103 protein-coding genes are annotated in these 115,343 nt (G+C 43.6%); 44 read left to right on the top strand and 59 right to left on the bottom strand.

Going from position 1 to position 115,343, the window contains the following annotated elements; translation table 11 throughout:
• Positions 1 to 15: 15 nt before the first annotated feature.
• The 3 genes from BSZ04_RS08770 to BSZ04_RS08760 form a co-directional block, all read right to left on the bottom strand.
• Positions 16 to 1,764 carry a formate--tetrahydrofolate ligase gene (locus BSZ04_RS08770; protein ID WP_088880185.1) on the bottom strand — a complete coding sequence of 583 codons (1,749 nt, stop codon included), beginning with the start codon at positions 1,762 to 1,764 and terminating at the stop codon, positions 16 to 18.
• Positions 1,765 to 2,001: 237 nt separating this feature from the next.
• Complete coding sequence (locus BSZ04_RS08765) at positions 2,002 to 3,306, bottom strand: inosine/guanosine kinase (protein WP_010451921.1); 1,305 nt, start codon at positions 3,304 to 3,306, stop codon at positions 2,002 to 2,004.
• 131 nt (positions 3,307 to 3,437) lie between these two features.
• Positions 3,438 to 3,911, bottom strand: coding sequence for a CreA family protein (locus tag BSZ04_RS08760; protein ID WP_038884033.1), 474 nt, complete (start codon positions 3,909 to 3,911; stop codon positions 3,438 to 3,440).
• 151 nt (positions 3,912 to 4,062) lie between these two features.
• On the opposite strand from BSZ04_RS08760, the gene BSZ04_RS08755 reads away from it, so the two are divergent.
• The 3 genes from BSZ04_RS08755 to BSZ04_RS08745 all read left to right on the top strand — a co-directional run bounded on the left by BSZ04_RS08755 (position 4,063) and on the right by BSZ04_RS08745 (position 7,325).
• Positions 4,063 to 4,572 (top strand): hypothetical protein, encoded by a 510-nt coding sequence (locus BSZ04_RS08755; protein WP_010451916.1) that lies wholly within the window; start codon positions 4,063 to 4,065, stop codon positions 4,570 to 4,572.
• A 68-nt stretch (positions 4,573 to 4,640) separates the two neighbouring features.
• A complete protein-coding gene (locus tag BSZ04_RS08750) occupies positions 4,641 to 6,437 on the top strand; it encodes an HD domain-containing phosphohydrolase (protein WP_088880184.1) in 1,797 nt (598 codons plus the stop codon).
• Positions 6,438 to 6,662: 225 nt separating this feature from the next.
• Positions 6,663 to 7,325 carry an HAD-IA family hydrolase gene (locus BSZ04_RS08745; RefSeq protein ID WP_010451912.1) on the top strand — a complete coding sequence of 221 codons (663 nt, stop codon included), beginning with the start codon at positions 6,663 to 6,665 and terminating at the stop codon, positions 7,323 to 7,325.
• A gap of 523 nt (positions 7,326 to 7,848) precedes the next feature.
• On the opposite strand, the gene BSZ04_RS08735 is transcribed toward BSZ04_RS08745, so the two are convergent.
• Positions 7,849 to 9,279, bottom strand: a complete 1,431-nt coding sequence (locus BSZ04_RS08735) for a methyl-accepting chemotaxis protein (protein ID WP_088880183.1) — start codon at positions 9,277 to 9,279, stop codon at positions 7,849 to 7,851.
• A gap of 676 nt (positions 9,280 to 9,955) precedes the next feature.
• Between BSZ04_RS08735 and BSZ04_RS08725 the strand changes: the two genes are divergently transcribed.
• Together BSZ04_RS08725 and BSZ04_RS08720 are read left to right on the top strand one after the other, a co-directional pair.
• Positions 9,956 to 10,552: an acyl carrier protein phosphodiesterase gene (locus tag BSZ04_RS08725; protein WP_045385200.1), complete on the top strand. Its 597-nt coding sequence runs from the start codon at positions 9,956 to 9,958 to the stop codon at positions 10,550 to 10,552.
• 75 nt (positions 10,553 to 10,627) lie between these two features.
• Positions 10,628 to 11,881 (top strand): DEAD/DEAH box helicase, encoded by a 1,254-nt coding sequence (locus tag BSZ04_RS08720; RefSeq protein ID WP_162531040.1) that lies wholly within the window; start codon positions 10,628 to 10,630, stop codon positions 11,879 to 11,881.
• A gap of 31 nt (positions 11,882 to 11,912) precedes the next feature.
• On the opposite strand, the gene BSZ04_RS08715 is transcribed toward BSZ04_RS08720, so the two are convergent.
• A complete protein-coding gene (locus BSZ04_RS08715; protein ID WP_045385205.1) occupies positions 11,913 to 12,701 on the bottom strand; it encodes an EAL domain-containing protein in 789 nt (262 codons plus the stop codon).
• Between the two features lie 197 nt (positions 12,702 to 12,898).
• Positions 12,899 to 13,531, bottom strand: coding sequence for a hypothetical protein (locus BSZ04_RS08710; protein ID WP_038884043.1), 633 nt, complete (start codon positions 13,529 to 13,531; stop codon positions 12,899 to 12,901).
• Between the two features lie 130 nt (positions 13,532 to 13,661).
• Between BSZ04_RS08710 and BSZ04_RS08705 the strand changes: the two genes are divergently transcribed.
• The 3 genes from BSZ04_RS08705 (at position 13,662) to BSZ04_RS08695 (ending at position 15,184) form a co-directional block, all read left to right on the top strand.
• Positions 13,662 to 13,904, top strand: coding sequence for a DUF2164 domain-containing protein (locus BSZ04_RS08705; protein WP_088880181.1), 243 nt, complete (start codon positions 13,662 to 13,664; stop codon positions 13,902 to 13,904).
• Positions 13,905 to 14,078: 174 nt separating this feature from the next.
• A complete protein-coding gene (locus BSZ04_RS08700) occupies positions 14,079 to 14,618 on the top strand; it encodes a cytochrome b (protein ID WP_088880180.1) in 540 nt (179 codons plus the stop codon).
• Positions 14,615 to 15,184: a YceI family protein gene (locus BSZ04_RS08695; protein ID WP_071234491.1), complete on the top strand. Its 570-nt coding sequence runs from the start codon at positions 14,615 to 14,617 to the stop codon at positions 15,182 to 15,184. The genes BSZ04_RS08700 and BSZ04_RS08695 overlap by 4 nt, the downstream gene beginning before the upstream one ends.
• 120 nt (positions 15,185 to 15,304) lie before the next feature.
• Here the strand turns inward: BSZ04_RS08695 and focA are convergent, their stop codons facing one another.
• Positions 15,305 to 16,756, bottom strand: coding sequence for a formate transporter FocA (gene focA / locus BSZ04_RS08690; protein WP_010451887.1), 1,452 nt, complete (start codon positions 16,754 to 16,756; stop codon positions 15,305 to 15,307).
• A 285-nt stretch (positions 16,757 to 17,041) separates the two neighbouring features.
• On the opposite strand from focA, the gene BSZ04_RS08680 reads away from it, so the two are divergent.
• Positions 17,042 to 17,947, top strand: coding sequence for a LysR substrate-binding domain-containing protein (locus BSZ04_RS08680; protein ID WP_010451883.1), 906 nt, complete (start codon positions 17,042 to 17,044; stop codon positions 17,945 to 17,947).
• A 288-nt stretch (positions 17,948 to 18,235) separates the two neighbouring features.
• A complete protein-coding gene (locus BSZ04_RS08675; protein ID WP_045385212.1) occupies positions 18,236 to 18,715 on the top strand; it encodes a DUF1097 domain-containing protein in 480 nt (159 codons plus the stop codon).
• A 140-nt stretch (positions 18,716 to 18,855) separates the two neighbouring features.
• On the opposite strand, the gene BSZ04_RS08670 is transcribed toward BSZ04_RS08675, so the two are convergent.
• On the bottom strand, positions 18,856 to 20,490 hold the full coding sequence (locus BSZ04_RS08670; protein ID WP_010451879.1) for a DUF2813 domain-containing protein: 1,635 nt from the start codon (positions 20,488 to 20,490) through the stop codon (positions 18,856 to 18,858).
• A 538-nt stretch (positions 20,491 to 21,028) separates the two neighbouring features.
• On the opposite strand from BSZ04_RS08670, the gene BSZ04_RS08665 reads away from it, so the two are divergent.
• The 3 genes from BSZ04_RS08665 (at position 21,029) to BSZ04_RS08655 (ending at position 24,791) form a co-directional block, all read left to right on the top strand.
• The gene (locus tag BSZ04_RS08665) at positions 21,029 to 22,771 is read left to right on the top strand and encodes a bifunctional metallophosphatase/5'-nucleotidase (RefSeq protein ID WP_088880179.1); all 1,743 of its coding nucleotides are present in this window, start codon (positions 21,029 to 21,031) and stop codon (positions 22,769 to 22,771) included.
• 529 nt (positions 22,772 to 23,300) lie between these two features.
• Positions 23,301 to 24,320 carry a TerC family protein gene (locus BSZ04_RS08660; RefSeq protein WP_038884051.1) on the top strand — a complete coding sequence of 340 codons (1,020 nt, stop codon included), beginning with the start codon at positions 23,301 to 23,303 and terminating at the stop codon, positions 24,318 to 24,320.
• Between the two features lie 279 nt (positions 24,321 to 24,599).
• On the top strand, positions 24,600 to 24,791 hold the full coding sequence (locus BSZ04_RS08655) for a hypothetical protein (protein WP_010451858.1): 192 nt from the start codon (positions 24,600 to 24,602) through the stop codon (positions 24,789 to 24,791).
• A gap of 100 nt (positions 24,792 to 24,891) precedes the next feature.
• On the opposite strand, the gene BSZ04_RS08650 is transcribed toward BSZ04_RS08655, so the two are convergent.
• From BSZ04_RS08650 to BSZ04_RS08630, 5 genes are all read right to left on the bottom strand, one after another.
• A complete protein-coding gene (locus BSZ04_RS08650) occupies positions 24,892 to 25,797 on the bottom strand; it encodes a homocysteine S-methyltransferase family protein (RefSeq protein WP_088880256.1) in 906 nt (301 codons plus the stop codon).
• A 171-nt stretch (positions 25,798 to 25,968) separates the two neighbouring features.
• The gene (locus tag BSZ04_RS08645; RefSeq protein ID WP_010451854.1) at positions 25,969 to 26,526 is read right to left on the bottom strand and encodes a PhnA domain-containing protein; all 558 of its coding nucleotides are present in this window, start codon (positions 26,524 to 26,526) and stop codon (positions 25,969 to 25,971) included.
• A 258-nt stretch (positions 26,527 to 26,784) separates the two neighbouring features.
• The gene (locus BSZ04_RS08640) at positions 26,785 to 26,994 is read right to left on the bottom strand and encodes a YgdI/YgdR family lipoprotein (RefSeq protein WP_010451852.1); all 210 of its coding nucleotides are present in this window, start codon (positions 26,992 to 26,994) and stop codon (positions 26,785 to 26,787) included.
• A gap of 136 nt (positions 26,995 to 27,130) precedes the next feature.
• Positions 27,131 to 29,527 (bottom strand): VolA/Pla-1 family phospholipase, encoded by a 2,397-nt coding sequence (locus BSZ04_RS08635; RefSeq protein WP_088880178.1) that lies wholly within the window; start codon positions 29,525 to 29,527, stop codon positions 27,131 to 27,133.
• Between the two features lie 20 nt (positions 29,528 to 29,547).
• Complete coding sequence (locus BSZ04_RS08630) at positions 29,548 to 30,798, bottom strand: outer membrane protein transport protein (RefSeq protein WP_088880177.1); 1,251 nt, start codon at positions 30,796 to 30,798, stop codon at positions 29,548 to 29,550.
• Between the two features lie 414 nt (positions 30,799 to 31,212).
• On the opposite strand from BSZ04_RS08630, the gene BSZ04_RS08625 reads away from it, so the two are divergent.
• Positions 31,213 to 32,241: a site-2 protease family protein gene (locus BSZ04_RS08625; RefSeq protein ID WP_171052007.1), complete on the top strand. Its 1,029-nt coding sequence runs from the start codon at positions 31,213 to 31,215 to the stop codon at positions 32,239 to 32,241.
• Positions 32,242 to 32,314: 73 nt separating this feature from the next.
• On the opposite strand, the gene BSZ04_RS08620 is transcribed toward BSZ04_RS08625, so the two are convergent.
• Positions 32,315 to 33,100 (bottom strand): M48 family metallopeptidase, encoded by a 786-nt coding sequence (locus BSZ04_RS08620; protein WP_088880176.1) that lies wholly within the window; start codon positions 33,098 to 33,100, stop codon positions 32,315 to 32,317.
• A 195-nt stretch (positions 33,101 to 33,295) separates the two neighbouring features.
• Here BSZ04_RS08620 and BSZ04_RS08615 point away from each other — a divergent pair, with 195 nt between their 5' ends.
• From BSZ04_RS08615 to cutA, 5 genes are all read left to right on the top strand, one after another.
• Positions 33,296 to 33,730: a hotdog fold thioesterase gene (locus BSZ04_RS08615; protein WP_038883062.1), complete on the top strand. Its 435-nt coding sequence runs from the start codon at positions 33,296 to 33,298 to the stop codon at positions 33,728 to 33,730.
• A 17-nt stretch (positions 33,731 to 33,747) separates the two neighbouring features.
• Entirely contained in the window at positions 33,748 to 33,981 is a 234-nt protein-coding gene (locus BSZ04_RS08610) for a DUF3389 domain-containing protein (protein WP_010451840.1), read from the top strand.
• Between the two features lie 79 nt (positions 33,982 to 34,060).
• Positions 34,061 to 35,767: an SgrR family transcriptional regulator gene (locus BSZ04_RS08605; protein ID WP_010451838.1), complete on the top strand. Its 1,707-nt coding sequence runs from the start codon at positions 34,061 to 34,063 to the stop codon at positions 35,765 to 35,767.
• Positions 35,751 to 36,002 carry a hypothetical protein gene (locus tag BSZ04_RS08600; protein ID WP_010451836.1) on the top strand — a complete coding sequence of 84 codons (252 nt, stop codon included), beginning with the start codon at positions 35,751 to 35,753 and terminating at the stop codon, positions 36,000 to 36,002. Before BSZ04_RS08605 ends, BSZ04_RS08600 begins: the two co-directional genes overlap by 17 nt.
• A gap of 9 nt (positions 36,003 to 36,011) precedes the next feature.
• Positions 36,012 to 36,344, top strand: a complete 333-nt coding sequence (gene cutA, locus BSZ04_RS08595) for a divalent-cation tolerance protein CutA (protein WP_010451834.1) — start codon at positions 36,012 to 36,014, stop codon at positions 36,342 to 36,344.
• On the opposite strand, the gene BSZ04_RS08590 is transcribed toward cutA, so the two are convergent.
• On the bottom strand, positions 36,306 to 36,902 hold the full coding sequence (locus BSZ04_RS08590; protein ID WP_088880175.1) for a DUF2238 domain-containing protein: 597 nt from the start codon (positions 36,900 to 36,902) through the stop codon (positions 36,306 to 36,308). The two genes, cutA and BSZ04_RS08590, sit on opposite strands and share 39 nt — an antisense overlap.
• Before the next feature lie 222 nt (positions 36,903 to 37,124).
• Here BSZ04_RS08590 and BSZ04_RS08585 point away from each other — a divergent pair, with 222 nt between their 5' ends.
• Both BSZ04_RS08585 and BSZ04_RS08580 read left to right on the top strand, forming a co-directional pair.
• Entirely contained in the window at positions 37,125 to 37,964 is an 840-nt protein-coding gene (locus BSZ04_RS08585) for an isopenicillin N synthase family dioxygenase (RefSeq protein WP_010451829.1), read from the top strand.
• Between the two features lie 113 nt (positions 37,965 to 38,077).
• Positions 38,078 to 38,698, top strand: a complete 621-nt coding sequence (locus tag BSZ04_RS08580) for a DNA-J related domain-containing protein (protein WP_088880174.1) — start codon at positions 38,078 to 38,080, stop codon at positions 38,696 to 38,698.
• Positions 38,699 to 38,812: 114 nt separating this feature from the next.
• On the opposite strand, the gene BSZ04_RS08575 is transcribed toward BSZ04_RS08580, so the two are convergent.
• From BSZ04_RS08575 to tesA, 4 genes are all read right to left on the bottom strand, one after another.
• On the bottom strand, positions 38,813 to 40,468 hold the full coding sequence (locus tag BSZ04_RS08575) for an ABC-ATPase domain-containing protein (protein WP_088880173.1): 1,656 nt from the start codon (positions 40,466 to 40,468) through the stop codon (positions 38,813 to 38,815).
• A 72-nt stretch (positions 40,469 to 40,540) separates the two neighbouring features.
• The gene (locus tag BSZ04_RS08570) at positions 40,541 to 42,451 is read right to left on the bottom strand and encodes a bifunctional diguanylate cyclase/phosphodiesterase (protein ID WP_088880172.1); all 1,911 of its coding nucleotides are present in this window, start codon (positions 42,449 to 42,451) and stop codon (positions 40,541 to 40,543) included.
• A gap of 186 nt (positions 42,452 to 42,637) precedes the next feature.
• Entirely contained in the window at positions 42,638 to 43,837 is a 1,200-nt protein-coding gene (fabV, locus tag BSZ04_RS08565) for an enoyl-ACP reductase FabV (protein WP_088880171.1), read from the bottom strand.
• Positions 43,838 to 43,920: 83 nt separating this feature from the next.
• On the bottom strand, positions 43,921 to 44,523 hold the full coding sequence (tesA, locus tag BSZ04_RS08560) for a multifunctional acyl-CoA thioesterase I/protease I/lysophospholipase L1 (RefSeq protein WP_010451818.1): 603 nt from the start codon (positions 44,521 to 44,523) through the stop codon (positions 43,921 to 43,923).
• Between tesA and BSZ04_RS08555 the strand changes: the two genes are divergently transcribed.
• From BSZ04_RS08555 to BSZ04_RS08545, 3 genes are all read left to right on the top strand, one after another.
• Positions 44,522 to 45,217, top strand: a complete 696-nt coding sequence (locus BSZ04_RS08555) for an ABC transporter ATP-binding protein (protein ID WP_010451815.1) — start codon at positions 44,522 to 44,524, stop codon at positions 45,215 to 45,217. The two genes, tesA and BSZ04_RS08555, sit on opposite strands and share 2 nt — an antisense overlap.
• Positions 45,214 to 47,670: an ABC transporter permease gene (locus BSZ04_RS08550; protein ID WP_162531038.1), complete on the top strand. Its 2,457-nt coding sequence runs from the start codon at positions 45,214 to 45,216 to the stop codon at positions 47,668 to 47,670. Before BSZ04_RS08555 ends, BSZ04_RS08550 begins: the two co-directional genes overlap by 4 nt.
• A 354-nt stretch (positions 47,671 to 48,024) precedes the next feature.
• Complete coding sequence (locus tag BSZ04_RS08545) at positions 48,025 to 49,458, top strand: FAD-dependent oxidoreductase (RefSeq protein ID WP_088880170.1); 1,434 nt, start codon at positions 48,025 to 48,027, stop codon at positions 49,456 to 49,458.
• Between the two features lie 34 nt (positions 49,459 to 49,492).
• Here BSZ04_RS08545 and BSZ04_RS08540 read toward each other — a convergent pair whose 3' ends face one another.
• From BSZ04_RS08540 to BSZ04_RS08530, 3 genes are read right to left on the bottom strand one after another with little or no spacing between them, the layout of a single operon-like run.
• Complete coding sequence (locus BSZ04_RS08540) at positions 49,493 to 50,428, bottom strand: 5-oxoprolinase subunit C family protein (RefSeq protein ID WP_045385265.1); 936 nt, start codon at positions 50,426 to 50,428, stop codon at positions 49,493 to 49,495.
• Positions 50,425 to 51,108, bottom strand: coding sequence for a 5-oxoprolinase subunit B family protein (locus BSZ04_RS08535; protein WP_088880169.1), 684 nt, complete (start codon positions 51,106 to 51,108; stop codon positions 50,425 to 50,427). Before BSZ04_RS08535 ends, BSZ04_RS08540 begins: the two co-directional genes overlap by 4 nt.
• Positions 51,108 to 51,863 (bottom strand): 5-oxoprolinase subunit PxpA, encoded by a 756-nt coding sequence (locus tag BSZ04_RS08530; protein ID WP_088880254.1) that lies wholly within the window; start codon positions 51,861 to 51,863, stop codon positions 51,108 to 51,110. Before BSZ04_RS08530 ends, BSZ04_RS08535 begins: the two co-directional genes overlap by 1 nt.
• A gap of 424 nt (positions 51,864 to 52,287) precedes the next feature.
• Here BSZ04_RS08530 and BSZ04_RS08525 point away from each other — a divergent pair, with 424 nt between their 5' ends.
• Entirely contained in the window at positions 52,288 to 54,249 is a 1,962-nt protein-coding gene (locus BSZ04_RS08525; protein WP_088880168.1) for a diguanylate cyclase domain-containing protein, read from the top strand.
• A gap of 53 nt (positions 54,250 to 54,302) precedes the next feature.
• Positions 54,303 to 55,319, top strand: coding sequence for a UDP-glucose 4-epimerase GalE (galE, locus tag BSZ04_RS08520; protein ID WP_088880167.1), 1,017 nt, complete (start codon positions 54,303 to 54,305; stop codon positions 55,317 to 55,319).
• Between the two features lie 341 nt (positions 55,320 to 55,660).
• Here the strand turns inward: galE and BSZ04_RS08510 are convergent, their stop codons facing one another.
• On the bottom strand, positions 55,661 to 57,799 hold the full coding sequence (locus tag BSZ04_RS08510; protein WP_088880166.1) for a TonB-dependent hemoglobin/transferrin/lactoferrin family receptor: 2,139 nt from the start codon (positions 57,797 to 57,799) through the stop codon (positions 55,661 to 55,663).
• A 237-nt stretch (positions 57,800 to 58,036) separates the two neighbouring features.
• Between BSZ04_RS08510 and BSZ04_RS08505 the strand changes: the two genes are divergently transcribed.
• Positions 58,037 to 58,924 carry a LysR family transcriptional regulator gene (locus BSZ04_RS08505; RefSeq protein WP_038883079.1) on the top strand — a complete coding sequence of 296 codons (888 nt, stop codon included), beginning with the start codon at positions 58,037 to 58,039 and terminating at the stop codon, positions 58,922 to 58,924.
• A gap of 77 nt (positions 58,925 to 59,001) precedes the next feature.
• Here the strand turns inward: BSZ04_RS08505 and BSZ04_RS08500 are convergent, their stop codons facing one another.
• Positions 59,002 to 61,641, bottom strand: a complete 2,640-nt coding sequence (locus tag BSZ04_RS08500; RefSeq protein WP_088880165.1) for a bifunctional acetate--CoA ligase family protein/GNAT family N-acetyltransferase — start codon at positions 61,639 to 61,641, stop codon at positions 59,002 to 59,004.
• Between the two features lie 235 nt (positions 61,642 to 61,876).
• On the opposite strand from BSZ04_RS08500, the gene BSZ04_RS08495 reads away from it, so the two are divergent.
• The 4 genes from BSZ04_RS08495 to yciH all read left to right on the top strand — a co-directional run bounded on the left by BSZ04_RS08495 (position 61,877) and on the right by yciH (position 64,443).
• Positions 61,877 to 62,449, top strand: a complete 573-nt coding sequence (locus tag BSZ04_RS08495) for an SPOR domain-containing protein (protein WP_088880164.1) — start codon at positions 61,877 to 61,879, stop codon at positions 62,447 to 62,449.
• A 149-nt stretch (positions 62,450 to 62,598) separates the two neighbouring features.
• Positions 62,599 to 63,597, top strand: coding sequence for a D-alanine--D-alanine ligase (locus BSZ04_RS08490; RefSeq protein ID WP_010451797.1), 999 nt, complete (start codon positions 62,599 to 62,601; stop codon positions 63,595 to 63,597).
• 148 nt (positions 63,598 to 63,745) lie between these two features.
• A complete protein-coding gene (locus BSZ04_RS08485) occupies positions 63,746 to 64,129 on the top strand; it encodes a DUF3319 domain-containing protein (RefSeq protein ID WP_038883086.1) in 384 nt (127 codons plus the stop codon).
• Between the two features lie 2 nt (positions 64,130 to 64,131).
• Entirely contained in the window at positions 64,132 to 64,443 is a 312-nt protein-coding gene (gene yciH, locus BSZ04_RS08480; RefSeq protein ID WP_038883089.1) for a stress response translation initiation inhibitor YciH, read from the top strand.
• Positions 64,444 to 64,473: 30 nt separating this feature from the next.
• Here yciH and BSZ04_RS08475 read toward each other — a convergent pair whose 3' ends face one another.
• From BSZ04_RS08475 to BSZ04_RS08425, 11 genes are all read right to left on the bottom strand, one after another.
• Positions 64,474 to 65,541, bottom strand: a complete 1,068-nt coding sequence (locus BSZ04_RS08475; protein ID WP_088880163.1) for an acyltransferase family protein — start codon at positions 65,539 to 65,541, stop codon at positions 64,474 to 64,476.
• 456 nt (positions 65,542 to 65,997) lie between these two features.
• Positions 65,998 to 66,456 (bottom strand): MaoC family dehydratase, encoded by a 459-nt coding sequence (locus BSZ04_RS08470; RefSeq protein ID WP_071236345.1) that lies wholly within the window; start codon positions 66,454 to 66,456, stop codon positions 65,998 to 66,000.
• Positions 66,457 to 67,314: 858 nt separating this feature from the next.
• Positions 67,315 to 67,470 carry a YoaH family protein gene (locus BSZ04_RS08465; RefSeq protein WP_005427041.1) on the bottom strand — a complete coding sequence of 52 codons (156 nt, stop codon included), beginning with the start codon at positions 67,468 to 67,470 and terminating at the stop codon, positions 67,315 to 67,317.
• A 43-nt stretch (positions 67,471 to 67,513) separates the two neighbouring features.
• Complete coding sequence (locus BSZ04_RS08460; RefSeq protein ID WP_010451780.1) at positions 67,514 to 68,641, bottom strand: conjugal transfer protein TraF; 1,128 nt, start codon at positions 68,639 to 68,641, stop codon at positions 67,514 to 67,516.
• A gap of 59 nt (positions 68,642 to 68,700) precedes the next feature.
• Positions 68,701 to 69,579, bottom strand: coding sequence for a DUF2861 family protein (locus BSZ04_RS08455; protein WP_088880162.1), 879 nt, complete (start codon positions 69,577 to 69,579; stop codon positions 68,701 to 68,703).
• A gap of 2 nt (positions 69,580 to 69,581) precedes the next feature.
• Complete coding sequence (vxrB, locus tag BSZ04_RS08450; protein WP_010451776.1) at positions 69,582 to 70,244, bottom strand: response regulator transcription factor VxrB; 663 nt, start codon at positions 70,242 to 70,244, stop codon at positions 69,582 to 69,584.
• Positions 70,219 to 71,667: a sensor histidine kinase VxrA gene (gene vxrA / locus BSZ04_RS08445; RefSeq protein WP_071236343.1), complete on the bottom strand. Its 1,449-nt coding sequence runs from the start codon at positions 71,665 to 71,667 to the stop codon at positions 70,219 to 70,221. The genes vxrB and vxrA overlap by 26 nt, the downstream gene beginning before the upstream one ends.
• 154 nt (positions 71,668 to 71,821) lie before the next feature.
• Positions 71,822 to 73,216, bottom strand: a complete 1,395-nt coding sequence (gene pntB / locus BSZ04_RS08440; RefSeq protein ID WP_010451772.1) for a Re/Si-specific NAD(P)(+) transhydrogenase subunit beta — start codon at positions 73,214 to 73,216, stop codon at positions 71,822 to 71,824.
• A gap of 12 nt (positions 73,217 to 73,228) precedes the next feature.
• A complete protein-coding gene (locus BSZ04_RS08435) occupies positions 73,229 to 74,785 on the bottom strand; it encodes a Re/Si-specific NAD(P)(+) transhydrogenase subunit alpha (RefSeq protein ID WP_088880161.1) in 1,557 nt (518 codons plus the stop codon).
• Positions 74,786 to 75,215: 430 nt separating this feature from the next.
• Positions 75,216 to 75,497, bottom strand: a complete 282-nt coding sequence (locus tag BSZ04_RS08430) for an HlyU family transcriptional regulator (protein ID WP_088880160.1) — start codon at positions 75,495 to 75,497, stop codon at positions 75,216 to 75,218.
• Positions 75,498 to 75,552: 55 nt separating this feature from the next.
• Complete coding sequence (locus tag BSZ04_RS08425) at positions 75,553 to 75,921, bottom strand: late competence development ComFB family protein (RefSeq protein WP_010451766.1); 369 nt, start codon at positions 75,919 to 75,921, stop codon at positions 75,553 to 75,555.
• Positions 75,922 to 76,171: 250 nt separating this feature from the next.
• Here BSZ04_RS08425 and BSZ04_RS08420 point away from each other — a divergent pair, with 250 nt between their 5' ends.
• Complete coding sequence (locus BSZ04_RS08420) at positions 76,172 to 77,416, top strand: GGDEF domain-containing protein (protein ID WP_010451764.1); 1,245 nt, start codon at positions 76,172 to 76,174, stop codon at positions 77,414 to 77,416.
• A 37-nt stretch (positions 77,417 to 77,453) separates the two neighbouring features.
• On the opposite strand, the gene BSZ04_RS08415 is transcribed toward BSZ04_RS08420, so the two are convergent.
• The 3 genes from BSZ04_RS08415 to BSZ04_RS08405 form a co-directional block, all read right to left on the bottom strand.
• The gene (locus BSZ04_RS08415) at positions 77,454 to 78,428 is read right to left on the bottom strand and encodes a Solitary outer membrane autotransporter beta-barrel domain (RefSeq protein WP_010451762.1); all 975 of its coding nucleotides are present in this window, start codon (positions 78,426 to 78,428) and stop codon (positions 77,454 to 77,456) included.
• Between the two features lie 126 nt (positions 78,429 to 78,554).
• A complete protein-coding gene (locus BSZ04_RS08410) occupies positions 78,555 to 79,526 on the bottom strand; it encodes a Solitary outer membrane autotransporter beta-barrel domain (RefSeq protein ID WP_088880159.1) in 972 nt (323 codons plus the stop codon).
• Positions 79,527 to 79,538: 12 nt separating this feature from the next.
• Positions 79,539 to 80,498: a GGDEF domain-containing response regulator gene (locus tag BSZ04_RS08405; protein WP_071236337.1), complete on the bottom strand. Its 960-nt coding sequence runs from the start codon at positions 80,496 to 80,498 to the stop codon at positions 79,539 to 79,541.
• A gap of 179 nt (positions 80,499 to 80,677) precedes the next feature.
• Between BSZ04_RS08405 and BSZ04_RS08400 the strand changes: the two genes are divergently transcribed.
• Entirely contained in the window at positions 80,678 to 81,115 is a 438-nt protein-coding gene (locus BSZ04_RS08400) for a DUF3069 domain-containing protein (protein WP_010451758.1), read from the top strand.
• Positions 81,116 to 81,199: 84 nt separating this feature from the next.
• Here the strand turns inward: BSZ04_RS08400 and modC are convergent, their stop codons facing one another.
• The 4 genes from modC to BSZ04_RS08380 form a co-directional block, all read right to left on the bottom strand.
• Positions 81,200 to 82,306 (bottom strand): molybdenum ABC transporter ATP-binding protein ModC, encoded by a 1,107-nt coding sequence (modC, locus tag BSZ04_RS08395; RefSeq protein ID WP_088880157.1) that lies wholly within the window; start codon positions 82,304 to 82,306, stop codon positions 81,200 to 81,202.
• Positions 82,303 to 82,992 carry a molybdate ABC transporter permease subunit gene (gene modB / locus BSZ04_RS08390; RefSeq protein ID WP_088880156.1) on the bottom strand — a complete coding sequence of 230 codons (690 nt, stop codon included), beginning with the start codon at positions 82,990 to 82,992 and terminating at the stop codon, positions 82,303 to 82,305. The genes modC and modB overlap by 4 nt, the downstream gene beginning before the upstream one ends.
• A gap of 12 nt (positions 82,993 to 83,004) precedes the next feature.
• The gene (gene modA / locus BSZ04_RS08385; RefSeq protein ID WP_088880155.1) at positions 83,005 to 83,757 is read right to left on the bottom strand and encodes a molybdate ABC transporter substrate-binding protein; all 753 of its coding nucleotides are present in this window, start codon (positions 83,755 to 83,757) and stop codon (positions 83,005 to 83,007) included.
• A gap of 90 nt (positions 83,758 to 83,847) precedes the next feature.
• Positions 83,848 to 85,299, bottom strand: a complete 1,452-nt coding sequence (locus BSZ04_RS08380; RefSeq protein ID WP_088880154.1) for a cobyric acid synthase — start codon at positions 85,297 to 85,299, stop codon at positions 83,848 to 83,850.
• 164 nt (positions 85,300 to 85,463) lie between these two features.
• Here BSZ04_RS08380 and BSZ04_RS08375 point away from each other — a divergent pair, with 164 nt between their 5' ends.
• Positions 85,464 to 85,835: a YgiW/YdeI family stress tolerance OB fold protein gene (locus tag BSZ04_RS08375; protein WP_088880153.1), complete on the top strand. Its 372-nt coding sequence runs from the start codon at positions 85,464 to 85,466 to the stop codon at positions 85,833 to 85,835.
• A 136-nt stretch (positions 85,836 to 85,971) separates the two neighbouring features.
• On the top strand, positions 85,972 to 86,508 hold the full coding sequence (locus BSZ04_RS08370) for a hypothetical protein (protein ID WP_088880152.1): 537 nt from the start codon (positions 85,972 to 85,974) through the stop codon (positions 86,506 to 86,508).
• Positions 86,509 to 86,561: 53 nt separating this feature from the next.
• Here the strand turns inward: BSZ04_RS08370 and BSZ04_RS08365 are convergent, their stop codons facing one another.
• The 3 genes from BSZ04_RS08365 to BSZ04_RS08355 form a co-directional block, all read right to left on the bottom strand.
• Complete coding sequence (locus tag BSZ04_RS08365; protein ID WP_038883119.1) at positions 86,562 to 87,236, bottom strand: putative ATP-dependent zinc protease; 675 nt, start codon at positions 87,234 to 87,236, stop codon at positions 86,562 to 86,564.
• A 12-nt stretch (positions 87,237 to 87,248) separates the two neighbouring features.
• A complete protein-coding gene (locus BSZ04_RS08360; protein ID WP_010451748.1) occupies positions 87,249 to 88,436 on the bottom strand; it encodes an amino acid aminotransferase in 1,188 nt (395 codons plus the stop codon).
• 155 nt (positions 88,437 to 88,591) lie between these two features.
• A complete protein-coding gene (locus BSZ04_RS08355) occupies positions 88,592 to 89,449 on the bottom strand; it encodes an AraC family transcriptional regulator (protein WP_088880151.1) in 858 nt (285 codons plus the stop codon).
• Positions 89,450 to 89,604: 155 nt separating this feature from the next.
• On the opposite strand from BSZ04_RS08355, the gene BSZ04_RS08350 reads away from it, so the two are divergent.
• Complete coding sequence (locus tag BSZ04_RS08350; RefSeq protein WP_088880150.1) at positions 89,605 to 90,990, top strand: MATE family efflux transporter; 1,386 nt, start codon at positions 89,605 to 89,607, stop codon at positions 90,988 to 90,990.
• A 149-nt stretch (positions 90,991 to 91,139) separates the two neighbouring features.
• Here the strand turns inward: BSZ04_RS08350 and nrdG are convergent, their stop codons facing one another.
• Together nrdG and nrdD are read right to left on the bottom strand one after the other, a co-directional pair.
• On the bottom strand, positions 91,140 to 91,610 hold the full coding sequence (gene nrdG, locus BSZ04_RS08345) for an anaerobic ribonucleoside-triphosphate reductase-activating protein (protein ID WP_088880149.1): 471 nt from the start codon (positions 91,608 to 91,610) through the stop codon (positions 91,140 to 91,142).
• A gap of 86 nt (positions 91,611 to 91,696) precedes the next feature.
• Positions 91,697 to 93,817, bottom strand: a complete 2,121-nt coding sequence (nrdD, locus tag BSZ04_RS08340) for an anaerobic ribonucleoside-triphosphate reductase (RefSeq protein ID WP_088880148.1) — start codon at positions 93,815 to 93,817, stop codon at positions 91,697 to 91,699.
• Between the two features lie 307 nt (positions 93,818 to 94,124).
• Here nrdD and BSZ04_RS08330 point away from each other — a divergent pair, with 307 nt between their 5' ends.
• Positions 94,125 to 94,988 carry an endonuclease/exonuclease/phosphatase family protein gene (locus BSZ04_RS08330; RefSeq protein WP_088880147.1) on the top strand — a complete coding sequence of 288 codons (864 nt, stop codon included), beginning with the start codon at positions 94,125 to 94,127 and terminating at the stop codon, positions 94,986 to 94,988.
• 34 nt (positions 94,989 to 95,022) lie between these two features.
• On the opposite strand, the gene BSZ04_RS08325 is transcribed toward BSZ04_RS08330, so the two are convergent.
• From BSZ04_RS08325 to BSZ04_RS08315, 3 genes are read right to left on the bottom strand one after another with little or no spacing between them, the layout of a single operon-like run.
• Positions 95,023 to 95,448: a YeeE/YedE family protein gene (locus BSZ04_RS08325; RefSeq protein ID WP_088880146.1), complete on the bottom strand. Its 426-nt coding sequence runs from the start codon at positions 95,446 to 95,448 to the stop codon at positions 95,023 to 95,025.
• Positions 95,449 to 95,462: 14 nt separating this feature from the next.
• Positions 95,463 to 95,864, bottom strand: a complete 402-nt coding sequence (locus BSZ04_RS08320; RefSeq protein ID WP_231896272.1) for a YeeE/YedE family protein — start codon at positions 95,862 to 95,864, stop codon at positions 95,463 to 95,465.
• 25 nt (positions 95,865 to 95,889) lie between these two features.
• A complete protein-coding gene (locus tag BSZ04_RS08315; RefSeq protein ID WP_010451739.1) occupies positions 95,890 to 96,183 on the bottom strand; it encodes an ArsR/SmtB family transcription factor in 294 nt (97 codons plus the stop codon).
• Between the two features lie 151 nt (positions 96,184 to 96,334).
• Here BSZ04_RS08315 and BSZ04_RS08310 point away from each other — a divergent pair, with 151 nt between their 5' ends.
• A complete protein-coding gene (locus BSZ04_RS08310; RefSeq protein WP_088880145.1) occupies positions 96,335 to 98,038 on the top strand; it encodes an FAD-dependent oxidoreductase in 1,704 nt (567 codons plus the stop codon).
• A gap of 66 nt (positions 98,039 to 98,104) precedes the next feature.
• Here BSZ04_RS08310 and BSZ04_RS08305 read toward each other — a convergent pair whose 3' ends face one another.
• The 5 genes from BSZ04_RS08305 to BSZ04_RS08285 all read right to left on the bottom strand — a co-directional run bounded on the left by BSZ04_RS08305 (position 98,105) and on the right by BSZ04_RS08285 (position 103,101).
• Positions 98,105 to 98,323, bottom strand: coding sequence for a DUF6500 family protein (locus BSZ04_RS08305; RefSeq protein WP_071236322.1), 219 nt, complete (start codon positions 98,321 to 98,323; stop codon positions 98,105 to 98,107).
• 99 nt (positions 98,324 to 98,422) lie between these two features.
• Positions 98,423 to 99,649 carry a carbohydrate porin gene (locus BSZ04_RS08300; RefSeq protein ID WP_088880144.1) on the bottom strand — a complete coding sequence of 409 codons (1,227 nt, stop codon included), beginning with the start codon at positions 99,647 to 99,649 and terminating at the stop codon, positions 98,423 to 98,425.
• A 111-nt stretch (positions 99,650 to 99,760) separates the two neighbouring features.
• Positions 99,761 to 100,393: a DUF3299 domain-containing protein gene (locus BSZ04_RS08295; protein WP_088880143.1), complete on the bottom strand. Its 633-nt coding sequence runs from the start codon at positions 100,391 to 100,393 to the stop codon at positions 99,761 to 99,763.
• A gap of 80 nt (positions 100,394 to 100,473) precedes the next feature.
• Positions 100,474 to 101,805, bottom strand: a complete 1,332-nt coding sequence (locus BSZ04_RS08290; RefSeq protein WP_088880142.1) for a metal-dependent hydrolase family protein — start codon at positions 101,803 to 101,805, stop codon at positions 100,474 to 100,476.
• Between the two features lie 282 nt (positions 101,806 to 102,087).
• A complete protein-coding gene (locus BSZ04_RS08285; RefSeq protein WP_088880141.1) occupies positions 102,088 to 103,101 on the bottom strand; it encodes a helix-turn-helix transcriptional regulator in 1,014 nt (337 codons plus the stop codon).
• 389 nt (positions 103,102 to 103,490) lie between these two features.
• Here BSZ04_RS08285 and uhpT point away from each other — a divergent pair, with 389 nt between their 5' ends.
• The 5 genes from uhpT to manA all read left to right on the top strand — a co-directional run bounded on the left by uhpT (position 103,491) and on the right by manA (position 109,867).
• The gene (uhpT, locus tag BSZ04_RS08280) at positions 103,491 to 104,888 is read left to right on the top strand and encodes a hexose-6-phosphate:phosphate antiporter (RefSeq protein ID WP_038883142.1); all 1,398 of its coding nucleotides are present in this window, start codon (positions 103,491 to 103,493) and stop codon (positions 104,886 to 104,888) included.
• Between the two features lie 183 nt (positions 104,889 to 105,071).
• Positions 105,072 to 105,680 carry a response regulator transcription factor UhpA gene (uhpA, locus tag BSZ04_RS08275; protein ID WP_088880140.1) on the top strand — a complete coding sequence of 203 codons (609 nt, stop codon included), beginning with the start codon at positions 105,072 to 105,074 and terminating at the stop codon, positions 105,678 to 105,680.
• Entirely contained in the window at positions 105,680 to 107,179 is a 1,500-nt protein-coding gene (uhpB, locus tag BSZ04_RS08270; RefSeq protein ID WP_088880139.1) for a signal transduction histidine-protein kinase/phosphatase UhpB, read from the top strand. The genes uhpA and uhpB overlap by 1 nt, the downstream gene beginning before the upstream one ends.
• 5 nt (positions 107,180 to 107,184) lie before the next feature.
• Positions 107,185 to 108,525, top strand: coding sequence for an MFS transporter (gene uhpC / locus BSZ04_RS08265; protein ID WP_088880138.1), 1,341 nt, complete (start codon positions 107,185 to 107,187; stop codon positions 108,523 to 108,525).
• A 118-nt stretch (positions 108,526 to 108,643) separates the two neighbouring features.
• Complete coding sequence (gene manA, locus BSZ04_RS08260; protein ID WP_088880137.1) at positions 108,644 to 109,867, top strand: mannose-6-phosphate isomerase, class I; 1,224 nt, start codon at positions 108,644 to 108,646, stop codon at positions 109,865 to 109,867.
• A gap of 71 nt (positions 109,868 to 109,938) precedes the next feature.
• Here manA and BSZ04_RS08255 read toward each other — a convergent pair whose 3' ends face one another.
• From BSZ04_RS08255 to BSZ04_RS08240, 4 genes are read right to left on the bottom strand one after another with little or no spacing between them, the layout of a single operon-like run.
• Positions 109,939 to 110,595 carry a potassium channel family protein gene (locus BSZ04_RS08255; RefSeq protein ID WP_088880136.1) on the bottom strand — a complete coding sequence of 219 codons (657 nt, stop codon included), beginning with the start codon at positions 110,593 to 110,595 and terminating at the stop codon, positions 109,939 to 109,941.
• Positions 110,592 to 111,713: an AI-2E family transporter gene (locus tag BSZ04_RS08250; protein ID WP_088880135.1), complete on the bottom strand. Its 1,122-nt coding sequence runs from the start codon at positions 111,711 to 111,713 to the stop codon at positions 110,592 to 110,594. Before BSZ04_RS08250 ends, BSZ04_RS08255 begins: the two co-directional genes overlap by 4 nt.
• Positions 111,714 to 111,742: 29 nt before the next feature.
• On the bottom strand, positions 111,743 to 112,756 hold the full coding sequence (locus BSZ04_RS08245; RefSeq protein ID WP_088880134.1) for a DUF2955 domain-containing protein: 1,014 nt from the start codon (positions 112,754 to 112,756) through the stop codon (positions 111,743 to 111,745).
• On the bottom strand, positions 112,746 to 113,867 hold the full coding sequence (locus tag BSZ04_RS08240; protein ID WP_010451713.1) for an HlyD family secretion protein: 1,122 nt from the start codon (positions 113,865 to 113,867) through the stop codon (positions 112,746 to 112,748). The genes BSZ04_RS08245 and BSZ04_RS08240 overlap by 11 nt, the downstream gene beginning before the upstream one ends.
• A 159-nt stretch (positions 113,868 to 114,026) precedes the next feature.
• Here BSZ04_RS08240 and BSZ04_RS08235 point away from each other — a divergent pair, with 159 nt between their 5' ends.
• Positions 114,027 to 115,040 carry a helix-turn-helix domain-containing protein gene (locus tag BSZ04_RS08235; RefSeq protein WP_088880133.1) on the top strand — a complete coding sequence of 338 codons (1,014 nt, stop codon included), beginning with the start codon at positions 114,027 to 114,029 and terminating at the stop codon, positions 115,038 to 115,040.
• Positions 115,041 to 115,343 lie beyond the last annotated feature (303 nt).

The following is a 115,343-nucleotide window of genomic DNA, read 5'->3' as shown; positions in this document are numbered from 1 at the left end:
TAAATGCAATCAAGGCTATGAAAGGCCGATAATATTGCCTTGCTCATCAAGATCCAAGTTCATAAATGCAGGTTTGTCTGGCAACCCAGGCATAGTCATTACGTTACCAGAGAGAGCGTAAACAAAGCCCGCACCTGCACATAAACGCAATTCACGAATTGGTACGGTAAAGCCACTTGGTGCGCCTTTTATTGCCGAATCCGTCGTGATTGATAGAGGTGTTTTCGCGACGCACACGGCTAAATCATCAAAGCCTAATTTTTCGAAGTGTGCTAATTGCTGTTTCGCTAGATCACTCATTTCAATATTTGAGGCACCATAACCGACTTCACACACCGCCATCAATTTTTCCTTTAAGGATTGCTCTTTGGTGTAAAGAGGCTTGAATTCAGAGGCCTGATCGCAAGTTGCCACTACGTGCTGTGCAAGCTCAATAGCGCCGTCACCACCTTGACCAAATGCAGTACTGACCGCAACTTTTACTTCAGGATTAAAACGCTCGATTAACGCTTTTAGTTCTGCCAATTCTTGTTCTGAATCTTGTGGGAACTGGTTGATGGCTACGACCGCAGGGATTCCGTATTTATGCACGTTATTGATGTGCCATTTCAGGTTTTCGAAGCCAGCTTCAAGTGCAGCTTGGTCCGGGTTGAAAATAGAATCTGGAATTGCCATACCAGGGCGCAAATCGTAGTGACCTGAGTTTGCTTTCAAACCACGAAGGGTCGCGACAATTACAACGCAATCTGGTGCTCGGTTAGCAGCAGAAGCTTTGATGTTACAGGCTTTCTCAAACCCCATGTCAGAGCCGAAACCTGCCTCGGTGACAACGTAACTAGAAAGTTTTAATGCAATCTGGTCTGCAATGATGGAAGAGTTACCATGGGCGATGTTTGCAAACGGGCCAGCGTGAATAAGCGTAGGGACACCTTCAAGTGTTTGCATCAACGTTGGTGCAATCGTCTCTTTTAGTGTAACCGCCATTGCACCAGCAACTTGCAAGTCTTCGGTTGTCACTGGGTTGCCATCTAGATCATACGCAACGACAATGCGACCAATACGCTGACGTAAGTCTTTAAGATTTTTTGCAAGGGCAAGGATAGCCATGAGCTCGGACGCGGCAGAAATATCAAAACCTTCTTCACGTTCGAAGCCGTTGATGGTTTTACCTTCTTCGTTTAAACCGATCTTCACCATGCGCAGCGCACGGTCATTGTGGTCCATAACGCGCTTCCATGTGATTCGCTCAACATCGATTTTCAATGCTTTTAAACCAGTGCGTTCTTCAAATGCGCTGTAGCCTTCACGTTGCTCATGGTAAAGGCGAGCATCAAGTGCCGCTGAAGCTAAGTTATGTGCTGCTGTGACTGCATGAATATCACCAGTAAGGTGAAGGTTCAGCTCGTCCATGGGAGCGACTTGAGAGTAGCCGCCGCCAGCAGCGCCACCTTTGACGCCAAAAACTGGCCCCATCGAAGGTTGACGAATACACGCGATTACCGATTGATTGATTTTAGATAGGCCTTGGGATAGGCCGATTGTGGTTACGGTTTTGCCTTCGCCTAATGGGGTAGGCGTAATTGCAGTGACCAACACCAATTTACCATCTTGGTTAGCGTTTAAGCGTTCAAGACATTGGGGATGAACTTTAGCTTTGTGTTTTCCGTGTGTATCGAATTCGTGCGGCAAAAGACCAGCATTTGCTGCGACAGTAGCGATAGAAGACAACGGTGTGTTTCGGCAAATTTCAATATCAGACTGCATGGATACTCCAAAAAAATGGCTAACACGTGGCGTTCAACATCAAGCAATCGAAAGACTGTATTGCTGTTGCGCAAACGTTTGCGCGAGAATAATACTGGTTAAATAAGAGGTGTAAAGCAGTTCATGCGCCTTAGCGTGCTACATAATAACAAAAAACACTAAATACTGCGCTAGATCAAAACAAAAAGGTCACCAAACGGTGACCTTCGCATATTTTTCGCTCTAAGTGCCTGGTTCTTAGCGATCCCAGTAGGTCTCTTCTAGGCTGTCTTCGCGCTCAGGAAGCGCACGAGAGAGGCGAGGAGAGTGCTGAGTTAGCACTTCGTAGCTTACGCGGTTTGCGTACTTACAAATCTGAGATAGAGAAGAGTAAGTTAGGCAGCGGACTTCATGTTTTTCTGAGTTCGGCACTTCTTTCTGGTGGAAAGAGTTTGCTGCCATGTCGTGTAAAAGTGCAGACAATGCCGCGTCACCTGCACCGTTAGTGTTCTTAATCTCAAGAGGGCCACCTAGATAAGGGCCAATATGAGAGTAGACTTTCATCGGTTGTTTACAGTCTTCTTTACGCATCGCACGGCTGAATTCAAACTTGTTGAACTCTTCGATAGAGCCTTCAAGGATGTCGTGCGTGGTTTCACGTTTAACTTTCTCTTCCGTGTAACCTGCCATGTATAGACCATCTGGGCCAGCGGTACATAGAACAAGGTCAACCCACTCAAGTGCTTTATCAGCAGCAGTTAGTGGATCTGTTTCACCTGTTAGCGCTGCGCCTTCTTCTTCGTTCATCGCCACAACAGACACGTTTTCACGAATGTACTCTTGCCACCACTCAGCATTGCCTTCGATTACGTATTTTGTGCCTAGCGTCAATACAACAGGAACATCGTGCTTCTTAGCAAAATCAATTGCTCGTTGAACCGCTTGAGGCATTTGGTCTTCTTTCTTACCACGCATTAGGTAAGAAGATACGACTAGAGCTGATGCTTTCTTAAATACTTCTTCAGGGATGCTCTCTGGAGAGAGTTTGTTCATATGACCTTCGTTGATCGCGAAAGTACGCTCACCATCTTGAGAAATAAGTGTGTAGCAACGACCAATAGGGCCATCCACGGTTTGTAGGTGGTTTAGGTTCATACGTGAAGAGGTGCGGCATAAATAACGGTATGCGAATGAACCTACTTGGATGTTCTTTGACATCACACCAAGAAGTACTGACTTGCTGTCCGCAAGTACAGAGTAGTTATGCAGTGTATTACCGATCGTGTCACCCGGGTATTGGTGAGTGATCAGGCCTTGCTCTACTAGCTCTTCATATAGTGCGTCTGCTTTGCTCTCTTCAAGAACGAGAGAGTGTCCTTTACTAAGGTTGTACTTTTCTAAAAACGCATCGTCTACACGCGCTTCGATATCAACGATGGTTTGACCAACACCGACAATGGTAGGCCGATACAGCTTTGGCGCCTGTCGAGTTTGGTGGACTAATGGATCTCGAGCGTGAGTTGGGAAGTAGTGTTTAGATTTACGCTGACCGGGAAACTTCATGCTTGTTCTTGATTGAGAAAAAAAGAGGCGGGATTGTATCACAAAATTCTGAAAAATCGTTGCGTTTTATTGCAAAGAAGTTCGCCCGCTGAAAAAAGCAGCGGGCTGATGTTTTTAGCAACGATCAGGGATTAATTTGTCGGAGTTACAACTGGTTCCACGTAAGCTTTGGTTCCCCACAATGGTACCGTTGATAAGCTGTGTTTAAAGCTACCCTCAGTCTCTTTGGTCGTGTAAGACAAGTAAAGTAGAGTTTGATTTTCCGGATCGTAGATGCGTCTTACTTTCATTGTTTTAAAGAAGATACTTTTCGATTTCTTAAATACGACTTCCCCTGATTTGCTCTTGTCGATTTTCGCGATCATTTCTGGTGTGATGTCGCCAGTTTGACGACAAGAAATGGAACTATCACTTGGATCAGACAGGCTAAGGTTTGCTTCTATCGACGCAATATGACAAGTCACTCCCGTTACGACTTCATCTTGTAGATGACCTATCTTAATGTCTTTCATTGTGAACATACCTAGCGAGACGTCGCCGACTTCATTGTCACCACATCCAGCCAAGACCGTTACCAAACCTAAAGCAAGCAAGCGTTTTTTCATTTTTCATCCCTTAAATAGGCTAATTTATTGATTCAATTTATCAGACGCACACGATTAAAACAAAATTTGGCCTAACCTCAGGTGTTTAGCTATGTTTGTTACAGTCTTCATGCTAATGTACGGCAAACCAAAGCCTATGGGGTTGTTTTAAATGAACGAACAGCAGTTAACAGCCGTTAACAAAAAGAACGATTGGCTGTATAACTTGGTGGAAGTGGAATTCCCTACACCAGAAAGCATTAAAGGGCGTGAGCTCTATCTTGATTCAAGCACACAATGCGAGTTTTCGCTCCTTGATTCATCTTCTCTTCTCTCTAAAGCAACACAGACTTCTGCTGAGAATATCTATCTAGTTGATTTTCATCGTCTGACGATTATGTTTGCCTTGCTTCAATCAAGTAGATGGGAACATAAAGAGCAACAAGACCTCATTATTGAGTTCCTAACTCAGATTATTTTGTCCTCTGAGTATGAACTGTACGTTGGTTTTCATGATGGTGAGCCTACCGCAGCAGCGATTGTTAGCCAGTACGAGAAGCAAACGTTAATATCTGATGTCGTTGTATCTCAAAACTTAGACAAACAGACCTTTATTGGTGATTTAGCTAAAAAACTAGCGGAATCAGACAAGTTATATGAAACAATAATCGCTGAAACTTGATCTAAGTCGATATCTGCGCATACGAGCAGACCTACTATATCGGCAAATTTGCCATTGGTTAGATAAAAATGAAGAAGCGTTTAACGCGTTGGTTAGCTGTTATTTTATGGTTAGGGACAACCGCGGTAAGTGCGAGCAATGATGAATCTTGGGACGTGAAGCGTATTTTGGTGCTTCACTCCTATGACCCATCTTATCAATGGACGAATGATATTCAACACGGTATTGAAGAAGGCTTTGCCCAAGCAACTGGTGAAGTAAAGCTGTCTATCGAGTACCTAGACTCCAAACGTGTACATTCTCATGGTTATCTGCAGAGAATGGGGAATTACCTTCAACTCAAATATGAAGGCTATCAGTTTGATGGTGTCGTTGTAACTGATGATGCTGCTCTTCAGTTTATTAAAACTTATTACCCCAATGCTGAACGTAAAACTCCAATAGTTGCAGTTGGTATTAACAATCTCAAAGCAACATTAGACAACGTTTCTACAAATGGCAGTGTACTATATGAAGTAGATCGAATTGATGAAAATATCAATTTGATTAATAAACTGCGTCCTAAAATCAAGACTCTTTATTATTTAGCCGATCACAGCATTACAAGTGAACACATCCGTCAACTTGTATTAGAGCATATGAACCGCTTCCCACAAATCAAAGTGGTAGAAGTTCGCAGCAAGACCTTGAGTGAGACTGCTGAGCTGCTGAAGCATATCTCTCCAGATGATGCGGTATTGCTGACTCACTATAATACCGAGACAAGCAAAGGCAAATACCATACTTACCAAGAAATCTCTCATGTTATTGGTACCTCAAGTGCTGCGCCTGTTTTTGTTTTTTGGGAGCACTATTTAGGTGAACCTGGCATTCTTGGTGGCTACTTAAATCGATCTAAGAACTTTGGCTTTGAAGCCGCTGAGTTGATGGCTGGGAAAGTAGGCTTATCGCTATTACCAACCATGAAAGAGCAACCGGTTACTGAAGCCGTACTCGACCACATTGCCATTGAGAAATACAACATCAGCCGTTATTTGATACCGAAATCGGCAAAAATCATCAACAAACCAGCACCTTTAATAACGATAAATTACAAAACCTTATTAGTTGTAGGTGCGATTATTGGTGTACTTTCGTTAATTGTCGTAGTTCAGTTTATGGTTATTCGGCAACGAAAAGAAATTGACCGAAAGAACCGTAAAATAGTGGTTTTGCAAAAACGTACATTGAGTGTCCAAAAAGAGATGATACACGTATTAGGTGAAGCGATTGAATCCCGCTCGGGAGAAACAGGGAACCACGTTAAGCGTGTCGCCAAACTTTCCGCCAAATTAGCTGAGCTGTGCGGACTGAGTCATCGGGAAATTGAGATGATCGAAATTATCTCTCCAATGCACGATGTAGGAAAAATTGCAGTTCCGGAATCTATTTTGGACAAATGTGGACCACTGGCACCAGATGAGTGGGAAGTGATGAAACTCCATACGACGAAGGGTTTCGACTTACTGAATACCAAAGAAGGTGATGTTACCAAATTGGCGGCAATCGTTGCTCATGAGCATCATGAACGATGGGATGGAAATGGCTACCCAAATGGTTTAGAAGGCGAGTCTATTCATTTATTCGCCCGGATCACGGCAATTGTAGACGTTTTTGACGCACTATTGAGTGAGCGCTGCTACAAGAGAGCCTGGAGCATCCAAGAAGTGATCGAGCTTTTTGAAAAAGAAAGAGGGCAGCAGTTCGACCCATTTTTGTGCCAATTGCTATTGGATAACCTGGATGATTTTGTCGAAGTAAGAAACATGCATCCGGATTTCGAGAATATTGCGAGCGTTTGCTCGGATAGAGATCTCACTAATTAAGAGTACTGAAAATAAATCGGTGATCTTGTCCAGAGTTTTCCTATTTTTCACCGCCATTTTACAGAAAATGCAAACTATGTCGTTTAAACATTTCTAAACTTAAATATCATGGGATTACATTTTTAGTAAAAAGAATTAAGTCGAGTTTTAATATCGACAATAGAATCGGAAGTACATCCAAACTTAACTACAACGATAATGTACCGCGATTTTGGGAGAAACGTCATGGCGATAAATAGTGTCAAATGTGTCATTTTCGATTGTGATGGCACATTAGTAGATAGCGAAAGGTTATGTTGCCAAGCTCTGGTTAATGTTTTTAGTCACTACAATGTTGAAATGCCTTTCGATGAATGTGTTGCACACTTTAAAGGTGGCAAGTTAGCCGATATTTTAAGTGATGCAAAACAGCGTGCTGGCTTGCGTGTTTCACTGGATGTTCTTGAACCACAGTATCGTGAACAAGTAAAAGAGCTATTCGTCCGTAACCTTGAGCCAATGCAAGGTGCCAAGGAGCTCATTGAATACTTAAACGACAAGGGCATCGAGTATTGTGTTGCTTCTAATGGCCCCAAAGACAAAATTGAGTTCTCTTTGGAATTAACCGGGCTACTGCGTGCGTTTAAAGGGAAAGTGTTTTCCGCGTTCGATGCGAACAGTTGGAAGCCAGAGCCAGATCTTGTTCTTTACAGTGCGATGAACATGGGTTTTCTCCCTAGTGAATGTTTGTATGTTGACGACACTCCTAAGGGGATTGAGGCAGGTTTGAACGCCGGAATAAAAACGGTTCAGCTGTATAATGGCGCACCGATTAACCTTGTTGACGATGAACGTGTCATTCGTGTGCACCACTTAGAAGAACTCAAAGAGCAAATTGCTTGTTTATGATCTAATGGCAAACTTTACTGAGAGTGTGTATGTGCTTGAATTTTGTTTGTATCAAAGGGGTTTGATGTAGGCATTGAATGGACGAGAAGTTTTTTGTGTGGAATCCACATGAAGCACATGTGAACTTTTCTCCATCAGTGGAGACAATGTATTCGTCGCCTTGGCAAAGGGGGCAGTTTAGATCTTCCAAATTATTCTTATATTCTTTTTTTTTCATATAGTCACCAGCAGCAAATCAATGTTGACACTCCGAGAATAGCCCAATCAAAACGTATTTGAACGATCTTTGAACAAGAGTCTAATTTAATTGAGACTCACTTCAAAGTATATCATTCCGTATGATTTGCAGGGGCTATTCTGTTATGGGCAGTGGATTCTATTAATCAACGAATTTATTGTAAAACGATCTGCTTTCTCTCTGTGCTTTAGTTGTCTCTTTCCTTTACCGAATTCTTTTTAGAACTCGTGTTAATTAGGCAAAAAAATAGGGCTCCAATCGGAGCCCTTTTTATTGAGTAAGCACTTAAGCTGTTCGGTACCTTTCTAGTATCTTACCGAGCGAAACTGACGCTTGAGTAAGGTTTGCAACACCAACGGTAGATTGTTCAGCGACATCTTTGATGGTATTTGACTGGGTACGAATATCCGATAATTCTGAGGCAATATCGTTAGCAACAGCGCTTTGTTCTTCTGCTGAAGTAGAGATCTGAATGCTCATGTCCATTAACGAACGAGCTGAATCGGCGATCGATTGTACATCTTGACCAATCTCATCAATCAACTGGCTGCTTGTTTGCGCTTGTTTTACGGTTTGCTGAGTAATGGACGCAATGTTTTGGCTTTCTGATTGTAACTTTTCAATCATCGCTTGAATCTCAACGGTAGCTTGCTGTGTTCGACTTGCTAGTGTGCGAACTTCATCAGCAACAACCGCAAAACCACGCCCTTGCTCACCTGCTCGAGCCGCTTCAATCGCCGCGTTTAGCGCAAGAAGGTTGGTTTGCTCAGAAATGGCATTGATGGTTGTGATTACATCGTTAATCTGAGTCGTGTTTTCATTCAGGCTTGTAACAGAGCTTGATGCTTGTTCAATGTAACTGGAAAGTGTTTCAATTTCTGAAATTACTGACTGTACGCGTTGACGGCTGTTGTCAATTTGATGAGTGTCCTGCTCAGAACGTTGCATCGCATTTTGTGCAATAGATGATACTTCATTTGAAGAAGCGGTCATTTCTTCCATTGCAGTGGCTACAGAATCAAGAGACTGATATTGCTGGGTGATTTGAGTTTCACTCAACTTCATGTCCTGTTCAAACGATGAAGATGTTTCACTCAAGGTATTCGCATTATCTTTAACGTTGTTTACCAACTCAGAAAGCGTATCCATTGACTTATCAAGAGCGCAACCGATCGTTCCAAATTCATCGCGCCCTGGATGGAAGCCTAAGCGTGATGTTAGATCTCCGTTACCAATTTTTTCAGTTGTCGTGTAAAGCACCCAAAGTGCGCCGCCTAAGAAGGTCGCGACCCAGTAAATAAAGATACCAAATGGAACAGCCCACAGATAACTGATAAAGAAAGAGGATAGGGCATCTGATTTGGCATCTTCGTAGCCTTTACTACTATCAATGGTCAACTGCACATTTTGGCCATTACCGAGTTGGCCAGATACAGTTGCAACACCGTTGTTAAAAGATGAATCGTTGATTGCATTCACCTGAGTTAGGCCGGATATGTTTGGCACGGAATTGCTACTTGAAGAAATAATACCTTCAAGCTTACTTTGTGCTACTTCAACTGCGTGATTTTCAAATTGTTCAACTTCGTTGAAATACCGTGTGGTTGCGAGTGACGTCAATGTCACGAAGAACATTAAGAATATGACCCACATTTTGTCGTTGATCGACATTTTGATAAAGAGTCGATCTATGGTTCTAAACTCAACTTCTCTCATTCGTTGCTCCATTTGAGATGGTTGGGGGGAGATGGTTAAAGGTAAAGGTATATCGAAACAAAATATGCGATGGAGCGCAGCAAATAATGTAACAACTCATTGTTGGATTTCAATAAATGCGATCTTAGATCGCATATAACAGTATTTCATTCTAATAAATTGAGCTATTTAATAAAATGCAAGTGCAAATGATTGAGTAGTGATTTCGTGAGGGGTAAACCGGTTATTTACTAATCGAAAGGCGTTCGGTGACGAACGTCAGTTTGGGCATGGGAAGGAAGAAATAACTGTAGAATCTTGTTTTGAGCTCTTATCGCAAACGTTTACTTATGATTCCTGTCATAGCTTTCTAAAACTTTACTTCTCGCTGTCATGAATGTGTCATATAAAGGCTATAAAAAGGAGTTACTGTCATCAACGAAGAAGAGATATGGCGGTAAAAATGGAAGCATGTTTGCTTCAGGAGATATAAACAAAGGAGGTCACAATGAGCGACCAATACCAAAACGACGAATGCCTAGAGATGCTTGATGCTCTTGAAATCGGTATTATCTTGTCGGACTACATTGGCTCAGAAGACGAAGCCGAATAAGTACAATTAGTACTCTCACCGCGTCACAACAGACGTTATACTAAGTTCATGTAAGACGAGCCAAAAGGCCACTCACAGCGTCTAATGAACTTTCTAGCCCACCTGCATATTGCAGACCACTGTAATAGCCATTTAATGGGAAACTTGCTTGGAGATTTCGTAAAGGGAGATCCAAGCAAGCAGTATCAGACTGATATTTCCAATGGCATCAAACTTCATCGCTTTGTCGACCGTATTACCGATCACCACGCCATTGTTGAAGAGTGCAAACCGCACTTTACTGGCGTTGCACGTCGCTTTGCTCCCATCGCCCTCGATATGTTTTGGGATCACTGTTTAGCCAAGCATTGGCATTCATTTAGTGATCAATCGTTAGATTCCTTTGTTCGTTATGCTTATCAGCAAGTGAATGAGCAAATATCGAATGATCTACCACCTCGCTTTTTATTGCTCCATAGCCGGATGTGGAGTGGGGGTTGGTTGCAGTCCTATCAAGACTTAGAAAACATCGAGTTTGCGCTTCATCGAATGTCACAAAGAACGCCGCGTATGGCTGACCTCACCACAACGTTCGAGGTTCTAGATAACGAATATGAGCAGCTGGAAGCGAAATTTGCTGCGCTTTATCAAGATGTGCTGAATCAAGCCGCTGAGCATCATCAACAGTTAATTAATTCATAACGCCTCGAGTGCTAAAGGTAGTATGACCAAAGGCGCTCTGGTAAACTCTGCGCTCCAAAAATTATGAGGTTTATCATGTCCGTTAATTTCGCTGATCTTGGCATTGAACAACAGCTGGTTGATACCCTAAGTGGTATGAATATCGTGACCCCAACGCCGGTGCAAGAAAAGTCGATTCCACACGTATTGGAAGGTAAAGATCTACTGGCTGCTGCACAAACTGGTACTGGTAAAACTGCAGCATTTGGCTTACCTATCATACAAACGGTTCAGCAACAGAAACGTAACGGAACACCACAAGCTTTGATCCTTGTGCCTACACGTGAGTTAGCGCAGCAAGTGATGGATAACCTGACGCAATACGCGACAAACACTGACCTTAAGATTGTTTGTGTTTATGGTGGGACGAGCATTGGTGTACAAAAGAGAAATCTAGAAGAAGGCGCAGATATCCTTATCGCGACGCCGGGTCGTTTGCTTGACCATTTGTTTAATGGCAATGTAAACATCTCTAAAACGGGCGTTCTTGTGCTTGATGAAGCAGACCGCATGTTAGACATGGGCTTCTGGCCAGATCTACAACGTATTCTTCGCCGTTTGCCTAAAGATAAACAAACCATGCTGTTCTCTGCTACGTTTGAAAAACGCATTAAAACTATCGCTTATAAACTGATGGATTCTCCGGTTGAAGTGGAAGTTTCACCTGCAAACACGACCGCAGAAACCGTGAAGCAAATGGTTTACCCGGTCGATAAGAAGCGTAAACGCGAACTGCTTGCTTACTTGATTGGTTCTCGAAACTGGCAGCAGGTGTTGGTATTTACAAAGACCAAGCAAGGCAGCGATGAACTGGCGAAAGAGCTTAAGTTGGATGGCATTAAAGCGGTTTCTATCAACGGTGATAAATCCCAGGGTGCGCGACAACGTGCGCTTGATGAGTTCAAAGAAGGTAAAGTGCGTGCGTTGATTGCAACCGACGTAGCAGCTCGTGGTTTAGACATTCAGCAACTTGAGCAAGTGGTTAACTTTGATATGCCATTTAAGGCGGAAGACTACGTCCATCGTATTGGTCGTACAGGTCGCGCAGGTAAATCTGGTCTTGCGGTTTCTTTGATGAGCCGTGATGAAGAGTATCTATTGCATGCTATCGAAAATCTACTCGATCAACGTTTACCACAAGAATGGTTAGAAGGGTTTGAACCAAGTCTGATCGAAGAGGTTGAACCGGAGCGTAATGGTGGTGCTCGTCGTAAGAGCCGTTCATCTGAAAAACGTAAACTAAAGGCTAAGTTAGCTATCCACAAAAACCGTGGTAAAAACCGCCGCTAGAAAAGGTGATGGGAGATATCAGTAACCCTGATTAAGCCGTCTTTGCTTCTTGGTACGCCTCAAGCGTTTGCGGCATTGCCAATAAGTAGCCTTGATACATATCGAAACCGAGTTTTTTCATTAAGTTAAGTTGATGCTCGGTTTCAATTCCTTCGATAACCGTTTTCGAGTTGATTTCCCGCGCTAGAGTAAGGGCTTGTGTTAGTTTCTGGCTATCACCATTTTCGTACTGCAGCAGTAGCGATCTATCGAGTTTGATAATGTGGGGCTTGACACTCTTAGCCCGTTCTTTGGTTGACGCATTAATTCCGTAATCATCAATCGCCAGCATATAACCGCTGTGACCTAGTTTTCTCGTTGCATGGTGTAGTGTCGCTTCGCTACTTGCATCCACTTCGACGAGTTCCATCACAACTTGTTGTTTTTGAACTCCTGCTTGTTTGAGTGTTCTTTTTAGTAGGTTGTAGTAGGAGCGATCTAGAGCCAGCATTTCTGCGGCTTTTGGGAGCACGTTTAAAAACAGTTTTTTGGCGTGAAATCTGGATTGACCGAAGTTTTGAATATGGATGAGTCGACTTAAGCGTTCCACATTGAGCTGATCACTTTCGTTAACGGTGTTTGAATGAAAAAAAGCATCAGGCCTTATCATTAACCCGTCTTTATTTGAGATTCTCACTAGAGCCTCGAGACCAATGATCTTCAACTCATTCTGATATATGGGTTGAAAGACACTTCGCAAAGTAAGATGTTTGTACTTTGCAATAAACTGCCCATCTAACTGTTTATGAATGCAACTCACTAGTTGCTGTATGCTCATCATTATTACGTAAACCTAAGCCAACTTCTTATTTTAAAAGACTTTTAAGTATGAGGGTTACTTATTTTTCGCCAATAATCTTTATCTAATAGATTGTTATTACAGTTAGCAAGTGATGTCGTACGAGATGATTAGAAATGTCGAGTCGTATCAAATTTAATGGTGTCAAATGTGATAGCGACAAGATTATTTTATGAGGTTCACCACTGTAAAACCGCATACAATTGAAGGTATTTTCTTACGAGCTGTTCTTTGTTTGAGCGTCGAAGTGGATGTCCAAACTTGATATAGCAAGGGCTGATACCAAATCGTGAGTCCAGAGAGTGGGTTAATTGGGATTCACTCGTGTATAAGGTTATTCCTTGCTCTGTGTACTCATTTATTGAGTCAGGTAGCTCTCCCATCCACCAATGCAGCAACTCTCTACTTGTTTTGCTTCGGCTAATCCAATGATCACTTACCAGCAGCAACAGATCATTTGGCTGAAGGGCATAACCATATTCGCTTTGCCACTCTGTAATAGAAGACAATAAGTTTTCACGGCACGCCTTTCCCGCACTGACCAAGTGATGAGTTAACACCCATACAGTGCCTATTTCTGATGAAATTCGGTAGTGGTGAGGCTGTTCTGGGGTGTCGAGCACCTCTAGGGATTTGATCACGCTGTTATGACCAAAATGTGAAAGCGTATGTTCCATACGACGAGCAAACGCAATACCGAGGTGGTGTTCACTCATGCCCTGATTATGTACCGCTGGGTAATGCTTCTCACACAGCTTAAGACAATCGTCTTGAAAATCATTGACGCTTTGGATAACTAAGTCGAGTAGCAAGTATATTCCCTTAACGGTTACAAATTAGGACGGCAAAAGGTTAGCATAGTCTTTTCAGGATAGACTAATTTAGATGGGCAACTTCTTGATCTAAACATCAAAATTGAGAATAGAGTTCCGCGAGATATATATGATTAAACTAGAAAGAGCACAAAAAGAAATCCTAGCTGTCGCCATTCAAGATTATATGCAAGATGAACTGAGCGTTGAGATTGGCCAGTTCGACAGTGAGTTTTTGATTGATTTCATTACGGAGAAACTGGCTCCAATCTATTACAACAAAGGGATTGAAGACGCAAAAGCAGTAATCGAACGACGCATGCTAGAAATGAATGATGAGTTGTATGAAATAGAACAAGAAGTCCAACTCTAAGTTTCCGTTTTACAAACGGTTTTAAGTTCCTTCAAATTTTTCGAACAAGTTGTTTTAACGAGTTATATTGGTTAGATGTAAAGGATGGTAAATAATCTGTTTCACACAAGGTAAATAAGTTAATGTTGTGTTTCTTGCTCAACATCAACTTAGGAACATATCTAGGAACGTGAGATGGAAACACTGGTAAAGAACTACAACCTACCTGCACGATTTATGCATTGGCTATCAGCACTTTGTATCATCGGTTTGTTTGCTGTGGGGTTGTGGATGGTCGACCTTAGCTACTACAGCGAATGGTATCGTACGGCACCACATTATCACCGCTCTGTGGGCATTCTACTCGCAATACTCACTTTAGCGCGCATCGTATGGAAACATGTGACGGCGTCACCAAAAGTGGAAGGAAAACCTTATGAAGTGGTCGCAGCAAAAGCTGCGCATGGTGTGATGTATATATTGCTTATCACTATCTTTATTTCAGGTTACCTCATCTCAACATCTGATGGTCGCGGTATCGAAGTATTTAATTGGTTTACGGTACCTAGTGCAGGGGAATTATTCCCTGGTCAATCAGATATTACAGGTGAAATTCACTTCTATGCGGCTTGGGCTGTGATCCTAATGGCTGGTTTGCACGCCGCTGCTGCACTCAAACATCACATTATCGATAAAGACAACACATTAAGAAAAATGTTAGGAGCTTCAAAATGAAAAAGTCACTTTTCGCTACAGGATTAGCTATTGCAATGGCACTACCGTTTGGTGCTAATGCAGCAGATTACGTTATCGATACGAAAGGCGCTCACGCATCTATTAACTTTAAAGTTAGCCACCTAGGTTACAGCTTCATCAAAGGTCGTTTTAATACATTTTCTGGTGACTTTTCTTTTGATGAAAACAACATCGCTGACGCTAAAGTCAACGTAGTGGTTGATACAACTAGCCTTGATTCAAACCATGCTGAGCGTGACAAACATATCCGCAGCGGTGATTTTATCGATGCAGGTAAATACAGTGAAGCGACGTTCAAGAGCACAAAAGTCGTAGATAAAGGCGACGGTAAGCTAGATGTAACGGGTGACCTTACTCTTCACGGTGTGACTAAACCAATCACGATTGAAGCAGAATTTGTTGGTGCGGGTAACGACCCATGGGGTGGTGAGCGTGCGGGCTTCATTGGCCAAACTCGTCTAGAGCTTGCTGATTTTGAAATCCCGGTAATGGGTTCTTCTAGCTACGTTGATATGGAACTGCACATTGAAGGTGTTAAGAAGTAATTTCTTAACTTTCATGACGCAAGCTTGCACTGCTTAAACTTGTATGGCTTGAACGAAGAAAGCGCTCCAAATAGAGCGCTTTTTTATTGGTGCCAACTTGTCTTGCTAGTTTTTATTGTCTTATGCAGTTTCTAGTACTTTGTCTTCAACTAGGTTTAGACGCTCGCCGTACACAGGGCGAAGAGCTTTAAGAACTTCGCAACGTGTCACTACGCCAACCATCAAACCGTTTTCTAGTACAGGAAGCACTTGAGGCTTACTTACTTTGATGCTCTTAGCACGCTCTTCTAGAGAAAGAGAAGTAAAGCGTGTTGCCATACCCATGCTTGTTGTTGGGTAAAGTTGCTCTTTGTCGATACACAAGAACTCAACTACATCCACTAAACGGTCGTTTGCGTCAATTGCTACCACGTCGCGGCTCATCAAATCGACAACCTTCTGCTCTTGAGCTGGGATGTAATCCTGACACCAAAGCTCTACCATTACGTCGTGAGCAGAGAAGAAGCCGACTAGACGATTTTCAATGTCAACAACAGGAGCACTGATTAGATTGTTGTCTAATAGGGTATCTAGTGCAGTTGATACTGGCATTTCTACGCTCAGAGTAACTGGGCTCGGGTTCATAATCTCTTTTACAATCGATGCGTTTTTCATAGTGCGTTCCTTAACTGACGTGAGTGTTGTAGTGTTTGTAATAGATGCAACTTCTGCTGCTTTTAATTCTGGGCGACGGTAAATGCACCAGTTAGCTAAGCCAACCAATACGGCACCACCGACGATGTTGCCAAGTGTTACTGGAATTAGGTTTGCAGTGACAAAGTGACCGACATTTAAATCTGCATATTGAGAAGCCGGTACACCAACTGCAGTCCAGAATGATTCCGGTGCGAAGTTCGCGATAACGATACCTAGCGGTACCATAAACATGTTTGCTACACAGTGCTCAAAGCCGCTGCTGACGAACATTGCTACTGGTAGAATCGTCATGGCTGCTTTTGTCATTGCATTTGCAGAGCTGAATGTCAGCCAGATAGCAAGACAAACTAACAAGTTACATAAAATGCCCAATGCAAAAGCTTGAACCAATGTGTGGTGTAGCTTGTGCTGTGCGATGTTTAGTGCATTTAAACCCCATTGACCGGCATCCATTTGGTACAAGCCTGCTGCGCTTACCAATGCAAGTAGGAACATTGCACCGATGAAGTTGCCCACATAAACCTTGCCCCAAATCGACAACATCTTGCCGAATGAGATTTGTTTGTTTGCCCATGAGATGCTCGAAAGCACTGAGCTGGTAAACAACTCACCACCGCAAATAACGATGAGTATTAAACCCATACTGAATGCTAAACCACCTGCAAGACGGCTAAGACCCCAACCCGCATCCGCACTACCTGTAGTCACTGTGATGTAAAACAAGAATGCTAAACCGATGAATGCGCCTGCCATAATTGCCAAACCCAGTGTCATGCCGCTGGTTTTGTTTGCTTTACTAAGAGCAAACTTCTCAGCTTCAGCCATCATCTCTTTTGGAGAGAAATACTGGTGATTTTGAGGGCTGGTCACCGCCATAATGACTCCTTAGTCTGTGGTTCCATATGAACTCCTTGGTTAATGAACTCGAGTGTTTTCTGTACTCGAAAGTGAAGGTGTTATTGTTTTTTGTTGCGGTGTTCCCGAACCGCATATCCAGATTAAGCAGGTCAGAGCTACAGGTAAAATTGATAATATTTAGAATCCTCATCAAATTATTTGATAAGTTTTTAAAGGCAGGTAAAATGAACCTCATTGCGTATTAGCGCATGTATTTTTGGGTTGCGAGAGTATGGGGAATACTCGCCAATTAGGGAGGACACTTTGCGCTACTCACTTAAGCAATTAGCGGTTTTTGACGCAGTTGCAGATACCGGCAGTGTAAGCCAGGCCGCGGATAAACTGGCTCTGACACAATCGGCGACGAGCATGTCGCTTGCTCAGTTGGAAAAAATGCTTGGTAGGCCTTTATTTGAAAGGCAAGGCAAGCAAATGGCTTTAACCCATTGGGGGATGTGGTTAAGACCAAAAGCAAAGCGTTTACTGCAAGATGCGCTACAAATTGAAATGGGTTTTTACGAGCAACACTTGTTGAGTGGACACATTCGATTAGGTGCGAGCCAAACACCTGCAGAACACCTAGTTCCTGACCTTATCAGTATCATTGATAATGATTTTCCTGAGATGCGTATCTCACTAGGGGTACAGAGTACGCAGGCTGTCATCGATGGCGTCTTGGACTACAAATACGATCTGGGTGTCATTGAAGGGCGCTGTGATGATAACCGTTTGCACCAAGAGATTTGGTGTCGTGACCACCTTACTGTAGTCGCAGCTTCTCACCATCCATTTGCACGTAACCCTTCGGTGAGCTTAGCTCAACTTGAACAAGCGAAATGGGTGTTGCGTGAACATGGTTCTGGTACTCGCAAGATTTTTGATAGCTCTATTCACCATCTTATTGAAGATTTGGACGTGTGGCGTGAGTATGAGCACGTACCAGTACTCAGAAGCTTGGTATCCAATGGGCAGTATCTAACCTGTCTGCCTTACCTTGATGTAGAACGCTATATTGAAGCAGGGGACTTGGTTGCGCTGAACGTACCCGATCTGAAGATGGATCGAACCTTATCATTTATCTGGCGTGCTGATATGGCGGAAAACCCGCTTGTTGACTGTATTAAGCGTGAAGGATTAAGAATGATGAAAGGCAAACCTTCCGTTCTTTAAGTGATATCCAAAACAAAATGGTCGAATTTTGGAATTGGCTCTGCATTTTGTAGGGCCTTTTTTGTGATTTTCGCTCAATTCACTGCATTTTTGTTATTTTCGAAATCTGTTGATTTATCGGTTGCGTCAAATTTAACGTGTAAAACATGCAACTTAGTAGGGTGTTAATGAGATCTTGATCACCGAACTCCTCGGTGGATATGCCTAGTATTGACTGCCTGATTTCAATGTATGAAGGCAGTTTTCGAACCATAACGGTACGAAACGAGCAAAGCGGGTAAGAATACCATGACCACACTTTTAGCAATTTCGATTACCACTGGCATTCTCTCTGGCGTATGGGGCTGGATCGCTATTTCCCTTGGCCTTTTATCTTGGGCGGGCTTTCTTGGCTGTACAAGCTACTTTGCATCCCCGACAAGTGGCTTGAAAGGGTTGGCAGAAAGCTTACTTACCAATATGACTGGCGTATTCTGGGCGATGGTTATCATCTATGGCTCAACATACGTGGGTTTAGAGATTATCGGTTACGTAATTACTGCTGTTGTTGCGTTCTTCATGTGTATTCAAGCTAAGCAAGCTTGGTTAGCGTACATCCCTGGTACTTTTATTGGTTCATGCGCGACTTTTGCTGCAGACGGCAATTGGCAACTTGTTGTGCCATCGCTGATCTTAGGTGGCGTATTTGGTTACTTAATGAAAGCAACAGGACTTTGGTTACATGCGAAATCAGCCGCTACTTCTTCGCTCGCTGAGCAAGTACAGTAGTGAACCCCCGATCTTATTTGTATCCGCTGTGTATTGAGACTTATCCCGTTCAATACAGTTAATCAAAATTACTGATTCTTGATACGAGCACACCAAATTGGTGTGCTTTTTTTTGCATGCTGTTTATTGATGGCTCATGACTAAGTGTTTCCGTTTGCCATCGTGACAACACGTTTAAGTGTCCAACGTAACAACACCGGGATGCACTCCATGCCTTTCTCCTCACAATGAGCCACAATGGCTAAGGCTAAATCGGGCTTAGCGTGTTTTTTCAAGACGCGATTAACGACTTTTTTAGCGGGAATAGGGTGTTCATGAGGAACTTTGATGATGTCCTTAAAGAAAATTTCAAACCCATTGTTATATAGAAAGTGTTCGATATCGCGATCTGGTAGTTCGGTAAGGCGATGGCGCTCTTGGTCATGTTCTAGATGGGCTCGGACGGTATTAGCATATTTCTTACCGGCAGGATCGCCATCGGTGACAACATGCCAGTCGATTCCGAAGCCCTGAGCGACTTTTATCAGTGACTTCAAACCAGATTGCGCAAATTCAACAATTTGAACGCCTTCTGCCGCTAAGTCATAACCACACTGTCGAGCGAGTTCATTGAATAGCCATACCTCTGTTTCACCTTCAACTAACAACCAGCAACGTGCAAATAGTGCTCCGGCCCTATGAAAACGAATATGAAAGCCAATCCTGCGTAGCTGATCGACACTGAATCGGTTCGTGTTAAGCGATCGAGCCATAGTTCGATCTGACAAGCGAACCAAGCGACGGATAGATGCCAGAGGGACGGAACCGAGTAAACGAGCACTGTTCGTGGTTAGGATTTTTTGCATGGGTAGTAGTTGTAACAAGCCCCATGCCCTTGACAGGTGAGTGGGATGTAATCGACCTTCTGGATCTTCAATCGTCAGTATGGGTCTCGCACAACGTCTAAGGTCATTAGGCCCTTTTGCTTGAAGATAAGCGTTGAGCAACCCCATCAATAGCAAACGTGTTTGCTTGTTATTCGTTTCTCTCAAAAACTGCGATAGCCCTTTTTCTGCGGAAGGGCTGGCGTAAAAAAGGCCATCACGCGGTTTTCTAGGGTTACCTTTCTTCACACTGCGGAACGCAAAGTAGTGTTCCACTAATGTTTGCATTGAGTCTAAACTACTGCGAACTTCACCTTTATTTACGTGCCCTGGCATAGCAAACAGACGTCGACAAGTGTTATCAATCCGTTTTTCTATACGTGCGTTTTTACTATCCCCATTGACATGATTTTGTTGTGGGAATCGGCGAGAGTCACGAAGTCGAATGACTGGGTGTAAGGTCATTAACTCGACGGCTAACTTATCTGAATGATGCAGTTGTTTTGGCTCGCCATCACAATTTAAGAATGCGTATTTGGTCGTGATATTGTGCCCGTCGCGAGTTGCACTTAAACGGTAATAGATGACATGTTCGTTATCTTCATTAATGCACCAGGTTGGTTTTATTCGTCGATAACGTCCCGCATTTGCCTCGTGCTTATCTTGTGCTTTGAAACAGAGGATGATTTGAAGGTGTTGAGTTTGTGGGTGCGAAATCGCATAGTCGACATGAAAGTCGGTCATTTCAAATTGATAGAGCGAACCATCTGCGGGTAAGGCGAGAGACAAGGCGTCGAGTAGGGATGATTTCCCCCACGTATTCTCACCGATTAAAGTGGTCAGTTCGTCAAAAGAGAGTGAAAGGCGTTTAATGCCTCTAAACCCAGAGATTTCGATGCGTTCTAGTCTCATCTCACTCCTCCTTGCAATTATTTGAATTATCGAGAGTTCTTTTGCTTCTCCTAAAGCATATATTAAATTGATCTAGGCAAGTTAAGCTCAGTTCACAAATTTAAGAGCATTCACCCTATGAATACAGACCGTTTAGGCGTAGAGTCACTTTCAAACTTGTACGTCTAACGTGTGTTGATCACGTAAAAATGAAATAACTAATTCTCTGTTTCATAAAATTCATGATTCTGTCATGATTCAGTTCTAATAATGATGTCCAAGTAACCTCGAGATGCTTAGTTCAGCGAGAATGACTTGGTTTGTAGACTAGGCAACGATTTGAAAACCTAGTGACCCTAAGTTAAAAAGCGTTAACAACGTATACAAACCAAGTCAACTCGCCCGAAGGGAGCGTGTCACTGATTCAATTTCTTTGTCAAACAATTGGGAAATAGATGACTATTACGCTGCATCGTTTTCCTTGAACTTAAATCAGTGACATCGCTCTGAATACTGCATCTTGAGGTCACTTGGGCATTTCGGAATGAAAAGAGAGAAGATGACGATGAATAAAAATCATAAGCCAGTCAGAATCAAATTGGCACACATCAATGACACTCATTCCTACTTTGAGCCAACGTCATTACAGCTGAAACTCAATATCGATAACGAACGAACACTAGAACCTTACGTGAGCGCTGGTGGATTTTCACGTATTGCAACGCGCGTAGAACAGTTACGCGACGACGCACAACGTCAAGGTCAGGGCATGTTGTTTCTTCACGCCGGCGACTGTTTCCAAGGTACGTTGTATTTTTCGTTATTCAAAGGCAAAGCAAACGCCGACTTATTAAACGCGCTAAACATTGATGCGATGGCTTTAGGCAATCATGAACTTGATATGGGTAATGAACCCGTTGCTCTGTTTTGTCAGCGTACCAACTTCCCTTTGCTTGCAGGTAACTGGGATTTATCGAATGAGTTGCCAACGAAAGATCACCGCATGGGCGATTGCGATAACGTATTGAGCTTCGATACTGGCACCCAAAGTGCGCAATATCTGGTGAAAGAGTTTCACGGAGAGAAAGTTGCCATCTTTGGTCTTTCTATCGACAAAATGAGCGACATTGCCAACCCCGATGCGGATACGCCATTCATCTCTGCCATTGAAACTGCTAGACATACTGTTGAACAAATTCATCAGGCGGGCATTAAAAACATCATCCTTTTAAGTCACTTAGGTTATGAAGGGGATTTAGAGCTTGCAGCACAAGTGGATGGCATTGGTATTATTGTGGGAGGCCATAGCCATAGGTTACAAGGTAACTTTTCAGCTATTGGTTTAAGTGAAGATGATCCTTACGGCATCCAAGTAAACGATACTTATGTTGTACAAGCTGGTTATCACGCATTAACCATGGGTCACTGTGTGCTTGAGTTTGATGAAAACGGCAAAGCAACCATGTTAAGTGGTCAAAATGAGCTATTGCTGGGACGTCGCATTTTCTGGGACTCAACGTTAAACGAGCAGTTAGACCAAGGTGTGTTTGAAGAGGCGTGTGATTTTATCCACGGTCAACCAAACGTGGTCGTTTGTAAAAAGCACCCAGAAACACAAGCCATCTTAAACGATAAGTACATCCCAAGAGTACGTAAGCTTCAATCACAAGTGATTGCCAACGTAGCTGAGAAGAAACGTCATGTTCGGATTCCTGATGAATTTGGCGGAAGTGAACTTGCTCCAGCAGTTGCACATTCTTTTTTGTACGCGCTAAACAAGCGGGGACATAAAATTCAGTTCGCTATTCATAACGCGGGAGGCGTGCGTACATCTCTCAACCCGGGAAATATTACCGTGGCAGATGTTGCCGGACGATTGTTGCCATTTGCCGTTCCAATCGGTTGTTATGAGGTGCAAGGAAAAGCCGTTCGCTTGGCATTGGAAGGTGCAATCAATAACGCCCTGAATAACGGTGTCGAAGGAACGGGTTCTGGTAGCTACCCTTATACGCATAACTTAAACTTTGAATACCTAGCAGAGGCACCGAAGGGGCAACGCGTTAAAAATCTGGAGGTTTTCGATGGTAGTCGTTGGTGTGAAATGGAAGATGAGTCTTGGTATTGTGGCGCTTCTTCTGCATACACCATGAAGGGTAAAGAGGGCTATGAAGCGTTGCTCAATATGAAGGGTGAAGGCTTTGTTAGCAATCTTTCCATGGCAGATTGCTTTATCGAGTTACTGACGGACCAGCCGAACTGTTTGAACCAAAGTCACAAACTTTACTCCCAGAGAAACCAATGACGTAAATTGGTATCTTTTTTGCTCAAGTGTTATGGCACATGCGAGTAAGAGGAAGAGAGTATGTGGAATAGCGATTGGGCTGATGCAGCGGTTGTTGTTGCGTGGGTTACTGTTTGGTCAACACTGGTTTACTTTGTACCACTAACGGGCTTATAAAGACCAAGCATTCAGAAAATTAGGAGCACGTATGTGCTCCTTTTTTACGTTTGAATCTTTTAGAATTCATGCTGTTGATAAATTATTCTCAATAAAATACTGTATTTTTATCGATAACGATTTTTTGTTGGAGATCCCTCCGAGCAGGCGTATGATGGCGGCGTTTGGGGAGTAGTTAGCGCAAGTTTATTTATCGTCATCTCGTTAAGCATCAGCTTATCCGGTAAATAAAGGTGTCACCTGATTCGTCACGTGATCACTTCAACGAGACCAACGCATTCATTGATTAGCAGACACATGGGTAATGTGACTGCTGGTTTGTATTGTTTGCGGAAGGTCAGCCCGAATAATGTCCTTCCGCATGGGAGGAAGCATGTCTCTTATCGAAAATACCACCCAATTAACCCAGTCTGTTCCACTGCAAGAATCACTGACAATGTACGGTGTGTTCGGTCTATTTACCTTGGTTTTAGTCGCACTTGATATTTATCAGACTCGTGGCGGCGTGATTACCATGAAAAAGGCAATTGGCTGGAGTGTCTTTTGGTTCTTACTAGCGTTTGTCTTTGCAGGCTCTATCTATTTCTTCTGGGATTATTACGCGCCACACAGCGTGTATGGTCACGAGAAAGCAACGATATCATTCTTAACAGGTTACTTACTTGAGAAGTCATTAAGCGTTGATAACCTATTTGTGTTTGCGATTATCTTTGCGCAATACAAGGTGCCAGAGCATTTGCGTCCACGTGCTCTATTATGGGGCGTGATTGGTGCACTTGTACTACGTGCGATTATGATCGGAGTTGGTGCTCAGTTACTTGCACAATACCATTGGGTACTTTACCTATTCGCAGCGTTCTTAATTTGGACTGGTATTAAACTAGCGCGAGATAAAGGCGAAGAAGAAGAAGTTAACCCGTACCCAGAGCAGTTCATTCGCAAATTTTTACCAGTGACAGATGAGTATCAAGGAAACCACTTGCTGCTGAAACAAGCGGGTAAGTGGGTCGCGACGCCGATGCTGATCGTTGTTGGTGTGATTGCGGTGATGGACGTAATGTTTGCTTTGGATTCGATTCCAGCAATTTTTGCAGTTACACGCGAACCGTTCTTAGTATTGGCTGCTAACGTATTTGCTCTGCTTGGTTTACGTTCTCTGTACTTTGTACTTCAAGCAATGTTGGACAAGTTTGTGTACCTAAAACCAGCTCTATCTGTAATCATGATGTTCATTGGTACTAAAATGCTGTTGGTGGGCACACAATACGAAATTCCAACTGTTTGGTCACTTACGTTCTTGGTGACGGTAATGACAACTGCAGTTATTGCTTCTATCTATAAGAACAAAACAACCAATACAGTTAGCGTTAAAATTACTAATCAAAATCCATAGTGATTTTGTAAAATCCTAAACATTAGGAATAATTGTTAGTTAAAATAATGTTACTAGGTGGCTTGGGTTTACAGGCGTAAATCCAAGTTATTCAACAATAGATGCGTCAATCTGCATAACTATGCATTTGGTTGAGTTTTGTATTTCAATGATTTGTAATGAGTTTGTTTTATAAGAAAAACTAATCTGAATTACCAAATTTTGTCATTTTTTGCTCAGAGAAAAAATGACTAATATACAACCAACGAAACAAATTACTGCTTTTAAAGAGAGGCAATCATGGCACAAGCAATGCAAATGACAAATGTAGCTTTACCAACCTCTATGGATAAGAAGACCTACTCGGTTAACTTCAAAGGATTGATTGCTCACCTATTAGACATTCTTTTCGTAGATAACTCTGCACCACGCAGTTACTACGCAGAAGACTTGTCTTCTCATATTCAGAAAGACATCGGTATGTACCGTTAATCTGACTGGAAAGCGAATTGAAAATGCCGGCTTCATCGCCGGCATTTTTGTATCTGAAATCTACACTTCCTCTAAGGAATAGTGCGGACTAGCTTTGTATTTAAAGGGAACTTTTCCAATCTGACAGAGCTTTGATGTGCTCTGGCCCGATCCCGCAGCATCCACCTATAATGGTTGCCCCTTGTTGGTGCCATTCTTGCGCAAAAGTTAAGTATTCCTCTGGTGATAGTTCTCGCATTGATTGTAATGCGCAGTTCGCTTCGTGGTTAGATTTGATAGCGGTGAAGTTGTTCGCGTAAACCCCAATTTCAATATCGAGCATGTGTTGGTCTAAAATCGCCTTGGTGTCACTGACGGCTTTTGCCATCACTTCAGGTACCGAGCAGTTAAAGTAAATGGTGATGGTATTTTTTGTGCGTCCACTTTGTGTCAGACATTCAATGGCTTGAATAACGGTTTCCCCAGAGCGCAACAACGCGGTTTCTAATGAGTCATCATTAAGAGAAAAGGCGTACGCAGTAGGTTTGACACTGTTTTCGAAGACCTTTTGTAAGCACTTTAGCTCTTCTAGGCTGCAGATGGTCTCTGCTAACCAAAGGTCAACATAATCTTCTTGAGCTTCATACAAAGTACGGAAAATGACTTCGCCTTGTTTAGGTTCGAAAAGGTCAGGGCGATAGCTACCAAATGCAGGCGGTATGCAGCCCGCTACTCGAACAGGTTTCGGCGACTTGTCTGCACATTCACGCGCAATTTGCGCGGCAAAGCGTGCTAGTTCACTACCTTGTTGCTCGTAAAGCTCTTGCCCAAGGTGGAATGGCACGCAGGCATAACTGTTCGCGATGATGATTTCAGCGCCAGCTTGAATGAAGTTATTGTGCGCTCGGTAAACGAATTCTGGCGATTCAATTAGAGCTTGTGCGCTCCAAAGCGGTTGAGTGAATGGGGCGCCCATGCGTTTAAGCTCTCGTCCCATGCCGCCATCAAGGATGGTTAACTTCTTCATACTATAATCCATCTTATTTTTTCCTTCTCGAACCTTAATCGAAAATGGATGAGATCGAAAGCAACCAATTTAGGAGATTAAGCGGGAAGGAAGAAAGACAGGGGAAAGAAGGAACACAGAAACGAAAACGGGGTTCCGCTTGGAACCCCGTCAAAGAAAGTAATGTTGAGATTACTTCTTACGGCAGTATTCAGCGATCACGTACATTGACTGACCGCCGTTTGCCTTACCTGAAACAAGTTTAGGGTCATCACCAAGGCTGATACCACGAATAACAGTACCTTGTTTGATTACTTGGTTAGTACCTTTAACTGGTAGGTCTTTGATTACTGTTACATCGTCACCTTTCTTAAGTTCAGTGCCGTTGCAGTCAACAGTTTTGTCGTCAGCAGACATACCTTTCATAGCCCAGTTCATTTGCTCTTCTTCCATGTACATCATGTCAAGAGCGTCTTGAGCCCAGCTTTCTGTGTTTAGGCGAGTAAGTTGGCGCCATGCAGTTACTTGTACTGCTGGAACCTGACTCCACATGCTGTCGTTTAGGCAGCGCCAGTGGTTAATGTCTTTAGGATCTTCGATCTCACCATGGCACTTATCACAAACCATGATAGCGGTATCAACTGTTACGTTACCGTGTGGTGGTACCGCGTAAGCAGTTAGTTGAGATTCAGAAGAACACAGTTCACATTTTGACTCGCAGCGAGCAAGCAGAGTAGCTTCGATAGACATAAGGACTCACCTTAGTAATGTTTTTTGGGTGGCGGTATTATCCACTTTATCCTGAGAAATAAAAGGGTGTTAGAGAATTAAAGGCGAGATTTTACAATATTCCAACCTGAAAGGAGCGAAGATGTAAAATATTGGCTAAACAAATAATATATAGAATATAAATAATGGTGCCAATTGTGTTGAGTGATGAATTAATCGTATTGATAAACCACAAAACTGAGAGGATAACGCCTCCCAATCTCTCAGGAGGCGAGAGGTTTAGCGTTCTATTATTTGTACTATCTCATCTTTCGAAATACTCATTTCTTTGCCGTCTACATCCTCATACTCATACATCCCAGTTTCTTCATTTAAATCTGGTTTTCCGTATGAGGTGATCATTTTCCCTTCATTTGTAGACATGAGATATTGGCTACTACCACAAGCCACTAAAAGAACAGCTGTCACTATAACGGCTAAAGCTCGCATAGAAGTTTCCTTGTGTTAGGTTGGTGAACTACGATAACTATTCAAATATAGCAGAGGCTCTGAAAAGGGCTGCTTGTTGAAAGAAATAAAAACGCCCAGCCAAAAGACTGGGCGCTTAATACTCATCGATGACGCTCTATTTTAGTACTGTTGTATTCGTAACAGTGGATAGAGAGTTGTCTTTAATGAAGTCAGCATTTTGAGCCTGCATTTCAAAGTAGTACGGTTGTTCAATCGTCGTTAGCGGAACAGCAAATGTACTGTGCTTACCATCACTACCAAACTGAACGAAGCTCGCACTGCCGACAACGCTTGTGTCTGAAGCATTGACCACTTTCAGCCCTAACTTCGCTGCGAGTGGTTGAGTACCAGCAAAAGGAGCGCCAGGGACGCTGTTTGGTACGGTGTCATCACCTTCGACTTGAGCCATGTAGAATGGCGTTGATAAGGTACCTTTTGCAGTTAGATCACTAACGTTGCTAAATGGGTCAACGGTATCTAAAGCGGTCTGTGCTGCATAGATAAATGAATTAAAACCAGCACCTAAAGCTGCGAGCTGTTCCGGGGAAGCTACCGATTCAAATGTCTCATAACAGGCTTTGTCTTCAATATCTGCACAACTTGCGTCTGCATAGCTACGATAGTCAGCTGATGCAGCATACGCTAAGTTATGTTTGATTTGTGGACCATAGCTTGCCGAACCAAGTAGCAAATTGCCAATTTGTCCGCCTGAATTAAATAGTGACGCGGAGCTAAATTTATACAGAGCATCAGCTTGGTCTGAGCCCAGCGTATTGTTTGCAGCAGCGACGGTAGACGCACCAACAATGCCACCAAGTGAGTGACCTAGCATCTTCACTTGCGAGCCCGCTAGAGGGTTAAAACCTTGAAGAGGGCCGCCGACGAATAACCCACCTTGTGCAGATACAACTAAGCTAGCTCGAAGGCCAAGTACGTCAAGAATACTTTGACGAAGGTTGTCACGTGCTACCGCGAGGTTAGACAGGTTTAGGTAAGCCAGTACATCCGCATTTGCTGAACGTTGGTCATCTAGGCTACGAGTACCATGGATAGGCAGGTCAATGGCGATAACAGCAACACCTTCTTTGACCATGTTGAAGGCAAAGCCATACGCGTTCTCTTTTGCTGAAGTAATACCGTGCTGATAGATAACAACGTCTTTTGCCACAGAATCCGCTGGAGTGAATAGTAACACTTCAACATCTTCGACTGACTTAACTTGTGGTACTGGTGAATAACGGGTAATAAGGCGCTCTTCATCCAACTGCTGACCGTTAGAAAGGTGTAGCTCGGTACCAACAAGCTTGAGCTGTTCATTCACATCAGTAGCAAGTTTAGTCGGGTCAATACCGAGTTCTAACAGCGACGCAAGAATGGCCGGGTCTTCAATAGAACCACTTACTTTAGCCAAACTTGGCATTGCCGATTCCATCGGCTGCATGTTCCAGTTTGTACCTTGCTCTAGATAGTGAGGCAGGCGAACCACGCCTTGAGTAACATTGACGTTAGCACCAGACATTGCATACAACCCTTTAATCGCCTGTTTTAATTCAGGAGAAGAAGAGAAGTATTTATCGAAATCCTCGTCGTTATCAAATGCAGTAACAAAATCTTGAGTTTGCCCCAGAGATAGTGTGTAAGCGGTCGATAGTTCAATCCCCGTTTCCGCTGGATCGTTTTTATACAGGGTGTTAAGTGTGTTTGCACCGGTAGCGAAGCCTGTTGCAGTTACGCCTTTTACTGCTGCAAGCGTGTCCCCAACAGATTGAGTGCTAAACCATGAAGAGTAAACGATATCGGCAGGATTAACGTTCGCTAAGCCAGCTTGAGTGGCTATACCAAAGATACCCTCAATGCCAGTTGTTGCCGCTTGTACAAGTGCAAGATCACCCGTTTCGTACTTAACTTCTTTAGATTTGGCGACCGCGTAGCTAGAAGAGGTGCCGATAGGATCTCCGTTTACATCATTGACTTCTTGTGTCACCGCGAATACATACTCGCTTGATTCGTCAAGAGCATCTGCAAACTGAATGTATAGAGAGTTACCATTTGCTTGAACGACAAAGTCTTGATTGATGGTCAAGACTTCAGAGATAGGGTTTGAAGCGCCGTCCCAGTCAGTCAGGCGTTGATTAATTTTAATCACGCTAACACCAGATGCTAGCATACCTGTAGCAAAACCTTCGCCCTTGAAGTTTAGTACGATAGGCATAGTGGTTGACCAACCATCCATCGTATTCATTGCAGCGCGAGGATTTGTTAGCTGATCATCGCCATCGGTAGGGATCGCAAGTGTACCGTCGCTGGAGTCCATTAGTAGGAATGACGGGGCTGGGACATCTGCGTTTGCTCCTTGAAGGGTAAAGCTAATTTCGGTGTTTCGATCCAACAGCGCTTGCACTGCAGGTTCAAATGTAACGGTTTCAGACGTGCCTGAACTTGATGTGTTATCACCACAACCAGCAAGAAGGATTGCAGAACAAAGCAGTGATAGGTTGAATGTGTGTTTCATTGGTTTACTCCGTTATCCCATTACTTGAAGGTGTAGTTCATCTGTACTGCACTGATGTATGCACTACCTTCTGAGTCGAACGTAATTTCTTGATCTGCAGCATTGGTTTCTTTGAAAGAACCAGACTTACTTTTCACGTAGGCAAAGCCTGCATCAAATGTCAGATTTTCTTTCATTGCGTAAGTCACACCTGCGCTGTACCAAAAACGATCGCTATCAGGGATACTCAGTGTTGCTTTACCTGCTTGCTCGTCAAATGCGATACCTGCACGCAATGTCCATTCAGAGTTCAATGTGTATGTGCCACCAAATGAGTAACGGTTGTTGTCTTCGTATTTCTCTGGTTTGTAGAAGCATTGACCAGCAACACCATCGTTACATTGTGGGCTTGTTGCTTTTAGCTCCTCGAAGGTGCTCCAGTCAGTCTGTTGCCATCCGTAATGGATAGCCCACTGTTCAGTAAGTTGGTGGAATGCAGACAGCTCGATGATAGAAGGAAGAGAGATTTGTAAACGACCATCTACTTTTGCCGCTGAAGCGATCCCTGAATCGTAACTACTAAATTCACCTTCATCGAAGTCTAGGTCTACCTTAGAGCGGTAGCCGAAACCAAAACGGTTGTTTTCATTCAGCTCGTAGAGACCGCCGATGTTCCAGCCCCAAGCAATGGTATCGCCTTCCATGCCAATCAGATTGTCAGACGTTTTGCTATCGGAGCCGAATAACGGCGCTAGCGCACCTTTGTGGCGAGTAAGTTTTGCGTGCGCATAGACAAGGTTAATACCACCACCAATACTGAATGACTCATTAATGCGGTAAGCGATATTCGGGTTAATGTTCACTGACAACAGGGATGTATCACCGGCCATGTCGCCAGCAGAGATATCATTAGGATAATCTGTTGCAACGCCATAAGTCGTAAACATGCCGATACCCCAAGCCCATTGGTCATTAATTGGGCTGATGTAGTAACCAGCTGGGACAATTTGCAGTGGCGCTACGTCGTCAGCATGTTCCTTATGGTAGGTGTCATAAACATTTACTTCAGGGTCAACGATAGATAGTGCACCTGAAAACTGAGCCTCTTTGAAAAGTGTCATAGCAGCAGGGTTACGTGCAAGGACGCTCGCATTGTCTGCGACGGCGCCTTCACCTGAAAATGCTCTACCAAGACCAGATGCTGAGTGTTCAGCGACCTGAAAGCCCGCCGATTGGGCGTTACACGCAAACAATATTGATATTGTTAGCAGAGAGCAGTGCTTCTTGTTCATCCTTGACCCTCCTAGGGTGTCATTATGGTGGACCGAAGTCCTTGTAATTGTTGTATCGTGCCTACACCTGTTGTCATCGAAGTGAATTTCAACCTTGATGTAAACGCAATGTTAATTCTATGTTTAATATCTTGTCAAAGAATGAGTGTCTTTTGTGTTTTAAATTTGATGCATAGGTCAAATGAGGTTTTGTAAGGGCATGTATTATGGATATATTTTTATAAGAAATGGTATGACCAGAATTCTTTTGTAAATCTAATGGCTAAAACGCCATCAAATACCTCTTGTTAACAGGGTTTGTTGAAAAGGGAACTTAGGGCATAATCGTTAAACTCGTTATTCTTGTTGTTAAGGTGAATTTTGGAATTAATGAATATTGAGTTTTTAGGTCGTCCATTACGACTTGAAGGCTCTATGTCAGGGTGGCAGCAATTATTTTGGGACAATACTTTGGTGTCACAAATTTCGGCCAGTGACGACGATTCCGGACAGACAAAACATGAATTCAAACTCGTATCCGGCGAGGAAGTTCTTCTATGTCGGCTCGATTGTGAGCTAAATTGGCAACCCTTTGATTATCGCTATCAAGTTAGAGTAAATGACACGGTGGTGAGTGAAGGAAGGCGCAATGAAAAAGACATTGAACGTCAAGTCCCAGTTGAAGCGCCACCAGCAGAGAATCGCTTTAGTTTGATCGGTCTTGTATCGCTTGGAATGAAGGCGCTGAAAAGCGCAAAAGTGATTAAGGTTGCACTAGCCTCAGCAAGTTTAGCTGCGTATTCATGGTTGTTTTCCATCGAGTTTGCCTTAGCGTTAGTGGCATGTCTTGTCTTTCACGAATATGGACATATTCGCGCGATGAAGCACTTTGGTATGAAGACTAAAGGTATTTACCTTATCCCATTTTTGGGTGGGTTGGCACTGAGCGATGAGAAGATAAATACACGATGGCAAGACGTGGTTATCTCAATAATGGGACCCTTCTTCGGATTAGTGCTGAGCATTGTGTTTACCATTTTATATTGGATGACCGGAGAGATGATCTTTGCTGGTCTGGCGGTATTTAACGCTTTGCTAAACCTTTTCAACTTGTTACCAATTCTGCCATTAGACGGTGGGCATGTACTGAAGAGTATTACTTTCTCCATGAATTCATGGATAGGTCTAGTCGGTAGTATCGCAACTGCGGCATTGGGAATTTACATCAGCTACGCATTCGGTTTAACGTTGCTAGGGTTCCTGCTAATCATGGGGATGTTAGAAGTAGTCATTGAATGGCGGTCAAGACACCATAGCCATTTGCTGCCTTTAACGCGCTACGGGCAAATGTTCTCCTTTGTTTGGTACTTGCTTTCAGTCGGTGGTTTTGTCGCCATTATTTGGTATTTTGCAGGGCTTGGGGATAGCTTACTCAGTTTGCCACTGCAGATTCTTGGGACCTAGTCATAAAGCGTTCGACAAAAAAAGCTCCGTGAATGGAGCTTTTTTATTAGAGTACTGGGTGTTGTGCGTCAAACTAACTGCACTTAGGTGCCTTTACGTTATAAGCAGGCAATGTGTTGATCGTAGCCTGTAGGTCTTTGATACGAGTACTGTGCGAAGGGTGAGTTGAGAAGAACTCAGGAGGCTGCTCACCGCCAGCTTTACTCATATTTTTCCAAAGGTCGATGCTTTGATTTGGATCGAACCCAGCTTTGGCCATGTAATCCAAGCCAACAATATCAGCTTCAGATTCCTGTGTGCGACCGTACGGTAGCATGACACCATATTGTACACCAAGGCCTAACGCGGCCATGGTTGCTTGCTGGTATTGCTTGTACTCAGAAGCGCCAATAGCGACATTTGCTAGAGAAAGCCCAGCATTGGCGAGTTGGCTCTGAGAAAGACGCTCATTACTGTGGTCTGCTAAGACGTGTGCGACTTCGTGACCAATAACAGTGGCGAGTTGATCTTGATTTTTTGCAACTTTCAATAAGCCTGTATAGACGCCTATTTTCCCGCCAGGTAGCGCGAATGCATTAACTTGGTCACTATCGAATACAACGACTTCCCAATCTTTGAATCCCGCTTGAGGTGGGATAGTGTCTGTGATGCGTTTTGCGACACATTGTACGTAAGCGTTGGTCTTTTTGTCTTTGCTGATCGGGATCTCTTTCTTCATCTGATCAAAAGAGTTGGCACCTAAGGATGACATCTCCTGATCAGAGAACATGAGTATTTGATTTCGACCAGTCGGCGAAGCACTACAGGCAGTGAGACCGACGAGCGAAAAAAGAACAGACGCTTTGATCCATGTCTTCATAATGGGCTCCATATACAAATATTTTTTGTTTTGAAGCAATAGTATAACGCTTAGTGAAGAAACGTTAAGTCATTATGTGGATTACATTTAGAGTTGTGTTTCGTCTTGAAGTCAGGATGCGTTCAGGACTATGCTAGACGCACTTTTAAAAGAAACATCAACCGGTGCAATACTGGGTGAAACAAGAGCAAACGAATGAGTATTTGGAAAAAGCCGATCGACCTGGACATTCTTAACGCAACGTCAAAAAATACTATGATGGAGCACCTACAAATCATCTATACCGATTTTACGGATGACTCGCTTACTGCGACTATGCCTGTTTGTAGTTTTACTCATCAGCCTCTTGGCATGCTTCACGGTGGTGCGTCTGTAGTATTAGCTGAAACGTTAGGTTCGCTTGCCGCAAACTTTAGCGTAGGTGAGGGCAGTTACTGTGTTGGTTTAGACATCAATGCAAACCATGTTCGAGCTATGCGGAGTGGACATGTCATTGGTACTGCAAAGCCCGTCCATCTTGGTGTTTCAACTCAGGTATGGCAAATTGAAATCACCGATGAACGTGGTCGATTAGTCTGCACCAGTAGATTAACAATTGCTGTTAAACACCAGAAAGAAAAGTCAGTGTAAGAGAGAAGACAGCGAAGATGGTTATAGAATTTTCTCTTGGAAAAATTATCGCAACGCAGCGAGAAATCGTCATTAAACTGAGCGGTAATGGAATGGTTACAATGCAAGCTCAAACCGATGCTATTCAATTACTTGGTCGCGGTGCAAACGTTGTATTGGCACATGGAGCGGAAAGTAAATGGTCGATCAAACTCGACGATGAAGATCAATTACGCCAACTGGCGCAAGAAATTGGCATCGACATTCAATAATTTGCACGTCTGAGTTTGCACTTTTTGCAAAAAATGAGGAAACTTAGTTTATCGTTATGAAAACTAAAATTTCCTCTTTATGAGTAGCCCTCGTTTACGTGTTCAGTTCGAAACACTGTTTGAAAAATTCTCTGGTAATGACACGGAAGTTCAACTCGAAGACATTACCGACGCGCTTTTCTGTACTCGCCGAAATGCTCGAATCGTCCTCAATAAATTAGAGGAAGAAGGGTGGATTGAGTGGCATCCTGCCGCTGGTCGAGGCAAGCTATCTACACTCATTTTTAAACGTAATCGCAGTGATGTTAGCGAGAACCTTGCACGCCGTTACTTAGATGAAGGCAAAATTGGTCAAGCGTTGGAAGCGTTAGATAATGACGCTGCCAAGCTTACCCAAGTTATTCAAGGTTACCTTGGCCTCCAACATCGTCAAGGCGAGCAAGTGGTACGTTTGCCGTATTACCGACCACTCTCTATGTTAAATCCGCAAAAGCCGATGCGTCGGTCTGAGCAGCATATTGCCCGCCAGGTATTCAGTGGTTTAACCAAGCTCGATGACAACGAACAACTTCAACCAGACTTAGCGCATTATTGGGAGGCGCTGTCTGATACTCACTGGCGTTTTTATCTCCGCCGTGGTGTACGTTTTCATAATGGTGAATTGCTCTCTACTGACTGCGTCATTGAAAGCATCAGTGCATTAAGTGAACTGAACCTTTTCTCTCATATCGAAAAAGTGGTTTCACCTGAGCCTTGGACGGTGGATATCCATCTGGTTCGCCCAGATAAGTACTTGCCGCTCGCGCTGAGCGAATCACAGGCGAAAGTGCTGTTATCCAAAACCCTTCGTTCAGAGGAGTTTGATAGAAAACCCGTGGGCACCGGGCCATTTCAAGTGAAAGTAAACGATGACAAGCGTTTAATCCTAACGGCGTTCGATGGCTATTTTGGACTACGTCCGTTACTTGACCAAGTGGAGGTGTGGGTCATCGATGAAGCGTATTCGTCGATGGTGTACCCAAGCTTAACCAAGCCGCAAATGGATAAACAAGCTTCTACCGACGAAGTCGAGCTCGATCCTGGGTGTACTTTCTTACTACTGAATAAAAACACAGGTATCGCTAAAGATCCGCGTTGGGCTGAATTTCTAAGCCAAACGTTAAACAGTTACCAAGTATACGCTCATGTGCCTCAAGACAAAGTCATCGAGTTGGGGGTACTTCAAGCCTTTGGTCTGAAACCAGGATGGATTGATCTCAGACCAACTTCAATGGGCGAGGTACCTCAAAAAGACAAAGCCATTTGCGTGGCCTACCAAAAGAAACACCCGATGTTCCCTGTTATTGCAAAAGCAATCAAAACCTTACTTAAACCATATGGGGTTGAGGTTGAGTTCATCCGATATGATACGCAGCCACCTTCACCAGAGGCAGTGGATGTTTGGATTAAAGCTATGGGTATTGCGACTAACCGTAACGATGCTTTAGCAGGTTGGTTGTTGGATTATAGCGACATCGACAAGTTTAGTGCTGGTTACGATTTCTCCCGCTGGGCGGGGCTGGTGGACCAATGGCGTGCTGGTCAACACAGTGATTTTCCAGCTCGTGAGTTAGGTAGACAACTCGTGAAGAGTTGCCAAGTTATTCCTATGTTTCACTGTTGGCTAGGGGTAAATAAAGATCACAGTGGTGCGCTACAAAACGCCAAGTGTAATGCCCTTGGATGGTTTGATTTCAGCAACGTATGGGTAAAACCAAAAATAGAGAAAGATGGCGAAACCAAATAAAAAGCAACCAACTAAGACGGTTGAGATATATTGCGCAAAATGTAAAACACAGTTGTTTAAATATCGTAAAGGTGGCAAAGGCGCGCTGGTGAAATGCTTCAAAGAACGCATTGTTGAAGACTTCACTAATACGCCTTGCATTTGCCCAGGTTGTGAACAAGAGTTTGCAAGAGATACGTTAGTAAGAGGAACACCTGCCTACAAAATGATTGGTGGCAAGGTAACGATGAAATAAGAGTCAGTTATGAGCGAACAACATGAATACTGTATGGTACTGAGCACTGCTGGTTCAGAACAGAATCGAGACGAAATCATTAAAGGTTTGTTAGGAGGGCAGCTTGCTGCGTGCATTCAGACCATGGAGATTGAAAGTCACTACGTTTGGAAAGGTGAGGTGTGCAGCGACAACGAATGGTTGTTGATCATCAAGACGCGAAAAGATCTTTACGCGTTAGTTGAGGACAAAATAAAAGACCTGCACGAATATGAAGTAGCTCAAATCGTACAGGTTCCAATAGTAGAAGGCTTTAACCCTTATCTAGAATGGCTTCGCCAATCGACGTTGAGTTGTCAGTAAAAACAGTGACACTATTGCACCCATTGTGTCACACAGCATGTCTTTCTGGGCATCCCAAATATCACCTTGTGATCCTAGGAAGGCAATACCCTCATCACCACCAGCGATTGCTGCATACCACCACTCAATGATTTCGTAGCCAGCTGCGAGTGACATAATCGCAAACAACGCAAACCAAGATGCAAAACTAGCGCTGATTTTTTTCTTATTAATCAGATACTCAGCAATAGGATAGGCGTACAGGCCAATCGAAAAGTGAGCAACACGGTCGAAGTTATTACGCTCAGAGCCAATCAAGTTATTAAACCAATCGAATGGAACTTCCGCGAAGGTATATTTGGCACCAACCGTGTGAAGGCAAAGCCAAATAAACATCAGCACATAAGCGGTGTTACTAAACTGGTAACGGATAGAAAGAGCCCAAATAGCGATAAGTATACCGATGGCTGGAACGATTTCCGCAAACCAAACCGCGCGAGAGCTTGGTTCTAGGGCTGAGAACAAGAAAACGATAGCGTAGAAAATGGTCAAACCCAACAGGGTGGAAGTACTTTTCATACAGAAATTGATCCTTCAATTGAATACTGAGTCTATGATTACACTTAATTGTACAGTGTGCAATTAATAATTTTAACAGCGAGATGATTACTTTTTATGTTGATATATTGGCAAACTGCTCAACAATAAAACGTTTGCGCGTAAACATTTCATTAAAGTTTGATTTACAACATGCCCATCCATAGAATTCACCGTTCAGTCTAATAAAAAAGAAGTTAAGTCATGAAACTGGAAACTGTCGATTATCTTGCTGACGACGCTGCTCAACAGTTCGTCACCTCACTGCGCGAAACGGGCTTTGGTGTACTTAAAAACCACCCAATCCCTCAAGAGCTAGTTGAGTCTATTTACAAAAATTGGTACGAGTTTTTTTGCTCAGAGCAAAAGAACGATTTCCACTTCAATGTTGAAACACAAGACGGATATTTTCCTCCATCAGTTTCTGAAGTCGCTAAAGGTCATTCCGTAAAAGACATCAAAGAGTACTTCCATGTGTACCCTTGGGGTCAGATGCCTGAGCAATTAAAAGAAGAAATCTTAGAGTACTATGAGCGTGCAAATGCATTTGCTCAAGAGCTGCTTGGTTGGGTAGAAGAATACGCACCAAAAGAGGTGCAAGAGAAGTTTTCTATTGCACTGTCTGAAATGATCAACAACAGTGACAAGACGCTTCTACGTGTGTTGCATTACCCACCAATGACAGGTGAAGAAGAGCCAGGCGCTATCCGCGCAGCAGCGCACGAAGATATTAACTTATTAACGGTTTTGCCTGCTGCAAATGAGCCGGGCTTACAGGTAATGAGTAAAGAAGGTGACTGGTTAGACGTGCCATGTGACTTTGGTAATCTGATCATTAACATCGGTGACATGCTGCAAGAGGCGTCGGGTGGTTACTTCCCATCAACGACGCATCGCGTGATCAACCCAACTGGTGGCCGCCAAGAGAATTCTCGTATTTCTCTGCCGTTATTCCTCCACCCTAAACCAGATACAGTTCTTTCTGAGCGTTACACTGCGCACAGTTACCTGATGGAACGTTTACGAGAGCTAGGCGTTATTTAACCTAACGAGATCTTGCTTCAAAAGGCTGACAGTATATTACTGTCAGCCTTTTTGTATTTATGGTACAAATTGACTAGCTTTAATAACAGGTACTTAAAACGGTTAGGGGATTCATGGACGAGCAATGTAACGTTTGCCAAAACAGCCAGCAATACATGGAAAACCCATTGTTATGGCCCATTCTAGAAATTCTCAAAAAGCAACCTTCGGACTGGAAGGTCCATACACTAGCACAGGAACTTAGTGAGCGCAGTTACATTCCTCAATTGGATTCATCTCCAGACAAAGACTTGTTTAAACGTAACTTCTTACTGATGAACGCGCTTTATCAGCTACAAGAAACGTTATACCCCGACGGCTGGCTGCAAGTTGAAGCAATGAATATTGTCCTGATGTCGGCCATTGAAGCCTCTCGTCACAGTATTGATACCAATGATCCTCTCAGAGAGTATTACCTTGATTGGAAAAACTACGAAGCTAATGAAGGTGAGGTACGTAGGCTGCTTAATGAATTCTGGAGTCGATACCAACGTTATATAGGTGGAAACTCATCTTCTGATTTAGACCGCGCCAAGGCGCTGAGTTTATTTGAGTTAAGTGCAGATGCTACTAAAGCAGAAATCCGAAAGCAGTGGCGTAAACTCGCACTACGTTGGCATCCAGACAGAGACAATGGGGATTCAGAGCGCTTTCGGGTTTTATGCGATGCATGGAATGTTTTACGTAACGGGTGATAGGCTTCATGTTACGACGTAACAAGTTGAGCTTATTTGTGATACTCCCCAATCTACTTCAAACAAAAAAGGCAGCGTTCTATCGCTGCCTTTTGCTATTCGTGTTGCTCAATATTAACGAGAAGGTTTGAACTGAGACTTACGCATGCGGTTTAGCGCAGCCATCACATCAAGAGTACGTGGCTTCGCTAGATCACCTTGTTTTGGTAGCGTAGCGTACCACTCACCAGACAGCATCTCTTCGATTTCTTTTGCTGGGTGGTTACACCAACCTGGCAGCTGTGCGATTTGGAACCATAGCCAACCAATTGTATTTACTTCATCAGCCGACTCAAGTTGCTCGAGAGCACTTAGGTCAGTGAACTCTTTACCGAAACGAAGAGAGTCTTTACCTTTTGCACTCACACGGAACTTACCGTCGGTCAAAATGTTCATCAGTGCGACGCGGTTTAACGCACGAGGGCGGAACATTTGTAAGCTTTCTTCAGATTCGTTATGACGCTGAGTAGGGTGCTGCGCAATGACTTGTTTTGCTTTTTCTGTCACATCTACGGCTTGGTAATCGTGCATTTGGATTACCGTGTCAGCAACGTCTAGATAATCACCAGAACCGCCCATAACGATGATAGTTGAAATTTCGAGCTCATCGCGCAGTTGGCCAATTCGGTCAACAAGCGGTGTAATAGGTTCATCGCCTTTAGCGACCAACGCCTGCATACGTTCATCACGAATCATAAAGTTGGTTGCTGAGGTATCTTCATCGATAAGCAGTGAACTTGCGCCTGCTTCAATAGACTCTTGCAGCCAAGCGGCTTGAGAGGTTGAACCTGAAGCGTCTTGTGTAGAGAAATCTGCCGTATCTTTACCCATTGGTAAATGGTTGATGTAGTTCGACAGATCCAAATGATGAACACAGCGACCATCTTCAGCGCGAATCTTCATCGCATTAGCGTCAGTAACGATGTACTCACGGCCATCGCCAGGAATGTGATCGTAGATAGAGCGCTCAATCGCATTCAATAGCGTTGATTTACCATGGAAGCCACCACCGACAATCAGTGTAATACCTTTAGGAATGCCCAAACCAGTCACATAGCCTTTATTTGGCGCATGCAGTGTTACTTGCAGTGACTCTGGGGCTTTGAACTCCACTGCGTCTTTCATTGGTAAATCACAGTTACCTGCAATACGAGGAAGTACACTACCATTAGCGACGAAAGCAATAAGGTTATTCACTTCCAATTGCTCGCGCAAAGCGGCTTGGTCTTCTACAACTTTACAGTGTTCAATCAAAGCTTCTTTGTTAAGTTCACGTGCAAGTGTTGCACGACGAACGAATTTCGGTAAGTAGAAGGTTAGAATGTTATTGGCTTTCTTACCTAAAACAGAACGACCTTCAGCAGGTAGGTTTACTCGAAAACGAAGTTCGATGCCTTCCTCAGTAAAGAGCACAGCTGTGTTATCTAGAACCGTTTGACCGTTAAGTGCAATAGAGACTGCATTTTCTTGTTTTGCAAACTCATCAAAGCTGCGAGCAATGAAATCGCGTGCTGCACGTTGGAATGCCGGAGATTCATCTTTTAGCCATTCAAGACCGGTTAAAGACCAAGCGCGAGTAGCACGTAGGCGAGAAGCAGAAGCATATGGGTCACCTTGTACATAGTCGATGTACAAGTCGAAATCACCAAAGTCGTACTGACCTTTGATTTGTTGGTATGCGCGGTAGTTCTGCTTTTCGATTTTCTTAAGCGTGGCAGTCAACTGATCCATGAAGATAATGGCCTTTTTATTGGAAGCGGGCGGGGATTATAGAAACCACCGCTATCAGAGTAAAGAAAATGCTTAGGAAGAATAGTGGTATTGACCACCTAATAGGTTTTGATTAAACAAACTTTGCTCAAATTCATTGCAAGGCATGGGTTTACCATACAAAAAGCCTTGCCCGATATCACAACCTTCTCCAATTAAAAATTGCTCTTGCTGATGGGATTCGATCCCTTCGATGACCACTTGAAGTTCGAGCTTTTTAGCAATGTGAATGATCGAACAAATGATGGCTCTATCATCGTCAGATTTTTCCATTTGTTGTACGAAACTCTTATCGATTTTTATCGCGTCGAAAGGGTATTTCTTCAAATAACTGAACGATGCGTAACCGGTACCAAAATCATCAAGTGACAATGTCACGCCTAGCTTATGTAGCTTATTCAATGTGTTGCGTGCGACAACTTCGTCGGCAATGAGCGCGCTTTCCGTGACTTCCAACTCGAGGAAGTGCGCAGGCAAATGGAAGGTTTCCAGCAAGTGCTCAATCTGCTCGGCAAAATTAACATTCTGTAGCTGAATTGGAGAGACGTTCACGGCCATCTTAAAATTGTCTACCAGCTCAGACCATTGCTTCGCCTTGTCGATAGCGGTGCGAAGAACAAACGCACCCACTTCAAATATCAATCCATTTTGTTCTGCCATGTGGATTAAAGCTTCATTTGAAACATCTCCGAGCACTGGGTGGCGCCAACGCAACAAAGCTTCTGCACCAATCCACTTGTGCGTATGGGGCAGCACTTTAGGTTGGAAGTACAACATTAGGTCGTCATTACGCACGGCTTGAAGTAAATAGCTTTCTAATTGGTTATGGTTATTGAGGGCTTGAGTGTGACTCTCACAGAAGTAACTGAATGACTCACCGGATTCTTTACATAACAGCATTGCGTAACAGGCATTCTGTAGCAACTGTTTTGCGTAACTACTTTTACTTGCCTGAACTACGCCAATGTAAGAATGTAGGTGGACTTCGCTCTCATTGATATAGAAGTTACCGACACTAATGTGAGTAATGTCTTCCAATAGGTGCTGAACTTTTGATTCGATGTTCTCACCCGAAACAACAATCACCAAATCGTTAGAGCTGGGTCTTCCTGTAATGAAATAACTTGACTCACTGTGGCCAAGACGGAAGCGAAACTCTTTAAGCACTTCGTCAAAGGCTTCGAACCCATACTTCGTCTGAATGCTGCGCGCGTTACTGAAACCGATGTTAAGGACGACTAAAGATTCTGTGTCGTGATTCATTGCACTCAGCGTATCATCTAAGAAGGCTTCAAGGGCCCCACGATTCAAAAAACCAGTCCCTTGATCATGAGTTTGTTGGTAATCCACTTGCTTCTCAGCGGCTTTGCGGCGGTCAATTTCTTTGGTCAATGAGTAACTGAGTTGGGCAAGGTCCGTCGTCCGGTTTTCTACCCGATGTTTAAGTTCATTATTCAATCGCAATAGTTTGTGTTGCTGAAAAACAACAGCGAGTTGCGCTTCAATGGATTCTTTAAACGTGCTTAATAACTCACGATAAGTGTCGGAATATTGATTCTCTTGTGTGTCGAGCATACAGATGGTGCCAAAGGTTTCACCGTTTGGCCAATAGAGTGGTAGGCCACAATAGGAAATCATTCCTAGTTTAATATCTGGGTTATCTTGCCATTGCTCATCAAGCAGCGCGTTAGGTACGTTTAGCTCGCGCTTATTTTCAATGACATGCTCACAATACAACCCGTGCCCAAGCTCTTCTTTATCCCCGACGCGATATGGGTTCCCCGGTGTTTCGCTGGCAGTGTTCACCTCAATGTGCTCTGGATGGACACGCATTATCAGTGTCGTTGGCACATCGGCGATGCGAGCTAAAAGATTGACTATGTTTTGCCAACTCTTTCGCATTGATTTTGGGATTTCATAATCTAGTGTTTGAAATGTTCCCATAAGGTCATCCTTTCCCTTAAATTCACGTCCTGTGAAAAATACATTTTGTTGTTTTTATTGTTTTAGCTTTTTACCACTTGTTTTATATAAGTATAGGGGTGACGGGTTCTGAAACAAAAAAAAGTCCTGAAAACGTTTCAGGACTTTGAAATACTGCGCACTATCTCAGTAGTGAGACTGAAGAAATTAAGGTTTTAGCGCCTTCAATGTCTTCATAGAAATGCTTTGTGAATAGTCGACATCTTCAAAGTTAAAGCCATTTAGCTTCATAAACTCATCTTTAAAGCCTTCGTAGTCACCAAGATCTTTGAAGTTTTCCGCATTCATTTGCTCTAATAATAGCGACACTTCTCCTTGTACCTGAGGATCGAGTTCAAGATCATCAATACGAATCAAACGCTCACCATCGACGGGTACTTTTTCTTGGTCATACAGTTTAGTCGTAAATAGGCGCTGCATTTGTTCTATACAGCGTTCATGCGTGCCTTTTTCTTTCATCACTCGGTATAGAGCAAGCAGGTAAGGGCTTAGTGCTGGTATAAAAACACTAGCCTTGGTCACCAGAGCTTTACATACGGTTGCGTACGCGCCGCCTCCAAAGTTTGCCATCTTGATATTGAGAGCGTGGCTGGTTTGATGAAGATCGACTTTTGCGCGACCCAGAGTGCCATCAAGGTAGATAGGGTGGGTTACTTCTGGTCCCATGTAAGAGAACGCAATAGTTTTGCAGCCTTCTGCCACCGACTCGGAGTTGATTAGTGCGTCGATCCAGCTTTCCCAATCTTCGCCACCCATAACTTTAATCGTTGCTTCAGCTTCTTCTTCGGTTGCTGGTTCAAGCGTTGATTCAACCCACTGGTCGTTCTCTAGCATGATAGATGCACCAGTGACGGACTCGCCAATTGGCTTAATGACACTGCGCCAGAACTCGTCAGATCCTGCTTTAGGGCGAATACCTGTTGCTAAGCTATAAATCACTAAATCGACTTCACCCTCAAAGTAAGTTTCGATAGCTTCAATTACTTGGCTACGAACAGTATCGGAAAATGCGTCGCCGACGATATTTATGGCGGTACGGCCGTGATGAATGGCTTCTTCTTTGAAGTAAATATTGTTGTACCAACCCGCGCTACCAACTCCTTTATCAGAAGGGCCTCGTTCGAACGAGACTCCGATAGTGTCGGCTTCTGCACCGCCAAAGGTGAGAGCGATGCGGGCTGCTAAACCGAAACCGGAAGAAGCACCGATGATCAAAACACGTTTGGGGCCTTTTTTGATTTGTGGTGCTTGTTGTACGTAATCGATTTGCTCTTTAATAGAAGCTCGGCACCCATACGGATGTGCAGAGCGAGCGACAACACCTTTAATTAACGGTTCTATTTGCATTGTTATTATCTGACCTTGGTGAATAAGATACCGCTCAGAGTAACGTAAAGTTTGGTAAAACTTATTGAGCTAGACCAGTAAAATTAGAGATGTTTAACCAATTCTTGGGCAACGAAGTCCGCGATAAACGGTTGTGCCTCTGGTTTAGGGTGCAAGCCATCGTCCATCATCCATTCGGGTTTTACGATGATCTGCTCTAAGAAGAATGGCATCAAAGTGACTTGTTGGTGCTCAGCTAATTTCGGATAAATGTCATAGAACATATCGCTGTAGCGTTTACCGTAGTTGGGTGGAACACGGATTTGCATCATGATCACATTCGCACCAGAATCTTTGATCATGGTAATCATTTTCGATAAGTTTGACGTAATAAGTTTAGGTGGAAAACCACGAAGACCGTCGTTAGCACCGAGCTCAATGAGGACTAAATCGGGAGAATGTTGTTCAAGGAGGGATGGTAAACGAGCAAGGCCATTACCTGTAGTGTCTCCAGAGATACTGCCGTTTACAACTTTTACATCTTGACCATGTTCTAATAGCGCATCAGGAAGTAAGCTGGGCCAGCTCTCCTCGATTGGCATTTGATAACCAGCACTTAGGCTGTCTCCTAAAACAAGCAACTTTTCGCTTGCCTGAGTAGTCGCGGAAAGACAGAAAAAGAGAACTAAGGAAAGTATACGAATCATGCAAACACCTTTACTTAAAGCACCTATTGTTCAAGCTAATTTGGTTTCTAAACAAGTCTCTACTAATCACGAGCATTTAACAATCCTTAAAAATGTAAATGTTGATATTAGAAAAGGGGAAAAGATCGCCATTGTAGGCACCTCTGGGGCAGGTAAATCGACACTAATGACATTGCTTGCCGGATTGGATACACCAACCTCAGGTGAAATCACATTGCTCGGTCATGAGCTGTCAAAATTAGACGATGAAGCGCGTGCCAAAATTCGTGCAGACTCATTGGGTTTCGTTTTTCAAAGTTTCCTTCTAATCCCAAGTTTAAATGCGTTAAGAAACGTGACCCTACCTTGTCTTTTACGTGGCGAAGCTGAGAATGATGCAAGAGCGAAAGAGCTGCTCACTGCCGTGGGGCTTGAACAGCGCCTAACTCACTTGCCAAGTCAGTTATCCGGTGGCGAGCAACAACGTGTGGCGCTTGCACGTGCTTTCATGACTCAGCCAGAACTCTTATTTGCGGATGAACCGACTGGAAACCTTGACCACCAAACGGCGGAGAAAGTTATTGAGCTCCTGTTTGACTTGAATGAACAACATGGCACGACCTTAATACTTGTAACGCACGATAGTCACTTAGCCAGCCGTTGTGACCGAGTTTATCGAATGGAAGCAGGGGAATTACAGGAGGAGACAATATGACCGTGATCTCTTCCAGAGAACAAGAGCAAACTCAAGCTAGCAATCATGTGAAACAATCACCAAACAAAAGCCTATTGCGCTGGAGCTTAAGTGAAATACGTCAAGGCAATCTGTGGCCGATCAGTGTTGCTCTGATTTTAGTGATTGCGAGTATTTTTGCGCTTTCTGCATTAGCTGAGCGAATGGAGCAAGTGATTGTTAAGCAAGGTAAGGACGCTTTAACGGCGGACGCGGTGTTTGTATCTGCCAATCCAATCCCAGACACGTTACTAGCTGCTACTGATGAGATGCAACGATCTTCCATGACACGATTTGCTACCATGGCTTTTAGTAATTCGGGTATGCAGCTCATTAATGTTCGCGCGGTTGATGAGCAATACCCTTTGATGGGGGATTTAGTGCTCGACAACAACTCGTCAGGTCATATCAAAGAAAACCAACTGTGGTTAGATGAACGCATTATGGCGCAGTTGGATGTAGACAAGGGTGACATTGTCACAATAGGCGATGCCGATTTCACCGTTTCTGGTGCAGTCTTAATGGAACCCGGATTGAGCTTTAACCCTTTCCAACAAATGCCTTCTGCTTACATTCATAACAGTGACGTTGATAAGACAGGGGCTATTCAGGTGGGTAGTCGAGTGCAATATCGCTTATTCCTTAAAGGGGATGATGCGACACTAGCACAACTGCAAGACAGTACTGAGCTTTCGCCAAGTGATCGTTGGCGTACGCAAGATACGGCAAGCCGAAGTAATGAAGTTTTTGAGCGCACGACTCAGTATCTTTCATTGACCGTGGCAATTGTCATCATCATGGCGGCGACAACGTTGGTTTTAACTTGCCAAAGCTACGTAAACAGTCGAACCCAAACTATCGCGATGCTGAAGAGTCTGGGTGCTAGTCGTCGTTGGATTGAAAAATGGTTGCTGATTCAAGTTACCATCTTGTTGGTTAGTGCGAGCATCGTAGGTTTGCTGCTTGGTAGCGGCTTGGAATATTTATTGAGAATTCCATTAAAAGATCTGCTACCTAATCCACTGCCAAGTTACGGTGTCACTCCAATTTTAATTTCAGTTGTATCTGCGGTTCTCATCACAGTGCCTGCTTTGGGTATTCCTCTACTTGGGTTGATTAAAACACCAGCCCTTGAAGTGCTTCAACAAAGTTCAGGTAAGCGTTCATGGAAACGAATGTGGTTGGTCCTAGTGCCGGTTGTACCATTACTTGTTCTTTACGCAAACAATACGTTGGTTTGGATTGTGCTTGCAGGCATCGCGGGACTGTTTGTTGTACTTGCTGCGGTGAGTGTTGCATTAACCAAATTATTTGCTCGCTTCTCAACTCGCCCAGCGATGAAACTCGCACTCAGTCGAATTAACCGTACGCCAGTGACGAGTGGTTTGCAGTTTGGTGCCTTATCACTTTCGCTCATGTTGCTTTCAATTATCTGGCTAGTTCGTAGTGACATTCTTGCCGATTGGGCGAGGACACTACCTGCGGATGCTCCTAATGTTTTTGCTTTGAACATTGCCGACTATGAGTTAGATAGCTATTTGGAAACATTAGATAATAACAACGTGACACGGTCACAGGCTTTCCCGATCATTCGGGGTAGATTATCGGAAATTAATGACGTCAGCGTTAGAGAACTAAAATCAGAAGGTCAGGGCTCTGACGCGGTGAGTCGTGAACTCAATCTTACTTGGGGAGATTCTCTGCCAGAGTACAATGACATTCTTTCTGGAGAGTGGACCAACAAAGACAGTGTATCGGTAGAAGCAGAAGTTGCCAGTGAGCTTGGCATTGAGTTGGGCGACAAATTACGATTTGTTATCAACAGTCAGAACTTCGATGCGACAGTAGACAGCATTCGTCATGTTGAATGGCGGGATATGAAACCGAACTTTTATTTCATATTCTCTTCAGACGTCATGGCCAGTTTGCCTGGCTCATACCTGATCAGTTATCGAATTAATGAGGATAACGAAGCGCTGTTAACATCGATGTCACGAGCGCACCCGACCGTGTCTGTGCTCGACATTCGTACGATGGGAAATAAAATTCAAGAATTGATCCAACAGATTGTATCAGCGATAACGATCCTAGCATTGTTAGGTGTTGTTTCGGGACTGTTGTTGATATTCACGTTACTTCGATTGAGTCTATCTCAGCGTCAACAAGAGATCCGACTATACCGAACATTAGGATCAAGCAAGAAGCGTATCAATACGACACTGTGGGCTGAATATGGCATCATGGCGATAGTGGCGAGCGGGGTTGCCGTATTTGCGGCAGAAGCGTGTGTAGCAGCGGTAATGACCTATGGGTTTGAACTTAATGCACAGATCCACCCTGAATTGTGGATAGCTTTGCCATTTGTGACGTTTGTTGTACTTGCGCTGGTGGTCATGAGTCTGTTGAAAAGATTGTTAACGCCCGTAAACACTTAAATAGCCTCTATTTAACGACTGCGGGAGTACTCCATGACAGTTTTATTTTAGTTATCCACAAAAACAGTGGATAACTTTTGGGATAACTGAAGTCATAGTTATATGGGGTATTTCCGCAGGCTTTATGCCATGGGTGTTAGCGGAAAAATATTATTCACATAGGTGCAAAAACAGGGGTTCTCTACAATCTCGTCAAGCATTTTTTTTGGAATTTTTTTGCTTTCAAAAGTAACTTTTTACGTAAACCCTTAACAAACGCAAACCCATGAACTTTTTGTGATTTTAATCGTTCACAAACCCGAGTAGAATCCACCTTAAGTAAAGATTTGTTCTTATAAAGTTTTCAGTGAAGCAATGAAGTCTGAGTTTTCAAGCCGTAAAGATAAACACATCGCTATTGTTGGTGGAGGAGTAGCAGGCTCTACTGCTGCCATTCATTTTTCCGAACTAGGTTTTAAAGTGTCTGTGATTGAGAAAGGGGTCTCTTTGGTTAATGGCCCTCCGATTTGTCACTTACACGCGGGTGGTAACCTTTACCGAGAAATATCTGAGCAACAGTGCTTAGACCTGCTTACCCAATCTATTGATACGATTCGTCTGTATCCTCACTCATTGAACATCCGTCCAACTATTATTGCCGTTCCACATTCGGATGGCGGTGATCCAGCAGTCTTGTTACCGCGTTTAGACATCATTAAGCAAGCTTATCAGACTCTTGTATCGAAAGATGAGCGTAACCAAGTGCTAGGGAGGCCTCAAGAGTATTATAAGTTGTACTCAAAAGAAGCACTCTTGGAACTTGCAAAGCAGATTCAACCTAAACAACCTCAAAGTATTGATGAATGGTGTATTCCATTTGCTCAGCATGCAGATCTCGATACGCTAAAATATCCAGTCGTTGCCGTTCAAGAATATGGGTGGAGTGTATTCAGGCTTGCTGCTGTGGCCAATATGACCCTAGAGCGACTTCCAAATGTTGATGTATTTGCGCAAGCAGAACTTAAGCAAACTCATTGGAATGGTTCTGATTGGGAGCTGACTTACCTTCAATCTGATGAGCAAAAAACTCTGCGTTGTGATTACCTGGTTAATGCTTGTGGCTTTGAAACGGGGGCAGTAGACGATGCGATTGGTGTAAAGCGCGATCGACTTGTGGAGTTCAAAGCTGCTTACGTTACACGTTGGAATGAATGTTCTCAGCAATGGCCAGAAGTTATTTTTCATGGTCCTCGTGGTACCGATAAAGGTATGGCTCAATTAACGCCTTATGGTGATGGGTATTTTCAGTTACACGGCATGACCAAAGGCATTACATTGTTCGACGATGGTTTAGTCGAGAGTTCGACGGCATCGGCACAGCCTGAACTACCAACTCGTTTGTTGTCGAAAATTCGTAATGGTTGGCGACAAGAGATTTTGGATGAACGTACCGATAACGCGATAAAGCACATGGCGCAGTTCATTCCGGAATTCCACGAAGCAGTTAAAGGTGGGAAGGCATTATTTGGTGCACAGCAAATCCCTGGGACAGACCCGGTGTTACGAGCGGCTGACGTCACGTTTGAAGATAAAAACTATGCTCGTATAGAAGTCGTTAAGGCGTCATCGACATTACTTGCAGCACAAAAGATGGCACACTGTTGGTTCGGCATTGAACCTAATGACAATATAGAGCAACAACATCCCGCGACCGTTAGCTGGAGTGAAGATGAGGTGGAGAGATTCGCTGTCAACCTCACTCAAGAGCGAGGTTATCCAAAAGAATTGGCTGAGCGTTACGGATTGTAACGCTAACTCCCAACCATCAGCTTACTATATGGGCTCAATAGCCAAAAAACTGAGCCCATTGGCACCAAACATCTTGCAACCCTTGTCTATCTCCTTGTACGAAGCTAACGGATTGTCCTGGCTTAGCTTGGGCTAGGCGCGGTAAATCGATTCTTGCAACACAGCCAAACTTTGGATAACCGCCAATTGTCTGGTGATCATTAAGCAAAATAATTGGGTTGCCATCGTTAGGAATTTGAATTGAACCGAGTGCAATGCCCTCTGATAAAATGCCTTCATATGGCGGTTTGATCGTTTGACCTTCTAGCCGATATCCCATGCGATTAGAATTCGGTGAGATTTCAAAATGTCCAGAATAGAACTCGCTTACTGATTCTGGGGAGAAGTCATTATGCTGGTAGCCCTCAATGACTCGAAGCGTGATAGGGAGGTTATAATCCGGTTTGAAGCGAAAAGTCATTTGCCTAGATTTTCGAGTAGGGACGGGATGTGGCTTGAATCCTATGATATCACCAGCTTTTAATGCATCACCATTTCGCGCGATTCCGCCTAAAGACTCCCTTACCACAGTGGAAGTACTTCCTAAGTGTTTCTCGACTTCAAATCCGCCTTTAACTGCTAGATAGGACCGTAGGCCGTTACGTGGCATACCGAACTTGAGTGTTTGCCCTTTTCTTAATGAAAAATCAGACCAATTGGAAATTGGCTCCCCATTTATGGAAGCGTTTAAATCACCGCCACAAATTGCCAGATGGCAGTCTTCTAGCGCTTTAAAGCTGGCATTACCCAAGGTGATTTCAATGGTCGAGCAATTAACAGGGTTCTCTAAGAGGTGATTTGCCCAACTGTAAGCGTAGTCATCAACAGGACCACCTTGTGTGATACCAAGGTGTGCTAGCCCAAAACGACCAAAATCTTGAATCAAAGAGAGCGAGCCAGGTTTTTCAACGATCAAGCCAGTAAAACTCATAATTTGCCCCCTAAGTTAATGTACTCTTGTTTTGTTATTGATCCAAACGTGACCTTGTCACCAACTTCGAAAGGAATAAACGGAAGTGTATCAGTGAACAATGAGATAGGCGTTCGGCCAATGATATTCCAGCCTCCCGGACTGTCTGATGGGTACACTGCCGTTTTACTGTCAGCTATAGCAACACTGCCAGCAGGGACATAAGTGCGCGGAGTTTTGTGCCTTGGCATCTGTAATGCTTTTGGTACGTCTGAAAGAAATGCAAAACCCGGAGCAAATCCGATCGCTGATACCGTAAAAACGGATTGGGTATGCAGTTCAATTATCTGCGCCAATGATATGCCAATATCCTTAAAGCGATCTAAATCAAGTGCGGTTTCGTCAGAGTAGTAAACTGGAATTGAAATATAGTTAGGTTGCTTATTGTCCATAGACTGCACATCAAAACGAGCGATGATGTGGTTTAGCTCTTGCAGGATTTGGGACTCATGAATTCTAAAGGGCAGGTAATCGATTAAAATGGTTCGGTATGAAGGAACGACATTCATGACAATATGGCTAAGTTTATCTGTAATTTGATGTGCTAATTCACCAATGTGTTCAACCGTAATCTCTTCGTGAAAGCGAACTAAAATGCTGCACTCCGAGATGGGAGAGATAGAGAACTGCCCTTGATTCATTAATTTCCTCCGGTGTAGAGACTTTGTCGAATCTTTTGAATCAAAGCGATAGACTCGTCATTATCTCCATGGACGCAGATTGTATCTGCTTCTAATAGAATGTATTGCCCAGACGCGGTTTTGACTCGCCCTGATTCTGCAAGCATTTTGACTTGTTCTAGGATAGCGTGTTCACTGTTTAACACCGCATTAGGTTGCGCTCTTGGTGTTAACATTCCATCATCTTGGTAAAGACGGTCAGCAAACGCTTCAAATAATAAGGGGACGTCAAAGTCATCTGCTATTTCGAGATACTTTTCATTTTCTTGAGAGGCGAGAATCATCAATGGGACTTTAAATAGTGCTGCGGCTTTAACGACAGCAAGAAATACGCTGTCGCTCTGCATCATGTCATTGTATAGCGCACCATGGGGCTTTATATAGCCAATATCGGTGTATTGTGCCTTACACAGTGCCTGAAGTGCCCCAACTTGATAGATGACTATGTTAGTAATTTCTTCATCGGTCATACGCAAACTTCTTCTTCCAAATCCCTGTAAATCCGGGTAGCTAGGATGGGCTCCTATTTCAACATCATGTTGATTGGCAAGTTGAATAGTGTCATGCATGACACAGGGATCGGACGCATGAAATCCACAGGCAATATTTGCCATGTCAATATAGGGCATTGCCTGCTCATCAGCGCCCATTTTCCAAGCACCAAAGCTTTCACCCATATCACAATTTAAAGTCAGGTCTGCTTTATTCAAAGTAATGATTCTTCTAACTGTATGATTATATCCATGTGACTTCGAAGTGAAGCATTCAGTGTGTCTCCAGTGATTCAAGTTCAAGGACAACAACGCAGCGCAATCGCTATTGCCTACCAGTTGTTAATTGCTGAACTGAACCAAGTACCTCGATATCACGTGGGCATATATAAAAGTGCATGAAAATGGTTCCCGCTTCAGTGACGAGAATCATCATTCGTGCGTTTGGTTATAACGAAACGACAATTTTAGCATTAGCTTTATTTGAGATGACGCGAATTCTCAATAAATTAATAACTTAATACTATATCTTTTTGCCTAATAAGGTTTATTAATTACGGTTCTATACTAACCTTTTCTTCTTAGATGTGAGATTATATGCATAGCTATATTAATCAGACTATGCACATAGATTGTGTCAGGAATTATTATGTCTGTTCGTACCAAATTACTTTGGCCTATTCTGCTTCTTGTTTTGTTCGCTTTCATTACATTGAAGGGGTATCACTCCTATAAGATCTATCAAGTAGAAAAGTCACAATTGATAGAAAGCACTCAGGTGTTAATCAAGGGAATCTCACACGGTTTCGAAGCCCCTATACGCGAAAGAGACATAGTTGGAACTCAGTCTCTAATGAGTGCTTTCTTTGCTGAACCTTCGATCGTTCGTGTGAAGATACTTGATTCTGAACGATCATTGTTTGCAATGCTTGAGTCTGATACTGGTGTGGCACGGGTTCCTAATGACAGAGAAAAACAAGAGATCACTTCTATTGGTTACGCGTTCTCTCCTCAGTTCGTTTATGTCATGGAACCCATTCTTTCAAATGGAGAAGTCATCGCATTTGTGCGCGTGACCCTATCATCAGAAAGCTTAAAGCAGATAAAAAAATCACTCTTTAAAGACGCTTCACTCTTCGTATTACTCACTCTTGTAACTAGCTCTTTACTTGTGTACCTACTAAATAAAATCGTTGTCTCACCAATTAGCGCATTAAGTCATGCAATGAAAGACTTTGCGGAAGGAAGAGATTCAAAACCCTTTATTCCATTTGAATCTGCCGATGAGATTGGCGATTTAATCACGAGTTTTCAAACGATGGCCGCCAGATCTCGGCTAAAAGAAAGCCAGGCACAATTCACAATGCAGAAACTAGAGAAAGAAAGAGCGTTTCTAGAATCAATCATTAATGGTGTGCAATATTCGATAATCGTCACTGATAATGACGGACATATACATTATCAAAACCAACAGTCCCAGAAGTCGTTCAATGCAGCGCCACCAAGTGAGGCTCCGAGCAATATCCTAGAGCTCGTTCGAACTCGTGAGCCACAGATTTTGGACAAAATAGTGAAGCTCTCATTAGAAAGAAGTCAGATCCATCTCAGTCAGATGGGAGAAGAAACACGTCAATTTAGTTTAACCAGTGTTCGTCTTACTGGCGTGAACAAGATGTTATTTGTCATTGAGGACATCACGAGAGTAGAGGAAGCACTAAGCAGGCAACGGATAGCCACGAGGGTGTTTGAAAATAGTGATGATGGACTATTGGTTCTGAATCAAGATGGCCTTATTACTATGGTCAATTCGGCCGTTACGTCATTATTCGGTAGTACTTCCGAGAAACTGACAGGCATGCCATTCTTCAAGTGTATAAAACTACGAGAGCTACAAATCCGCATACCTAGCATCATAGAAAGTATCGAGCACTATGGCCAATGGCAAGGAGAGGTTGTTGAACAAAATCACCTCGGCAAGCTTATCCCACTATTTGTAAAGGTTAACCGCATATTCAAAGAAGGAAGAACGGATCAATACGACATTGTTATTTTGCTGACCGATCTTTCTGGTTCAAAAGAGATGGAGCGATTAGAGTACTTGGCTCATCATGACCCCCTTACTGGACTCGCTAACCGAGCGAAATTTCATCAACAACTCGATGTATTGCTTGACCAATCAGGGTATTTAAGAGATGAGTTTGCGCTTCTTTATCTGGATTTGGATGGGTTTAAAGCAGTAAATGACACCTATGGTCATGATGCTGGTGATGAAGTCTTGTCTGTGATTTCGCGAAGGTTAAGTGGCTTAACCAGACATGACGATTTAGTTGCTCGCCTATCAGGAGACGAATTTGTCTATTTAATGACCCCAACAAACCAAACTGAAGTGACGAAGTTTGTCGAAAAAATAATTAAATGTGTCAGCCAACCAATAGAATATAAAGGTGCCCAGCTCAATGTTGGTGTGAGTATTGGTGTCAAACTGGTAGGGCATAATGAAAAAGATGCATCTAGAGTCTTAAAAAATGCTGATAACGCGATGTACGAAGCTAAGAGAGCCGGTAAAGGGCAAGCAGTACTGATTGGTGCTGAGTTAGAAGGTACTGTTTAAAAAGTTAAAAAAAGTCGATAGACTAGCGAGACTCGCGTCAGAAGGAACAAACAATGAAAGTACTTGTTACGGGTGGTATGGGCTATATTGGCAGCCACACTTGTATTCAAATGATCGAAGCTGGTATGACTCCGGTGATCTTCGATAACCTTTACAACAGCAAATCAACAGTGCTTGACCGCATTGAAAAGGTTTGTGGTGTGAGACCTGAATTCATTCAAGCAGACATTCGCGATAAAGCAGCGTTAGTAGACGCAATGACTACGCATCGTATCGAAGCTGTGATTCATTTTGCTGGCCTCAAAGCGGTTGGTGAATCAGTTGAAAAGCCGCTTGAGTACTACGACAATAACGTCAGTGGCACTCTTGTTCTTGTAGAAGCTATGCGTGAAGCCAACGTTAAATCGATCGTATTTAGCTCTTCAGCGACGGTTTATGGTGACCCTGCGACAGTGCCAATCACTGAAGACTTCCCAACCAGTGCGACAAACCCTTATGGTCGTAGCAAATTAATGGTTGAAGAATGTCTAACGGACTTCCAAAAAGCGAATCAAGATTGGAGTATTACGCTTCTACGCTACTTTAACCCTGTAGGTTCTCATCCGACGGGTGAACTTGGTGAAGATCCCCAGGGTATTCCTAACAATCTAATGCCTTTCGTTTCTCAAGTCGCAGTAGGTCGTCGTGAGTTCCTATCAGTATTCGGTAGCGATTACCCAACGAAAGATGGTACTGGCGTTCGTGATTACATCCATGTAATGGATCTTTCTGATGGTCACGTTGCTGCGCTAGAGAAAGTAGGCCGTAAAGCGGGACTTCATATCTACAACCTCGGTACAGGTAATGGATATAGCGTTTTAGAAATGGTTAAAGCATTCGAAAATGCATCAGGCAAAGATGTACCGTTTAAGCTAGTAGATCGCCGTCCAGGAGATATTGCAGAATGTTGGGCAGATCCTTCTAAAGCAGCGAATGAACTTGGTTGGAAAGCTGAACGTTCGTTAGAAGAAATGACCGGCGATACTTGGCGTTGGCAATCAAATAACCCTCAAGGCTACCCAGACGCTTAAAAGATTAAAACTTACACTTTTTTAACATAAAGGCGCAACTCTGCGCCTTTTTTGATCTAAATCGGAAAAAATCGTAAATTTCTGGTTAAAAGCTAGCTAAGGTGAACAGAAGTGTTACACTATGCGCGACTCTTAATTTAGAGCGTAAATTTTCTTAAGACTATCGGGGTAGTTAATGGAACTTGGTCTAATCATCGCATTCATTGTGGCAGCAGCAGTCATGGTGAAGAAAGAGATGGCAAAGCAGTAGTTTTTCATTTTTCATTCTTTTCTTAACATTTTTGAAATGAAAACGCGTAAAAAAAGCCAGCATAATGCTGGCTTTTTTGTTTTTGTAACACTTAGAATTCGTATTTCACACTAATGTTGTAGTTTCGCTCCGCTTGAGTGTTATCAGGGCTAAGCTCAGTCGCACCGCGAACGTCATTCCATAAGTGGTACTCTTCGTTAGTCAAGTTCATCACACCAGCACGAACGGTTAGGTCTTTCATAGGTTTATAGTATGCAGTCAAGTCAACCACGGTTGCTGACGGAAGTTCCACTTGGTCGCTAGTTCCACCATTGTCACCGTCAGAGTTAATATCGCTGTTAGACTTCTTCGCGGTATAGTTGACTTTCAAGCTTGTGCCCCAAAGCGTATTTGGCGAATCATAGTTAATTGCTGCAACTGCATTCCAAGGGTTGACACTGTTAAGTGGTTTGCCATCGCCGCTCTCACCATCTGTATACGCAGCTACAAAGCGAGTTGTCGTACCTTTTGGCAGATTTGCAATCTCGTGCCAATCGAGGCTATTTGATAGCTCAATGCCCTTAATCGTTGCTTCAGCAATATTGATGTTCGTAAACTCCAACATTCCGCCATTATTTGTAGACGTTTGCTCAATGAAATCGCTGTAGTCGCTGTAGTATAGTGAGAATTCAGTCGCCGATGCCGAAGTGTTATGACGGTAACCCAATTCATATGACAAGCTCTTTTCCGATTCTAGATCCGGGTTAGGGCGATTGACGTAACCGTGTCCAGGGTTGTCATATGTGTAGTACAACTCATCAAATGATGGGGCGCGGAAGCCTTGGCTAATCTGCGCAAATACAGTACCTGGTTGGTTGACTTTGTAAGTCGCCCCCAAACGACCAGTGAATGCAGAGTCACTGAATTTATTGAATGTTTCTTCAGACGTACTTGATGGATCTGTAGAGAAATAATCGTAACGAACACCAGGAGTGATGATTAACTTGTCGTTAAGCAGCGTGATTTCATCTTGCAAGAATAGGCCGAAGCTCTGCTCTTTGGCATCCGGAGTGTATACATAGATTTTATCCGGTGTACCTGGATCAGAGTTGAACTCTCGGTTTGTGTTGCTAATATCACTGTGCTTGTAAGACAAACCATAAACCAAGTAATGGTTTTGAATCTCTTTATCTAACTGAGTCTCGAATTCAATTTTGTCTTCGGTGTAATCGTAGTCTTTCTTCTGTTGATTGTCTCCACTCGCTGGCACGTAAGGAGGAAAACCCGGACTTGCCTCTTTAAAACGATTGGTGACACCATTTTCTTTTTTGCTCGTCCAAGTTAATTGAGAGGTAATGGTGTCAGACACTACGAAGTCGGTAAACCAAATATGCTTCAAGCCAAGACGGTTTTGCTTAGTCTGGTCTTCAGAATTAAAGTTTTTGTAGGACTGATGCGCAATGTCTGAGTCTGTTTGGTTATAGATGGCTTCACCTAAAAACTCCAAACGGTGGTCTTCATTCAGTTGCGATTGAAGTTTAACCAACAAGTCATTCTTGTAGTAATCCTGACCGGTTACAGAGTAATTCTCATAAGGTGCTTTTGAAAAGTTTTGTAACTCAGAACCATCACGGCGAGTGTATGCGACTAATGCTTCAAGGTTATCGAATCGCTTGGCTACAGCGACATGCTCACTAAAAGAGTTATCTTCTGATGAATAAGAGAGCTTAGCCTGTCCACCGAAGTCTTTACCGTCTTTTAGAAAGTCACGCGGGTCTTTGGTTTCAAACGCGACAACACCACCAATAGCATCACTACCATGTAAACTAGAAGCTGCGCCCTTTACAATCTCAACGCTTTTTAGCATGTCAGGGTCAACAGTAACCGCGCTTGAGTTGATAAAAGAGTAAGGACCGCCGTCAAATGCACCTGGCTGAGATGCTCCGTCTACCAAGATCTTGACTCGTTTGCCTTCCATACCACGAATATTAATGCTCTGAACCCCCTGACGTTGAGTACCATTGACTGTTACTCCAGGTGTATACTCGAATACGTCGCTGAGATCTTTCGCCATGTTTTCTTCGAGATCTTTCTCAGAAATAACGGCAACAGAAGCGGCTACTGTATCCATAGTTTGGTTGGTTCGAGTTGCAGATACGACGACTTCATTAAACGTCGATTGCTCTTCAGCGTATACCCCTTGAGATAGAGCGATTAGTATAGAGGCTGACAAAAGTGATTTCTTATACATTTGACTTAAATACCTTGATCCATAATAGGTAACAACAACGTGCGGTATCTTAGTTTATATAAATAATAATTACTATCATTACCATTACGATTAGTTCGTAATTTTTGTCAGTGACCGTTTGCGTTATTCATAAGCTAGTCTTTAATTATCAATCTGTTATATTATTTTAAATCGTTTTTTAGAATTAGTTTTTAAATGACACTACTGTGATTCAAATCACACAAATAGGGAGCTATTGTGCAGAGCCCAATCACGTTAGAAGCACTTCATATCTTGGATGCTATTGATAGAAGAGGAAGTTTTGCGGCTGCCGCGAATGAGTTAGATCGCGCACCATCTTCTCTTAGTTACCAAATACAAAAGCTAGAACAAGACCTCGACATCATTATTTTCGATCGCTCGGGGCACAAAGCGCATTTCACGGATGCTGGTAAACTGATCTTGGAACGGGGAAGAGCGATTCTTCAGGCAAGCGAGAAACTTGTAAATGATGCGACTTTGCTTGCGAATGGCTGGGAGCTTGATATTACCGTCGCGTTCGATGGAATTATTCCGATTTCAAACTTCTTTTCTATGGTAGACGCGTTAGCCAACGTCAGTAGCACGAGAGTACGCCTACAAGAAGAAATTCTCGCAGGAAGTTGGGAGTCCTTGAATACAGGAAGAGCCGATTTACTGATTTGTCCAGCTCTAGATACACTGCCGCAAGATGTCAAAGCGGAGAAAATCGGTAAAATGAGCATGGTATGGGTGGCTGCGGCCGATCACTATGTTCATAAACGTAGTGGTGAATTCAATGATAGCGCCCGAGAAAAATATCGTGTTATTGCCATCGCTGACACAGCGAGAGAGCAGCCAGCCATGTCAATTAATGTCATGCAAAAGCAACCGAGACTCACAGTCACCAATTTCCCAGCTAAAGTTGAAGCACTAACTTCCGGGTTAGGTATCGGCACACTACCGAGTCAAATCGCACAACCTTTGATTGATAGCGGTGTTCTAAAACGTATCGAAGGTACGGAGGAGCAGCCAATTGATATTATCTTAGCGTGGCGCAGGAATACGATGGGCGAAGCCAAATCTTGGTGTGTACAGTACTTGAAGAAAAACTGGAAACTCAAGTGACAATGTCACATTTTGCGTTGGTCTAAAGGGACAATTCATTGTCCCTTTTTTATCGTGTTATGTTCTTGATACAGTCACTAATCGTTGCTGAGCGGCAACACCATATCAGCAGTGCCATCGGCAAATTGTACGTCTAACTCAAATCCTAGACTTTGAGCAAGAGATAACATACCTCTGTTAGTCGGCATCGTCATACCAGAAATTTGCTTGGTACCTTTCGCTTGGCAGTAACCAATGATTTTTTGCATCAGCACTTTACCTAACCCTTTGCCTTTTAAATCAGAGCGAACCAGAATCGCAAACTCTGCATCACTATTGTCTGGTGTTATCAGTGCACGAGATACACCAATAATTGAAGGTCCGTTATCATCGAAAGCGACAGCAACAAACGCCATCTCGCGGTCGTAGTCAATCTGTGTAAGGTTCGCGAGCGTCTCATGATTAAACTCACCGACGTCAGAGAAAAATCGGTTATAGAGATCTTCTTTAGAAACGCTATTTATGAACTGAGCGTGGGTAGGCTCATCTTCGGGTAAAATTGGGCGAAGTAGGATAGGTTGACCATCGCGAAGCGTGACAGTTTCAACAAACTCTGCGGGGAAAGGGCGAATTGCCAAACGCTCTTGCGCATCACCTTGGTACTTCTTAAGTGTAACATCGGCATCAATAATGGTTAAATCACTGCCTGATGCTAGCACTGGATGTATATCCAGCCTTTCAATTTCAGGTAACTCTACTGCCATTTGAGAAATTCGAACCAAAAACTTCGATAGTTCGGTTACATCGATTGCGTCTTTGTGTTTTTGCAGGCGCACCTTCCCAGATTTTAGTGCAATAACCACTAAATAGCGCGCTAAGTTCATGTTAAGAGGTGGCAACGCTGCTACGGCATCCTGAGTAATATTCCAATCAGAGCCACCTTGTCCAAGTAGAATGACAGGGCCAAATACCTTATCAACGACGATGCTCACTCGTAACTCTTCAGCGCTACCTAATTTCGCCATACCTTGAACTAATAGTCCTTGAAGGTTGGCAGAGGGATAGCTCAATTTTGCAGTGTCAAGAATGGCTTGTGCTGCGCTTGATACTTCTTGGCTATTGCGCAAGTTAAGTGCGACACCATGTACATCAGACTTATGAGGAATATCAGGTGAACGAAGTTTAACAGCGACGGGATAACCGATATTTTCGGCCATATGTACTGCTTCAGTTACTTCGGATGCAATCCAAGTAGGGAGGATATTAAAGCCAAATTCTTCAAACAAAGGGCTTGTTTGATGCGTATCTAGCGTGACTGTGTTTTTATCCAGTAGTTGTTCATCCACCCATTCACGCGCAGAACTTACACTACCGGAGTGCAAAGGCTCTGCTGTTGTCGGCGTTTCCATGAGCTGCTTTTGATTTCGCCTATATTCCACCAAGTGCATGTAAGCAACTACCGCACTTTCTGGCGTTCGATACGTTGGGATTCCAGCTTGAGTAAATGCTAAGCGGGCTTCTCTTGAGGTTTGTTCTCCAGACCAATTCGTTAGAATATTGAAATGCTTATGCCGTGGGTGATTTTGAATAGCTTCAATGACCGCATTTGCTGTTTCTAAAGAATCTGAGACAGCAGAGGGGCTGTGCATAATTAAGATTGCGTCTGCGCAATCACCATTCATAAGCGAGTTGAGTGTATCAACATAGCGTTTTTTAGTGGCATCACCAGCCAGATCTATTGGGTTTGCTCCACGCCAATTACTCGGTAATACAGCTTTTAGCTGAGCGACAGACTCTTCATCAAGTGATGCTAGCTTGCCACCACGCTCCAATAATGTATCAACTGCCATTACTGCTGGCCCCCCGCCATTGGTTGCGATGGCAAGGCGCTCACCACGGAGTGGTACTGAGTGAGTAAGGGTTTCTACTGCAGCAAACAACTCATGAGTATTGCCAACACGCAGCATACCCGTTCTTCGAATAGCAGAGTCATAAATGATATCGAGCGAATCAATGCTGCTAGCGCCAATAGGGCGAGCCTGGGAGGACTTACCCGCTTTTAGCACTAAGATACGTCGGTTACGGGAAGCCGCACGAGCAGCAGACATAAACCGGCGAGCGTCTTTAATTGAATCGACATAAAGGAGAATAGCTTCAGTTCTTCCATCTATACTCAAGTAATCAAGCAGTTCTGCAAAATCTATATCTTGACCTTGCCCAATCGAAATAAAGGAGGAAAACCCAATGTTCTTATCGTTTGCCCAATCGAGCACTGTGGTACAGACCGCCGCTGATTGAGAAATAAAAGCGATCTTACCAGGCTTTGCAGCTACGGGAGAAAAAGAGCAGTTAAAATTATGCCAAGGAAGGATGAGACCAAGGCTGTTCGGACCTAATACCCGTATATTTAACTGTGAAAAATCGATACTTTCAGCGTCATCTGAAATAACAATTGCAAACTCAGTTCCTCGTTCATCAAGCTCTTTTAGTAATTGGTTGTTTCGAGATACATTGGTACACAGAATCGCAATATCTGGCGTATAGGGCAGGGAAGCGACATTTGGATATGCAATCACCCCGGAAACGGATGTGTACTTTGGTGTGACAGGCATAATTGCACCACCAAAGCCACTTTGCAGTAAATTGCGCATTACTATTTGCCCCGCACGTAACTCTTTTTGAGATGCGCCAATGACCGCCACTGAGTTAGGTTTGAAGAGCTTTTGTAGTTTATTCATTGTCACTCCTGTGCCTATAGTTCCATGATAGTTGCTCATTCTTCCTACAATCATAAACGAAGATTGCTTTCATTTAACAATGGCAACTCAGACAATGACGAAAAGATGAGCCATGCTTATACAGTTTGTGTCACTCATCACACCAAAATCACAGTTTATTGTGTTTGGTGCTTGATAAAATAGCCGGCTATCGGCATGATTTATCGTAATATTTATTCAGAGCGTTTGTTACTTCATGAAAAAAATCGCAATTATCAGTCTGTCAGTACTATTATCTGCTTGTGCATCTGAAACTTATCTCACAGATGTAACTAGTGAAAGCTACCGTGAAGACTATCAAACTCAGCCTGTTTCTAAGCCAGTAATGGCGCCAGAAAGCGGCATCGTAGAAACGAGTGTTGAAACAACCCAAGTTGTTAAAGTTCCGGTTGTTCAAGAAGAAAAGAAAGTGGTGAAGCTCACACCACAAAGCCAACAGAAACCCGTTAAAATCGTACCACCTAACAAGCAGCAACAGGCTGTTCAACGCTTTGGATATACAATTCAGGTTGTAGCAGTGGGTAGCCAAGCTAAAGTAGACCGCTTCGCGTCGAAGTTACCAAGTAACGAGCAGCCAATATGGGAAAACTATAAAGTAGTGAACGGAACAAAATGGTTCACGGTTCTATATGGCGATTACGCGACACAGCAAGAAGCGAAGTCGGCAATTTCAACTCTTCCTCTTGAGTTCAGACAGTTAAAGCCTTTCGTGAAAAGCATTGATTCTATCAAAAATTCGGCTTATCCAACGCTTAACAAGCTTAATTAATTGAATATGAGAAGGGAGCGTTTGCTCCCTTCTTTCTTTGGTTAAATCCTATTCGAACAGTATTCCTCACAGTAAAATTACTGTACGTAGCTACACAAAGGTTTATCATACTGAATAGTATCTTTTGTAGATCACGGAAAGATTGATTCATGATTAAAAATATCCTTTTACTATGCGGTGGCGGCTCTTCTGAGCATGAGATTTCATTACTGTCAGCAAATTTCGTTGAGCAGCAATTAAACCTTATTGATGATGTAAGCGTTACACGTGTAGAAATCAAAAACGAAGGTTGGGTGACGAACCAAGGTGAGTTGGTTTATTTAGACCTCAACACCAAAAAGCTGTGTTCTGAAGATCAAAACTTAGACATCGACTTCATTGTTCCTTGTATACACGGTTTTCCCGGCGAAACTGGTGACATCCAATCGATGTTTGAAATCGCAGGTATTCCTTACCTAGGCTGCGGCCCTGAGGCGAGCAGCAATAGCTTCAACAAAATTACTTCGAAGCTATGGTATGACGCAATTGGTATTGCTAACACACCCTATTTGTTCCTCACCCGTAATGATGAGCAGGCTCATACCCAGGCGCAGCAAGCGTTTGATAAATGGGGCAAAGTATTTGTCAAAGCCGCTCGACAAGGTTCTTCTGTTGGTTGTTACAGCGTCACAAAAGAAGATGATTTGTCCCAAGCTATCAATGATGCATTTGGCTACTCTGACCAAGTTTTGATTGAAAAAGCGGTGAAGCCACGTGAACTTGAAGTAGCGGCCTACGAGATAGATGGTAAATTACGCATCACAAAACCTGGGGAAGTAATAGCTCCAGATGGTGCATTCTATTCATACGATGAGAAATACAGTAGTACGAGTCACTCACTGACTGAAGTCGAAGCTAGTAATCTAACTGTCGAACAGGTTGAAATTATTCAACAAGCTTCAGAGACGGTCTTTAAGCAAATGAACTTACGCCATTTGTCACGTATTGATTTCTTCTTAACCGAAGAGGGTGAGATTTACTTAAATGAAGTAAATACTTTCCCAGGCATGACTCCAATCTCCATGTTCCCTAAAATGCTACAGAATAACGGCGATGAATTTCATCTATTTCTAGAAAGTTGCATTAATCACGCAACTTTCGAAAAATAAGCCACTTTTGCAGTGAACTTTATATTTTAATTATGTGATTTTGGTGACTTTTTGCTTAGTTATTTAGAATAATGTGACTACAAAGTGTTTGCGATTCATTACATAGCATTTATGATTAAATTACCGCAAGAAAAGACGATTCAGTGATATGGCAATTTCAAATTATCGAGGCTTCAATCTTCAGTCCGGCGGACCTGATGGAAGTACATGGAAAGTTAAAATTAAAAATCACGTGCTACAAGGTAACCTAAGTGCTGTAAAGAAGAGCATAGACTGGTGGTGCGACACCGCGTCAATCATTGACCCAAAAGAGTTTGCTTCCCTTGGACAAAAACGAGGTGAAGGTGGTGCTAATCAAGTTGAGAATTTCAACGGTTACTCACTTAAAAATGACACTGGTGAGCCAAATGCTTGGTATTGCATGTTTAATGGCAAGTTAATCAAGGGGTCAAAAACGGCCATACAAAGGCATATTGAAGCTTACTTAGTCGCGAAGCAAAAAGCACTGCAGGCACAGCAACAGAAGAAGTAACAATGACTTTAGTATACTCAACTGAAACCGGAAGAATCAAACAAGAGCCTGAGAAAACCGAACGTCCGAAGGGCGATGGTGTTGTGAGAATCCAGCGTCAAACTAAAGGCAGAAAAGGTAAGGGCGTGTGTATCATTACCGGCCTTGATTTGGAAGATACAGCACTAAAGCTACTAGCAGCAGAGCTGAAAAAGGTTTGTGGTTGTGGTGGCTCAGTTAAGGATGGCAACATTGAGATTCAAGGCGACGCTAGAGATAAAATTAAAGCGCACCTTGAAAAGAAAGGCATGACAGTCAAACTTGCCGGCGGTTAAATACAAAGCCTTCTAGAAATAGAAGGCTTTTTAGTAACCAATAACTGCTTTTGAATAGTGGCTGTTCTTCAGTGCTCTTTTGAAGCAAACAGCGATCAACATGCTTAATGTCACTACCAAAATAAGCACTGTTAGAAATAGAACTATATCTGCCTGAAGCCCGTTTGCGTGTTGATACAAAGGAGTTCGCTTCATTACAGTTAATACCCAAGGGTGTATAAAAAATACACCAAAACTAATTTTTGCTAGAAATGACAGCCACCCAATTTTAAATGGGAAGGCTTCAAGCAGAAAATAAATCCCCACAACTAAACATACCTTTTGAAGATACATTGTATCGATGCCGTTGTAAGTGGTTAGCGGCTTAATGTAATTACCTTGATGGCCGATACTTGCATCGTATATAGCGAGAGCGATTGCTAACGATAGAAACAGAAGAGACTTAATTTTTGCATTAGAGGCGAGGGAAGTTCGGTACAAAGATACATACATGCCGATTAAATAATATGGTGTAAAGTAGATTAACATTTGCAACGGGTTGGTATTTTCGTACGAGCGATGAACTAGCATCGACACAAGACTTAAAGTAAATATTATCAATAACTTGTACTTTCTACGCACGACGAGAAACCTATCATGCAATGGTGCCATTGAAAAAAGCATGACAACAAACGGTACATACCAATAGGCTGTAAGCATCCGTCCACTTAAGTAGTATTTACCAATTATAATAAGAGCGTGATCATCAGTATTGAAAATGGTTTTTCCTTCAAATAGCTCCTCACCAGAAAAGAATCCGGCTTTAGAGATGTATAAAAGAAAAATAGCTCCGGTTCCCAATAGCAGATACGGCAGCAAAACGTTTCGAAACTTACTACTCAGGAATTCAATGTATGGCGTTTTCTGTTTGAAGAACACATGGTGATACATGTAGCCAGATATAAATACAAATGCAGCAGTCGCACCATAGATTAGGTTCTGGAAGACTAGCCAAGGACCAGAGTTAACCGACATTCCATAAGGCATGCAGTGTACAGCGACGACCAATATAATAGCGATCGCTCGAAAATTATCGATTGAAGATATATGGCGTGCCAATACAAGCCCTCCTAAAATCAATAAGTTTATCGGTTCAGGACACGTTGTGTATTAAGCCGGGTAAAAATCAGAAGTAACTCAGTCGATAACACTTAGAGGTAATAGGTCTTTTCTAATGATATCTAGCCAAGGGCTGAGAGCGAGACTTGATTAATATAGATCTTAACAATCGTAGATTATTAAGATCTATATTAAGTATTTTATGGTAAATCGCCGTTATGTTTAATGACATCGCCAAAAAGCGCAGCATTTTAAAATCTGAGCGGGATAGGAGGCCAAACTAGAGAAGATTTGGCGTACATGGATAGTTTATTTAACATAATATACATAATGCGCACTTGGTAACTTCTAGGTTTTAAGTATACCAAGATGTAAGTTATTGCCCGATTAAGCTAACACGCAGTTATAAGGTGCTTAACGTAACGCATTGTAAAATTCCATGCGTTACGTTTGCCACTAAGGCACGATCTGCATAGCTAACCATACAGCGGTCAGCGCTGGTTTTGTTTCACCTTCGATTTCAACAACCACTTCTGTACTAAACACGTACTGTCCGGGCTTCCTTTCATCAACGGCTATCAACTTGGCATGAGCCCGAATACGGCTATTCACTTTTACTGGATGAATAAAACGCACCTTATCGAACCCATAATTGAGACCAAGCCTAGCACCCTCCAAATGGTACCCAAAACTCTCTGCAAAATATGGAAGCATAGACAAAGATAATAAGCCATGCGCGATTGTAGATTTGAACATTGTAGCCCGTGCTTTAGCCGGATCCGTATGGATAAACTGATGATCTAAGGTACAATCTGCAAATTGATTAATTTGGTCCTGATTCACAACAAACCAATCTGTTGGCTCGATATCAACACCGATATACTTATCGATGTCATTCGTTGAGATTACTTTCATAGCTTCCTTTACGTCGAACTAGATTTTTCTATGGCGCCAAGTGTATCAAATAAGCTAACGTCAACTGGAATGACATCGAGTTGATACTCTAATCATTGAGCATATTACCCAGCGTTAGAATAGAGCTTGGAACTGTGGCAAGAATCAAAGCTAAACCAAGATATATGACTCTCCTCGCCCAAATCTGGATTCCCTAGCAGCAACTCCTCAGTATCCTCTTTTACCCAAATAAGTCACAGCGTAACACGTAAGTAAAATCAATAGGTGAAACTACATAAGCTGACAATGTAAGCAAATGATCATTTATTGAAAATCTACCTGCACCAATTTCGCCTTAATCCAACTCGGAAAGACGAATTCGACCGTTATTTTCGCATCTCAAAATCGGACCAGGCTTGAAAGCCAAATTTGATTGCAAGCACTTACTGCAGCCACTAACTCCTATTTGTCTACACTATTTGTCAGCTCATAAAGTGACGGCGTCTCTTTTAGATTTCTTCAGAATATTCCACTACTGAATTCGACAGCGAAATTACACCCTGTAATTTAATTACAAGCCTGAGTGGTACTTAGGTGTAAACTAGGTGCCTATCTTGCCCTAAGTGATTGTATTTAAAGAAACAACCAGCATTGCTAAGCTTTAGGTAGTGTTTTTGCCTATCTATAATAAGTGACAGTTAACTATTGCTGGTAAAATTTTACCTATCTATTATGGTAGAGTTTCTTCTCTACTTGAGGGTTGTTATTGTGACGTGGTAACGGGGTACTTGTTAGAAGAAAGGTGGTGAGTAGTCTGTTTTAGTTGTGTATACGACGGGCGTAAAAAAGCAGGGTCTATGCCCTGCTCTTCGTAATTTCTTAGTCTTGTTTCTTTGCGGCGTATTCTGCTCGAATTTGCTCAGCAACGATCTTAATCGCTTCTGCGGTACTAGTACCCTTTTGCATTAGCTCTTGAATACGTTCTACTGCTTGTTGTTGTTCTTGATGGGACAGAGGTGGTAAATCGTCAAACATAAAAAAAGCTCCTCAATGTGAGGAGCTGACTATAACGATTCAGTTAGTAGGTCGCAAGGAAATTAATCGAAGCACCCATTGCATTTTCGTTGGTATATTGAGCCGCGATATCGAGTTCAATCAGATTGAGTGGTGATAATCCGATACCTGCGGTAATCGTTCCATCCTCACTTGAGCGAGCCATGTTTTTCTTATAGCCTCCGCGCAGTGCCATCTGTCTTAAAATGTCGACTTCAAAGCCAGCCCTTAGCATTTGGCTATTATCATCAAATGTTGAAAACTTTTTCTCTTCATTCAAGTCATAATCAACACTTACTGTGAAGTAGTCGGCGACGATACCTGCACCAATGGTATAGAGCGGACGCATGCTGTATTCGTACGAAGCGATTGGATCGCCATTCGGAGCTGTAAATGCTTTAGTCTTAATATCTCGACCCACTAAGTTTTTTGCAGCTAAACCTACGCGGAAAGGTCCATAAAACCAGAGAGCACCTGCATCCAAGTTGAAGATGGTGTCAGCAGTCTCATTTTCTCTTAAATCTTTTGTGTCAAACGCGGCAAAGCTACTTGCATAAGAGTATGTATAAATGCGTTGCAGTTTTGGCGTTAAACCAAAAGAAAGATGCTGATTCATGAATGTAGTGTACTTAGCAAGCGAAATACCTGCTTCGGCAACACCGATCGAAACACCACGCACATAACTGTTGTCGAGAGAACTAGCTGGTACCGAAGTGTCGACTTCAGGAGTAACAAAGGATTCAGTGTACAACTTGCCGTAAGCGGTCGCAGAAAGAAACTTGTTTGGAATACCAACCGCCACTACACCGCCTAAGTCGAAGTCTAATTTAGCGTTATCGATGTTATTTAGCGAGTTAACGATTTCAGTGTCGTCGGTGAGTTTGCTAATACGATCAATTTCGTCGATCAATCCATCCTGATCGTCATAACTAATACCAAAGCTTGGTACTATCATGCCGGCGTCATCATTTCTACGATAGATTGCTGTGAGCGCTGGGTTAAAGAAAGGGGCGGTTAGGTAAGAGGCAGATACTGTGCCTACTCCACCCATCGCATCACTGCGAGCTTCGATTGCGTACGTGGCTGCATTGGTTGAAAAAGAAAGGCATGCGCTAGTGACGCTGAGTGCTAATAGTTTGTATTGAATCTTCATATGGGACTAATTCATTGTGCGTTATGAACTTTGTATCGACCAATATGAAGATTCTTTAGCTATTCTTCTAGGGAAAGATCATAAGTGCGGCTAATAGTTTGAGCTTGCTCAACAATTATGTCCCCTTGCCAACGTCGGCTGTTAATACCAACTGCGAGCACGTACCGATCGTTAGGGACACCTTCTAGCTCAAGAGAGTTAGGGTAATTGGATTCGTAACTCTTTTGCCAAACTTGTTCGTACTGACCATCTACATAATCATAGAGGCCAACATTGAGCTCAGGAAGTGGACAGTGTGGATTTCTCAAGGCACTTTTTTCGACTTTCCAATTCTCTTTTGATGTCCATCGTACATATTGTGAAGAATTGGAGTCACCCAAGACTATCCATGTTCTAAAAACTCGACCATCAACGGCAACGATAGATAGGTGATAAAGACCAGCTTCGATTTTTCCTGTTAGGTTGTAGCGTTTTAGGTAACGCTTTTCATTCGCAATCGTGTTGGTAACGACGTCTTCTTGGCTTAATGAAGCGTCGGCTGAGATAGACTCATCAACCCAACGTTCAAACATGATGTCATCTAGCTCAGTCACCACCCTAAGTTTTATGACCAAGCGGTAAGTATCGCGTCCAGGGCTCTGAATGGTTTGACGAATGATATTAACGCCACTAATCCATTCAGGTAACGTAACCGTAGATAGTGATTTGCCACAATCCTTTGTAAGAGATTGCGCTAACAGGTCATTTAAATGGGGGGTAATAGCCTTATTCGGTTCTGACTGCCAAAGTTCCACTAAAGAAAGAAACATATCTGGCAAGTTATCTTCCAATAGATGTTGGTGGGCTTGGCTTAAAGGCGTGTTAGACGAAAACCAGTCCATACCATGGACTGGTTTCATCAAAGTTGCCGCTAATAATATTGGCAGGACTAACTTCATCGTTACGCTTTCATTTTGTAGCCAACGCCACGCAACGTTTCAATTTCAAGACCAGGCAGCTTTTGGCGAAGCTGCAGCACGTGTGTGTCTACAGTACGAGTCGTTGGGAAATGGTTGTAACCCCAAACGTGGTCTAATAGCTCGTCACGCGTAAATACACGGCCTAGGTTTGAAGCTAGGAACAACAATAAATCAAACTCTGTACGGGTTAAGGTGATAAGTTCGCCTTTAAAAAGAACCTCACGTGTTGCACGATCGATTTCAAGCTCGTTTGTAATAACTTTGTCCGCACTGCCCTGTTCTGCTGAATCAGGAGCACGAAGCTGAGCTCTAATACGAGCAAACAGTTCTGCTTCAGCAAAAGGTTTTGTTAGGTAGTCGTTTGCACCTGAGTCCAGTCCTGCGACTTTGTCTTTCACAGTAACTAATGCGGTTAATAGAATAACCGGGACATCTTTAATTTTCTTCCACTCTGGCAGAGATTCTACTGAATCACCATCCGGTAGTTGGCGATCTAGAATCACTAAATCAGCCTTTTTCCATTGTGGTTCTACATCTGAAATACGCTCCACATGCAAACACTCATACCCTGCTTGTTCAAGGCTCACAAGTAGGCCATCAGCAAGGTTTTTATCATCTTCAACGAGAAGCAGAGTCTGTTTCACAAGGTATCTCCAGTATAAATGTTGTAGGTGGACCTATCAGAGACATTTTGCCTCCCATACGTCCCATCATAGATTCGACAATAGTTAATCCCAATCCTAGGCCACTCTTACTTACAAATGGTTTTCTTAAGTGAGCCCAGTCTTTAGATGAAAGTTTCCCTTCATCGATGACACGAATAACTAATTTTTGAGCACTGGTTTCAACATCAAGTCTTACCGGTGCTTCACCATATTTAATTGCGTTTCTCAACAAGTTATCGATACAAGTACCTAGCCAGTATACGTTAATTTTGGCCGAGATATCCTGGTTGATAACAAATTGAACGGATTCGTTAAATTCTTCTTCAATCTTAAACTCTAACCACTCTTGAACAGAAGGAACCCATTCTGTTGCAAGCGGTTGGTTGTCCGATTGCAAGTAATCTTTACTTGCTTCAGCTAACTGCCTTAAACGTCTTGTATCCTCACACAAACGACGAAACTCGTCGTATACACTTTCAGGAAGACGTTCAAACTCACGCCTAAACCCCTCTACAGTTAATGATAATGAGGCGATTGGAGTTCTAAGCTCATGAGTCAAAATCTGTAAAACAAGCATTCTGCTACGTAGCTCTTGTCGCTTGCTATTCCAGCGATAAACAGCCCAACCGATAACAAGAAATATGTTGGCAATCACCAGGATGATCATGCTGATCCGCAGCACTTGCGAATGATCTTCTACATCCCAACATATATTGCCGCGTTTAACGAAGCAGCTTTTGGTTTGACTCGCTAATTTAAAAGAGAGTCCTGCGTTGGCAACGTTTTCCTGCCAGACTGACTTCGGAAATACGAAGTAGTGATCTCCTCTTCTAAGCCAAAGCTCGTTTTGTTCGATAAACATGCTCGCACCTGCGATTAAAGCGTTTATCGCGTCATCGTTCATACTCTTTAGGCTTGCGAGTAATTCATCGCCTTGCACATTCTTGCGTTCTTTAATGTGCATGTATTGCGCAAGTTTATCTTGGAGCTCTGGATACTTATCAACATACCGAGCGGCATAACTACCGCCACCGGGATGGATAAGCCCACTTCTAGAAAACCATCTTGGAGTCAGTTGCGTACCTTTACAGATAGCTCTCGTAAACACCAAAGGTTCGGTGATTAAGGGGCTCAAAGGTAGCTTACCACGGCAAGTGTTCGCTAGTTGGTACAGCTGCTGTATATCCTTCAACGGGTAATCAGCAGTTTGAGGCAACATAGAATCCGGCGACAACAGCTTAGTCGGATAATTGGATTGCAAAACCCGTATATCGTACGATTTCTCGGCCGATTGGTAGTTAAACAACTCGGTAAAAGTGTCTATTCTTTCTGGCAGTGAGTCTGCCTTCACGATTGGTGCTGCTGCTAGTATTGCGACACTAAGTAATAAACGTTTAATCAAACTGTAACCGTTGTTCGTTCCATTGCTAGAAACTATACATCATCTAAATTAAAGTTGTCATCGATACAAGTAAAGGTTTTGCATTTCTATTACATTGAATGTACAAAAAAAAGACCAGCATACGCTGGTCTTTTCAATTAATGGCAATTCCAAATTACAAAGCTTTGAAGATTGCTTCGACACTTTCTTTTGCATCACCAAACAACATTGATGTGTTTTCTTTGAAGAATAGTGGGTTTTGAACGCCAGCATAACCAGTATTCATTGAACGCTTGAATACAATGACATTTTGCGCGTTCCAAACTTCTAATACAGGCATGCCCGCAATTGGACTGTTCGGATCGTCAAGCGCTGCTGGGTTTACAGTATCGTTCGCACCAATAACCAGAACCGTATCAGTCTCAGAGAAGTCATCGTTGATCTCGTCCATCTCTAGTACGATATCGTAAGGTACTTTTGCTTCTGCCAGTAGAACGTTCATGTGACCTGGCAGACGACCAGCTACAGGGTGAATACCAAAGCGCACTTCAATACCCTGATTACGTAGTGTTTCAGTAATTTCATGCACTGGGTACTGTGCCTGAGCTACTGCCATACCGTATCCCGGAGTGATGATCACTGATTTTGAGTTCTTCAGCATTTCAGCAACTTCTTCTGCTGATGTTTCCCGGTGCTCGCCCTGCTCTTCATCACTTGAGATCACAACTTCTTGACCGAAGCCGCCAGCGATAACGCTGATGAACGATCGGTTCATTGCTTTACACATGATGTACGAAAGGATCGCACCTGAAGAACCAACTAGTGCACCTGTTACGATCAATAGGTCGTTTGCTAGCATGAAACCTGCTGCTGCTGCTGCCCAACCTGAGTATGAGTTCAGCATTGAAACCACAACCGGCATATCTGCACCACCGATCGACGCTACTAAGTGGTAACCAAACGCGAATGCAATCAACGTCATTACGATCAATGCGAACATGCTGCCGTCCGCTTTTACGAAGTAAATCATAAGAAGCGTAGAAACGACGATCGCAGCAAGGTTCATTTTGTGTTTGTGAGGCAAGTTAAGTGGCGAAGAAGAGATCGTGCCACGTAGCTTACCAAACGCTACGACTGAACCAGTGAAGGTTACCGCACCGATGAACACGCCAAGGAATACTTCCACTAGGTGAATCACATGCTCAGCGTGCATACCAGCAAGGTCAGTTGAAACTGGCGCTGGTGGCTCTAGGTAGCTGTTGTAACCTACCAATACTGCAGCCATACCTACAAAGCTGTGTAGGATAGCAACCAGTTCCGGCATTTGAGTCATTTCTACTTTTTTCGCGTAGTGGATACCGATGCTACCACCGATGACCATCGCGATGATGACCCAAACGAATCCTTCCGCATTTGGGCTGAAGATCGTCGCAATAAGCGCAATCGCCATACCCGCAATACCGTAGTAGTTACCGTTTCTTGCCGATTCTTGTTTAGAAAGTCCCGCGAGACTTAAGATGAAAAATAGCGCAGCAATGATATATGCCGCTTGTACTAATCCTGCAGACATTGGTCACTCCTATTATTTATCTTTGCGGAACATTTCAAGCATACGTTTGGTCACGGTAAAGCCACCAAAGATATTTATGCTTGCTATGAGTACAGCAATGAATGATAGGAAGGTAACGACACCATTACCCTGACCAATTTGTAGCAACGCACCTACTACAATGATACCTGAAATCGCGTTGGTAACAGACATAAGCGGAGTATGTAGTGCGTGTGTTACGTTCCAAACTACGTAGTAACCTACCACACACGCCAGTACGAATACGGTGAAGTGAGATAGGAACGCTGCCGGAGCAACAGAAGCAACCCATGCAAAGGCGCCTAAACCAACAGCAAGCGCACCAAACTTCTTCACTGGTGACGTTGGCTCCTCAACTTTAGGTTGAGGTTTAACAGGTTCTTGCGGTTTAGCTTGTGGCTGTGCTGACACCTGAATTGGTGGCGCAGGCCATGTCACTTCGCCTTCTTTTACTACTGTTACGCCACGAAGCACGACGTCTTCGAAGTCGATATTGATGTTGCCATCTTTCTCTTTGCAAAGCAGTTTTAGAAGGTTTACAAGGTTGGTTGCATAAAGCTGAGAAGATTGTGTTGGCAGTCGACCTACCATATCGGTATAACCAACGATTTTCACGCCGTTAGCCGTGGTGATTACTTGATCTTTTACCGTGTATTCACAGTTACCACCGTTTGCGGCAGCAAGGTCAACGATCACGCTGCCCGCTTTCATGCTATCCACCATTTCTTTGGTGATAAGCGTTGGCGCAGGTTTACCAGGAATCAGTGCCGTTGTGATGATGATATCAACGTCTTTCGCTTGCTCAGCGTATAGCTCTGCCGCTTTTTTGTTGAATTCATCCGACATTTCTTTCGCGTAGCCGTCACCTGAACCTGAATCTTCTTTGAAGTCTACCGTTAGGAACTCTGCGCCCATCGATTCAACTTGCTCTTTTACTTCAGGACGAACGTCAAAAGAGCGAACGATAGCGCCAAGGCTACCAGCAGCGCCGATAGCAGCAAGACCTGCTACACCTGCACCTGCAACCAGTACTTTCGCTGGCGGTACTTTACCTGCTGCGGTAATTTGACCGGTGAAGAATCGACCGAATTCATGAGCGGCTTCAACCACTGCGCGGTAACCAGCAATGTTCGCCATAGAAGAAAGTGCGTCTAATGCTTGCGCACGAGAGATACGAGGAACCGCGTCCATTGCGAGAACGTTAATGTTCTTGCTAGAGAGCTGTTCCATTAACTCTGCATTTTGAGCAGGCCAAATAAAGCTGACTAGTGTCGCACCGTCTTGTAGTAATGCGATTTCATCAATGCCATTTTCTTCATCCACGATTGGCGCATTAACTTTAAGAATTAAGCCTGATGTCCATACTTCTTCACTAGGAACAATTTTCGCACCTGCTGCTTCATAAGCTGCATTGTCGAAACTGGCTAGCACCCCCGCTTGAGATTCGATTGCGACATCGAATCCCAATTTAATTAGCTGCTCAACCGACTTAGGCGATGCAGCTACCCGCGATTCACCCGCGAGTATTTCTCTAGGTACACCGATTTGCAAAACGCATACTCCTTGTATACATATCAATAATTAGTCCCAAAACAGAGCAATGCTCTACTCTAATTCTTTTTTATTTCTATCTGTTCACTACGCAAGAAAACGCAAACGAATGATGGTGTTTGGGGTCACCCATTTGCACTGCCACTTCTCGCCTCACAGTCCGTTATTATTCTGTTTTTAGCGAACGTCAATCGTGACTTCAAGTATTTTGTAATAAAAATACTAAATTTCATTACATATAACGTCTAGTAATGAATAATTCTCTACTTCAACCTGAAAAATAACAACGACTGACTTTACTAAGCAGAGGTCTAACCAGATGAGTGCTAACCGCTTATTTAACAAATATTTAAGTAAATAAAAAAAGAGTCATCAGCATATACACTAATGACTCTCTTTTTGATGATTCGTATCAAGTTGGAGTGAATTGTTAATCGAAGATCTTTTCACCGATTTGGTCGATAAACATCTGCGACTTTTTCAACATCAACTCATTGGCATCTTGTTCTGAACCCAACAAGTCAGACCGAATGAAACGGTGTGACTTCACTTCCCCTTCGAAAGCTTTTTCAATGCGGCCTGCAATACGATATTGACCTCCTTCTGAAATGCTCTCTTGGTAGATTAGATAGCCTTTGTATTCGACAGGCTCAACAGTTTTTACCTCAGCAGACTTTTGACTGCCACCAAACAAGCGTGAAAAAAATCCCACGACTCCTCCTTGGTTTTTCTCTGCGTCTCTTACAATAGTCAGAGACAAACTAGAATTACTTAATATTGATGTTGAGGATTGGTTTTTCGAACCAATCCAGTTCTTGTTCTTCATCATAACTGGTGTGGGTCAATATGACCGGAACTTCGTGGTCGCGATTCTCACGTCGGTCCTCACGAATCATAGCAGCTGCATTTTCAACGGCCACATCGACACTTAGCTTAAACTGAGTCAGCTTGCTTTCAGGTAACGCCGACAAGAAGTCGATATCATGACGGATGTAGACAGGCTTTAGCTGGATCAATGCGAGACACGCGATATCAGCTAATTGTTCGTTATCGAATTGCTCAACATAGACGTCTGAAGCTAACACCTGGCCAACTAATGTTTCCATATAATTGTGTACGTCTGAACTGATTTGCATCAACTTTCTCCTTTAGGCAACAGACCTAAAGTATAGCAGTCGATAAAGCCCTGCAACTCATTGATTGGTCTAAATTTAGTCAACCTCTCCATTTTTGTGTTAATACGTCCTAAAATACTTGGAAAATCCGCAAATAAACGTATTCTTGTTAGTTTCGAGTCTGTGATAATTAATACCTAATTTAAAGCATTAAACAAGATTCATAATTTATTTGAATAACATACGATTAAGATAAGGTTTTGAACTGTAGATGGTTTCATCTTTAATGACCTCTCCCGCTTTTCGCTTTCTGTTCCCACTCCTGTTACTGGGAGCTGTCAGCTTGGGCATGGATAATATTATTGAAATGACCAGAGCGAACTGGGGCATAGCATCAAACCTACCTTATATCTTACTTAGCTGTGCGTTGATCATGTGCTACTCGTTCAAACAAGGGCGAGAGTCTATGGTGTGCATTAGCATGATTTTTGCCTATTTCATTATTCAAACTCGGTTGCAAGTTCCGTTGCACGTTGGCACAACGTTGCTTGAACTGGCCATTTTGACATGCCTGTTACCTGTCTCTTTTTTAGCTGTATTTTTATTTAGTAAAGAAGGGTTCAACTCAAAGTCGACCGCAGCGTACGTCTTTATGCTGTTTATGTTTTCTTTTTGGTCTTACATCACGCTTATTTATTATGTCGAGGGTGGGTTTGATGAATGGACTGCGGGTTCTTTGTTTATCGTACCGAGTGTGTCGAAGTTACCCTTCGTTTTAGTGCTGTATTGCTTTGCTCTTGCTTGCTTCCTAGGAATCCTTGTTCTCAAAAAAAATAGAATCATTCACGCGATCACCTATTCGGCCATGGTGTTAGCCACTGCAACTTTTGTGTTTTTTGATGTTCAGTACATATCTAGTACCATGTTTACTCTGTCTGGGCTCTTGATCATCATCTATTCTACCTCTGCGAGCCATCAACTTGCGTTTACCGATAGCTTAACGCTGATTCCAAGTCGCCGAGCTCTAGATCTCGACCTGAAACACACCGGACGAAAGTTCACAATTGCAATGCTGGATGTTGACCATTTTAAAAAGTTCAACGACACCTATGGTCATGACACAGGTGACGACGTGTTAAAAATGGTAGCAGCTCGATTGGGCAAAACTCAGGGTGGTGCCAAGGTTTACCGATTCGGCGGAGAAGAGTTTACCATCGTCTTTAAGGGTAAATTCGCAGAAGACTGTGAAGAATTTATTGAAGAAACTCGTGAGTCCATTGCACAGTATGAAATGGTACTTCGAGATCAAGACGGCCGCCCTGACGATCATAAAGAAGGTAAAAAGCAACGTGGCAAGGCGTCCGAAAAAAGAGGTGTGGTAAGTGTAACAGCAAGCTTTGGTGTCGCTGATAGCCGCAGTGCCCGCAACCCCTCAGATGTCATTAAGCTCGCAGATGAAGCCCTTTACAAGGCCAAAAAAGCAGGGCGAAATTGCGTTAAATTCTGCCGTACTTAATGGCCTTTTTCAAAATGAGTGATGATACTCAACCTAATTACACCTGATTGAAAAACATAACCAAGCTGCCACCCTTAAAAGCACTACCATAGTTTAGACTCATGCCCACTCCCATGTTGATAACAAATGGAATTTTAATTGGTGGTGTCATTAGCCATCCCATACTAGCCTCATAGTAATGATCTGTATTGAGAGGTCTTTTCGTATCCCCTCCAATATCAACACGATTAAAACTAGTGTAGAAAGATTGAACCATGTTTTGCCAAATCGCTAAGCGATAAAAAACCTTTACCCCATTCACCCAATACCAACCCTCTGGGTTAATCAAAGTGTCACCGTCACCAAGGTTTGCTCCAAATCCATTGAAGTAGTGCGGAGAAGACCATAAATACCATTGCTCAAACTGCCCGTAAGGGCTATATCTTAGCGTTGCATTGAGCTCTGCAACCATCGCCAATGAACTGGTATTAACGTATACACCATCTATTTCGCTTTGGTAATCTTCAAGCGCATTGCTTTGATAGCGGTAATCATTTTGGTAGTACATTAGGTGTGTGCCTGCTGCACCGCTCAAAATGAAGCTGCGATTTAAATATGCTTCTTGCTCGACTTCTAAATACCCACCCAAGACAAATTCATCTAGATCATCAGGCTTAGTTGCATCCAATGCATATACCTCCTGGTTACCGCTAAGTAGGTATCCACGTCCATTGACTTTAGTTTGATATGGTGAATATCGATTATGGCCAACTGGAACACTAAACGGTAGCGACATCACTGAAAGCTTCTTACGGAGCTCTACAGATTCACTGCTACCCAACAGGTCTTCATCTAGGTTTAGATATTCATTAGGATCAAAATTTGAAAAACCGAAAGTAAACACATCACTATCGGAAAGTACGATACTTGCCGCATAGTTATAATCGAATTCTTTCTCAAGTTGCTTTTGAATGGAGCTGGAGTGAGATGAAGTTGAAGCGAAAATCATCGCTAAGTAAGCCAACTTACGCATGAGTCTTTAATATTTACAAGAGTCATCCGATGACTAAGGTTATGTGCTTATGTTCCTATAAGCCGAAATGGGGCGCGATTTTGGCTCGAATATGTGATTAATGCAATGGTTTTCTTTGCGTATTTATTACTCTTGATTGAAGAACAATACTAAACTCCCTCCCCTTAGCGCACTGCCATAGTTCACAGTGATTCCAAGGCCAATGTTATCTATCCAGTCAGACTTAAATGGCGGCGTCATTAACCACCCAACACTTGCTTCATAATAGTGTGAGGTATTCATTGGTTTGCTTGTGTCTCCTCCCACATCAACGCGATTAAAACTCGTATAGATCGACTGAACGGTGCGGCCAACTTTGGTAAAGTCATAGAAGAGTTTTACGCCATTTACCCAATACCATCCTTCTGGATTGCCAATATCACCGTTATTGCCGTCGCCCCAGCCTGTACCATAAAAATAATGTGGTGAAGACCAAACATACCACTTGCCCCAGTTTACGGTGTCTTTGTATTTCAGCTCGGCGTTGATCTCTCCAATCAAAGCCCATGCATCGGTATTAAGATAGATGCCTTCTAGGTATGGCTTAAGCTCATCAAGAGCATCACTACGATATTCATACCGGTTACGATAATACATGAGATGTGCGCCAGCAGCTGCACTGAACGTTATATGGTCAGTTAGCTTATTTTTGCGCTCTACCTCGCTGTATGCGCCAAGAATCCACTCTTTATTTCTGTCTGGAGCTTTACTTTCGTTCAAATGAACGTCTTGGTCGATGCCCAAGACATAGAGACGCCCTTTCAAGTTGTACTGAGTAAGAGATTCATCGTCATCAGTGAGGGATAGATGATAAGGGAGTGTAGAAAGCGCAACCTGCTTTCTTAAATCAACGGAGTCTTGAGTCCCAATATCTTCGTTGTCGATATTGAGATATTTATTTGGATCAAAGTCATGAAAGCCAAGGTTAAATACATCGCTATCAGACAACACAATGCCTATTGCAAAATTACGCTCAAATTCCTTTTGTAATGTGTGTTGTACAGGGCTAGCGTGAGAAAAGGCCGAAACTAGTGACAGTGTCACCACAAAATACTTCATTATTTGTCTAACTTAACTTGCGTTTACCACTGTGTATGTATTTCTACCGCGAGATTTTGAAGTATATAGCGCTCGGTCCGCTGTTGCGTAGAGATCGGCAACATTTTCCTTGCCCGTGGCCTGGAAAACGAACACTCCTTGTGACACAGTCACGAATGGTTCAACACTCGAATACTCATGCTTATACTCTAAGCACTGTATTGCTTTATGAATACGCTCGGCTTCTTTCTCTGCTCCGTTGGCATCCGTCCCACCAAGTAAAATGACAAACTCTTCGCCACCATATCTACCTACATATTCTCCCGAGCGGCTGAATGTCGCTTTTAGTTGATTTGCTAACGCTTGAAGGCAGCGGTCACCTTCAATATGGCCATAGTTATCGTTAAAAGGCTTGAAAAAGTCTACATCTAACAGGATAAGCGCCATAGATTCACCACGCCTCCCATGCCAAGCCACCATATCTGTTAGTTGCTGGTCTATATAGCGTCTGTTATAAAGCTTAGTAAGCCCATCTTCGTTTGCTTGCTGCTGTAAGAGCTCGTTAACTGTCTCTAGCTGCGCCGTGGTCTGCTTTAGCTCTCTTCTCATATGAGCAATGCGCTGCATTGCGATAAGCTTTGAATTAAGGACTATCTTGTCTACGGGCTTAATCAGGTAATCATCCCCCCCGGCATCAATTGCTTTTGCAATCATTTCAGGTTCTTCGTGACTACTCAAAAATATGATTGGGATCCAATCTGGAAAGGCTTCTCTGATATGAAGCGAGACTTCAAAACCATTCATGTCTGGCATGGCAATATCAAGAAGGATTAGCTCTGGGTCAAAGCTTTCATATTCATTCAAAGCTTCTAGACCGCTTCCTACGGCTTTAACAACGTGTCCGAGCTGCTTTAACCTAATCGCCAACTGCATTCTATCAAGTTGTACATCATCAACGAGTAGAATGCGCATCGATGTTCCTAGTGGCTGCATACCATGGTCCATTTCTAGTTGTTTATTAAACGTATACCATATGAAAGTGGTATGTGCATTACTACCCTCACTAATCTGCGAGATTTTTGCGACTTTATCACGTAATCAAGAGGTCGTTATGGTAGCTATTTGATGAATTTGGTATTAATATTCCCGCCTTTTGTAACGAGAGACACACCATGTCAGAAGCAACTAACAACGAAAGCAAAAAAATCGATCTAGAAACCATTTCTCCTGAACTACGCAAAGTTATTGAATTTGACGAAGTACCTGAGCAAATGTTCGAGATGGTTACCTCTATCCATGAAGTGTCTGAAGAAGCTGTACGTGCATCTTGGGATGAAATGCCAGCAAGTGCACAAAACATTCTGGACAACTTTGAACAATTCCACGCTCTAGTGACTGTAGGTCAAGCATTTGCAGGTCTAAATGTAATGGAAGAGTTCCCGACTCTAAATCTGCCAGAAAACATGACAGACGAAGACAAAGAAGAATACCGTTCTCAACTGTTAGACAATGTCCTACACAACTGTGTAAAAGACATGGTTAAGCAGCTTAAGAAAGCGCGTCGTGACCCTCTTCTTAAACGTGAATTCAAAGAAGTATTCGAAAAGTAATTTCAATACTGAGTTTAAAGTAAAGGCCGCAGATGCGGCCTTTTGTGTATCTGTGATCTCTTGAGTATCTGCGGTTTAGTCAATTTAATGGTGCGCCAAAGCAATATCGCGTTGCGTGACACTCACACCTTTTACTTGCGCATAAACCGCATCACCAACTTTCAGGCTCAGATCATCCAATGCCCATGGAGTGATGGTAGCCCATAGGTGGCATTCTTCATCTAACTTGAGTGATACTGTGATACTTTGCTTGTCTTCACCGGTATTAAGTTCTTCTATAGATGCGACGGTCGCTGTTAACACGTTACGTATCGATGTAGATACAGGTTTTTCTAGCGCGATAGATACGTCGTTTGCACGTACTTGAAGCCGAATTGGTGTATCTGGCTCTCCATCGACTTTTTGAACCCACAAACAAGCGCTCGGTGCGAGCTTCACGCACGTCAGCGCGTATTTCTCGTGGTGCGTCGCGATCTTTCCTTCGAATAAGCTACTGTGGTCTGAGAATGACTGCCAAGGACGCATGGCATGAGATGCCCACACATCCTCTAACTTACCTGACATCATGATTCGACCCCTATCGAGAATTGACAGATGCTGCGCCAAACGAAGAATCTCTTGCAAACTATGCGTGACATAGACGATTGGAATATTGACCTGTTCAGATAACTCTTCCAAAAATGGCATCACTTCTCGCTTACGGGGCATATCCAACGAAGCCAAAGGTTCATCCATCAATAGCAGATTAGGTTTCGAAAGGAGCGCTCTCGCGATTGCTACACGCTGTTTCTCACCACCGGATAAAGAGATTGGAAAGCGTTTCAATAGCGGTGTAATAGCGAGTAACTCTGTCACTTTATCGAAGTAATCATCATCTTTTTCGACTACGCCGTAGAGTAAGTTGCCTTTCACGGAGTAATGCGGAAACAAGCGAGAGTCTTGGAATACATAGCCAATCTTGCGCTTGTGTGTCGGTAAATTAATTCCAGTATTACTATCGAAAAGAACGTGTTCACCAATCGACACTTTACCTTGCTTGGGCGTCACCAACCCGCTGATAACGTTAATTAGTGTGGTCTTCCCGGCACCAGAACGGCCAAACAACGCGCTTATTCCGTTACCCGGTAACGATAGATTGATGTCAAAATTTGTTTCACCAAGTGATTGTTCAAATTGAATTTCTATACTCATCGTTTAGCTCCCAGTCTCGCTGCAGCTTTGCGATTTAACCATTCTGATATCATTAATGTCGAGAGAGCCAAAGCAATGGAAATGATGCATAAGCGCGCGGCTTCCATCTCTGCGCCCGGCGTTTCGATGAAGTTGTACATCGCCAAAGGAATGGTTTGAGTCTCGCCGGGAATGTTAGAAACAAAACTGATTGTAGCGCCAAATTCGCCTAAGCTGCGAGCGAAAGAGAGCATCGTACCTGTGATAATACCTGGGATCGTTAAAGGCAAAGTGATAGTAAGGAAGACCTTTAAAGGTGATGCACCTAGTGTCGATGCGGCATGTTCGAGCTTAGGATCAACGTTATCTAAGCTGAGGCGAACTGAACGCACCATCAAAGGCAACGCGACAACGATACAAGCGATAACCGCCCCCTTCCAGTTGAAGCTAAACACCAATCCAAAGTGCTCATAAAGCCAGCTACCAATTGCCCCTTGTCGGCCTAATGAGATCAGCAATAGGTAACCAATCACCACGGGCGGCAATACCAATGGTAGGTGAATTAAGCTATCGAGAATGGATTTACCGATAAACTCTTTTCGAGAAAGTAACCAAGCCAGAGCAATGCCCAATGGTATTAACCAAACGACGGCATAGGCGCCAACTTTTAGGCTTAGTATTAAGGCTTGGTATTCAAGTTCTGTCACTCTGTGCCCTTTTTATTGAAAGCCGTATTGCATAAAAACTTGTTTAGCATCGTCGGATTTCAAATATTCAAAAAACTGCTTAGATTGTGTCGAGTCTTTAACAATCGCCGCTGGGTAAACAATATCCGCGTGTGAGTCATTAGCAAGCTCGCCGACCACTTTTACTTTTTTTGTTAAAAGCGCATCGGTTTTGTACACAATACCAAGCGGTGCCTCACCACGCTCAACTAATGCTAATGCAAGACGAACATTTTTCGCTGGCGCCACTTGTCGCTCAATCTGCTTCCAAACACCAAAGTGCGAAAGAGATTCTCGAGCATACATACCAGCAGGCACCGAAACAGGGTTACCAAGCGCAAGGCGATTGCCGTCTAATGCTTGGCTCCATGCATTGCCATCTGAGAAGTTAAAAGGAGTAACACTTGAAGCTAGTGGTGCAATAAGAACGAGGCTGTTGCGCACCAAATTAGTGACACCGTCACTCTCAATTGCATTTGATTTTACTAAGTAGTTCATCCATTTAGTGTTCGCAGAAATGAACACATCAGCTGGTGCGCCATTTAGGATTTGGCGAGCAATGGATGAGGAGCCTCCGTAAACGGGAGTGACTTTCACATCATATTGCTGTTCAAATTTTTGTGCGATATCGTCAATCGCGTTAGTCATAGACGAAGCCGCGTAAACTTTAATATCGGTCGCTGCGTTTGCTGCTGATGAAACGCTCAATATTGCCACTAGGCAAGCATGAATCTTCCATGCTTTCATAAAAACACTCCGGTGCTAGACTGGCAGAAAAAGAAATTGTGGAACAATGTGTCCACTTTTATTTATGCTTCAAACAGTTAAAAACTGGTTTTATTTGAACAGAAAGTCAAGATTCATATGTTGTTCTATCGCATCTGCAATGCGATTAATGCCTTGTTCCTTTAACTCTTCAAAGTCTTGTTGTTTGATTTGAGTCCCGTTTACCCATTCAGCCACAAGGCTTAAAACGTCCGCCTCATCAAAGAACCCGTGAAGGTATGTTCCCATTACTTGGCCACACTCACTTATCGCGCCCTCTGCTTCGCCAGAACTCAATGTCATAGGTTGAGCGCCCTGCACTTCACTTCGACCAACATGAATTTCGTAGCCTTTCACATCTACAGTTTTACCGTTTAGGCAAATCTGCGCTTGTGTATGCGTTAATTGTTTGCTGTTGGTTAGAATCGTATTGACGTCTAACACCCCTAACCCTTCACTTTGGCCAGGGGTGCCTTCCACACCATTGGGATCGTCAATAATCTTACCAAGCATTTGGTAGCCACCACAGATACCAATGACTTTTCCGCCAAGTCGGATATGGCGTTGAATGTCTTTATCCCAGCCTTGGCTACGCAGATAATCCAAATCGTCGCGAACTGACTTAGTGCCCGGCAAGATAACCAAATCGGCTTTGTCGATCTTTTCGCCTTTACCAACGTAGCGAAGGTTAATGTCTGGATTAAGACGCAACACATCAAAATCGGTATGATTACTAATGCGTGTTAATACGGGCACCACAACATTGAGTTTAACGCGTGAAGATAGCTCTTGCTCTGCCGTTATAGCGTCTTCTGCCTCTAGGTTTAAACCATGCAAGAACGGCAATACCCCCAACACTGGTTTGCCTGTCTTTTCTTCTAACCAATCAAGACCAGATTCAAGCAAGCTGATATCGCCACGGAAACGGTTTATTACGAAGCCTTTAACGCGAGCTTGTTCAGATTCGGATAGTAATGCTAGCGTCCCGTACAGATGGGCAAATACACCACCACGGTCGATATCCGCAATAATAATGACTGGAACGTCGGCTTCTTCAGCAAAGCCCATGTTAGCGATGTCATTTTCTCTTAAGTTGATTTCTGCTGGGCTGCCAGCACCTTCAATCATAATGGATTCGTATTCGTCCGTCAGTTGTGCAAATGAACCCAGCACCGTTCCCATTGCCACTTTCTTATAATCATGAAACCCGACTGCGTCCATATTCGACAATGCTTTGCCTTGTAAGATGATCTGAGCACCTGTGTCGCTATTAGGCTTAATTAGCACAGGATTCATGTGAACCGTAGGCTCAACGTTGCAAGCTTGCGCCTGAACGGCTTGAGCACGCCCAATTTCTCCGCCATCTTTGGTAACTGCACTATTCAGAGCCATATTCTGTGGCTTGAATGGGGCAACTTTTACCCCTCGCCTTGCCAACACACGGCATAAACCTGCCACAAGGACACTTTTTCCGGCATCTGAAGTTGTGCCTTGAACCATTAATGATGGGATTGGTGATTTCATGAACGCTTAATAAGAGAAAAAAGAAGATGAACAATCATAACGTTATCTCAGCATAGGACTCAAGAAAATGAATCGAATATGAATGTTCGAATCAGTAATGGTTCAAATAAGGTTTGTTTTAATAGCACCATCAAAAACGAACACCTATATAGAGAAGCCAAATTATGAAAAACACTGTTATCGCTACTATCGCTGTACTTGCTATCGCTCCTACTATTGCAATGGCGAAAGACCACAACCACGGCCAATCAAGCATTCAATTTAATGGCCCTGTTACGGTAGAGAAAGTCGACGCTTTGATTAAAGATTCAAGCATGTTTACCGAGAAAGACGTAGTTGTAGAAGGTAACCTACTTCGTCAAACGCGCGCGGATCAATTTATCTTCAGCGACGGTTCTGGTGAAATCATGGTTGAGCTAGATGACGATATTCGACTAACGACGCCAATCGACCAAACCACGAAAGTACGTCTGTTTGGTGAGTTTGAAGGCGGTAACAAACCAGAAATTGAAGTAGAGCACCTTGTGGTACTGTAAAGCTCAGTACCTATGCTTACTGTCTAACCTAGCATAGGTAATCTCAGAAAAGTGATATAAAACACAACTTTGGCCTGCTAATTGCAGGCCTTTTTCTATATTATTGTTTTTTCACTTTATAAAGCCCGGAGACATCATGCTAGCAAAGGCTCTCAAACTAACAGCTATCGGCGTGTGTGCCCTATTACCACTTTCATCACATGCTAATAATTTCAACTACAACATGTTGGAATTCAGAATGGGGACAAGCCCGGGCACCTTTGGTGGTGAGTTTACAACTTATTTTACTGAAAACACTCACTTTATTGGCAGAGTAGATAGTGAATTCAGTGGCGACTGGGATATCGCTGGTGGTATTGGTTTTAATGGCCCAGCTGGTCAATTTGCTGATATTTACGGTCAAATGCTAGTTCACAACATCAAAGAGCACGGTAGTGACAAAATAGGTGACGAATGGAAAACCGAAGTAAACTTTGGTACTCGAGTTTGGTTTATGCAGAATATTGAGTTACATGGTCGTATTGGTCAGCTTATTTCAAATGACAACGCCAACACAGTATTCAACGTCGGGGGGAGATTCCACTCCACTCAGCAACTATCGTTGGGAGCTGATTTCAGGAATACTGGCGTGTATGGCAACCAAATCGTCATGTCAGCCCGCTTTGCATTTTAGCCGACTGAAAGCACTGGTTATAAAAAAGCCTTCCATATGGAAGGCTTTTTTATTTACTTTTTCTTGTTTGGTTTTTTCTGAACATATTTCTGAGACACATCTATGATTGCCACGTCTCTAAAAAAGCTACGCCCAAGTAGAATTGGAAACTTCATATGGCCTCGCTCAGCCAACGTAAACTCGGTTTGTTCATTCATATCACCAACCTGAATGTACGCCACAACAACCGCTCGCTTATCAACTTCATCACTTGATGACTGCTTGATCTTCGCCCATCGCTCCACCGGGAGCTTGAACTCTTTGCTGGCCTTGCCATTCACATCAATTTTGAACTGTACCCAGTCTTTACCGTCCCGCTCAAACGGTACAATATCTGTTGCACTAATTGACGATGTTGTTGCTCCAGTATCGATACGAGCTTTAAATGTCTGGTCAATAGCTGGTACATAAACCCATTCTTCAGCACCTAAAACCAATTTCCCATCCGGCGTTTTTGTTACCTTCGGTGGCTTTTCAGGCTTAGGCTTAACCTCTGGTTTAACTTCAGGTTTTTGTTCGGGTTTAACCTCAGGCTTAGGTTCAATTTCTGGTTTCACTTCCGGTACATCGACTGGTTGCTCTACCTTTGGTGTATCTGGCTCAACAGGCTCAGTAGTCGTTGGCGTCGACGTACACGCAATAAGACCGCCGCTCATCATTAGCGGCAGAATCAGTTTCCAGTTCTTCATCAACTCTCCCAATTAACGTTGAGATACTTTTTGGATAGCGTCGGCAACGTAAGGAATATGAGTTTCGGTCAAACCAGCGATGTTAATACGACCATCACCGACACCATAAATACCATAATCTTCACGCAGTTGCGCCATTTGGTTTTCACTAAAGCCTAGCACAGTAAACATGCCTTTGTGGCTCTCAATGAAATCAAATTGATCTGTATTATGGTTATTTCTCAACTCGTTACATAAAGTTTGACGAAGATTCAGCAAGCGTTGCTGCATTTCGCTTAGCTCTTGTTTCCAAACTGAAGTCAGATTTGCATCTTGCAGGATCGTTTTTACCAATGCGGCACCATGGTCTGGCGGCATCGTGTAAGTCGAACGCGCTAATGTTAGCAGCTTGCCTTTCGCGTTTGCTACATCCTGGGTGTTCTTACCGATCACAATCGCAGCACCAGTTCGTTCTCGGTACAGGCCGAAGTTTTTCGAACATGAAGTTGTGATCAGCATTTCTTCAACATTGTCAGCCATAAAGCGGAGACCTTTTGCATCTTCCTCTAGACCGTCACCAAAGCCTTGGTACGCAATGTCGACAAACGGCGTAAAACCGTTTCTTTGCGAAAGTTCGGTGATCGCTTGCCACGCAGAGAAATCAATATCCGCACCCGTTGGGTTGTGACAACAGCCGTGCAGAAGCACAACGTCAGAAGGGCCTGCTTTAGATAGGTCTTCCAGCATTTTCGCCGTATCAACTTGTTTCGTTTCTGGTGAAAAGTAATGGTAGAACTTCACTTTCAGTCCAGCTGCTTCCATTACTGGCTTGTGGTTTACATAGCTTGGGTTTGAAATCCAAACTGTCGTATCTGGTTGTGCAACCTTCATTAGGTCACCCAACATACGCAATGCTCCACTCGCACCAGGCGTTTGAATAGCGGCTACACGATCCATTGCTGACGTATCCGTCAGAAGAAGATCGATCATGCTTTGGTTGAATTCTTCACAGCCTGCTAGACCAACGTAAGATTTGGTCTTTTGATTTTCGATAACCACTTCTTGCGCCATCTGAATGGCTTTCATGATTGGTGTTTCGCCGGCACTGTTTTTGTACACGCCAATACCAAGGTCAACCTTGTTTGGACGTTCATCGCCGCGGTATGCGACGGAAAGAGATAAAATAGGATCTAATACGGGAGTTGGTAGATTAGAAAACATGAAAGTCATAACCCTTTGAAATTCAAGTATCGAACCTCACGGTAACACTTTCGTTAAAAATGGCGAAACTATTTTTCACTCATTTCGCCAATTAGAGTACAAAATTCTGGTGACTGCGGAATTTTATGAACTCAATCGTTCACAAAAAGTACAATTCACTCATCAAAGTGCGAATCAAGCTTTCCGTTTTTCCTAAATTCACGTGGCGTCATGCTCGACCAGGCTTTAAATCGCGTACTGAAGTTCGCCCCTGTTGGGTACCCTACTATCTCGCCTATATGCTGAATTGACCATTCAGTTGACCGCAATAAACGCGCCGCGTATTCCATTCGCATGCGGGTTAGGTGCGCCATTGGGCTTCGTCCAAACTGCTGCTGAGTCAAACGGTGTAGGTGTGGTTCGGAACATGGGTACAACGCAGCAAGTTGTTCAACCGTCCAGTCTTTGTGAAGCTGCCTTTGAACCAAGTCATACACACGACGCAGTTTTAATTGATTACGTGATATAGAATCTGAATGTGGCATGTTCAGCATGAGTTCGAGCTGAGCAACGCTATGCGCGCCCACCTCACCGCCATAATCGATAGGCAGATTAATACTACGTAATAGCGTTTGAATGCAGGAATACATCACTTCTGGTGCAGATGTAAGTTGATATTCGATTTCTTCATTCACCATCGGCCATCCTTTATTTTGAGAAAGGAATACCCACGCGATTTGCCACGTTTCATCTTCCATTCCAAAGCCATTTTCAATGCCCGCGGGCACGATCACTAACGATCCTGGCTCCAGATCATAGCGGCAGGCGCCGCTCTCTAACCAGCCTTTGCCACGGACAGTGTAAAGCAACATGTGTTTCTTCTGGTTTTTGCGGTAAACAGAAAAGAACTCTCGACAAGTGGCGATACCACATTGGACGATCCCCCTTTCTTCGAGGGCAAGGACTCGCGTATGGTCAACGAACTCTTGGTAGGTCTTCTCTGAAATTGTGTAACGTTCTTGCTTTTCTTCCATGATTCGATGGCTCACAAGTGCACTAAGGGCAAGCGTCCTCTATCAAACAATCGACAGACACTGGATAGTTTGACAAAACTTTTGGATGTATTTGAAAAATACAACGTCAAATCATGGGGATAAACTACTCGCATTGTTCTTAAAGGAGAAATGCGATGCTCTTAACACGCGAATACATAGACAAAGCATTTTGGAAAAAACTGGTTGCAATTGGCGTTCCTGTGTCACTGCAATCCATGTTGTTTTCTCTGCTGGGTGCTGTAGACATTTTTATGGTGAGTCAACTTGGTGAATCAGCCACTGCAGCTGTTGGTGTTGGCAACCGAATCTTTTTCTTTAACTTGGCCGTCGTATTCGGATTGTGTGGCGCAGTGACGGTATTAGCGTCTCAATATTATGGCTCTGGCAACATGCCTGGTATACGTCGAACACTTGCCCAATCTTGGTTTATTTCGATGCTTGTTACCTTACCATTCATTTGGCTGTATGTGGTTTATGACAAAGAGATTGTCTCATTCATGGCTGATGACCCTGAGTATGTTAGCTATGCTCGTGAATATCTGGTGGTGACTGGATTGAGTTTATTAGGCACAGCTGTCGTGGTACCTATTGAGTCAGTCTTGAGATCAGTAGGCGAAGCAAAGATGCCAACTTATGTAAGCATTGCTGCCATCGTTGTGAATGTCTTCCTCAATGCGGTTTTAATCTTTGGTTTACTTGGGTTCCCACAATGGGGCGTATTTGGAGCTGCTGTCGGTACTTTTATCTCGCGCTTTTTCCAAACTGCAGTGCTGGTTTACTTCTTTTGTCGTCGATATTCACATCTTCTCCCTACTCGTTCAGATTGGCTTGAAGGGACAGTAAAGAAGTACCGAAACAAATATTTCAAAGTGTCGATGCCAATGTTGATCCACGATGCGTTGTGGACCGGCGGCTTGATTGTCTACAGCATTATTTACGGTCAATTAGGTGTCACGGAGCTTGCGATTATCTCTTTCCTATCCCCGATTGAAGGTGTATTGATTTCAACCTTTATGGGATTTGCTGTCGCTGCATCCGTGCTGCTGGGAAATGACATTGGTGCTCAAGAATATGACCGAGTGGAGAAAACCGCTTGGTGGTATGTGTTTACCAGCGCTGTGCTTGCAACAATATTATTCTTAGTCGTTTGGGCGTGTTCACCATTGATTTTGAACTTACTTGAGATGAGTCCACTTACCGATAAGCAAATGGCACTAAATGTATGCTTGGTGTTAGCACTAGGTATGATTCTGCGAGTGTTCAACATGGTCGGCATCGGCGGCGTGTTGAAAAGTGGCGCAGATATCCGCTATAGCATCTTCATCGACACGTTTGGTCAATGGGCGATTGGTATTCCGCTCACTTACTACACTGGAATGGTATTAGGTTTGCCACTGCACTGGGTGTTGATGTCCCTACTTGTTGAGGAACTAGTGAAAGGCATTCTGACCACTCATCGCATCCAGTCTAAGCGATGGATTAATAACATGGTTGAAGATGACTCTGGAGTGACAGCGTAACTACAAGATTATGCTATGTTTATACAAGCAAGAGCTAGCATAACTCTCTGTTTATAATGAATAGCTTTAAAGAACTCACACCAAAAGGGCACATTCGAAATATACGAATGTGCCCTTTTCTTATTTGGACCTTGCTCGAAATTGAAACACTAGATATCCGTAAAACGATGGATAATTTGATTCGAGCTGCCTCGCCATTCTAGATTGAGGTCTCGTTTATCTTGCTCATATTTGCCATCAATTAATGTGTCGATGTATTGCGTCACTTCACGCTGTTCATCGTTTAGCTCTTCAAGCGTGTAACCCGTCCAAACCCAAATATCTTTGCCTGGGCACTCTTCTCTTACCCGTTTCACGAGCTTAAGAATATGCGGCACGTTTGCTGGATGCAGAGGATCACCGCCAGACAGAGATAAACCACGGCGTTTGATGCGCATGTCGTTTAAGTCTGCGATAATTTTATCTTCAGCTTCTTGCGTGAAAAACACACCCGAGTCCAAACGTTGTGTCGACTGGTTATAACAGCCGCGACACTGGTGTACACAACCCGACACAAACAGCGTGCAGCGTGTACCTGGTCCGTTAACAACGTCGATTGGATAATATTGGTGGTAGTTCATAATCGTGCCTTGTTTTGCTGGCTAGAAAAGAAAATCAACCCACGACAGGTTGATTTTCATTATTTGGGTCTGAGTTTAAGTAAACCTTACAGGTGCTTAACTCGACGCTTAACTTCTTCTTGTTTACCGAAGTTAAACGGACGTGCATCTGGGCTGCCTAGGTAACCACAAACGCGGCGTGTTACTGACACTTTTGTGGAGTCATGGTTGCCACAGCTTGGGCAAGTGAAGCCTTTACTTGTACAGTCAAACTCACCTCTGTAGCCACACTCGTAACACTCATCAATTGGTGTGTTGGTACCGTAGTAAGGGACTCGGGTATAACTGTAATCCCATACGTTTTCTAAAGCTTCAACGTTACGCTGCATGTTCGGGAACTCACCGTAACAAATAAAGCCGCCGCTTGAGATTTCTGGGTAAGGCATCTCAAAGTCGATCTTGTCGTATGGGTTCACCTTCTTCTCTACATCTAAGTGGAAGCTGTTGGTGTAGTAGCCTTTGTCTGTCACACCTTTAATTACACCAAACTCTTTTGCGTCGATGCGGCAGAAACGGCTGCATAGGTTTTCACTTGGTGTTGCGTATAAGCTGAAACCATAGCCAGTTTCATCAGCCCAGCCATTAACCGTATCTTTTAGGTGCTTGATGATAGCTACTGCTTTTTCACTCAGAACCGCATCGTCGTATACGTGCGCTTCTGTACCGAATAGCGCGTTGATTGTCTCGTGTACACCGATGTAGCCAAGAGAGATAGATGCTCGACCATTCTTGAAGATCTCTGCGATAGAGTCATCGGCTTTTAGGCGAACACCACACGCACCTTCCATGTATAGGATTGGCGCTACACGTGCTTTCACGTTTTCTAGACGCTGGATACGTGTCTCTAGTGCTTTACGAGCAAGGCGAAGACGATCGTTTAGTAACTCGTAGAACTTCTCTTCACTTCCGTTTGCACGGATAGCGATACGAGGAAGGTTCAAGCTCACTACGCCAAGGTTATTACGACCTTCGTGGATTAGCTCACCGTTCTCTTCATAGGTACCTAGGAAGCTACGACAACCCATTGGCGTTTTAAATGAACCTGTCACTTCTACTACTTTGTCGTAGTTAAGAATATCTGGGTACATGCGTTTTGTCGCACACTCAAGCGCAAGTTGTTTGATGTCGTAGTTTGGATCTTCTGATTTGTGGTTCAAACCATCTTTAATACCAAATACCAGTTTCGGGAATACCGCTGTTTTACGGTTTTTACCTAGACCAGCAATACGGTTCTTCAGAATAGATTTCTGGATAAGGCGAGATGCCCAACTTGTACCAAGACCGAAACCGAACGTAACAAACGGTGTTTGACCGTTTGCGGTATGCAGCGTGTTTACTTCGTATTCTAGAGATTGGAACGCGTCGTAACACTCTTTCTCTGTACGCGCTTTTGCAAACTCTTCAGGCTGCGCAATATCCCATTCTTTAGCGATCTCTAGGTGTTTCTCATAGCTTGTCATTACGTACGGTTCTAGTACTTCATCAATACGGTTGATGGTTGTACCGCCGTAGATATGGCTAGCTACTTGAGCAATAATCTGTGCTGTTACCGCTGTTGCTGTTGAAATTGATTTTGGCGTATCAATCTCAGCGTTACCCATTTTAAAGCCATGAGTCAGCATACCTTTCAAATCGATAAGCATGCAGTTAAACATTGGGAAGAACGGTGCGTAATCCAAATCGTGGTAGTGGATATCGCCCACTTCGTGCGCTTGAACCACATCACGTGGAAGGATGTGTGTCTTCGCGTAGTGTTTCGCTACAATACCTGCCAACAAGTCGCGTTGAGTCGGAATTACTTTGCCGTCTTTGTTCGCGTTTTCATTGATTAGGTCTAGGTTGCTTTCTTCAATCAAACCTTCAATTTCGCGCGTCAGTGCGCTTTGCTTCTCACGCGCGATGTCGCGATCGTGACGATATTCAATGTACGAACGTGCAAGTGACTTGTAAGGACCTTGCATGAGTTCATTTTCGACTAGATCTTGAATCTCATGAATGTGAACCTCATCGTGACCCTGTAACTTAAGCTCAACAGCAAGCGCAACATTTAATGCATGAATTGCGATATCTTTGTCTTTTTTCTCCGCTGCAGATTCCACTGCTGATTGAATACGATCCCTGCTAAACGGAGCTCTTGAGCCGTCACGCTTGATTACGATTGGTTTCACTTTTTCTCCTTACCCAGAATGTTCACAGACTTATCCACAAACACACTATATAGGGCTAATTTTTATTCGACTGACACAATATATTGTGGCGTATTTAACGAGAAGCACCAACTGAAAACATTGATTTTGATCAATAAAAATTGGCTAGCGGATAAGATCAAATCGATCTTATCGGAGTTGATCTCAGTTGCGAAGAAAACTGTGAAAATTGCAAAATTGGAGCGAAATCCACTTGCTTTTTTTAGAGGTCTTATAGGATAAAGGATGGAAAGGAATGCGCTAAAAAATAGGAGTGCAACAGACCAAAATGCGATCACTTTTTGTTACGACGATATTACTTTTTAGTTCTTTTTCATTTGCTCAAAATTCAATCAAATTAACCAGCTGGAATATTGAATGGTTATCTATAGATGGCAGTAAAGTTTCTAGAACATCACAAGATTTTGAAAAACTGAACCACTATGTGGATAAAACCCAGGTGGACATTCTTGCTTTCCAAGAAGTAGAAAGCGCCGCTGCTATACAAAAAGCCGTTGGTAATAATTTCACTATCTATCTGTCTGATCGCGCTAACAAGTCTAACCAACATCTTCAGTTCAACGACACCAATCAGTACACGGGCTTCGCAGTACGTAGCGGTGTGAGTGTGTTAGATAAGCCCGATTTTTCTATCACACGAGTCAATAGCAAGCTGCGCTTCGCTAGCTACCTTGTTTTGAATCCAAATCAAGATGAAGAGACTCACCTACTCTCTGTACATCTAAAAGCGGGTTGCAGTGGCGCGTATCGCAATAACCGCGATTGTAAGATTGTGAAACAACAAGGACAGGCGCTAGCCAAGTGGATAAAAGCGCGCGAGGACAATCAACAACAATATGTCGTGCTGGGCGACTTTAACCACAACCTAAGTTATCGAGGTGATTGGTTATGGGAAGTGCTATCGGACAATACCGATGCAAAGCTAGTGACCAAAAACACCAAAGCGGAATGTAAGGTGCGTTCTAATCGTAATCCGAATAAAACCCACCAATTCCGCTCAGTGATAGACCACATTATTGTGAGCGGTGATTTAAATGCATCTTCTGGTGTACAAACCGTTTTCAAAACACAAGATGTGCTTGACTATAAACTGAGTGACCATTGCCCGGTTTCTACGACGCTCACTTTTTAGCATTGAAGAACTCTTTCTAGCGCTGAAAAACTCTTTAGCCATGAACCATTCTTTTGGCGGTGAACGAACCGACCAGCATCGCTGCAATAAATAGCAGGGCTTGCGTGTTGCCAGTGAAAAGGCTGGCAACCGCAGGACCCGGACACACTCCCAACAAGCCCCACCCGATACCAAACAGTGCCGCACCAACAACCAACTTTTTATCTATCGCTTTTGAAGTCGGACATATGATCTCGTCACCAAACACAGATTCATTTCTTGGCTTTATTAATAGAAGATAAGCAGGAACGAAAATAGCAAGAGCCCCGCCCATAACAAAGGATAAGCTTGGATCCCATGCACCTGTGATATCAAGAAAACCAATCACCTTTGCCGGGTCAGCCATACCGGAAATCACCATACCAATACCAAAAAGAATACCAGAAAATGCAACGATGGAAATTTGCTTAACATTTTTCATAACGACACTATTCCTCACGATACTAGCAAGACGGTTAACATGGCTGTTGCCATAAAAGTACACGTCGCGACAACAGAACGGACAGAGAAACGCCCCATCCCACAGATACCATGACCACTCGTACAACCATTACCTATACGGGTACCGATTCCGACAAGTAAACCAGCAACGACAACCAAACCAAGAGAACCGCTATACTCAGTTGGTACGTGTCCGCCAAGGGCATAAACGGCAAAAACACCGCCCAATGCCATCGCAATTAAGAAGACTATTCGCCAAACACGGTCTGCATTCTCAAGTGCACCATTTAAGATCCCACTAATTCCAGCAGTCTTACCAGTAAATAACATCAATATAACTGCCGATGCGCCAACCATTATGCCGCCTAATAACGACATCCAAGGAACTTCAAACATAGCTACCACCAAAATAAAGTTTGAATTATTGCTTACAGAAAACTTGGTTAAACGCTTCAATAAGCGGCCCAACTCTTTCATCTGAAATAGAATAGAAGACGTGCTGAGAAACCTTGCGGGCTTTGATAATGTCGTGTTTTCTCAAAACGGTTAAATGTTGTGAAAAAGCAGATTGGGTTAAAGTAGAACCTTCAAACAACTCTCCAACCCCTTTTTCGCCCTCTATCAGCTTGCACATTACGATTAAACGCTCTGGATGAGCCATAATTTTAAGTAGATCACTCGCTTCAGTTGCGCTTTGTAGCATACTGTCGCCCATTCTTATGCCCCCTCATCAATACGTTAAATTTTATTAGATATTACTAATTAACATCATTAAGTCAATGCTAATGTAGAATAAATAACATTAGACACTGCTAATTTATTTAAGTAAGGTGTAGGCGTTTTCGATCATTCAGTAGGAGAAATCCATGAGCAAAATCGTGATTATTGGTGGCGTTGCTGGCGGTGCGTCTGCAGCAGCTCGTGCCCGTCGTCTTAGTGAAGACGCAGAAATCATTATGTTTGAACGCGGTCCATTTGTTTCTTTCGCAAACTGTGGTTTGCCATACCACATTGGTGGTGACATCCAAGAACGCAGCAAATTACTACTTCAAACTCCGGAGAGTTTTTTAACCCGCTTCAACGTAGACGTTCGTGTGATGAACGAAGTGGTTTCAATTAATCGTCAAGACAAAAGCGTAACCATAAAGAACTTACTTGATGGTTCTGAATACCAAGAAAGCTACGATTTTCTTCTATTAAGCCCTGGTGCAGGTCCAGTTGTCCCGCCTATTCCGGGCATTGACAACCCACTGACGCATTCTCTGCGTAACATCCCTGACATGGATGGCATCATCAAAACAATTGAGACTAACAAAGTTGAACATGCAACGGTTGTTGGTGGAGGGTTTATTGGCTTAGAAATGATGGAAGCATTCCACCAGCTAGGCGTGAAAACCACATTAGTTGAAATGGCGGATCAAGTAATGACGCCAGTAGACCGTGAAATGGCTGGCTTCGCTCATGCCGAGATTCGTGAGAAAGGCGTCGACCTACGCTTAGGCGTTGCCCTTTCTTCGGTCGAATACGTTGCGAACCAATCTGTCGCTAACACAGAAGCAGGTGAAGATGATGAGCATCAACACCTGCAAGGCAAACTAACACTATCACTCAACAATGGTGAGCAACTGGATACCGATATCCTGATCATGGCGATTGGTGTGCGTCCTGAGACAAAACTCGCACAAGAAGCGGGTCTACAAATTGGCGCCCTCGGAGGTATCTACACCAACGAATACATGCAAACCAGCGATCCCTCAATCTATGCGGTTGGTGATGCAGTCGAAGAGAAAGACTTCGTAACTGGTGAACAAACGCTTGTTCCGTTGGCAGGCCCAGCAAACCGTCAAGGCCGTATGGCGGCAGACAACATGCTTGGTCGCCAAGAAACTTACCAAGGAACACAAGGTACTGCGATCTGTAAGATCTTTGATTTAGCAGTGGCTTCTACCGGTAAAAATGAGAAACAGCTTAAACGTGAAAGCATCGCTTATGAAAAAGTGTATGTTCATGCCGCAAGCCATGCTAGCTACTACCCTGGTTCAGAAACTGTATCATTCAAAATGTTGTTTGATCCTGCATCCGGCAAGATCTTAGGGGCGCAAGCCGTAGGTAAAGATGGTGTCGATAAGCGAATTGACGTAATGGCCGTAGCTCAACGTGCTGGAATGACGGTAGAACAGCTTCAGCATCTAGAATTAACTTATGCGCCACCGTATGGCTCTGCAAAAGACGTGATTAACCAAGCAGCTTTTGTTGCCAGCAACATCATTAAAGGCGATGCAACTGCGATTCACTTTGATGAAATCGACAACCTGTCAGAGGACCAAGTTCTGCTTGATGTTCGTAATCCGGGAGAATTGGAATCTGTAGGTTTCATTGAAGGCGCGATCAATATTCCTGTCGACCAACTTCGCCAACGTATGAATGAACTGCCGAAAGACAAAGAGATCGTGATTTATTGTCAGGTCGGTTTACGCGGTAACGTCGCTTATCGTCAACTGGTCAACTCAGGGTTTAAAGCACGTAACCTACTTGGCGGTTACCGTACTTACAAGTTCGCAAACGCTTAATCTCTGATTCTAAAAATCTAAGGTTTAGGGCTGAAAATAAAAAAGGGGCACGTAATGTGCCCCTTTCTACATTTCGGATTCGACCAAATGAATAATTCTGGTCGCTTTTTCGAAGTGGTCGAGTTGATGAGTTTGAATCCACCAGGTTGCGGCTTCCATCAATAGCTCAGGATTGTCATTCTTATTAGCGAAAAAGGCATAAAAGGACACACCAACATTGTCGCCTTTCTGCTCTATTTTCTTCCTACACACCTGAATGATTTTGTTTCTTAACGCGAGGTTCATTGCCTTTCCTTTTCTCTTTGCCGAAGCAAAATTAACCCAAAAACAGAATAACTGTATTTATATACAGTTATTAATGGTAAGACAAATAAACATAATCATCTAGATGAATATTCTCGCGCGCAGGCCTAACACCCAAGTACTACTTTTGTTCGAAAATGCAGGATCTTTGATGTACTGAATATCCGGTGTGATTTGAATGTAATCGTTCAACTGCATGTTGTAGTAAAGCTCGGCGGTAAATTGTTCAGAGTCATCCACACCATAAGCGTGTTCTAGATTATCGTTAACATGGCTCCAGTTAACCGCGAAGCCGAGGTTGTTGGTTGGCTTACCTAAACCAAAGTAACCAATCCCCGCTGTTAGAGAGCGATCATAAAGCGCCACATCACCTTCAGAGAAACCACCACGAATAAATGGCATTAATTGCTCTGTTGCAAAGTAACTTGCTGAGAAGTTAATCCCCTGCCCGCTGTCTTTATTCGTCAAGTTATGCTGGGTATCACCATCCAAATGCCACGCCGTTAGGTGGACGTTATCGGTATAGATTTGATCTTGAGAAGCCGTCCAACCCAGTTCAAACGTGGTAAACAATTTATGATCGTTGAATAAGGTGTCGAAGCCATCAAAAGGCTTGTCTGAACGACCTTTACCATCAGCCACACCAGCAACCATATAGAAGTTATCTGTCAGCATGTGTCCAACGGCTAAGCCAAGAATACCATCATCAGGCAGACCAATTGCCCCTCCACCTGTACTGAAAGCAAGGTTAGTAAAACCTGTCCAAGGACTGGCTAATGCATATGTATCAACATAGTCACTTGTATCTAAAAAGCCGACCATGAACGCGGTTTTTCCACCATTCAGTTGCTGCTGCCAGTAAAGGTTGGTTAAACGCGCGCCTTGATCGCTATATGCAGAACCAATCATGCCCGCGTAACCTAACCCGTTACCGATAAAGCTAAACTCTTTTGGCGATAATTCACTGTAAGCATGGCGGTGTTCCACTTTCCAAACCAATCCACCAGTATTACCAGATTCAAGACCAACCAAATTCCAACTACCATAAAAACGCGCTACGCCAGCACTTGCGGCATCTTCACCGGCACGTTGTGGGTCAGAGGCAGTTAAGCCAAGCGCTTGGTAATCCAAACCAAACGTTAAGTTATGCTCTTCGGCCAGCGACTCTCGCCATGTACGTTTTTCGCGAGTGTTTTCTGTAATGGTATTGTCTACCGAATTTGGGCTACCGAAGTTTGCCGCGTTAACCGATGACGCCACTACAAGTGAAAGAGCGATAGAACTAAGCTTTGGAACAGTTACTTTCATATCTGGCTTCTCATTAAGTTGATGTATACAACAAGAGTTTAATGATTCAGATTTTTGAAAATTGCCATTAAGCGACAGCTCACTGCTTTCTGGATTTTCTGTATTCGATTCTTACTGATAAGGTCGAATAGAGACATCATCCATTTGGTAAATAGTCTCTACGTTTGCAGCTCCATCCGAATAAGATACATCCGCTTTGGCCTTTTTAATGTGCAGATCCCCTTTAACCCAAATAGGTTCGTAAAGAGATGTGAGCTTTAGGCCTTTCGGGTAATCGACTAATACAATCTGGTTTGCTGGTGGTGGTGGTGTATGGATACAAGCGCCCATGGTTGGAACAAGAAAGAATTTTGTGACAACGTCATTTTTAAATTCTACAGGCGTTACAAAACCAGGAATTTCATACGTTTCTTCTGTTAGTGTTACGTTTGGCGTCGACGCTAGCATGCGACGATGTTGAGTAATTTCTTTGCGCTTTTTGAACAGCCATTCAATATCTAGATCGTCCGCTTTTAAGCTATCTTCCAACTCTTTCATGGTTTGCTTTTGCTGGTCATTGAGATTTTGAGAATCGCGATACCTAGCAAGAGAACCAAGTTCGAAAAGCTGTTGATCGGTGAGTTTTACAAATGGGTCTTCTATTTGAGGAACATTCACCGGCAGCAGTTGCTCCCAGCTCAATTGATCGGCAGATACATTCGATGAAGCTAGCAAAACTAAGCCAGCCAATAGGTACTTCTTCATACGTTCCCTTGAATAGGTTCTTTGTCTTTTTGAGAAAAATTTGGGGACAACCTGTGCCCCCAAATAGTCGAAAGAGTTTACTACAAGGTGTTCTTGTGGATCTTGCCGTCTTTCATAATTACTTTGAATTTATCTTGGTAATCGTTAAGAATTGTGATGTCTTGCAGAGGATTTCCGTCCACCAGCACAACATCAGCATAAGCCCCCGGCTCTACCACGCCTAGTTTTCCGTATTTATAAGGGTTCATACCACCCGACCAGCTCAAGACTTCCGCTGCGTTCGATGTGCCCATTTTCATGATCTGATACGGCGTAAACCCGACTTTTTCCATCCATACCATATTATCTGCTTGGCGTGTATTGTAAGCCGGACCAAACATATCGCCGCCCGTCACAATCAACAGGTCGTATTTACGTGCCCATTCAAACATTTGTTTCGCGCCTTCGTTTACCTTGGTCGCTTTGGCTTTTTGATCTGGACTGAAGAAGGTGATCTTTTCAGGTTCGGCAAACGCTTCGAGAGACATCACCGCTTGTGCAGAAAGTGCCACACCCTTTTCTTTCATTCGCTTAATGGTTTCTTCGGAAATTAAGAAGTTATGCTCAATCACTTTTACGCCAGCATCAATGGCACGGTTAACCGAACGATCATGATAAGCGTGTGCCATGACATAAGTGCCGTAATCTTCGGCTACGCCTACAATCGCTTCCATTTCTTGTTTGGAGAATTGCGTCATGTGAATTGGATCGAACTCACTCGCAACACCACCGCCAGCCATGATTTTAATTTGAGTTGCTCCTGATCGAAGGTTCTGACGTGCGGCTCGGCGAGCTTCCGTTTCGCCATCGACGATATAGCCAAAACCATGACGTTCAAGATCATCAACACGCCCAGGAACATCGTTAAAGCTGCCTGTATCCGCGTGACCACCAGTTTGGCTCAAGAAACCGCCAGCTGGGAACAATCTCGGCCCTTCAAGCAAACCATTGTTGATTGCTTTTGCTATTCCAAGAATATTACAGCCAGCGTCACGAGCGGTTGTAAAGCCTTGGTCGAGATACTGCATCATCGAAACGTGAGCACGAGCGCCCATCGCCATTTGGTCATAACCGTCTCGGCCTACCAACATACCCTCCTGAATACACATGTGGGAGTGCATATCGATCAAGCCAGGAATCATGGTTAAGCCCTCACCGTTAATCGTCGTAGTCTTCTTGTCGGTTTTAATTGGCTTCGATGAGATTTCCTTAATCATGTTATCAACGACTAAGACGTTCTGGTTTTGAAGAAGCTTTTCATCCGTACCATTAAAAACATCCACGTTAGTAAACAGTGTCGAGGCTGCATTCGCGTTTAAGGAAAATGCACAAGATAGCGCAATGAAAGAAAGGTTCTTCTTAGAAATTGTCATTATTACACCTACGTTTTTTGGATAGTTGGGGTCCATTTCCTATAACTTCCCTGTAAGAACAGTGGTGTTATGAGGGCGCCTGATTCAGTGATAACCAAAAACAAATAATCACCAAATACAAAAAGTACATATGAAACAGACGGCTTACGTTAAAACTAGGAGTAATAATGAAGAAGTTCAAGCAGGGTTAATTGCCTTTACATGACAACATGCGGATATTGTTATAGAAATGTGACTTAAGTCGAAAACCTCCGATTATTCAGAGGCTTAATGTGTTACGTTTCATTTAGCGGAGGGGCTCAACAAAGACTGACGATATGCTTTAGGCGTGAGATTCATCATTCGCTTAAACGCACGGGTGAAATGAGCAGAATCTGAATAGCCTGTTTTGAGCGCAATGTGCGTGATACTCAGGTCACGATCTGCTAACAGTTCTAGTGTTTGTTTAAGCACTAGTCCTTCAATCACTTCGCGATAAGTTGTGTTCTCATTTGCTAGGCGTCTTTGAATGGTTCGAGCATTCATATCAATCAATTCACCAGCAAACTGAATCGAGATTTTACCCATAGAGAGGTATGGGGTTAGTGCTCTTGCTAAGGCGGCACTAAACTTATCGTCATCACCACGAATAGCTGTATGATGAACGGCTTGTGATGGCGAAAAAACTATCGCTTTATCAATCCATTCATTAGGAATAGAAATTGCGGTAACGGGGCGTCCAGTAAAAAACTGGGCACTTTTCATTCCCGGGAGTTGGTGGAACGGCTCTGCTTCGACATCTTGGATTCCGACTTCTGCTAGTCTCCATTGCGTACCAATCAACTTCTTCAACAATTCATTCATAAACATGGCGGAGAACATTTCTGCATAACGAAACCATTCTCTTTCTGCGTCCTGCTTTTCTCTGACGAGCCACCATTTACCGCCACTAGATTGGACAGAAATACTGACGTTATCGGAGATCTGTTTTAGCAGTTCAGAGACTTCTTCTAATGCCGCTTTAAGTGAGTGCGTTTGGGTAATTTGATTGGCAAACCTAGGAACGTAGATGTCGTGGCAAAGCGTCCAAGTTAGCAAGGCAAACTTCTCAGGCGATGCACGCTCACCTAAGGTTTGGAATACTGACTTTAGTGCACTTTCCGGAACAAACGTATCAAGGGAATTATTGGACAGAATATCTTGTGGCATACGTGCGGTTTCAAGTAAGGAATGAATATCGCCATCGAGTTCATTGAGCATCGTGGCAAACAACTTTACTTCTTCCGAGTGGACCAAAGGGATATCTGTATTGGGCATGCAAGCTATCATCTTAAAATACCGAGGATTATTCTAGTTTATGCACAAACGTCCATGCTGTCATTAGTCGTGCCCTAAGTGCTATGTGATATTGAGAGACGACTCACTCAGGGTTAGACGAGTCTATTCGTCTAGATATGAGAACATAACTCTGCAGCCATATTAATACTTGCCAATTCACGCCATATATACTTGTTCGCACTTCTATTTATAGAACTATGAATGTGACGATTTTCACGCTTTCAGGTTCAATTTTAGTTTTCTAGGAATTTTTCCTAGTCGATCTAAGCCCTCCTCTCATGTGGTTCAAAAGCGGACTCTCTACAATCGCCGACAGTTAAAAGAAAGCGAGCACGCAAGTGCATCACACTAATACAAGAGAGTTCACGATGTTAAAATTCCTTGAACAAGTCCGGAAGCCTACCCTAGACCTTCCAGTCGAAGCGCGTAGAAAAATGTGGTTCAAACCATTTATCCAATCTTACCTAGTGGTATTCATTGGTTACTTGACCATGTACCTGATCCGTAAAAACTTCAACGTCGCACAAAACGACATGATTTCTACTTACGGTTTGTCGATGACAGATCTAGGTTTGATTGGTCTGGGTTTCTCGATCACTTACGGTATCGGTAAGACCGTGGTTTCCTACTACGCCGATGGTAAGAATACCAAGCAGTTCCTTCCTTTCATGCTTATCCTTTCTGGTCTGGCAATGCTTGGTTTCAGCTTCAGCATGGGCGGTGGCAGCGCGAGCTTGTTCTTGATGGTGGCGTTCTACGCACTAAGTGGTTTCTTCCAAAGTACTGGTGGCCCTTCTAGTTACTCGACCATTACTAAGTGGACGCCGCGTAACAAGCGTGGTTCTTACCTAGGCCTTTGGAACATGTCTCACAACGTAGGTGGTGCAGGTGCTGCTGGTGTCGCTCTGTTTGGTGCTAACTACTTGTTCGACGGTCACGTAATCGGCATGTTCGTATTCCCTTCTATCATCGCGATCATCGTTGGTTTCATCGGTATGCGTTTTGGTAATGACTCTCCAGAAGCATATGGTCTAGGTAAAGTAGAAGAGCTATTTGATGAAGCAGTCAGCGAAGAAGACGAAGCGGCTGAAGAAAATCAAATGACTAAGAAAGAGATCTTTGTTGAGTACGTTCTGAAAAACAAAGTAATCTGGCTACTTTGCTTCGCAAACATCTTCCTTTACATCGTGCGTATCGGTATCGACCAATGGTCAACGGTTTACGCATACCAAGAACTTGGCCTATCAAAAGAAGCTGCAATCTCTGGCTTTACCCTATTCGAAGTGGGTGCGTTAGTCGGCACATTGATGTGGGGTTACCTGTCTGACCTTGCAAACGGTCGCCGTGCGTTAGTGGCTTGTGTTTCTTTGGGTTTGATCATCGTCTCACTTGAGTTCTACCAACACGCAACCAGCGAGTTCATGTACCTAGCGTCGCTATTTGTTCTTGGCTTCCTAGTGTTTGGTCCTCAACTTCTTATCGGTGTTGCTGCGGTTGGCTTTGTTCCTAAAAAAGCAATCAGTGTTGCAGATGGCGTCAAAGGCACATTCGCTTACCTAATTGGTGACAGCTTCGCGAAACTGGGTCTTGGTATGATTGCGGATGGCACACCAATCTTTGGTCTAACTGGTTGGAAAGGTACGTTTGCTGCCCTAGATACCTCCGCCATGATTTGTATTGTTTTGCTTGCTTTCGTAGCTATCGCGGAAGAGAAAAAGATTCGTCAAAACAAGAAGAAGCTTGAACTCGCCGAAAACCAAGCTTAACCAACTCGCGCGCTTTGCCAGTCAAAGCGCGCGAGATCATTAAATAAACTGGGACAATTTAGTATCATTGTAGGTTTTTATTGAGCTCTCTATATCAAAGGTGCCAAAGGATTGTCTCCTATCTCGCGCCAATTGGTATTGAGCTCATTTTCGTTTGTGTATTGCTGAAGTTTGGTATTTAAGATGATTAACGTAGCGCTTGTCGATGACCATGTCATTGTTCGTTCTGGATTTGCTCAGTTGTTGAGCCTTGAAACAGATATGAATGTTGTAGGTGAATTTAGCTCGGTAGCAGAAGCTCGAGTGGGATTACCTGCGTGCAAGCCAGATGTGGTTATCCTAGATATCTCGATGGCAGACGAAAGTGGGCTTACCCTACTCTCCGAAATCCCCTCAGGCATTGCTTGTATCATGCTAAGTGTGCATGACTCACCCGCAATGGTTGAAAAGTCACTTAAACTCGGTGCGAAAGGTTACCTAAGTAAACGTTGTAGCCCTGACGAGTTGATTCAAGCCGTAAGAACCAGTGCTTCAGGCGGTTGTTACCTAACGCCCGACATTGCGTTAAAGCTCGCAACACCAAGTGACAAAGCGGCGACGCTGACTCAACTGACTCGCCGAGAAAACGAAGTGTGCCAATTGCTGGCTCGTGGCTTGGATGTGAAGTCTATCGCCACTGAGCTTGGCTTAAGCCATAAAACGGTTCACGTTCACCGTGCAAATGCCATGGATAAGCTTGGCGTAAAGAACAACGTTGAGCTCGCCAAACTGTTCTCGCAAGAGTCGTTTTAATGCGTAGCTACACCATCACCTCCATTTGCGGTTTGTTCATGACAGGATGCTCGTGGTTCTGTCTGTGGGTGATCGCTTATTACTTTGTAAACGATGCCGAACTGGCGATATTGTTGTTTCCCTTCGCGTTGCGTTTGGGTCTAACACTGCACACGCGCACAAAGTATTGGACAACGATTTATCTCGCCGAATGGGGATTGACCGTTGCACTGGCTCTGCTACTTGAGCAGCCACAATGGTTGATGGTATTGGTGGCAAGTGTGTTGAGTATTCCCGTGGTTTACCTTGCTAAGCGTTATTACAAAGGCGATCAGAACCAGCATTTAGCGGTGATGGCGGTCGTGTTGCTCGTGACGTCTTGCATCAACGTACTTGCGGTTGGTTATCACGTCCAATCTGTCTACATGGCATGGTTAGCGAGCATTGCTGGCGGCTTGTTGGTGCTGCCGATGTGTTACTTGCTCTGGAATTATCTCTTCCAAAGCCCTTGGTCACCGCTGACCTCGAACTTGTTAGCCAACGAAGTTCAATTCAAAGTTCGTCATATTCTGCTTTATAGCGTGCTGTTGGTTGCCAGCATTTTGGTTCAAACCAGCTTGCCTGATGAACTGGCTCGATTTGCACCTTTCTGTATGGCAATCCCAATCATTGTGCTTGCGCTACGCTACGGCTGGCAAGGTGCACTGCTTGCGACCATGTTAAATAGTATCGCGCTGATTGCTGCGCGAAGCGGTGTTTCGAATCTGGAAATCACTGACCTTCTGTTATCCCTTTCGGCACAAACCCTAACTGGCATCATGCTCGGTTTAGCGGTGCAGAAACAAAAAGATCTTAACCAAAAGCTTCGTGGCGAATTGTCGAGAAACCAAACCTTGTCCCGACAACTCATTCAAGCGGAAGAGTCGGTACGCCGTGACGTGGCAAGAGAACTGCACGATGAGATTGGTCAGAACATCACAGCGATTCGTACCCAAGCCAGCATCATTAAGCGCGTTGATAACGCAGAAATGAACACGCGCTGTGCCGACATGATCGAGAACCTCTCACTCAATGTTTATGACACCACCAAACATCTACTGAGCAAACTACGTCCGAAAATGCTCGATGATTTGGATTTGAAAGATTCCGTTCACCAGTTAACCCGTGAAATGGAGTTCGACAATCATGGCACTCGCGTTGTACTTGATTGGCAAGGCGACTATGAGTCTTTGGGCGACACGCTAAAAGTCACCCTATTCCGTTTATGCCAAGAAGCGTTAAACAACGCAGCTAAATACGCGAATGCGACGTCTATCGTAATCGAGCTGTCTATTGACGAGAACATTTCGTTGAACATCGCTGACAACGGCATTGGTTTCAAAACCGAAGACTGCATGAAAGGCATGGGCGTTCGCGGTATGCAAGAACGTGTGCAAGCGCTTGGTGGAAAAATGTATATCTACTCTTTGAACGATCATGTGGATGGCACACAAATCGCCATCACATTACCTAAGGTGTAACGAGCATGTTTGGATTATTTCAGTCTCCGAGCTACAACCAAGCTCCCCTTAGCAAAGGCCAAGTGGATGAACGCTATCGTTACTGGCGTCTGCATATCATGCTGGGCATGTATCTTGGTTATGCGGGCTTTTACTTCACTCGTAAAACCTTTAACTACGCTGCACCAGCGATGATTGCTGATTTAGGTTTAGATAAAGCCGATATCGGTATGATTGGTACGCTTTTCTACATCACCTATGGTTTATCGAAGTTTATCTCGGGCACCATTTCCGACCGCTCTAACCCTCGCTTTTTTATGGGTGTCGGTTTAATCGCGACGGGCCTTATCAATATCGCGTTTGGCTTCTCTAGCTCTTTGGTTGCACTCGCAGCACTGTGGGTAATGAACGCTTGGTTCCAAGGTTGGGGTTGGCCTTCGTGCTCTAAGTTACTTACCACTTGGTATTCACGCTCAGAACGTGGGTTCTTGTGGGCAATTTGGAACACTGCTCATAACGTAGGCGGCGCTTTGATTCCCCTACTTGTTGGGTTTCTCACATTCCATTACAGCTGGCGAGAAGGCTTTATCGTACCGGGCGTTATCGGCGTGATTCTTGGTGTGGTTGTTTGTTGGCGCTTGCGCGATAAACCGACCACTCAAGGACTGCCAACGGTTGGTCAATGGCGTGATGACAAGTTAGAACTGGCGCAAGAAAATCACGGGCAAGGTCTTAGCTACAAAGAGATCCTCAAACAATACGTGTTCAACAACAAGTACATTTGGTTGCTCGCGTTCAGTTATGTTCTGGTTTACATCGTGCGTACCGCCATCAATGACTGGGGTAACTTGTACCTGACAGAACAACACCACTACAGCCTAATCAATGCTAACGCTGCGCTGTCGATGTTTGAGGTTGGTGGCTTTGTTGGTTCTCTAGTAGCCGGTTGGGGCTCGGATAAATTATTCGGTGGTAACCGAGGTCCAATGAACCTGTTATTTGCAGCAGGCATATTTCTATCTGTTGCTGCGCTTTGGTTGATGCCGTTAACCAACTTTGCCTTTCAAGCTGCGGGGTTATTCTCGATTGGTTTCTTCGTGTTTGGCCCACAAATGTTGATTGGCATGGCGGCAGCGGAATGTTCACACAAAGATTCCGCTGGTGCAGCAACGGGCTTTGTTGGTTTGTTTGCTTACATGGGTGCAGCACTTTCTGGCTACCCATTGGCATTGATTCTTGAAGAGTACAGCTGGACTGGTTTCTTTATCACAATCTCGGTATGCGCAGCCGTTATTGGCTTGTTGTTATTACCGTTCTTACAGGCTCAACCTTCCAGAAAGCCGCTCGCTCCCAAGCTTAGGTTGTAGACACATCATTGTAGAAGCGACTTCTACACCTCTTAGGGTGAGTTAACCGCTCACCCATCTAATCTCCACTATTTTTTGCTTCCGATTCAGTTCGGAGGGTTTTCTACGGGTAAAATTCATGAATTCGAATACTATTTCATCAAAATGCTTCTTCAAAATGGACAATAAGATCCAAAACTACGACTGGGGAAGCCGCACGGCTATCCACGATTTATTTGGCTTTGCTAACGAAGCACAACAACCTCAAGCCGAGGTTTGGATGGGCACTCATCCCAATGGTTGCTCTATCGTTAAACAAGGAAGTACCACTGCTTCGAGTACAATTGTTTCGTTATCAGAATTGATCAATCAGGATCCGTCAGCGTTTCTATCGCAAAGCACGGCTGAAGCCTTTGGTGACTTACCTTTCCTCTTCAAGATTCTTGCCGCAGATAAAGCGTTGTCGATTCAAGTGCATCCAAACAAGCAAGATGCAGAGCTTGGTTATGCAAAAGAACAACAGCTAGGTGTACCGCTAAATGCATTTAATCGTAATTACAAAGATGCCAACCACAAGCCAGAACTAGTTTACGCCCTAACAGAATACCAAGCGATGAACGGCTTTCGTCCGTTTGATGAAATCATCGCTGAGTTCCGCCTGTGTGACATTCCTGAGATTAACGGCTACCTAGAACAGTTTGAGCGTAACCCTAACCAAGACGGCTTGTGTCACTTCTTCGTGGAGATTCTTTCTATGGAAGAAGCACGTAAGGTTAACGCAGTCGATCACTTATTAAGTTACGCAGCAGCCAACCAAGCACGCCCCGTGTGCGAATTGATTTTAGACCTTGCTGAGCAATACCCGAATGATGTGGGTTTGTTTGCTCCGTTACTGCTGAATGTTATTACGCTCAAGCCGGGGGAAGCTATGTTCTTAAGCGCAAGAACGCCTCATGCGTACATTAAAGGTACCGGTCTGGAAATTATGGCTAACTCAGATAACGTACTTCGCGCTGGTTTGACACCAAAACACATGGATGTGGAAGAACTGGTTAAGTGCACCGACTTCATTCCAAAACCAATGAACACGCTACTAACTAAAGCAGAAATCAAAGGCTGTGAGCATCACTTTCCTGTTCCTGTGCAAGACTTCAAGTTCTCTGTGTTCCAAGAGCCAAAAGATCAACAAGTCGAGATGAGCAGTGCGGAAATCTTGATGCCGATAGATGCGGACGTAACACTACTCGCACAAAGCGGTGAAACATTAGTACTTGGTAAAGGGCAATCGGCTTTCATTCCTGCTTATGTGGGTAGCTACACAATCCGTTGTGAAGGTCGCGTTGCTCGTGCATTTAATGGCTAAGTTCATTACCTCTTAAAACAAAAATGGCGGAGACTCTTCAGCTCCGCCATTCAAATCACTCCGTCTTATATCTAGCTCTGCGCTTGAGCCAAACGAATACTCACCAAACTTGCCACCATGATGGCCAAGTAAAAGCTCCCTACTATCGCCTCGAAGAAAACGAAGAACTGAGCCACTGGAACCGTTGGTGAAATGTCACCATAGCCCACTGTCGTCAACGTAATAAAGCTGAAGTACAAGGCATTAAACAAGTTCGACAGCCAAGGTTTTGCTTCTAATCCAGTGAAAGAACTCGGGAAGAACTCCAACACCAACAAGTAGATCACCGCCCACGCCAGTCCTAAGAGCAGATAGATACAAATCGAACCTATGATGTGGTTTGTCGTTACTGACTTGGTTAATACCACCTGCTTTAGCGCCGAGTATATGTGCGAAAACAAGAACACCAATAACGCACCTAGCGTCAAAATGGACAGATCTAAATGCTCTAAAAACGACATACCATAGGAGATGACGGCAACAATCAGTAACACGCCATACCATGTTCGATTGGATTTGTTTTTCTTGTTGATGCCTGCAATCGAAGCACCTAGCGTCACCACCAAAAGAGCAAGAACAAATTCTTGCCCGTCTGGATAGAACTGGTGCATTACAGCACAGCCGAAAAACAGCGCGATCAGTGCAAAAAACAAAAAGTAAAAGTTATCTTCCCTAGTCATAGACTTCATGAGTCCACCTCTACTTTATCTTCCTCCTTCGCTTTTTGCTCAATGCTTAGTGCTTTGTTTGCTTCAGTGTCATCTTCTTCTAACCAGTTCACCATCAATTGATAAGTCAGACTCAGTACCACGGCACCGACAAAAAGACCAACGATGCCAGACATTGCCATACCACCCAGTGCACCTAGCAGTGTCACAAGCATCGGTGTGTCTGAACCACGGCTTAGAAGAACAGGTTTAAGTACCGCGTCGCTTGCACTAACCAAGATACACCAAACGAAGAATATGCAAGCAACCAGTGTCGATTCGACGCTAAAGACGTAAATAATCGCAGGAATCAGTGCCAGAATCGGTGGCAGTTGAACAATCGCAATCAGAATTACGGCAACCATCCAAAGTGCAGCAGCAGGAACGCCAACCGCGACCATACCGACACCTGCCATGACAGATTGAATCAAAGCAACGCCAATCACACCTTGAACCACACTACGAACGGTCGATTTTGAAAGATCAATCAACGCTTCACCTTTCTTGTTGGTGAGGCGGTCAGCCAACTTGGTAAAACCTTTCTGGCAAGCTTCTGCATTACTCATGAACGCCCCAGCAATCATGGTAGAAATAATGAATTGAACAAAACCACCACTTACCGAGCCAACAATTGAGGCAGCTTGAGAAATAAAGCCTTTCACTTGTTCGCCATACTTAACTAAGAAGCCTTCCATGTTGGTCGATGCGTAGTTAATCGCAACGAACAGCTTGTCGCCCACGACAGGGATCTCTTTTATGCTTTCTTGGGGCTTAGGTATGACTAAAGTGCCATCTTGTAACCCTGTGACGACCTCGGTTCCACTGGTATAAAGACCGGATGAAAGTGCAATAAGGGGGACTAAAAGTAACAGCACACCGATGGTACTGAGGAGCGCACTCGCCTTGCCTTTTGAAATGCCTAGGCGATTATGAAGGGATATCATGACTGGGTAGAGAGCAATGGCAATAATGCCACCCCACACAACCAACATAATGAATGGACTGAGGATAGAGAAACACCACCAGATCAGTAACGCTACGGCTCCGATCTTGATAGCGGCGTCTATCGCCTGTTTAGAGAAATCATTTGAAGCTTTCATAGCGTTACCTTTTCACTGTCTGTTAAGTGTTATGTTTGCAAAAACTTCCATTGTCTGGTTTCCAAAAAGAGTGATGCGAGGATCATGTATGTCCCGACCAACACCAGTTGGAAGATTCGAATAAATGTGTTGCTGTCGATATCGCCGGAGCTCATTAGCGTGCTGCCGATTAAGACAAGTAAGGTGCTGAACGCCGTGGCGAATATCGGTGCCTTCTCTGGCGCGGTGTAAATCTTCTTCCCGATCAATACCGCCAACAACGCGATAAAGGCGGTGTAAAAGAAAATGTTTGGCACGATGGCGAGTATCGAGAACGCCGAGATGGCAAGTATCCCGCCGATACCGTTACTGATGATTAAAAACGCGCTTAATTTGACTGACTTCTCTGACGTAATCATCAAAGACAGCAACGCGACAAACATCATGGTGAGCAATGCTTCTGAAATCTGAAAGACAAAGAAGAAGCACACCACAGGAAACGAAATCAGCATGGCTCGAAATGACGCATGCCAACGTTGTTCCTTACCAATAGGTGGCTGCGCATAACCAGCGAACTCACTGTCTGGCTCTGGCAGATAAATATGAACCAGAGCAAAAATCGCTACCGATACCGCTCCAGAAATCGCCAAGCCACTCGCGAGCACTAAGGAAACCGCTGGGTTGTTTATTGCCATAAATGGCAACATCAATACCGCAATCAACAAAATGGTCGCGAACAGATTCCATTTGGGGTCAGTAAACAAGTAGTAGCCCCATGCCATCATCAAACCGACGGCTATCAGTAGAACAATTGGGTACTGAGTAATGCCTCCTGAAAGAAGCAGCCCCAATCCCATGGTGGCAATCAATGCCAGCAGCAACTCGTAAATCGTCTCTCTGTGAAGATTTGGCTTATCGACCAAGAACTTCGCGGTAAATACCGGCGCGACAAACGCCAGTTGCCAATTAATCCAAGCAGCGAGAAACACCGCCAGACCCACACCTATGGTGAAGCGCAGAATCCGGCGTTGAGTTGCGTTATCGATGCTCAGGTTATCGAACATAAGACAGTACGCTCAGTAGACGAATCCAAAGTTTGCCAAGGGTGTTGAACACGAAGTTGTCACCACTGTAGACAATCACGTCTGCTTGACCGCCAACACGTAGCATTCCTGTTACTTCTTCACGATCAAACTCAATCGCGATTGGCAGCATTTGCGTTTGGCGTAACCAACCTGTTTGTTGATTAGCTTGCGCGAGCTTACCCGCTTGTTGGTTTTGTCCCCAATCCACACCCCAGTCGATGCTGCTCACTTTGCCTTTGATGACTTTTCCAGGAACAAAGTCGAGGGCGATTTCTACTTCGTCACCAATGCTGACGTTGCCTAAACTGTTTTCACGAAAGTATGCTTCTATCCAGATGTCCTCTGTCGACACAAACGTCATGATTGGCTGACCTGCTGAAGCATAGAAGCCTTCGGTTAAGCTAAAGTTTGAAACACCACCTTGAGTTGGCGCACGAATCACAGTACGTTCTAAGTTCAGTTGAGCTTGTTCAAGTGCGAGTAATGCTGCCTTAACTTGGCTGTTTTCTTCACCTTCCGCACCGAGTTGTTGTTTCGCTTTTTCAAGATCCGCTTCGGCATTTACTACGTTCGCTCTAGCGGTTGCTAAGGACGCTCTTGCTTTATCTGCGTCTGATTTCGACACTACGCCTTTCTCTGCCATGGCAAGGACACGGTTCGCTTGCGCTTCGGTATTTTGGCGTTCAACAATCGCTGAAGTAAGTCTTGCTTGAGCCGAAGCAATCGTTGCGGTTTGCGCCCCCACATTTTGCCCAGCGATTTCCAGATTCTCTTCGGCTTGCTTCACCGCGATCTCGTAATCAGATTTATCGAGAACGGCAAGCTCATCACCTTCTTCAACAAGTTGGTTAGGACGAACGTTAATGTTGAGGACATTGCCAGAAACCTGCGGTTTTATCGGCACAATGTAGCCTTTGACCCGTGCATTGTCGGTCACTGGAATAATACGGTCTGACACAATGCTGAAGCCGAGCATGACGACAATGAACAAAAGCAGATAGTTGGTGACCGTCTTCACCTTGTCTTTTTTATTCGTCTCTTTACTTTCCGCCACTTCCGCTGGCTGTTTTTCTTTTTCGTTCTCAGACATGTTATCCCCTTGCCATTGAATAGATTGAACATTTTAAGGATATACCGTCCTGTCCAACCTGCCATTAATTGAACAATAATTATCGAGCTATATCTAAAAGCAAGCGTTATGCGCTAAGATAGTTTGAGGTTAATTGGCTATACATGGAGTATCCGCTTAATGCCAAATCCCGCGTTTCATTTCCCCGTTGTTCAAAGCAACTACGCACGAATTATGGTAGAAGTCTTTGCCAACTATGGTTTGGACAAGCACAAACTACTCAGTGACGCCGGGCTACCAGCGGATCTATTCCAGTCTGACAGCGACTACATTCCATCTGAATCGATAAAACGTTTAATCCACTTAACCTCTTCTCAACTTGGTGTCCGCAAGTTTACTGACTTATTAGTACTCATCTTTCGTCGTCGTGTCATACCTAATGTCTTGCATCAGTTTGTGCCATTTCAGACCATTGGTGATTCGATGCAACACATCGACGAGATATTCAGTTTAGACTCACCCGGAAGTAACGTTTCTTTCGAAATCCACCATGGTCACGCTTGGTTCTGTCGTTTCTCAGAACAGAAAGACACTCAAATCGCCGACTGGTCAGAAGCATTTGCAGTCATTTACATTACTGAGCTCATCAGCATTTTGACCAAAACCACGTGGTATCCAAGCAAGGTACGCCTACAAGGGCACAACAGCGACATCGTAAAAAGTATCGTGCCTAACGAATGCCAGATCTTTGTGGGTCAAGAAAAAGCAGGCGTTTACATACCAGAAGATATTCTGGCCGTACCAATTCAAATAACAGACTCTCAATTGGGCGCCAAACCTAGTCAGCTCCAGTGGCATACGAGTTTTACTGATAGCGTGTTTGAACTCCTTCGCCCTTATGTGCGAGAGCGTAATTTGTCGATAGAAGAAGCGGCTCAGTTGCTGAGCTATTCTGTTCGAACCTTTCAAAGAAAGTTAAAGAATGAAGGGACTTCTTTTCGGCATATTAAAGAGTCATTGATGTTCTCTGTGTCTTGCGAACTGATGGAAGAAGGACACTCTCTCACTTATATATCCAATCAACTTGGCTACACCAGTATTTCGCACTTTTCACGCGCATTTAAAAGAGTGTCCGGGTTATCTCCTAAAGTGTATAAACAGTCGATAGCGCTGAATGCATCCAGCTCCTCGTAACGTTATACTGCTCAGTCCATTTGAGGCTTGGTATTTGGTAATTGCTTGAGTTTGGCTTGCATCAGCGTTGCGAGGTCTATTTCATCGCAAAGCACTTCTACGTCCTGAACTCGAAAGTAAACAATCATACGTTACCCTCAATTGAAAACGTAGGGCTATTATGCCGCAGCACTACTCAAGTTATTTACCATTTTACGCCACGCTAGCATATTTCAATTTCATCATTTTGATGTTCAAAATTAGAGTAATTCACCCACTTTGCGCAATTTTAACAATGATAAGAATTCAGCGTTCTTTTCGCAT

Origin of the sequence: Vibrio rotiferianus (assembly GCF_002214395.1) — a bacterium.
In the GTDB taxonomy this organism is placed as follows: Bacteria; Pseudomonadota; Gammaproteobacteria; order Enterobacterales; family Vibrionaceae; genus Vibrio; species Vibrio rotiferianus.
This window is presented reverse-complemented; position numbering and strand designations above follow the sequence as displayed.

Excerpts from the sequence above, each read along its gene's own strand:
- BSZ04_RS08770 (WP_088880185.1), bottom strand. The coding sequence starts at position 1,764 with ATGCAGTCTGATATTGAAATTTGCCGAAACACACCGTTGTCTTCTATC.
- BSZ04_RS08765 (WP_010451921.1), bottom strand. The coding sequence starts at position 3,306 with ATGAAGTTTCCCGGTCAGCGTAAATCTAAACACTACTTCCCAACTCAC.
- BSZ04_RS08760 (WP_038884033.1), bottom strand. The coding sequence starts at position 3,911 with ATGAAAAAACGCTTGCTTGCTTTAGGTTTGGTAACGGTCTTGGCTGGA.
- BSZ04_RS08755 (WP_010451916.1), top strand. The coding sequence starts at position 4,063 with ATGAACGAACAGCAGTTAACAGCCGTTAACAAAAAGAACGATTGGCTG.
- BSZ04_RS08750 (WP_088880184.1), top strand. The coding sequence starts at position 4,641 with ATGAAGAAGCGTTTAACGCGTTGGTTAGCTGTTATTTTATGGTTAGGG.
- BSZ04_RS08745 (WP_010451912.1), top strand. The coding sequence starts at position 6,663 with ATGGCGATAAATAGTGTCAAATGTGTCATTTTCGATTGTGATGGCACA.
- BSZ04_RS08735 (WP_088880183.1), bottom strand. The coding sequence starts at position 9,279 with ATGAGAGAAGTTGAGTTTAGAACCATAGATCGACTCTTTATCAAAATG.
- BSZ04_RS08725 (WP_045385200.1), top strand. The coding sequence starts at position 9,956 with ATGAACTTTCTAGCCCACCTGCATATTGCAGACCACTGTAATAGCCAT.
- BSZ04_RS08720 (WP_162531040.1), top strand. The coding sequence starts at position 10,628 with ATGTCCGTTAATTTCGCTGATCTTGGCATTGAACAACAGCTGGTTGAT.
- BSZ04_RS08715 (WP_045385205.1), bottom strand. The coding sequence starts at position 12,701 with ATGATGAGCATACAGCAACTAGTGAGTTGCATTCATAAACAGTTAGAT.
- BSZ04_RS08705 (WP_088880181.1), top strand. The coding sequence starts at position 13,662 with ATGATTAAACTAGAAAGAGCACAAAAAGAAATCCTAGCTGTCGCCATT.
- BSZ04_RS08700 (WP_088880180.1), top strand. The coding sequence starts at position 14,079 with ATGGAAACACTGGTAAAGAACTACAACCTACCTGCACGATTTATGCAT.
- BSZ04_RS08695 (WP_071234491.1), top strand. The coding sequence starts at position 14,615 with ATGAAAAAGTCACTTTTCGCTACAGGATTAGCTATTGCAATGGCACTA.
- focA (WP_010451887.1), bottom strand. The coding sequence starts at position 16,756 with ATGGCGGTGACCAGCCCTCAAAATCACCAGTATTTCTCTCCAAAAGAG.
- BSZ04_RS08675 (WP_045385212.1), top strand. The coding sequence starts at position 18,236 with ATGACCACACTTTTAGCAATTTCGATTACCACTGGCATTCTCTCTGGC.
- BSZ04_RS08670 (WP_010451879.1), bottom strand. The coding sequence starts at position 20,490 with ATGAGACTAGAACGCATCGAAATCTCTGGGTTTAGAGGCATTAAACGC.
- BSZ04_RS08665 (WP_088880179.1), top strand. The coding sequence starts at position 21,029 with ATGACGATGAATAAAAATCATAAGCCAGTCAGAATCAAATTGGCACAC.
- BSZ04_RS08660 (WP_038884051.1), top strand. The coding sequence starts at position 23,301 with ATGTCTCTTATCGAAAATACCACCCAATTAACCCAGTCTGTTCCACTG.
- BSZ04_RS08655 (WP_010451858.1), top strand. The coding sequence starts at position 24,600 with ATGGCACAAGCAATGCAAATGACAAATGTAGCTTTACCAACCTCTATG.
- BSZ04_RS08650 (WP_088880256.1), bottom strand. The coding sequence starts at position 25,797 with ATGAAGAAGTTAACCATCCTTGATGGCGGCATGGGACGAGAGCTTAAA.
- BSZ04_RS08645 (WP_010451854.1), bottom strand. The coding sequence starts at position 26,526 with ATGTCTATCGAAGCTACTCTGCTTGCTCGCTGCGAGTCAAAATGTGAA.
- BSZ04_RS08640 (WP_010451852.1), bottom strand. The coding sequence starts at position 26,994 with ATGCGAGCTTTAGCCGTTATAGTGACAGCTGTTCTTTTAGTGGCTTGT.
- BSZ04_RS08635 (WP_088880178.1), bottom strand. The coding sequence starts at position 29,527 with ATGAAACACACATTCAACCTATCACTGCTTTGTTCTGCAATCCTTCTT.
- BSZ04_RS08630 (WP_088880177.1), bottom strand. The coding sequence starts at position 30,798 with ATGAACAAGAAGCACTGCTCTCTGCTAACAATATCAATATTGTTTGCG.
- BSZ04_RS08625 (WP_171052007.1), top strand. The coding sequence starts at position 31,213 with ATGTCAGGGTGGCAGCAATTATTTTGGGACAATACTTTGGTGTCACAA.
- BSZ04_RS08620 (WP_088880176.1), bottom strand. The coding sequence starts at position 33,100 with ATGAAGACATGGATCAAAGCGTCTGTTCTTTTTTCGCTCGTCGGTCTC.
- BSZ04_RS08615 (WP_038883062.1), top strand. The coding sequence starts at position 33,296 with ATGAGTATTTGGAAAAAGCCGATCGACCTGGACATTCTTAACGCAACG.
- BSZ04_RS08610 (WP_010451840.1), top strand. The coding sequence starts at position 33,748 with ATGGTTATAGAATTTTCTCTTGGAAAAATTATCGCAACGCAGCGAGAA.
- BSZ04_RS08605 (WP_010451838.1), top strand. The coding sequence starts at position 34,061 with ATGAGTAGCCCTCGTTTACGTGTTCAGTTCGAAACACTGTTTGAAAAA.
- BSZ04_RS08600 (WP_010451836.1), top strand. The coding sequence starts at position 35,751 with ATGGCGAAACCAAATAAAAAGCAACCAACTAAGACGGTTGAGATATAT.
- cutA (WP_010451834.1), top strand. The coding sequence starts at position 36,012 with ATGAGCGAACAACATGAATACTGTATGGTACTGAGCACTGCTGGTTCA.
- BSZ04_RS08590 (WP_088880175.1), bottom strand. The coding sequence starts at position 36,902 with ATGAAAAGTACTTCCACCCTGTTGGGTTTGACCATTTTCTACGCTATC.
- BSZ04_RS08585 (WP_010451829.1), top strand. The coding sequence starts at position 37,125 with ATGAAACTGGAAACTGTCGATTATCTTGCTGACGACGCTGCTCAACAG.
- BSZ04_RS08580 (WP_088880174.1), top strand. The coding sequence starts at position 38,078 with ATGGACGAGCAATGTAACGTTTGCCAAAACAGCCAGCAATACATGGAA.
- BSZ04_RS08575 (WP_088880173.1), bottom strand. The coding sequence starts at position 40,468 with ATGGATCAGTTGACTGCCACGCTTAAGAAAATCGAAAAGCAGAACTAC.
- BSZ04_RS08570 (WP_088880172.1), bottom strand. The coding sequence starts at position 42,451 with ATGGGAACATTTCAAACACTAGATTATGAAATCCCAAAATCAATGCGA.
- fabV (WP_088880171.1), bottom strand. The coding sequence starts at position 43,837 with ATGCAAATAGAACCGTTAATTAAAGGTGTTGTCGCTCGCTCTGCACAT.
- BSZ04_RS08555 (WP_010451815.1), top strand. The coding sequence starts at position 44,522 with ATGCAAACACCTTTACTTAAAGCACCTATTGTTCAAGCTAATTTGGTT.
- tesA (WP_010451818.1), bottom strand. The coding sequence starts at position 44,523 with ATGATTCGTATACTTTCCTTAGTTCTCTTTTTCTGTCTTTCCGCGACT.
- BSZ04_RS08550 (WP_162531038.1), top strand. The coding sequence starts at position 45,214 with ATGACCGTGATCTCTTCCAGAGAACAAGAGCAAACTCAAGCTAGCAAT.
- BSZ04_RS08545 (WP_088880170.1), top strand. The coding sequence starts at position 48,025 with ATGAAGTCTGAGTTTTCAAGCCGTAAAGATAAACACATCGCTATTGTT.
- BSZ04_RS08540 (WP_045385265.1), bottom strand. The coding sequence starts at position 50,428 with ATGAGTTTTACTGGCTTGATCGTTGAAAAACCTGGCTCGCTCTCTTTG.
- BSZ04_RS08535 (WP_088880169.1), bottom strand. The coding sequence starts at position 51,108 with ATGAATCAAGGGCAGTTCTCTATCTCTCCCATCTCGGAGTGCAGCATT.
- BSZ04_RS08525 (WP_088880168.1), top strand. The coding sequence starts at position 52,288 with ATGTCTGTTCGTACCAAATTACTTTGGCCTATTCTGCTTCTTGTTTTG.
- galE (WP_088880167.1), top strand. The coding sequence starts at position 54,303 with ATGAAAGTACTTGTTACGGGTGGTATGGGCTATATTGGCAGCCACACT.
- BSZ04_RS08510 (WP_088880166.1), bottom strand. The coding sequence starts at position 57,799 with ATGTATAAGAAATCACTTTTGTCAGCCTCTATACTAATCGCTCTATCT.
- BSZ04_RS08500 (WP_088880165.1), bottom strand. The coding sequence starts at position 61,641 with ATGAATAAACTACAAAAGCTCTTCAAACCTAACTCAGTGGCGGTCATT.
- BSZ04_RS08495 (WP_088880164.1), top strand. The coding sequence starts at position 61,877 with ATGAAAAAAATCGCAATTATCAGTCTGTCAGTACTATTATCTGCTTGT.
- BSZ04_RS08490 (WP_010451797.1), top strand. The coding sequence starts at position 62,599 with ATGATTAAAAATATCCTTTTACTATGCGGTGGCGGCTCTTCTGAGCAT.
- BSZ04_RS08485 (WP_038883086.1), top strand. The coding sequence starts at position 63,746 with ATGGCAATTTCAAATTATCGAGGCTTCAATCTTCAGTCCGGCGGACCT.
- yciH (WP_038883089.1), top strand. The coding sequence starts at position 64,132 with ATGACTTTAGTATACTCAACTGAAACCGGAAGAATCAAACAAGAGCCT.
- BSZ04_RS08470 (WP_071236345.1), bottom strand. The coding sequence starts at position 66,456 with ATGAAAGTAATCTCAACGAATGACATCGATAAGTATATCGGTGTTGAT.
- BSZ04_RS08465 (WP_005427041.1), bottom strand. The coding sequence starts at position 67,470 with ATGTTTGACGATTTACCACCTCTGTCCCATCAAGAACAACAACAAGCA.
- BSZ04_RS08460 (WP_010451780.1), bottom strand. The coding sequence starts at position 68,641 with ATGAAGATTCAATACAAACTATTAGCACTCAGCGTCACTAGCGCATGC.
- BSZ04_RS08455 (WP_088880162.1), bottom strand. The coding sequence starts at position 69,579 with ATGAAGTTAGTCCTGCCAATATTATTAGCGGCAACTTTGATGAAACCA.
- pntB (WP_010451772.1), bottom strand. The coding sequence starts at position 73,216 with ATGTCTGCAGGATTAGTACAAGCGGCATATATCATTGCTGCGCTATTT.
- BSZ04_RS08425 (WP_010451766.1), bottom strand. The coding sequence starts at position 75,921 with ATGCAAATCAGTTCAGACGTACACAATTATATGGAAACATTAGTTGGC.
- BSZ04_RS08420 (WP_010451764.1), top strand. The coding sequence starts at position 76,172 with ATGGTTTCATCTTTAATGACCTCTCCCGCTTTTCGCTTTCTGTTCCCA.
- BSZ04_RS08415 (WP_010451762.1), bottom strand. The coding sequence starts at position 78,428 with ATGCGTAAGTTGGCTTACTTAGCGATGATTTTCGCTTCAACTTCATCT.
- BSZ04_RS08410 (WP_088880159.1), bottom strand. The coding sequence starts at position 79,526 with ATGAAGTATTTTGTGGTGACACTGTCACTAGTTTCGGCCTTTTCTCAC.
- BSZ04_RS08405 (WP_071236337.1), bottom strand. The coding sequence starts at position 80,498 with ATGCAGCCACTAGGAACATCGATGCGCATTCTACTCGTTGATGATGTA.
- BSZ04_RS08400 (WP_010451758.1), top strand. The coding sequence starts at position 80,678 with ATGTCAGAAGCAACTAACAACGAAAGCAAAAAAATCGATCTAGAAACC.
- modC (WP_088880157.1), bottom strand. The coding sequence starts at position 82,306 with ATGAGTATAGAAATTCAATTTGAACAATCACTTGGTGAAACAAATTTT.
- modA (WP_088880155.1), bottom strand. The coding sequence starts at position 83,757 with ATGAAAGCATGGAAGATTCATGCTTGCCTAGTGGCAATATTGAGCGTT.
- BSZ04_RS08380 (WP_088880154.1), bottom strand. The coding sequence starts at position 85,299 with ATGAAATCACCAATCCCATCATTAATGGTTCAAGGCACAACTTCAGAT.
- BSZ04_RS08375 (WP_088880153.1), top strand. The coding sequence starts at position 85,464 with ATGAAAAACACTGTTATCGCTACTATCGCTGTACTTGCTATCGCTCCT.
- BSZ04_RS08370 (WP_088880152.1), top strand. The coding sequence starts at position 85,972 with ATGCTAGCAAAGGCTCTCAAACTAACAGCTATCGGCGTGTGTGCCCTA.
- BSZ04_RS08365 (WP_038883119.1), bottom strand. The coding sequence starts at position 87,236 with ATGAAGAACTGGAAACTGATTCTGCCGCTAATGATGAGCGGCGGTCTT.
- BSZ04_RS08360 (WP_010451748.1), bottom strand. The coding sequence starts at position 88,436 with ATGTTTTCTAATCTACCAACTCCCGTATTAGATCCTATTTTATCTCTT.
- BSZ04_RS08355 (WP_088880151.1), bottom strand. The coding sequence starts at position 89,449 with ATGGAAGAAAAGCAAGAACGTTACACAATTTCAGAGAAGACCTACCAA.
- BSZ04_RS08350 (WP_088880150.1), top strand. The coding sequence starts at position 89,605 with ATGCTCTTAACACGCGAATACATAGACAAAGCATTTTGGAAAAAACTG.
- nrdG (WP_088880149.1), bottom strand. The coding sequence starts at position 91,610 with ATGAACTACCACCAATATTATCCAATCGACGTTGTTAACGGACCAGGT.
- BSZ04_RS08330 (WP_088880147.1), top strand. The coding sequence starts at position 94,125 with ATGCGATCACTTTTTGTTACGACGATATTACTTTTTAGTTCTTTTTCA.
- BSZ04_RS08325 (WP_088880146.1), bottom strand. The coding sequence starts at position 95,448 with ATGAAAAATGTTAAGCAAATTTCCATCGTTGCATTTTCTGGTATTCTT.
- BSZ04_RS08320 (WP_231896272.1), bottom strand. The coding sequence starts at position 95,864 with ATGTTTGAAGTTCCTTGGATGTCGTTATTAGGCGGCATAATGGTTGGC.
- BSZ04_RS08315 (WP_010451739.1), bottom strand. The coding sequence starts at position 96,183 with ATGGGCGACAGTATGCTACAAAGCGCAACTGAAGCGAGTGATCTACTT.
- BSZ04_RS08310 (WP_088880145.1), top strand. The coding sequence starts at position 96,335 with ATGAGCAAAATCGTGATTATTGGTGGCGTTGCTGGCGGTGCGTCTGCA.
- BSZ04_RS08305 (WP_071236322.1), bottom strand. The coding sequence starts at position 98,323 with ATGAACCTCGCGTTAAGAAACAAAATCATTCAGGTGTGTAGGAAGAAA.
- BSZ04_RS08300 (WP_088880144.1), bottom strand. The coding sequence starts at position 99,649 with ATGAAAGTAACTGTTCCAAAGCTTAGTTCTATCGCTCTTTCACTTGTA.
- BSZ04_RS08295 (WP_088880143.1), bottom strand. The coding sequence starts at position 100,393 with ATGAAGAAGTACCTATTGGCTGGCTTAGTTTTGCTAGCTTCATCGAAT.
- BSZ04_RS08290 (WP_088880142.1), bottom strand. The coding sequence starts at position 101,805 with ATGACAATTTCTAAGAAGAACCTTTCTTTCATTGCGCTATCTTGTGCA.
- BSZ04_RS08285 (WP_088880141.1), bottom strand. The coding sequence starts at position 103,101 with ATGCCCAATACAGATATCCCTTTGGTCCACTCGGAAGAAGTAAAGTTG.
- uhpT (WP_038883142.1), top strand. The coding sequence starts at position 103,491 with ATGTTAAAATTCCTTGAACAAGTCCGGAAGCCTACCCTAGACCTTCCA.
- uhpA (WP_088880140.1), top strand. The coding sequence starts at position 105,072 with ATGATTAACGTAGCGCTTGTCGATGACCATGTCATTGTTCGTTCTGGA.
- uhpB (WP_088880139.1), top strand. The coding sequence starts at position 105,680 with ATGCGTAGCTACACCATCACCTCCATTTGCGGTTTGTTCATGACAGGA.
- uhpC (WP_088880138.1), top strand. The coding sequence starts at position 107,185 with ATGTTTGGATTATTTCAGTCTCCGAGCTACAACCAAGCTCCCCTTAGC.
- manA (WP_088880137.1), top strand. The coding sequence starts at position 108,644 with ATGAATTCGAATACTATTTCATCAAAATGCTTCTTCAAAATGGACAAT.
- BSZ04_RS08255 (WP_088880136.1), bottom strand. The coding sequence starts at position 110,595 with ATGAAGTCTATGACTAGGGAAGATAACTTTTACTTTTTGTTTTTTGCA.
- BSZ04_RS08250 (WP_088880135.1), bottom strand. The coding sequence starts at position 111,713 with ATGAAAGCTTCAAATGATTTCTCTAAACAGGCGATAGACGCCGCTATC.
- BSZ04_RS08245 (WP_088880134.1), bottom strand. The coding sequence starts at position 112,756 with ATGTTCGATAACCTGAGCATCGATAACGCAACTCAACGCCGGATTCTG.
- BSZ04_RS08240 (WP_010451713.1), bottom strand. The coding sequence starts at position 113,867 with ATGTCTGAGAACGAAAAAGAAAAACAGCCAGCGGAAGTGGCGGAAAGT.
- BSZ04_RS08235 (WP_088880133.1), top strand. The coding sequence starts at position 114,027 with ATGCCAAATCCCGCGTTTCATTTCCCCGTTGTTCAAAGCAACTACGCA.